Consider the following 115343-nt stretch of genomic DNA (forward strand, 5'->3'; position numbering starts at 1 on the left):
GCTGGAAAGGGCCCCGTCGTCGGCGTTGCCGTGCCGTCCCAACTGATGCCCCCGGATGCCGTCAGAAGGTCGGTGAGCTCAAGGTCGCCTTCCAGACCGACGTTGTATAGGCGCTGTCCAAAGATCTCAACGGAGTCGGCTTCGGCGCCCTGTGGGCCGTACGGCACGATGGCCTGCCGGTGCTGCGTGCGAAGGAACGTGCCAAAGGCGGTGAGGCTGCCGGTTTCTCCCTGGCGCGTCAGCAAGAGCCGCGTTCCGCCGGTCCAGTCGCGGTCGTTCTGGGTTTCGGTAAGCGCGTCGTACGCCACGCTTTGGTACTGGTAGATGTCCTGCTCGAAGCGGCTTCCCCACAATGCTCCGCGTAGCACGATTTGTTCACCCAGAGGTGCACGTCCGCTTGCCATGAGCATGGATTTTTTCCAGGTCGGGTAACGCCAGTAGCGAACGCGCGCCTCGGCAGGATCCACGTGACTTTCCGGCGCCACGCCCTGACTTGCATCTACGTGGAGCGCGGACACCCCCACCTGCGCCTTCCCATCAAACCGGTAACTCCCCCGAACGAAGGCGCTCGTGAGCGTGCGATCGGTGTTGACACGTCGGTCGGCGTCCGGCTGGCTGAAAGGAAGATCCGCTTCGTCCGGCACCGGCTGGTCGCCGTGGCTGGCGTGCTGTACGGCAGCCGTCACGTCCCACGGACCGCTCCGCCGAAGGTACGTGGCCATTCCACGCCGGAGTCCAGCGGTACCTATCTGGCTCTGCAGTTCAACGCGATCACCGGGCACGTCGAGCATGCGCGACTGCACGTTTACCGCTCCACCGATCGTGTTAGGGCCGTAGCGAACCGGCACCGTGCCCTTTGCGACGGTGATCGACTCCACGACACCGGCTGGAATCAGGCTCACGTCGACCCGGTTGTCCCACGGCACGTTCAGGAGGGCGCCGTCAAAGAATTGCGCCGTCTGCCGGTCGCCGGCGTTCCGGAAATAGAGGAGCGTCTGTCCTCGCGAGTTGGTCTGGACGTGCGTGCCCGGGATCAGGAGTCCGAGGTCGGACACGGCGGCGGCGTCCTGGCCGCGGATGGCGGCGGGTTCGATGCGCTGCACCGTCGTCGCTGTGCGGCTGGGGGCGCTAGTGCGTTCTTCGACGACGATCTCGTTTAGCGTGTACGGGGAAAGCGAAAGGGCGACGTCGAGGGTTGCTGTTCGGCCTGAAGAAATCTCGACGTCCCGGGCGGCGGGCTCGTAGCCGACGCGTGTAAAGACGAGGCGATACGTGCCGGTCGGCAGGAGGAGCTGAAAGGCACCGGTGGAGTCCGTGCTGGTGCCGTCCTTCCCGGCGCGCACTGTGACGTTCACGCCAGCGAGCGGCGTCCCCTGGGCGTCGATTACGGTCCCCCGGACGAAACCCGGACCTGGATCCGTTCCGGGCTGATGTCCTTGTGCCCATGCCCGTTCAGCGGGTCCGAGGGCAAGAAATAACCAGGCGAAACCGATGAGTATACAGACGGCTGTCCTTCGCATAACGTCAGCTACAGGGGGAGAAGCGGGGAGGTGGGAGGCCCGGCGGCGATTCACGCAAAGCGCGATATGAGGTCGAGCAGAGTCAAGCACGGATGGGGATGATGGATTCCGATGTCGGACGGACGGCGGGCCGTCTTGTGAGGTCTAGGTGCGAGCGCCCAAATGCACGAGCGCACCTGAGTCGTTTAAAGTACGCGCGCCGGGAGTGTACTGACGTCGTTTGCGTGCGCGGACTGCGTTGTGAATACGGTATTTGAGGTCCGTCTATTCCGCTGGCACGCTAGCGGAGGGGCGAAACTGATGCTGACTTCACAACGGAGTCTTCCTGCGTAAACGTTCATCTTTCTCTTGGGTCCACGTTGGTCGTTTTGCACGTCTGGGGAACGGGAGGGGCGGTATCATCTTCTAGATGCAGCCTGGCTCGAGACTGTGGCAGGCGCCCGGCGAATGAAATCATGGACATCGACATCCACATTACCGAATCAACCAATGGCCAACGACACCATGCGATATTCTCTGCAACGTCTCTCGCGCCCGTGGGCTGTAGGCGTCGTTCTGGTCTTTCTGCTTGGCGCTTGCGCCGGATCGGGTGATCCGGACAGTACGGGTACAGACACCGGATCGACCGCTACCGACACCACGAGTGCCGATTCGTCTACTGCGGGCGACCGGACCGATGGTTCTGACCTGCGAGCACGCCCCGCTCCGCCGCCTGGCACTGTAGAAGTACGCGCTGTCGTCGAGACCTGCACGTCAGATGCCGACGGTATGCAGTGCACGCTCGCCATCCGGTCGGTGCTTCGCACCGGCATGTCGACGCCGGTGATGGCGGCGGGCCGTCGAACGGTGTGGGTGCAGCAACACGTCGCTGATGCGTATGCCGACGACGGGCTCCCACGCGAAACGCCGAGGGATCTTCGGCTGTCGGCTCCATCCGAATCCCTCGGCGATGCGTCCGATACTCCGATGTGGACGCTGGTTCGCGTTTTGTAAGTCCGGTACCGTCCCCGGGTCACTTAGCGAACCACAGTCGCTTTGCGTGTGGTTGTGAAGGAGCGTCCTTCGACGCGGACGAAGTAGGCACCGCTCGAGAGGTTATCGGCCTCCAGCGTTAGATCGACCGGTGTGTTCGCGCGGACTTCTCCGTCGAAGAGCGTCTGGACGCGTTGGCCCAGCGTGTTGTAGACGTGAACCTTCACGGGCTGTGACTCTTGCACCGTCAGGCTCATGCGCGACTTGTCGGCGACCGGGTTCGGAGCCGGGGACGTCAGAACGAAGGGTTGACTGAGAGTCACCTCGACCGTTCGCGTGGCGTTGAGGTTCACGCTGCCGTCTACGTCAACCTGTTGTAGGCGGAAATCGTGTGAGCCGGCGCCAAGATCGGTGACCCGGTAGCGGTAGCTCTGCGGGTCCGATGACGTGCCCGCTCCCGGCGTCGTGTGCAGCTTCTGGAAGGGGGCATCGCCCGCCCGATGGTCGATCTGGAAGTAGGCGTTATTGGTCTCGGAGGTAGTTTGCCAGGTCAACTCGACGTCCTGGTCGGTGACCGTTGCTGTGAATTCGGCCAGCTCGACCGGCAGTGGCGCGCTGGAGCTGTATACGCCGTTGGCATGCGTTCCGACAAGAATCTGCCCGTCCGCAGCGCGGGCGTCGACGTCGTCGACGACGACCGTGCCGATGCTGTTCGGTCCCTCCTGCGTCCAGGACGTGGTGCCGCCGGACAGCGAACTGGTCGAGTACAGACCGACGCTTGTTCCGACGTAAAAGGTGGTCTGCGAGAGCTCAGGTTGTGGCAGAATCGCCACGGAACGGATCGAAGGGCCTGTGTTAAGACCGCCCCCGAGGGACGTACCGGCGAGGTTGCCCTCTACGTCCGTCCACGTTTGGCCGCCGTCCTCTGTAAAGAAGAGACTGGTCACGTTGTAGTTGGAAAACGCGACGAGGACGCGGTCACTATCTGCCGGGTCGACGGCGATGTCGCTCACGTATCCGCCCGTCGGGAAGGCTGCATCGGTCACATCGTCTGCGTCCGCTGCGGACTGCACGGTGTCAGCTGCTGCGAGACGGTAGACGCGGCCCTGGCCACCGTTGGGATCCACGGTGCCGTAGTAGAGCACGTGCGCGGAGTCGGCTTCCGAGGCGTCAAGGGCGGTGATGACATGTCCTGCCAGGGCTGCGTTCGAGAGTTCATCCCAGACGATGCCGGAGGTGCTTTCTGCGTTCTCCGTTCGCCACATCGAGGTGCCGCCGGGATAGTACATGACGTTCCGTTTCACTGGGTCCAGTTCGAACGGGTGGACGAAGAGGATACCGGAGGCGCTAGTCGGGTATACGAAGACGGCGCTCGTGAGTGTGCCGTTTTCATCGTAGTCCCACCGCGTGAGCTGTCCGTTCTGCAGCGACGGGTAGCGGGCCGTTCCGGGGCGCGTAGCCGCATTTGCAATTGCACAGTTTGCTCCGTCACCGCCGAGCTGCTCCGTCCAGTCTGCCGTCGGGTCTGAGGTTTGCGTGAACCAGGTCCCGTTATCCTGCATGCCGCCCATCACGGTGGGATCGGTGGGGTCGGCGTTGCTGCATACGTGGTAAAACTGTGTGCTGAAGTAGCCGTTGTTCAAGCTTTCGTAGACGACGTTGCCGTCGCCCGAGACCATGTTGTCCGTGGTGCGGTGCACGCCACCGTCGCTAGCCGTAATCATGACGGAGGGGTCGTCCGGCTGAAAGATTGCGCCGTGCTGGTCGGGGTGGTGCGGGTCACTGCCGGAGGGCTCGTAAGTCGCGAACGAGATGTTCGTTTGCGTGTAGCCGCCGATCCAGCTATCTGCGCTGCCAGCCGTGGCGGTTGTGTCGATGCGCCAGAGGTTGCGTCCTCCGGCGAACACGGTGCCACCGTCAGCCGGGTGGACCTTCACAAAAATGTCGTAGCCGTTCTGCGTGTTGAAGTCGCCACTCGCCCCGCCGACACTCCCGACCTGGCCGTCCCCGCGCGTGGGGAGGAGGTCGCTGTGATCGGTCCAGGAGCCGTCACCGGCGTCGTACATCCACAGCTCGTGATCGATGGCTGGGCCGGATCCGTCGTCGCCAGCCGGGCCGCTGCCGGGGGCATACGTGAGGAACCAGACCTCATCTTCGTTGGACGGGTTCACGCCAATCGTCGTGCGTTGGGCTTCGATGGCCGGGAAGTCGGCCGGCGTGATGTTCGTCCAGTTCACTCCGTCTGGCGAACGGTACAGTCCGCTGTTGTTCGTGGACTGGCTCAGCGTTGCATAGACGACGCCGGTCGAGGTGATTTCCATTTCCGGAAACACGGCCGATCCGCCAAGGACCGCACTCCACGTGGCTCCACCGTCCGTACTGCGGACGATCGAGTTGGCAGCGGCGACGTAGACCTCGTCCTGCGTCGCGTTGGATGGGTCGGTGCGGACGCGCCAGGTATAGTCGAACACGGAGTCGAACTGTGTTGACTCGCCGTCCGTGCTGGGGAGAATGGACCAGGTCAGGCCGCCGTCGGTCGACTTGTAGACGCCGTCGCCGCGGTAGAAGGCGCCGGCGCCGCCGCCGGCGGAGTTGCCACGCCGTTCGCCCGTACTGGCGTACCAGATATCGGTCTTACCGGTGCGCGTGTCCTGCGTGAGGCTTGTGATGGAGGGGCGCTGGTCCGGATCGGTGACGCGGGACCAGGAAGTGCCGCCGTCGGTGGTGCGCCAGATCCCGCCGGAGACGCCTGCGGCGAGGATCGTCTGGTACGTCGGGTCGCTGATGTCGTAGGCCAGAGCTCGTGTGCGACCGCCGATGTTAAAGGGGCCGCGCTTGTTCCAGGAAAGCGACTTGCTCCAGTCCTTCGGCAGGGTTTCCGCGAACGAGAGTTCCGCTGCGCGGATACCTTTGGGAATACGTCCCGTGCTGGGGTCGCGCAGACGCATCCAGTCGAAGCGAGCACGCGCGATCGGATCGTCTTCCGCACCGATGCCGGCCTCGACAGGCTTCAGTTCGCCACTCGGACTCGGTGACGGATAGGCATCGGGAGTGTGTGGCGCCTCTCCTCCAGGCCAAAACCCTTCATGAACGGCGCGCTCTTCGCTCGGAGCGTCGGAATCGTACAACTCCGATCCGATCCACCATCCTAGACCGAGCAATATGACAAAGGACAATGCGCCTAAGAGGCGAGAAAGGGGCGTATCGAGAAAGTTCATCATCAGCAGAAGATCACGGAAGATTTCGGGCAGGGGAGACGGACAATCCGTCTGAAGGGGCGGCGGTCGCGGATTTGTTTGACTCTACGGCCGCGGTCTGACGTTGGCGTTTGTGTCGCACGCCATGGTGGTCCGGGAGGAGAGTGCTTCGTCGGACGAGCGCTTGCGAAACGCTCATTCGCTATTTGATCCCCGGATGCATGCGAGCACGACGCTGTACTGCACGATGGTTCGCGGAGATGTGCATCGGCGAAGCGTCACCGGCCAGAGGCGCGCGCATCGTACTTTCGCGCCAGAAGCGTCCTTCACCTGCGCGGCCGATGTGTTCACTGATCCGATGGACTGTACTCACTTACGATGCGCAGGTGCATGCATTTATACGTGTATTGCGTCGGCTCACGCCCGAACAGACCTGTACGTTAACGTAAGCTCGAAACGGTGCACGATCCGGACGAAGCCACTGAGGAATCGCTGCGACGACGCGTTATACTCTGCAGGTTACAGAAATATATCGGCAAAAGCGAATGCGCGTGTGGAGGAAGATATAACTGCACGATGAATGCGGCGGATTGATCAGGGGCGCAGATGAACGGCACGGTCAGAAACGTATCCTGCAGGCCGGTCTGCCAGAGACGTTCCTCCGTCGGCTTACGACAGAGCGCATACGGCGTCGTCGATTCCAACAGAGGAATCTGAAAAGCAGGCGTTCGAGAATGTGCAGATATGCGACGGTTTGGTTGGCGACCTGTCATCTCTCCAGGTCTCATATCTACAGGTTCCCGATGGTCCGCCGGGTCGTCACGAGGTTTCGTGTGCGGAGGTATTTCAGCAGATGTTTGGGAGAAGAGGTCTGGAGATGACAGGGTGGGAAACGTTGGAGGAGAGAAACGGGACGTGTGTAAACGGACTTGTATCCCGCTATGACGTCATCGTGTCGCTCGGACGTTGGATGACCGGACGGTGTCGAATGTTGGATTGGCGTGCTTATCATCAGAGCGTGAGGCTCTCAATAAGGACGACCGCTATTGTCGGAGCCCGACGCCCGTTCGTGTTTTCCATCTGGACACGAATCGCCCTGTGATTTCGGACTGCAATTTGCTATTATTCGCACTACGTACAGTCCCTAAAGCAGACGCAGTTGTATGACGGTATCGGAGTTCATTGATCGGTGGAGCACGTCTCAGGCCGACGAGCAGGCCAACGCCCAGTCCTTTCTCAATGAGCTCTGCAAGCACGTCCTGGAGGTGGAGCCTCCCGAGCCCTCGGTCGAGGACCCGGAGCAGAACACGTATGCGTTCGAGCGGCGCGTGGACCTGACCGCCACACAGGAAGGTCAGCGCGGCTACATCGATCTCTACAAGAAGGGGTGCTTCGTCTTAGAGGCAAAGCAAGGGTCAAATACGCCTGAGATCACGGAAGCGGAGGTGCTGGGCGTGCGCGAGCCCAAGCGAACCCTCGGTACCGCCCGCCGCGGGCAGCGATCGTGGGAGCAAGCCATGACCAAGGCGAAGAACCAGGCCCGCCGCTACGCTCGTGCACTCCCGGACGAGGACGGATGGCCGCCCTTTCTCATTGTCGTCGATATCGGCTATTGCATCGACCTGTATGCGGACTTCGCCCGGCAGGGAAAGAACTACGTGCCCTTTCCGGATAAACCCACCCACCGCGTCTTCCTGGAGGACCTGAAGGATGAGAACGTGCGGGAGGTACTCCGGACGATCTGGACCGAGCCGCTCGAACTCGATCCCACACGCCAATCCACGGCCGTCACGCGGGAGTTGGCGGATAAACTCGCAATGCTCGCGCAGTCCCTCGAGCAGCAGGGCCACGCGGCCGATGATGTTGCCGGCTTCCTGATGCGGTCGCTCTTTACCATGTTCGCGGAGGACGTAGGTCTGTTGCCCGAGCGCTCATTCACCGGGCTGTTGGCTGACTACCGCGGCAACCTGGACGCTTTCCCGAAAGCGCTCGAACACCTGTGGACCACGATGGACGAGGGCGGCTTCGAGCCGGGCCTCAAGACCGACGTCCGACAGTTCAACGGCGGCCTGTTCGCGGACCGGAGTGCCCTGCCCATATCGGAAGCACAGCTGGAGCTACTGATTCAGGCGGCGGAGGCAGATTGGACGAACGTGGAGCCGGCCATCTTCGGGACGCTCCTCGAACGGGCCCTCGACCCTCGCGAGCGGCACAAGCTGGGTGCACACTTCACGCCGCGAGCCTACGTCGAACGCCTCGTCGTCCCGACGGTGATCGAGCCGCTCCGTGACGAATGGGCCGCGGCGCAGACGGCTGCCGCGCAGCTGGAAGCGACGGATGAAGAGGACGAAGCGCGCCAGCAGATCGTGGACTTTCACCGGCGCCTCTGCTCGGTGAAGGTTCTCGACCCGGCCTGCGGCAGTGGTAACTTCCTCTACGTCACGCTGGAGCACCTGAAGCGCCTGGAGGCGGAGGTTCTAGACGTGCTCAATACCTACGCGGGGCAGCAAACGCTGGACATGACGGGCGGCTATCGCGTCTCCCCCGAGCAGCTCCTCGGGCTGGAGATCAACCCGCGGGCCGCTGCCATCGCGGACGTGGTGCTCTGGATCGGCTACTTGCAGTGGCACTTCCGGACATACGGCAGCGCCGATCGCCTGGACGCACCGATCTTGAAAGACACCGGCAACATCGAATGCCGGGACGCGGTGCTCGCCTACGACGAAAAGGTGCCGCGCACGGACGAAGACGATGAGCCCGTTACGCGATGGGACCGCCGCACCTACAAAGAAGACCCGACGACAGGCGAAATGGTGCCGGATGAGACGGCGCAGGAACCGGTGTACGACTACACGAATCCTCAGCCTGCTGAGTGGCCGGAAGCGGACTTTATCATGGGGAATCCGCCATTCGTGGGTAACAAGCGGATGCGCGATGCGCTCGGTGAAGGATATACAGAGGCCGTTCGAAACGCTTATCTCTACAAAGTGCCCAAGAGCGCGGACTTCGTCATGTTCTGGTGGTACAAAGCAGCGAAGGCGGTTCGCGGCAAGTTGGACAACTGGAATATACCGGCCGAGCAGTTTGGGTTCGTCTCGACGAATAGCATAAGCCAGACCTTCAACCGAAAGGTCATGGAGAAGCAAATTAACACGAACCCATCCGTGAACCTCGTCTTTGCCATTCCGGACCACCCGTGGGTCGCAGGACGCGACGGAGCGGATGTGCGAATTGCTATGACAGTAGGGGCCGTCTCCGATCAGGAGGGGACGCTGCAAGAGGTAATGGAAGAAGGTGCGTCCGACGGCATACATTGGAACGTGCAACTGAAGACGCGGCAAGGCAACATCCTTCCAGATCTGACCATTGGCGCAGATGTGGCAGGTGCAGGACCATTGGAAGCAAATGATATGATCTGCTACCGTGGCTTCAATCCTGTAGGGAGGGGCTTTGTACTAAGTCGAGCGGAAGCAGTAAAACTGGGTCTTGGAAGTAGCAAAGAGAACTCGGACTATATCAAGGCTTACATGAACGGTCGTGATCTGACACAACGCTCCCGAGATGTTTTCATCCTCGATCTTCATGGTCTGACTAAACAAGAGCTAAGGAAGCAACTTCCGTCTTTGTATCAACATGTCAGAGATCACGTGAAGCCTGAAAGAGACCAGAATAATGAGGAGTATAGACGTGAGAACTGGTGGCTATTTGGTCGTCCAGGAACCAATCTCCGAAATGCACTGGACGCGATTGACAGGTTCATCGCAACACCTTACGTGTCCAAACATCGCTTCTTCCAATTCTTGAACTCGGAGATTTGCCCCGACGATGGATTGGTAAACATCGCTATCGAGGATGCCTATTATCTGGGAGTATTGTGCAGTCGTATCCATGTAACTTGGGCAATGGCAGCAGGTGGTAGACTGGGCGTTGGCAACGATTCGCGCTACAACAACACCCAATGCTTCGACCCCTTCCCTTTTCCCCTAGCTGACGAAAACGAGAAAGCCGAGATACGAGACTTGGGGGAACAGCTGGACCGTCACCGGAAGCAGGTCCTCGACCGGCACGAAGATCTTACGATGACCGGCCTCTACAACGTGCTGGAGAAAGAGCGCGCCCTGAAACAGGATGACCCACAAGGGGCCTCCGGGGAGACGCTGGACGAAGACGAGCGCGAGATCCACGAGAAAGGGCTGGTCGGCGTCCTCCACGAGATCCACGACGAACTCGATGCGGCCGTAGCCCGCGCGTACGGCTGGGAGCCCGGCCTGCCCGAGGACGAAATCCTGCAACGCCTCGTCGACCTCAACGCCAAGCGGAAGGCCGAGGAAGAGCAGGGGAAGGTCCGCTGGCTCCGCCCCGAGTACCAGGCGCCCGAAGAAGTCGCCCAGCAGAGCGAGATGGACCTCGACATCGACTTGCCGGACGACACCGATGTGCTGGAGCCGATGTCCTGGCCGTCCGAGCTCAAAGAGCGCGCTCAGGCCATTCGCCTCGTCATGGAGCAGAGCACCGGCCCACTCACGGTCGAACAGGTCGCTCAGCATTTCCACCGCGCCCGCCGCAAGGACGTCCGCGGCCTTCTAGAGACGCTCGACGCGCTCGGGCTCGTGGAGAAGGCGGGGGAAGGCGTGTTTGCCGCGTAGGGTTGCGCTTGACTCGCTAGAATCGGACACGGGCATTCTAAACGACCATTGCTCATCAGAAGAGCCGTTCATGATCCATGTAGACAGCCGAACGAGCTCATCAAGGTCCGGTGAGAACGGGAAAACGACTACCCGTGAGTAGATTTCGTCCTTTGCCCAGAAAGCGAAATTAGATTGCGCAACGAGCAAGGCTAGAAAGTTGTACGCTGCGTGTTTGCCTCGTTTTCTTAGCGTTTACGATCAAGCCGCCCGGATCTCTACTTTTGACTGGTTGAATTACAGGGAGGGGCAACCCTCGAACCCTCTATCTCTATCCGCGTCAGATAAAGGGTAAGCTTACAGGGAGGTATAAAATGTTAAATAGCACACGAACGTACTCTTGCTTCTTTTCACGAAGGATGTGTATCTACCTCCGCGGTTGTCTCTTTCAGGAAAGATTGTCGGCAATCCTGTCGAACGCTTCGAGCACGCAGGCCGGGTTGAGAGCCTAGGTGTAGAGGGATACGACCGATATGGTGTGCAGGGGTTGACGCTGCATAGACCGAAGGGCGAACGCGTTCTGGCAGTAGGAAGGCATACATCGGCAGAGCCATACGAAGCAACGCTCGTTGTACCTGGCGATGATGCTAGACCGCTAACCACTGATAGGCTGCCAGGTGACGTAGATGAAGCTCCTGAGGCTTATCGGTGGCTTTCTCCACAGCCATTGAATACGTCTGAGCAGAATAACCTCCCCACGCTTTGCGCTGAAATATGTGCCTCGTGGAAGGACCAATTCCGATTTGTAAGTGAGGCTCGCGAGGATGATGAGATTCAACGTCCAGGGCTTCGTGCTCCCCAGATGGGCGCGCTACACGCGTCTTTGGCCCACTGGACGGTTACTAGGGAGGTAGGCACCGTCGTTATGCCCACTGGGACGGGCAAGACTGAAACTATGCTAGCTCTTTTTGCTCGTGAGCGACTAGAAAAGCTCCTCGTGGTCGTACCGACATCGGCCCTGCGTGATCAGATCGCTCGTAAGTTTCTAACGATGGGCGTACTTCCTGATTTCGGAATCGTCGACCGAGATGTCCAGCTTCCCGTTGTCGGACGTATGGAGCATCGGTTTGACACACCGGAGGAGGCGCGGCACTTTCAGGAAAGCTGCAATGTGGTAGTAGCGACCATGTCCGTCATCGGCGGATGCACGAACGAAGTGAAGGACGCGTTGGCGACCGGGTGCAGCCATCTTTTCATCGACGAAGCGCATCACGTACCCGCAAAAACGTGGAGTGCGTTTAAGGAGCGCGCTCGTGAACATGGCAAGCCGATCTTACAGTTCACCGCCACCCCTTACCGGCGCGACGGCAAGCATATCGGCGGAAAATCAATATTCACCTATCCGCTTCGAAAAGCGCAGCAAGAGGGATACTTCGCGCCAATTAAGTTCATCTCAATATGGGAGTACAATCGCGACCTTGCTGACGAGGCTGTCGCCAGACGCGCTATCGGCGCGCTCCGCTCAGATAGAGAGAGTGGCCTCGATCATCTTCTTATGGCACGGACGGAGAGGATTCATCGGGCGGAGGAGGTACATGAGGTGTACGCGCGTCTCGCACCAGATCTGCACCCTCTTATCGTACACAATCGTATGGGGGCCAGAGAGCAAACCGCAGCGATTGAAGCTCTCATGTCTCGTAGGTCGCGCGTCATCGTGTGTGTGAACATGCTGGGAGAAGGCTTCGACCTACCACAACTGAAGATCGCTGCAATCCACGACGTTCATAAGAGCATGGCTGTCACTATTCAATTCGTAGGGAGGTTCGCGCGGGTCGCAGGCGGACTCGGTGACGCTACTGTTGTCGCCAATGCGGCGGATGCGGATGTCGAAGAGGCGATCGACGACCTCTACGTGAAGGACGCCGACTGGAACGACGTGCTGCAGCGCCTGAGCGAGGGTGAAACGTCCCGCCAGCGCCGACGATCTGAGCTTATGAGAGGCTTCCAGACCTCGCCGGGGCCTGTCCCTCTCCAGAACATCCGGCCGAAGATGAGCACCGTGGCCTACCGGACGCAGTGCGAAGACTGGCGACCTCATAAGCTAGATGACTATCTGAAGGATACGCCTCTTCTAGTCGAGCCGACGGTCAATCCGTCGGAGCGTGTGCTCTTTTACATCACACGTGAAGAGCAGGGGGTCGCTTGGGGAGAAACACGGGCCGTGAGCGACCTCGTGCACGACCTGTATCTCGCATACTGGGACGAAGAGCGTGCGCTTCTCTTCATCAATAGCACGAACAACGACAGCTTGCACCGGAAGCTCGCGGAAGTGTTAGTCGGCGAGGACGCGCGGCGCATCCAGGGCGAGCGCATCTACAAGAGCTTTCACGACATCAACCGGCTGACGCTCTCGAACCTGGGACTCTCGCACTTGCACAGTCAGGCGACACAGTTCACGATGCACGTCGGCAGCGATATCCGAGAGGGTCTCAGCCCGGCATCCGTCGAGAACCGCCGAAAAGCAAACATCTTCTCGCGTGGGTTCGAAACCGGCGAGAGCGTAACTATCGGTGCCTCCCACAAGGGGCGCGTGTGGTCATATAAGGTGGCCGAGGGTTTCTCTGACTGGATGGAGTGGTGTGGACGAGTCGGGGACAAGTTGCTTGACCCCTCAGCATCGACAGAGGAGATCCTAGAGCACGCCATCATTCCGAAGATTATCGAGGAGCGTCCCTCGCTCGTCCCAACTCATGTTCAGTGGCCGTTCTACTTCTTAAAGAGAAGCGAAGAAGCCATCTGGGTTGAGGTGGCTGGACATACAGCCCCGTTCTACGAGTCCGAAATCAGAATCACAACCTTCAAGGAAGAGGGTCCCCTTCGGTTCGAAGTCGTCGTCGAAGAGGCATCTGCGGAGTACGAAGTCGTGCTTGGAGAAGAGGAGGTTCAGTACATACCAGTTGGGCAAGAGAAGGCACGCCTCAGAACTACGAGGCGCGAGCAGCCACTCGGTGAGTGGTTTCAGGAGGAGCCGCCGCACATATGGTTTGAGGACACCTCAAAGCTCGACTACAACGAGATCTACCAGCCGAAGGGCGAGCGTGAGCCATACGATCGAACGTCAATCGAGGCGTGGTCCTGGGAGGGTGTCCAGATCAGAAAAGAGTCGCAGTACAAGAAGAAGACAGACCCGCGCCGTCTTGAGCTGCGCTCGGATTCTGTGCAGCGGCACGTTATTGATCGGATGCAGGGTGACTACGGGGCCGACTACGATATCATCTTCGATGACGACGGAAAGGGGGAAATCGCTGATGTCGTCGGGCTTAAAGCAACGGGGGAGCAGCTACTCGTACATTTCCTGCACCTCAAGTACTCGAAGTCGGAGAGCGCTGGCGTACGTGTTGACGACTTCTATGAGGTGTGTGGCCAGGCACAACGAAGCGTCTACTGGCGCGGGGCTGTACAAAGACTATTCAGCCGAATGAAGCTTCGTGAGCAAAAGCGGCAGGAAAACTACGGCGTTTCACGGTTCGAACGAGGCGATCTGCAGAAGCTTGACGAACTGAGCCGACGGGCTAAGCAGCTCGTACCACGTTTTCGCATTTTCGTCGTGCAGCCGGGACTCGAGAAGGAGAGTGTGAACACCCGGGTACTCGACCTGCTGGGTGCGACAGAGGTCTACTTGAAAGAGACCTTTGGTGTACCACTGACTGTGATTTCTAGCTAATTCGATCTTCTCTTGCTAGTAGTAGTGTCGGCTTACTCTCAAGCCGGTAGACTGAAAAGGTCACACGGACCTCCATGCGATCCTCAGTTCAGAGTTCGTAGAAGAGCGAGAGAGCGAAGAAGTCGGCCCCGCGGACGGGGGAAGCCGAGCCAAATGCGCCCCATTTAGCTGATTTTTTCGTGGTCAGATGCCAGTTGCGAAATTGGGGGCGTCCGCTATACTGGTAGGTAACTCCTCGTTTAACACGAATAGCGAGAGCCCGCCTCTCCCATTCCCCTTTGCCTCCGTCGCCAGATTCCTCTAGCCGTTCTCATTCGGACAACGACCGCCCAGGCAAGGGTCACTCAGACCATAACCGCCAGGCGGACATTCGGCGCGTGGCGAAGATCCTCCGAGACGGCGGCTACACATACGACCGGTCGAAGCACCTCATCGCCGAGCCCCGAAAAGAGGTCAGCCTCACGCCCTCGAAGAGAAAGAAGGGAAGCGTGGACCGCTTGACAGGGGAAGAGATCGACCGGCTCCTAACGGCCGCTTATGAGAAGAGCGCGCGGCAAGGACTGATGCTCCGGACCCTCCTCGAGACCGGCATGCGCGTTTCGTTCTTCGCGAAGCTCACAGCCGAGCAGATTGCGTTTCGCGAGAAGGAGATTCGCGTGCGCGGGAGAGGGGGGAAGGCGAGGGACATCCCCATCCTTCAGAGCCTGGTGAACGAGCTGCGCCTGCACCTGGGCAATCGGCGCACCGGCTATGTTTTCCCGTCCCCGCGCGGCGGGCACTATTCATCGCGGCGCATCCAGCAGATCGTCAAGGAGCGGGCGAAAGATGCCGAGATTACAAAGCGCTTCTACCCGCACCTTCTGCGGCATACGGTCGCTAAGCGGCTCGCCGACGAGGGCATGCCGGAGAACCTCCTGCAGAAGTTTCTAGGGCATGAGAATGCGCAGACCACCCAAGTCTACTACGAACCGTCCCGCGCGCAGGTGAAGCAGGCGTTCGAGGATGCGATGGATTAAGACAAGATGATAAACCCTCAGTCTGAAGATGTACACTAAGCTCACACCCTCGTAGTGATAGATCAATCAGATTCGTGATCCGGCGACTAGGATTAACCATTCTTCATCTGTCAATTATCCTTTTACCGGGGGTGATTTACATCCTATCGAGATCGTTTGCGATCGTCCCGAGTCGTTTTGATGACGTCGTCTATGATTTTCTGATTCCGGACCTTGGTCTCGTCTTTCTCTGTGCTAGCTCTGCAATAATATATTTGCTCTGGACACGTGCCCCGCGGTCTGTGTCGTTTATACCGAAGTGGATGGATTGGTTGGCCTATCTCTTCATCGTTCCATTGACGTTCCTTCTTGGGTTCGACAATGTTATTCTATACTATCAAGGGTCGTTGCCCACTGCTGTTAGCGTATCATGCCTCCTTGTATTCATCACCCATATGATTGCTCACCTATTGCCTATGCTCGCATTAGAAAAGATTTATTCTCGAGTCAACGCATGGTGGTCGCAATAATTCTGATGCCGTCTGGAGTTCAGAGCAGAGACTCTACATTAACTGGTTGAGATAATTGAGAGGCCTACAAGACGGTTTATAGTGGAGACTACCTGTGATAACGCTCTACGTTCTGGACCCTTGGGAAACGAGCTGATACTTAGAGCTCGCGAGAAGTTGTTGGAGCCATTGCACGCACAATAGTCTGACTGAGAAGTCAACTTCTAGATATAGCTTTGTCTTGATAGCGTCTGTCGTCTGGCGTGGTGCTTGCGTTTCCCACCAGGGAGATTTCCACCGCCGTATTAGTAATCTATATCACTCCCAAAGCTCATGGAAACTGAGACATCTTCTAGTGAAGCGGAATCAAGCGGCGTTGTTCGGTGGCTCGTGTATGCTTCGATGACAATTGCAGCAGGTTTCCTCGGAAAGATATTTGGCTTCACTGGAGTTCTTGTCGTCGTTGTAAGCGTCTTCGCCTACTACGTTTACCACGGCTATTCAAAAGCCTAAGGGAGTCGCCGCATTCAGTTCGCAACCTACTTCTGCCAATACGCTCGGAAGCAAAGAACCGGAGTTGCGGGCTCAGCATGGCGACCCCATTGTAGTATCCAGGTGTGTTGATGCCTGCTTTGCGCAGTCGAACTTTCGGATTGGATTTAGGCCCATGGTTGAAAAAGATTTGTACTCTGTACTCGGAGTTGCCTCCGATGCATCGCAGAACGAAATCCGCGATGCGTACATCCGGATCAGCCGTGTCGTCCATCCAGACCGGTTTAACGAGAACGAGCAGCCGGTTGAGTGGCGGCAGGCCAATAAGATGCTGAAGGAAGCGAATCAAGCATACGAGATACTGAGCGATACTGATAAACGGGCACAGTACGACAGAGCACGTGCTTCCTCCCAGTCGTCTACCTCAAAGCGAGGTCAGAAGACGTCCTCGCGAGCAGCCTCGAACCAAGAACGAAGCGGTACCGCAACGAGTGCCCCAATGAACGCTGGGCGGGCTGTTTTCAGCGACCTTCCTGAAAACGTCCGAAAAAGGCTTCTTGACCGGCAGGATGGAAAAGCAGGGAGGCAATGGGACGCACAGACAGACGGGGTCTTCTGGAAGTACGTTTGGCTTATTGTCCCGTGTGGATGGTTTTGGCTCCTGTTTACGTTCGCATCCGAAAATCAATGGGGGGAGTCCGAACTTTTCTGGCTCAGTCTTATCACCGTTGCGGTTTCGCTCTTCATCGGCCGACAGGCCCATTGGATCTGGAGGTGGCACAAATCTAACCTTAAGTGCCGGTTCTATGTGACTCCCCTCTATTTCGTGCAGGCTCATCTCGATGAGGTGAGATGGTGGCCGCTATTGAGTCTACAAGACCTCAAGGTTACCCACAATCATCGCAACGGTGGATATCAGAATACAGATATACAGCTGATCTTCTCTGAAGAGACCTGGGAGGTGACGATCTCCTCGAAGCACGATGCCGAGTCTCTGCTTGACGGGATGCGCAAGGTCGATCAGAAGATGCGTCAAGCCGCAGAGAAAAAGCAGTGGGGGTACTTCGCTGAACACGATGATTTCCGTTCCGCCACGTCACAGGACATGAAGCGCGGATGGTTGACCAAAGTCCGCGGCTTGGCTTATGGTCTGCCCTTGACGGCCGGTCTTATCTTGATGCTAGCAGCTTTCAGCATCAACGTTGACAATCCCCCCGGTCCTAGCACCTCGCCTGCACTCAGTGGCGAGAGAACGAACACGTCGAGGTCCCCTCGTCCGGTGCCTCAAGAGACAGAGGCACCTCGAAACACCTTCGACGCTCCCCCGCAACCGTTGCCCCGTAGTGGTGATGTGAAAAGGTATCACACAGGGCGTGCGGTAGCCCCTCTCGAAATCAGAACGCGTGCGGTTGAACGCGATTATGCTGACCGCCACTACTTCGTTAAGATCACGGACTACGAGACAGATCGCCGAATTGCGACCGCCTTCGTTCGAGGTGGTGACACGACGAAGATATCGGTGCCTCTCGGCACTTTCCGTTTAAAGTATGCCACCGGAGAGACGTGGTACGGAGAAAACCTACACTTTGGACCTGAAACGGTCTACAGCGAAGCGGATCAGGCGCTTTATTTCGCCGACCAAGGCAACCAGTACAGCGGTTACACGGTGGAGCTATTTCTGCAAAGGAACGGCAACCTGAGAACTGATCGAATTGGACGAGATGAGTTCTGAATCATCGGGACTGAACCGAATCCTCCGTGTGCAGATGCGAAAACAGGGGCAACTCTCTCTCGTGAGTTGTGCTTTTCCTTGGATAGGCGCGTGATGCTCAAGGAATTGAGCCGCTCTTCCGTTGAGGGTCCCTGTCCGAGAAGGTCAATGTCCCGAGTGGGCTGGGTCTCGGCGCTCCCCACTGTTCAAAGGAGAAGCGCCCCCTTCAGGACGAAGTGTTGAGCTTGCTCCGTCTGAGCCAGCCGGTAGAGGAACCGTTCGATGCCGTAGTACTGAAGCAGTTCGTTGAACGGGCGCCCGGTGTCGCGAGCCTGGTTCAGCAGGCGGTTGTGCACCGACGCGGGAACGTTCGACAGATTGCGGGTCATCGATGCGGGAAACGGATGAACATGGCAGGAGGGAGATGCGACGGCCGCCTCAGGCCGTGAGGGCTTCCAGGTACGGCTGCATGACCCGGTCGACGCGGCAGAGGCGTCTATACCGAAGGACGTCGGCTACAGAGGATGTCCGCTTTTCTAGATATGAGCGAAGCGCCTGCACAGCGATCTCGTGCTGATCTGTCCCTAGCGCTTGGCGATCTCATCCCAGTCTGGGCGATACATCACTGGATCTGGTATCGATGCCACGGCTTGCCCGCCGTCAGTTCCATAGGCATCGGCTCCCGGTGCGGTGCCGAACGGGAGGGAGGGGCGAGCGGGGCTGCGGCGCGCGGTCGGTCCTCGCAGGACTGAAAATGGGTATTCAGGAGGAAGAGACGCGGCAGGGCGTATTTCCCATGGCAAAGTAGGTCCGCATGGTTATATTTGCTGACCTGAGACCGTCGTCGAATGGACTCTCGCCGTGTGTCAGCGCTCCGAAAGGGTGCGACCGTTCCCTTCGGCGATGGAGACCACGTAAGTGGTATACCCCCACGTGGGTTCGCGTCACGACGGACGTAGATTTGTAGCCCTTGGTTTGCTTACAGGACGGCTACGCGCACAATGCCGATCCCCGAACATTTAAACGACAGACCGTGAAATTACCCCTATTGGCTACGATCCTCCTTCTTCTATTCGCGCTCGACCCGAGAGCGAGCCATGCCCAGAATACAAATAGCGACTACGCGTACGTAGAGGAGGAACTCTCGGATGTTGTGGAGGGCACGGTAGGAAGCGGATCCGGGAATTATCAGGTATCAGAGAGACGCATCGAGAAAAATGGAATCAGCTACGAACGGCCCTTCTTCGGCGACAATAAGTATTACATCCACTCGATTGCCTCGAAGCAAGAGTCCGTCGTCAGGCTGACCATCACGTGCAACAACTACCGGGTGCTGGACGAGTCCTGGTCCAGTAATGCCGTCGGCGCGTCCTTCGATCCTCCCCACGGGCAGACGCAAGCGTGCACGATAAAAACGTTCATTTCGAGGTCCAGCGCGCCCGACAAGCCGCATTTCATCGGCATGGCCATCATGTACAGTAAGCAGAAGGAGTGACGGCCGGAAGGAGTAGAGCGGCAGACCGGGTGACGCCAAAGCATTACACGTAGAAGAAATACAGGACCGTGGTTGAGACGGTCACGAATAGCAGCGAGAGAAGGCTGCCCGCCTTCAGGTAATCGGAGACGCGGTAGCCACCGGGCGTCATCAGGAGGGCGTTGACGTGGTGCGTGGGGAGGATGAACGAGTTTGCCGCGCAGAGCCCAACCTGAAGGACGAGCGCCTGCGCACTGAGTCCGCCGATGCCGGCCATCTCCAGAACGAGCGGAATCATGAGGACCGTCGCCGCCACGTTGGACATGATGAGCGAGAAGATGGTCATCAGCACGCCCAGGATGAAGAGAATGCCGTATGCGGGGACGCCTGCGATCAGGGTGACGAGATTCTCGGCGATGAAGGCGGCCGCCCCGGAGGTCTCCATCGCGATGCCGATCGGGATCAGGCCCGCGATCAGGAAGATAACCTTCCACTCGACAGAGCGGTACGCTTCCTCGATGGTTAGCACGCCGCCCAGGACCATCGCGACGGCTCCCGTGAGAAACCCGATCGAGATCGGCAGGTCCAGCGTCAGCACGGCGAGAATCGCGCCGACAAAGCTGCCAAGCGCCAGCCAGGCCTTCTCCGGGTGCTTCGGCTCGTACTCGAAGGGCGTCACGGTGATGAAGTCGCCGCTCTCCTTGAAGAACTGCAGGCTGTCCCACTTTCCCTGCAGGACGAGGGTGTCGCCCGCCCGGATGACCCGGTCGGCCAGGTTCTCTTCGACGACCTCGCTGTTGCTGAAGAAGAGCACCACCTGCGCGTTGTACTGTTCGCGCAGCGGCACCTCACGGATCGTCTTGCCGACGAGGCTGGAGCGGGCCGGAACGACCACTTCGAGGTACCCGTCGCGCCCCTCCGGTACCGACTTTTCATCCTCCTCCAGAAGGTCGAGCCCGTTCTTTTCGGCGAAGCTCCACACGTCGTCCTTCGGTCCCTGCACCACGATATGCTGACCGGATTCGAAGGTGTAGTCTTCCCAGATGTTGTAGTCCGCGGCCTCGTCGTCGTACACCCGTAGCAGGTTCACGCTGTAGATGGCGCCCATCTTCGACTCCTCAACGGACTGGCCCACGAGAGCGCTATCTCTCGGGACGCGGAACGTAAAGATGGAATCGGACAGGCCCCAGATGTTCAGCAGCTTTTGTCCGGGCGAGATGGTCGACTTCTCCTCCGGCTGGCTCGGAAGGACCGCGTCGCCGAACACGAAGAAATAGACGATCCCTGTCAGCAGCAGCACCACGCCGATCGGCGTTACGGCGAACAGGCCGAACGTCTCCAGCCCCCGCGTGCTAAGAAGGTCGTTGAGCACGATCAGTGAGCTCGTGCCCACCATCGTCAGGGTCCCGCCGAGCAGCGCCGCAAAGCCCATCGGCATCAGGAGGCTGGAAATGGAGATGTTCTCCCGCTTCGAAATGCCCATCATCACCGGCAGGAAGAGGGCCGCCGCGCCGATGTTTTGAATGAAGGCCGACAGCAGACCGACCGTAACGGACACCATCGAGAGGATTCTGCGCGTCCCATTGCCCGCCACCCGCAAGATGAACTGGGCGATGGTTTCGGTAATGCCCGATTTGTAGAGCCCGCGCCCCATGACCATCACTCCGATGATGGCTAAAACGGCGTTACTCGCAAATCCTGACCGCGCCTCGTTCGCGGAGATGCTCCCCGTCCAGACGAGCGAAAGCATCGCCAGGAGCGCCACAACATCGATCCGAACCACCTCCGTGATAATCAGGACGACGATGATGGCGAGAGTCGATAGAACGATAAGGAGCTGCGGGTCCATAGGCAGAGATGTTTGGAGGTCGGATGCTCAAGGAGAGCGGGCAATCGAACTGACAAGGTACTGAATAATGCGCCCAGTTCGAACACTCACCAGGACTTATTACCAAATTCGCCCCTTGCCGAGAAATTTCGATGATCTGAACGAGATGGTCGGCAGGGATGAGAAGAGGCTCGCCGCCGCCATCGAACGGGCGCTTTCGAGTTTGCCCGCTGGAAAAGCCTGGAAGGACCGTTTCTGGCGCTCGGGGACGGCGTATCTGCGTTACCGCCTTTGGTTCGAATGTGCTATCTTAGGCTGGCTGTCTCTACAGCCGAGCACTCTGCGTTCACCGTTCCAACGTATACATACCGCTGATGGAAACCGCGCCTCGTCCGTACGGAGAAGACCAATCCTTCCTCGACTGGCTTCTCGAGCCTCAAACATTGATCGCATTGTCCGCCGTCTTGATCGGCGTGTGTGGACTGTTTGTGTCGCTGTACGAGACGTCGCTGATGCGGCAGGAGCAGCGAGCGGAGGTCTGGCCACGCGTCACCCTTGGCTTTACAATCAACGACACGCTGGTCACGTTCATTGCGGAAAACGCCGGGGTAGGGCCCGCGCGGGTGCAGTCGGCCGAAGTCCGTCACAATGACTCGACCGTTGCCAACTGGGGCGAGCTCATGAGGCGAACCCTATCGGGGCCGCTCTCGGTGAACAGCAGCGTCAACCTGGTGAACGGCCGGGTGATGTCCCCCGAAAAGCGGGTCGAGTTCGCAACGTTTGACTTTCGAGATGAAGAGGAGGCAGCTGCGCTATCCGAATCCATCTTTGACGGGAAGACAGATATCCGCGCCTGTTATTGCTCGGTCTACGACGAGTGCTGGGTCACGTCGTTGCAGAACAGGCTGTCCGGCATGCGCCGGATCGGTATGGGATTCGCTGGCTCCTCGAGCGCCCCTACCGGACGCGACTCGTCTTTTTCTCAGCACCTGCAAATTCGTCAGCCGGAACCGGTCCCGTCATGCGATGACATGAATCGGAGTGCCATCTGACGGATCGCAGACTCTCCCTCGCGGAGTCTGTGTCTGTCGTCACGACGGAGCGGTGTCCATCGACCGTGCCCACTGGTGTATTTTCCATTCCTACCTGAAGAAGGTGGATCGTGCCCCCGTAGACCGTCATCGGGTGCCGGCACAGGCCCATCCCGAGTGCATGTCCCGGTCGGCACGGCCAAATCGAGCGGGCCGGTACCAGACACGGACGCCGGCGGTGTCGATGGCCGTATCCGTCCGGGTGGCGCAGTCCACCGCAGGTGCGGTGCCGGTGGCCGAAGGGAGCCGCGCGTTGAGTGCCCGGGCGGTGGAATCCGACGCCTCCGTGTCGTATCGAGCCAGGACGGTCGCGGTCACGGTTCGGTGCGTAAGGCGCGAGAATGCGCTATCGGCAAAGGCGTCGACGGTCGCGTCGAGCGGCTGGTCTTGAGCGAGCACCGAGAGGAGGTCGCCGTCGATCATCGAGAGATGCAGGTCGCCCGGCGAGGCGACCAGGTAGCGCGTTGCCGGGGCGAGCGAGGCCACCGTGTTCGGCGTTCCGCCATCGCACGTGGATAGCACCGTCACGTCAGTCGGGCCGATCGACTGAATCGCCTGTGCGACGCGGTCCACCGACAGCGAGTCGTCCGGGTGCGATCGGTGGTACGGAGCTAGCGATTCGGGGACAGCATGGCCGTAGTAGGCGACGATTCGGCGCCTGGACGGGGCCGATCGGCGCTCCGGCGGCGCGGGATAGGTGTTTTTGCGCACGAAGGCGATTTCTGCCTCCCAGCCTGACACGCGCCGGTAGGTCTGCTGGCTCACGAGGCGCCCTCCGACAAAGTGGTAGGCGGTCCCGTCGTTCCGCGGGAACAGGCCGAGGATGCTCCGACCGGCGCGCTGGTGAAACACAAAGGCCTCCGCCGACGGCATCGAGCGTGCTGCAGCGAAGGCTTCGCGGAGGACCTTTTCGTCGGCGGCCCGGCGCGTGCCGCTGGTGTCGTGATAGGTGTAGCTCGCATCGCCGTGGACGACGACAATAACCTGCCGGTCGATCGAAGCGGACGGCGACCCTGCGGGGGAGGGAGCCTCAGGGACGGAAACCACACCCGAGGCGCAGGCCGAAAGGCAGAGCGCGGTGATGATGAGAACGAAAACCGGAGTTCGAACGGTCGTCATGCGCCTGCGCTGGTCGTGCGTCCTCTCATCCATGTCACCTCGACTGATGTTGCTACAACTCCGCCTCACGGTCCTCGCTCAGCAGGGTATTGTCTGCACGTCGCCAGAGCAAAGTGTCGGACTTCGTTTACAGGAGGAGCAGGATGATGACGATCAGAAGCGCCGTGGTGAGACCGATCGTGATGCTTCGATCGGCGACCTCCATATCCTGCTGAACGTAGTCGGCGAAGTCGTCGAGCTGGCGGTTCGGGACCCGCTCGTAGCCGTGGGTGCCGCGTAGCTCGTGCTGCTTCTCCACAACGCTGGCGCGTAGGGCCGCGATGCCGTTGCGATCCGCTTCCGAGAGGTTGGCCGTGCGTTCGACGCGATCGAGGGCGGTCACGAGGTCGTCGAGGCCGTTGTCGAGACGTTCCCGCTTCTCGGCGGCGTTATCAGCAGCCTTGGCATGAGTGACGACATCATTGACGTAGGCCTTGATGCGGTCAACCGGATTGCTGTGGGCATGGGCCGGAATAGCGGTGGAAAGTAGGAGCGCGACGATCAGGGCGGGAGTAGCGATGCGACGCATGGGAACGGTGAGATCAGTTCAAAAGATGACGAGCAGTCGCAGAACCGAGGGGCGACAGGCCCTCACAACAGGTCGTGAACCATACCTCGAGAGATCGCGAACTACGCGTCGAGAGGAAGCGATAAACACGGCGACACTGCCCTGAGGATCAACCGATTCTGCCCGAAAGGTTGATCCGTAGATGCATTGTAACGTACCGAAGGGCGATCATGGCTGATTGAACGACATCGAATCATACTCCATGGCAAGCGAGACCTAACGATCGTCAAGCAGGGTGGTGTCGGAAAATGATGATGCGGGTTCGGTTCGTTGCCCGAGGCACGAGTGGTCGAAGTATGAGTCCTCGCTGCGGGCGCCTCGCACGGAGGTTTCGGACTTGAGTGCGTCATGCGTCTCCCAATTTGAGTACATAAGCGGACCGCTTCGGGTCTATGTTTGCCCACGTGAAGGACATTGAGTCTTCCCATCCAGCATTGTGCACCGGGAAGAACAGATGTCGTGCCTACGTGTCGCCACCTTCCAGTCCCTCGTGCTCCGAATCTGCAGAGGAGGTGAACTCGTCGCGAGGCCGTCGGGGAGATCCTTCGGACGTTGTGCGCGGACGCCGCTTTGCAGGGTGCATCTCTGGGAATCGTCTTCCGCCGCCGTTCATATCGATCGTTCGAATCAACCGTCACCGAATGTCATGAACACTGTCCATCGCATTATCGCCATCGCGCTGTGCAGCGGCCTGCTTGCTTCCGCCGCGTTTGCGCAGGAGCCGACGATCGAAGAGACGCCGCAGGATGTCGTCAAGTATGAGGAGTCGATTCTGACGTCAGGCAACACGATGATCGTGGTTGAGGAATCAAAGGTCGGAGAGGTCCGGAATCTCGTGGCGTACCTTCTCCAATCTGGGCGCTCGAATGCCCAGTCCGGAAATCTCGAACGATCCGCGGAAGCATTCACTCTGGCATCGGCATACATGCACGTGGACGCAGGTCGGGGGCAATCCAGAGCCCGAACGCGTGTTGTCGAGGAGGCCGATCTGATGAAGGAACTGGCCGGCATGATGACGGCGGGGTCGAAAACGGAAATGCGCGTCGTCGATCAACGTATTTTTGGCGCCCACCGTGCTCTCGCGTCCTATCACCAGGATCGTGCGATGAAAATGATCCGAGAGGGATACAATCGTCAGGCGGGTCATGCGCTGGAGGCGGCCATCGTGCACTACGATCACGCGGCCTGGGCGCACGCTCGGGCGAACAACACCGAGGTCAGTGACGAGGTCAACCGGGAAGTCGAGGATATGGCGAACATCGCGACGACCCTCAAGCAGGCGGGGAGAAGCCGCGGTGAACAGACCGCAAGTGACGACACCGTGGCAAAAGTGCGATCGCTCGGTCAACACATTCGGTCCCTTGGTCGGGCCGGGTGAACCTTTGTTGCCTGACCACGCCGGATCTACATTCCGGCTCCACGAGTCGCGAACCGACCGTTTTCCGTCGCACATCGGCCAGGTGCAGATGTCTCTATTGGTCCTGGTTCGGATTGTCGCGACGGGTACCAATACCTTTCAGTCAGTCAGACGAAAAGCCCACTGAACCGTCAGAGTTGGCGGCTTCAGTGGGCTTCTTTGCTTGGCGGTACGCGTGGTGAGCCGATCAGCTATTCGGTCGAGGCAGAGCCGGTGGCGAGGATGGTAGCGGAGCCGTCGGACATCGACTCGTAGTAGCCGACGAATCGATTGGTTTCGGGCTGATCGTAATCGCTCAGATTCTGTGCCCAGCGGTACGCGATCGGCTGGTACCAGAGCTCGGCGTGCACGTGGAACGGACCGTTCGCCCCGTCGACATCCACGAGATAGGTGACGTTATCGCTACCGCCGATAAAGGAGCGATCGTGTATCGCCTCTCCCTGCACAGCGATGTCTTCCTCTGCGGTCGCTATGTCGAAGCCGTCCGGAAGAAGTCGGTTGTCCTTGATGAAGCGGATCGCGGAGAGAAGTCCCGTCGTCACGGCTCCATCCGGAGTGGCCATGATGGTCTCGTACACCTGCACCTGTGAGGGCCCCGTAATCTTGTCGTAGTGCGGCTCGTAGGCATCCGGATTCAGGTCGTTGTCGTTGCCTGCGATGGATCCGTCGGGTTGGAATGCGCCCGATTCGAACACGATGGCTCCGGAACGGTCTCGCACGGTGAGGTGAATCCACACCCGCCGGGAAGGATACGCCGTCGGTAGCTTATGGCCCGCGAGGTTTTCAATCGCGACCTTCACGCGGAGCGTCCCATCGACGACCGTGGGCGTGTTGATCGAGAGCTGGGCCGTATTCGTCTGCAGGTGGTTTTCGGTGCGTCGCGCGGATTCGGCGAGGCCTTGAGGCGATGCCGTGACGCCCAGGTCCGTCCGGTATCGATTCAGCATGCGGAGCATAAAGAAGTTGCCGCCGCGGAAGGTGTGGCGGGACACCTCGGTGCGGGGTTGACCCAGGACGCCGGAAATGGCCACGCTGTCCTCGACGACCGGCATGTGGCACGATTGGCAGCTCTTTTCGTCGCGGTAGGCACTGTGGCGCCACTCCAGGTACGGCACCTGCTCGGGAAGCTCGCCGATGACGCTCCCGTCTGGACCCAGCGTCTCCGTATAGAGCGTATGGCACGTTGCGCAGAGTTCCGATTTCTGAAGATGCGTGGACTGCTCCTGGCGAAATCCAGACGCCGAATGCATGATCGTCGTTCGTCCCTGATCCACAGAGTACGGGCCAAACACGCGTCGTTGTCCCAGCGGGGAGGTGGTGTCCACGTTGAATCCCCCGACGAAACTCTCGCGCGTGCCGAAATTCTCGGGCGTGATCTGGTGGCACATCGTGCATGACACGCCGTCCGCAGCGAGTCGATCCAGGCGACCGGCCGCCCGGCCAATGGGGAGGTGGGCGAAGATGTCGCCCTCATGCCCGAGCAGGTGTGCCTCGAAACGGGCCATTGGCATGTGGCAGGTAGAGCACTCATCCTCAATGTGAGCCTGGGCCCGAGGGTGATCGGTCACTTCTCGGCGGACGGCGGCCTGCCAGTACGGATCGCGCGCCGAATTCGCCATCATCGACGCCTCCCAGTCGGCGCCGAACGAAATATCGACGCCCTCCGGGGTGACGAGGCCGTTGTGGCAGCTCATGCAGGCATCGGCCGTCCGGAAGAGTTCGGCCGGCACGCGGGCGTGCGGTGCAGCGGGAGCCTGCTGGGCCTTCGACATGTCGGGAGCGGTGTAGACAAACGCCGTCCCGATCGCGAGTACGACGCTGGTGGCGGCAATCAGGAATCGTCCGTACATGTCATCCTCCGGTATTGGATGAGTCAAGGTCGCGAAAATGTACCGCAGCGCCGGCCCGCTACCAGCCCTCGAAGAAGCCACCGTCGAACCAGTCCCAGAGCAGGTAGACCGCTATTCGCGTATCGCGACCGGCGTCGTCCAGCGGAATCTGGGCACCCACGTTCAGCCTCACGTGCTGCCGCGTGTTGAGGGTGACCTGCACCTGTGGGGCGATGTCCCAGTGTGTCTCGGCGCCAGACTCGAGGGCTCTTGATCCCAGCACCTCGACCATGGGCGACCACGTGCGTCCCCACGGTTGGATAGAAAAGCTTTTCCCGAGAGCGCCACGGAAGAACGCTTCGTTCTCGGCTTTGTCCTGGTCGAGCGGCAGTTCGGACCCGCCTTGGGCGTGGAAGAAGCTGCCGGCGGGGAGGAGCTGGCCGTAGGACACGAACGGCTCGAAGACCGTCGTGCCAGAGCCGAATCCCAGGTCATCGGCGCCGGTGGGAAAGAGAACCTCCCCGGTGACACTCAGGATGGAGCCGCTGTCGAGGCTGTGAAAGAGCGCCCGCTTGACGCCCACGGCAATGTCGCCAAGATGCCCGCCGGTCCAGTTGCCGTCGGGCCGTTCTCGGTAGCCGAAGGGAATCACCACCTCAAGCTGATTGCGCGCCCCAAATCGAGACTCGTAGACAATCTCGTTCACGACGGCTCCCTCGTTCTCCACGTCGATGCTCGTCGAGAAAACGGCTTCATCCTCGGGATAGGCCTTTTCCGTTACGAGCGGACGGGGGAGGTTCAGCTCACCTCGAGGCCAGTCGCCATCATCACACATCGACCGGATGTAGGTCATGATTTTTGCAAGCTCCACCCTCGTGAGGGCGTCGCCGAAAGCAGGCATCATCGGTGAGAATCCCCGCACGGGACCGCCCTGGTGGGCGACAGCGATCCAGTCGGCATCGGGTTCGCGTGTGGCGAAGGTGCAACTCGTGAAGTCGGGCAGGGGAACGTCAAACCCAACTTGACTCTGGGGCACTCCGGTGCCGTCGGCTCCATGGCACGCAGCACAGGCGTCCATGTACAGTTCGCGTCCCGTCTTCGGTGGCAGAACGGCCACATTGACGACGTGCACGAAGCGGTTCGAAGAGATTTCCCGTGGACCGATTGGTTGTTCGGTGGTCACGGGTCCGTTCGGCGTCATTCCGATCGCCGTGACCAGAATCGCCACAGCGGCCAAGAGCCCGGTATGCGTCCAGGAAAAGTCGAGCGTCGGCATGGCGCACCCTCGCGATTCGTTTACCGTCTGTTCTCCGTGAGAAGGTAGTTCTCAGACGAACGCCGAGTAATGGGTGATGGGCTGAAATGCGCTGTGGTGCGTCCACCCACAGCTCGTGCGACCTGTGGGGAAGAGGATGGTACTGATTGTCCGCGCTTCGCCCGAATCATGCGTTTGTAGACATCGGTTCGATAGACGCCGACCTCAAATCGATCAACCGAGTCGACGGCTCCTCGGTGCATCGCGATATCGCTTCTCTGGGACCCCAATTCCCCGCGCACTCATGTCTGACGGTATAGAGATCGACAAAACCGTGTCCGCCCGAGACGCGCGTCCGACGGCGCAGCTCGACGATTATGCAGACCTTCTCGGTCGACGCCATATCGACCGTATCTACAGGAAGGCGGCCGACCTTTCCCATCTTCACGTCGCACACGTGAGTTCTACCTTTTATGGGGGCGGGGTCGCGGAGCTACTCGATGGGCTGTCGCTCCTCATGAACCATGTCGGCATCACGACCGGCTGGCGTGTGATTCAGGGGGCGCCCGATTTTTTCAGCATCACGAAGAAGATGCACAACGCTCTCCAGGGCGGATCCATCAACCTCACCGACCTGAAGAAGCAGCACTACGAGGACATCGTCTACAAGAATGCGCTGCGGAATCACCTCGACCATCACAACATGGTGGTCGTGCACGACCCGCAGCCCCTTCCGCTCGTCCAGCATTATCATCGGAAGGGGCCGTGGATCTGGCAGTGTCATGTCGACCTCACGGCACCGAACGTGGAGCTCTGGGCATACCTGAGGTCGTTCATCGAGCAGTACGACGGGGTAGTGGTGAGCCTGGACGAGTACCAGCAGCCCCTTGAAACGCCACAGCGGACGATTCCGCCGGCCATCGACCCGTTCTCGATCAAGAACAAAGAGCTGAGTACCCAGGAGGTGAACGAGCGGCTCGCCCACTACGACATCCCGACGGATCTCCCGCTCGTCGTTCAGGTATCGCGTTTCGATCGGTGGAAGGACCCGGAGGGCGTGATCGAGGCCTTCAAGCTCGCTACGAAGGAGATCGATGCGACGCTGGTTCTGCTGGGCAACGTGGCGACCGACGATCCGGAAGGGAAGGAGGTATACGAGTCTCTTCTGGACGAGCAGGGCGAGCGGATCTACATTCTGAGCGTGGAGGATACGGCGCTCGTCAACGCGCTACAGCGGCGCGCGGCGGTGGTCCTTCAGAAGTCCCTCCGCGAGGGGTTCGGGCTGACCGTGACGGAGGCCATGTGGAAGGGGAGTGCTGTGATCGGTGGGAACGTCGGAGGGATTCGACGTCAGATTGAGGATGGCAAGACCGGGTTTTTGGTCGACTCGGTCGAGGAGGCGGCGGAACGCATCGTTCAACTCGTCAGGGACCCGGATTTGCGGGAGCGGCTCGGGCAGGCGGCCCGCACGACGGTCCGTGACAGATTCCTTTTGCCGCACATGCTGGAACGGTACCTCGACCTGTTCGCCGGCTTCGAGACGCTGTATCGGCTGCGAGATTAAGCGGTCGTTATTGGCGCGCAATCGTGGAGGCTCGTGGGACACGAGGTGTGCGCGCGTGTCGTCTTCGCGCTGCAAACAACGTTTAGCAAAGTGATCGCCCTGGGAAGCACTGTTTTCGAATGGATCCGCTAACCATCCGTCGAATCGTTGACAGCCCGACTGCTCGGGTTCGGAAACGTGCGGGAGAACGACGCAGTGGATGGGGAGCGAGACTTCTTGCGTTCACCCGGCGCTTATGGAACGATGGTCTCAGACATCGTCTCAGCGAGCCGGGTTCTCGTACGCCTGGGAAGGCATATGCAAACGCCGATTTGGCAAAAGAACTACCCTCCACCACAGCTGGAACGAACACGATCGATGTTTCTTTTCATAGATCCGCTCCGACTTGCATTTAGAAAAGTAAAAGTGCACATTAATACCGATCCTTTTCGAAGCCAATCGCAGCGGTAATCGTCTTGCTGAATACGTGTGCGTGTGTCGCCGTGACGGTGTTCACAGAGTCGGTTCACGACACAGGGTGGAGAGAGGGTCAGGTCATCACGAGCGTCTACCGTACAGGAAGAAGAAGGACATCGGAACGACGGCCGATGAAGGCAGGTCAGTTGTCGAATCAATCGCCGGTACGCGCATGAGTAGTTCCTTTTTTGAGTACGCGAAGGCACATGGGTTGGACACGCGGATCATCAACGGGCGTCCCACCATCGAGGAGGAAGTGGAGGACGAGGAGGGGACGTCGAAAGCGACGTGGATTCTGACGCCGGACAGCGACGGGGATCCGTATGCCGCACTCAACCGAGGGCACGAGACCACGCAGGTGAAGTCAGAGGGCTCGTCCAACACGAGCGTGGAGACGGTCGTCGTCGACATCTGCCAGTTCTACACCGATGGCAGCAAAGTCATCGCCCACGTTCGGGTCCAGAGTGGGACCCGGCGGTCGTGCGTCGAGCAGGCCTGGCGGAAGTTTATGCGGCGCCATTGCCTCAAACGCGCGAAGAACCTGGACGTCGAACCGGCCCGCTTCGGCATCATCGTCCGGCAGACGGGATAGCGTCTAGCGTACCTGATTCATCGCGCGACGGTTACAGGGGCCAGGCGCGTCCGCGCGGTGTTCGCACCAGCAAAACGGGAGTTCATGACTCGTGTACGCGGCCAGCGACTATCGCCTGGAGTTATTGATCGCAATGTTTGTCCGGCTGTAGTGCGAGAGGGACTGGTACTGGAAATTGTCCGGATAGTATGCGTAATTCCGTACGCCTTCCGGATAGGATTCATCGCGATAATATCGCATCAGCCTCGCTGAGGCCCGATTCAATCCAGATCGTTTTTATTATCCCGAAGCCGTCCGGATAATAATAAGTTATCCACACCCGAAGCCAAAGCAGCGAAACAGGAAAGCGACCCCGAAGGTACCTCTCGCACGCCTCCGCATCACAAACTCATAACCTCACATGCCTACAACTAAAGTTAAAGAAGAGGCGCAGCGCCTTATCGAGGAGTTGCCTGACGATGCCACGTGGGACGATCTCATGCAACGCATCTACGTCCGCCAAGCCATTGAAGCGGGGTTGGAAGACAGTGAGGCCGGCCGCACGATGGACGTGAACGAGCTTCGCGAAAAACTCGGACTGTCGGCTTGAGGGTTCACTGGACGAACACGGCCATCGATCACCTCTTGTCGATCTACGAGTACGTGGCCCACGACTCGGAAGTCTACGCCGACCGGTTGATGGACCGGTTGACCCGGCGATCGCAGCAGGTTGGCACGTTTCCTAGGTCGGGGCGGCAGGTGCCGGAGTACGAGGCGCCAGACGTACGCGAAGTAATCGAAGGCTCGTATCGGGTCATCTACCGCATCAAGGAAGAGCAAATCGACGTACTTGCGGTAATGCACAGCGCGCAAAAATTGCCGCCCGAATTAGGCGAGTAGTAGAGGTGCGTATAACCCCACACTGCTGCCGACGACGGGCTGCGGGCTAACTTTCTACGGTAGCACCTCAGGCGCCATTTCCGTAGGTGTTGCGATGCCCGTCGCGGCAGAGTTCGACCGTTATGCGCCCCCGTATCTCACGAACGGAAACGAACCAACCGTTACGCGTTGCATCTACATATGCTCACAGACAAGTCGCGCCATGAAGAAACTCACTCTCCAACTCTCCGACGACACGGCCCAGCGCCTTGAAGTTCTTGCCGAGAAGCTCGGCGTCTCTCCAGAAGAGATTGTCCAGGCGGGTCTCGCGGAGCAGCTCTCCAGTCTAGATCGTGAGTATGAACAGGCGGCTGCCCGCGTGCTTCAGAAGAACGAAGAGCTTTATCGTCGTTTGTCCTAGTCCCAATCGCCTGCTGATTGCGTGCGATATCTCAGCACTGCAGAGATCTTAGATTTACACCGCCGGGTGATTCGGCAGTCGGGCGGGAGCGAAGGTGTTCGTGATCAAGGCGGAGTACTTTCGGCGGTCGCGCAGCCCAAGATGACATTCGAAGGCGAAGAGCTTTATCCATCCATGATAGAGAAAGCGGCCGTCTTGGCAGTATCGCTCACCCGAAACCATCGACTTGTCGATGGCAACAAGCGAGTCGCGCATGCAGCAATGGAGGTGTTTCTGTTATTGAATGGCCGAGAGGTTAAGGCGAGCGTCGATGAGCAAGAGGAATTGATGCTAGGACTCGCAGCAGGGAATCTCGATAGGGAAGAGGTGGTCGAGTGGCTCTCAGATCATGTCGTACGGCGGCAGGGAACGGTGTAGGATCGCATAACCACGCGCTCTTATTATGCCAAGCGGATGTCTTTTCTGGGTGTGTGGAAGGTTGGTGAGTCTGGGCAGAGGGCATAGCTCCTCTGTTCGCCCTTTATCGACGCATGGGGGTGGTAGAGTGTCCGCGTACGGATATGGCTCGGCGCGTGCACCGCACGGTGTTGGTGTGCGCCTTGAACAGTCGTTGCGTCTCGTTCGCTTACCCCGAGGCCCGGCGCCAGCACCGCCGCAGAGCTCGAGCCTTATGCCGCATGAGTCAAGGACTCAATGAGTAAACATGATGAATGGCGAAGAGCCCGTAAGCAAATTGACACGGACTATAAGACGTGGCTGTATGAGGCCGCAAGGTACGGCTCGATTCCCTGCCTGCTCATCGCTCTGATCCTGGTTCTTGATGCTACTCTGCCCAGCCATGAAAGAGAGCGCGTGACGGTTTGGCGTGTCGAGAAGAGAGTAGATAGATCCTGGGAGCGCGGAGACTGGATGTACATCGTCACGAACCAGGAGCGGCCAAGTCATACATACTTGGTCATGCACGTCTACCGCGAAAGCGAAGGGAGGTCGTCCCGGTCTACACTTGAAGTCTCGGACTACTTCGCTGAGAAAGTGGGTGCCAGTGATACTCTTTCGATTCGTGCTACGCCTCTTCTGGGAGCCAGGAAGAACGTTGTGCGCCTGAGTAACGGCAGGGTTGATGTGAAAGACAGCAACTACCAGTCTCTGCTGTATCTATTGAAAGTGATTTGGATGTTAACACCGTTTATGGCATTGGTCAACGTGTTTGAAGTGCGGTACGGACCGCTACTTGCACTCATGCTTAGTGCGGAGATATTCTCTCTTGTCTATTGGTACTACCTCATCACTCACTTACTCTTATAAGCACAGGGCCGGCATACCAAGCGCATCATCGCGGACGTCAGGCCGTCGGCGTCTTCTCGTCAGCACGTCTCTTGAGCGTTCTTGAAATAGAATGCGAACGTCCAATAGACACCGAGCCGATTATGCGTGGACCGGTATGCGCATGGATATACCTTGAGATAGATCGTCTGTCTTTGTTGCACCCGCAGATGGTCCAGGTCCGCGTTCGTCGCGAAATCCACACCACCTAAATATCACTTTATGGAGTCAAAACAGACGAAAAAGGCTTATCTGAAGCGTCTCAAAGGCGTTCTTTACTTCTTCCTCTCCCTGTTTCTCTCGCTACTAGGAATAAGAGCATATTTTGAGATACACAAATATTCAGATAGCGAGGCCTACTTAAGTTTAGGATTTAAAGGGGTGAGTGGCGCATTGCTTTTTTCGTGGGCCTCCTGAAGTTGGCACAAGCATTTATAGACGATGATGCATCGATTCTCCAGCGTCTGTCCAAGGGATCGATATTTCTTCTGTGTCTTTGTGCAGCTGTAGGTACAATCGGATTGTATAGTGTGAAGGTGCTGGGTTTCTCTGAAGCCCTGCCTCTGCTCACATACGGGCTAATCGCCAGTTCTACAGTTCTCGTGCTGACGGGTAGTCTTAAGCTGGGTGAAGTGTACTCGATGGCTCAACTCGAACAAGATGGAGCAACTGATTGAGGGACAGCCGCACCGACAAACGTTAAAGTGCAAAAACCTATCCGTCGCACCGGATCGTGTCGGATTTCGTCTTCCGTCAACCGACACGTCTCAATTGCTCACCGCGGGGGGAGCACCGCTGGCTTAGACTGTGGCTTAGAACAGCGTACATGAATTGGACGGACCTCATCACGGAGTCGCGCATGGTCACGTCGATATACGGCGGCGCTACGTCGCTGGCCCACTTTGCGCTCGAAGACCTTGTTTTCTCGGGCAGAAGTGTGAGGCTTCGGGGCGACTTTGCTCAGATGCCTGACCCGTTACCGGAGCGGTGGGCGAGCTGTGGATTTACGCGTGCCGGCGCAACCTTCAACGCCTCTGACGTGGTAGAGGCCAAGGTCACAGGGATGCCGCAACTGCACTTCGACGACAGGCACTGTCTCGAAGGCGATCCTGTGAGCCTCGCAGTTGAACAGACGAAGTGCATCTGGACTGCACCAGACGGAACGGAACGCCCGTACATTGTGCTTTCGGGCAACAGCGACTTCCTGGAATTCCGATTCGTGTGCAAGAACCTCCGCGTGGGAGTGAAGGGGTATACGCCCGCGCCGTACTGAATGCAAAGGTCTGTATAGAACTCGCATTTGCAGACACACGGCTCTGGAGGTGACGTTATTTTATGCCGGGACACGATGTGTGGACATGATACCACCTAATCCGTGAAACGCGCACTCGCCATTACGGGAATCCTCCTCGTCGTCGTGGCTGCCCTCCCGACGATCAAGAATGCTGTGCTCTATCTCGACTATCAACACGGCCGGGAGACGCTGACAAAGACGGAGGGACCACCCGGTCGGGATCGTCAATCTGACGGATCGCGGGGACAATGATGACAAGATTATCTGTGTCCACTGCGACGACCCGATGTATGACGACTATCATAGCGTCAACGACCTCCCCGACTACGAACTTCGAGAGATCGAGTGGTTCTTTGAGGACTACCAGGACGTGATGCACCTGGATGTAGATGTCGAAGGATTTCTCGGGACGGACAAGGCCCACGAAAGCATCCAGATGTGTCGGGAGCGCTACAGGGACGAATTCCCCAACGGCTTGTCGTCCACATGATGGCACCGGGCGAGCACTCGAGGTCGGGACGCCAGGCGGTTGTGTTCGAAGCCATTTCGTGTATGATACCAGGTGAGACCGTCTGCCAAGCACGTCTGCACCGCCTTCCAGACGCCCAAACCATGGAGGGTCGAACCGCCATGGTCTTCGCAAACACCTCGTTGGCGTTAGGTTTGCCGTTGCGAGCCGTACGACTCTTATGGTCGCTATTGCGGTCCACTCACACGGACATCGGATTACATCCTCGCATACCGATTGGCCGTAATCCAACCGCATAACACCGATAAAGTGATGAAATGACGAATCATTATTCTTTCAAACGAGTGCGAGGGTGTGAATTCATTGACGAATGGGTGCATTAGGCGCTGTTCGCATTCCATACGTATATCGATAATCCTTGCTCGACGCCCCGTCTCGACATGCTGGACATTCAATCTTTGCAGCTATTGTCGAAGCTTCTCAACGTCTCATATCTCTGTAGAGAAGCCGGTCTGAATCCTCGAACGATTCAGTCGAAGTTGCGCCGCGGTACCGAGCTAACTGTGAAAGAAAGCCGAGCGATGTATCGCGTTCTCCAGAGCGATCTTGGAGCGGCCGGGCTGACAGTGACGGATAAGAACGGAGCGGCCGGTGAAGCGTCTCCAACATGGGAGGACTTACTCGCCTGAGCGTATGCCGCTACGTCAAGGGACGATGACGACTGCGGAGGCCGTACGCCCCTGGCTGCTGAGCGTCGTCCTCGCACCGCTGATCGCGTACATCGTCTATGGGTACGCTGCCGGAATCTACACGGTGTTCGACACCGCATCGTTGCTCATCCACGAAGCCGGGCACTTCTTTTTCCGGCCGTTTGGGTGGGCCCTCTTTCTGTTAGGTGGATCGCTGTACCAGTTGATTCTCCCCGGCCTCTTCGTCTGGACCTTCCTCCGGTCCGAGTATCCGCCGGGTGTCCAGGTCAGTTGTGTATGGCTGGGGCAGAACGCGATGAACGTCGCCACCTACATCGCCGATGCCCGAGATCGGAGTTTACCTCTGATCACCGGCGACGTAAATAGTCACGATTGGTGGCAGCTCCTCGGTGCGGCCGGATTGCTTCCGTACGACGACCTGATCGCTGCCGGCGTGGTTGTCATCGGGATGGTGGCATTCACTGCCGCACTCCTGGCTCCCCGATGGATGTGGACGTAGCACTGGGGCCACTAGGGGAGAATGACAACGCGTTGGGTCGCCGACCCACGCTCGCCGTGTGCACGAAGCAGATACGTTCCGGCACCGAGTTCGGACGCATCCAGTTCGATCGAAAGCGGGCGGAGCCGTGCAATCGGTCCGTCGTGCAGGCGCGCGACCCGGCGCCCGAGGACGTCGAAGAGATCCACCTGCACGGATTGGGCGCTACGAACCGTGAGGTAAACCCGCCCGTGCGATCGAATCGGATGGGGAGAAGGAAGCGTCAGTGCAACGCGTTCCGTCATGCCGACGGTGGCCTGCGTCGTACCGATGGTTTTCTCGGCACCGTCAACGGTGATTTCAGCGAGTCGCACGTGGTACGGGCCGGGTGCCAGATTGCTGATCGTATGTCGGTAGCTTGCTCTGGCGTTGGGCGCTCCGCGTGCGGTGATAATCTCCGACGTATGTCGATGCGATGGTGCGTCTCCCGTTAATACGATCCGAAAGCCCGTTATCTGCGTCTCCGATGCCGTTTCCCATTCGACGGTGACGGCGTTTGTACCGCCCGTCGCAGTGAGAGAGATCAATTCGACCGGAATCTGATCAAGGTACTCGCCGTCCAGCGTGAGCGTACCCGTGCCCAGCGGATCGAGCCACTCCCTGAACGTCATGTGGCCGAAGCTCGTCTCGTCGAATCCGGCAGCAAGAGCGCCGTACCAGTCCGGTTCGTTGTTGTCATCGGCCCCTCCTTCGGCCGCGCACGCAGCGTCTCCCCCCGACAAGACCCCGACGATCCGCTTGTTTTCACCGAAGAGGGGAGACCCCGATGATCCGACTTCAGTGGTTCCGAGATCCCACGCTCCAACTTTCCAGTGCGTGCCCGAGGCGTCTTCGGTGGATCCGAAGTACGCTGTTCGCTGGAGCGGATCCAGGTCGAAGGAGATCCGCTTCGCATCGCCGCGTGGGTGATGGATCGACACGGCCTGCTGCGGCGGATCTCCCGATGCGTCCCATCCGCTGTAGTACACGCCAAATGTCGACAGATCGGCAGGGTCGTCGAGTTCAAGAAGAACCAGGTCTGGACCGTCGAAGATCGTGCCGAGGCTGTGCACATTGCCGGCTCTCGCTCGCATGATCGCGCCGCTGCTGGTCTCCTCCTGTCGGCTGTCATCCGACTCGTTTCCGCTCTCGGTGCTGCCTGGAGTGCGGCAGGTCGAGTTTTCGTAATTCCAGTAGAACACGGCTGTCACCGCCGTATTCGGCGTGGAAATGCAATGCTCTGCGGTGAGAAAGAAAGGCCGCGCGTCGTACGCCGAGTTGTTTACGAGTGCGCCGGTGCACACGAACTGTCCACTATTTTCGATATAGGTGTACGTGGCAACGGATCGAACCTGGTCGCGGTAGGGGTCGGCCTCAGAGCACGCCACGTCAATGTTGCACGCGCCGGATTTAGCTCCGGTGACGGATCGAAGACGGTCGAAGGCGTGGACGACATCACGGATCCGGAGCGTGACGGTCTCAGAGGCATCCGCTGGCACACGCACCTCCACCACAAGCGTGTCGTTCCAGACGATCGGCGTTGCGTGGGAGGCCTCCGTTGCGTCTTCGGCTGTATACGGACCGTAGAGGTCGGTTTTCTCCGGTTCACCAATGGTCAGCGTTGCGCCTGGCGGAAGCTGGAAGCGGTCGAAGAACAGGGAGAGCCCGACGGCACCCGGTGCGACAACGCGATGTCGCCAGGTGCGCAGAGGGAGATTCCCGGTGGATGTCCACTCGTCCAGCGCCGGCGAACGGTTGACCCGCCGGGTGATGCCAATCTGCCTTGGTTCGAGTCCCAGACCGTGTGCGCGTTCAGAAGGACGAAGCTCGTCGGCGTTCAGGTACGGCAGGACGGTTTCCGAAGGAACGGCGGATTGAGCTTTAAGGGATGCCGGATAGCTGATGAGCATCACCAGACCGAGCACAATCAGGGGGTGGAGCGTCATCGATGTCGGCCGAACCGTGGTTAAATCAATAATGGCGATGCAGGACGGAGACGACGGAGATCTGATCAAAGACGACCCGCCGGGACGTCGCCACGAAGGCTCCACGAGTCTGCATCGCGTACATGATACACGCAACGTCCTCTGATTAGAGGGAGACAGAGCGCATTTATGTCAACGTCAATGCCGAAGATTGATGTAAGCTGACGCCGATACGAGACGACTCCCGGCGAACTCCGTTTGGCACCGGTCAAATCACTGAAAACTGATCTCGAGCCCCAGGTAGGGAACGACGGGAAGCTGGTCCACACGCTCCTCGAGGAAGAGGTCGAAATAAAAGACGTTATTGCGGTCGTATGCATTGATGGCACCGGCTTCGAGCGTTAGCTCCATGCCGGGTCGAATCTGAAAGGGCCGCTCAAAGGACGCGTCGAGTCGATGGTAGGATGGAAGGCGTCCGCCGTAAGTCTCGCTGTAGAGGAGGCGCGGGCGGCCGAATGTTTCTTCCGGAAGGTCGCGAATACCGAGGATCTCCAGAAAGGCGTCGGAGCCGTACGACTGCGTGAATGGCCGACCGGTCGAGAATTGCCAGCGCAGGCTCGCTGTACCGCCCAGGACATCGGCCGCGGCCCGAAGACCAACTCGGTGCCGCTGGTCATGCGGTGGAGTGTAGGTTTCGACGGTGCCACCGGTCCATGCGCCGAGATCGTCCGTCGCGGCTGAGTAGACCACCTTGCTAAGCCCGTAGTTAGCCGAAAGGTCGAGCCATCCTTGTTTGTATTCTACGACGACGCTACCACCGTACGCCTCCGCATCGGCGGGGGCGAGGCTTGTATTAAAGATCGGCTGCGGCGTCCATTTCGCGACGGGGAGGTCCTGCATCGTTTTGTAGTAGCCCTCGATGTTGACGCGGAGGGCATCCGTCAGCTGCTGGCTCCAGCCCGCCATGGCATGGATCGCCTGAGGGGGACGCGACTGCGGATCGGCTACCCACGCGAGAAACGACGACCCGGCGTCCCGCTCGTCTACGACGGCATCTGAGAGCTGCCGATAGAGTCCGCCGGCGACGGACAGTTTCATTCGGTCGGAGTTGCCTGGCTGCCAGGAGGCGCGCAGGCGGGGCTCGATGGTGAGGTTGCTCCATCCGACGGGGAGTTCGGTTCCAATGGACGGTGAGACCGTCACCGCGTCGCCAATATCGATACCGGCACCGACGAAGCCGCCGAGCTTCAGAAGGAACTCGTCGTCTGCATCTACGCCGACGAATGGCTCCTGAAACCCATACTTGAAACGATTGACATCAACGCTGAAGCCTCCGGACGTCGTGCCCCAGCCGAACTCTTGCTCCATTTTGAGATCGGTCCGTAGCACCCATGTGGTGGCGCTACGGTCGGAGCCCTCGGTGTTCGAGATCTCGTTGGTAAAGCGCGCGGTGCCAAAGCTGACATCCACGATCTGCGGTGAGCGGGATCCGAACGTAAGGCAGCGAACCCCGGCTGAGGTATTCGCCCATTTGAACCGTGCATCTCGGGCGGGATTGATGGCACCCCGGTCATACGTACGAATGCCGGTCACACTGCACTGACTGTTTTCGCTCTGCGTGAAGAGCCGGGCCGTCACGTCATAAAACCGGTAGGGTGTGTCTTCCCCGAGGAGGGTGGGGCCGACGGGCTCGATGACGGACTGCCGAGCGTGGACGAGAAACGAACTTGAGCCGTTGACAATCGGGCCTTCGGCGCGTGCCGATGCCGCAAACGGGCTTCCCGAGACGCCGCCCTCGAACGACTTCAGATTACCTGGACGCAGGTTTACATCCAGCACTGAGGAAAGTGTATTACGGTATTCAGCACCAAAACCACCGGCGTAGAAATCGGCGCTCGCCACGAGTTCGGACGGAAACGCGGAGTAGAATCCGATAATGTGGAAGGGTTTGTAGATCGGAATGCCGTCCACAAGAATGAGGTTTTGCGACGGTGTGCCGCCTCGCACGTAGAGTCGTCCGCCGCGATCCCCGAGCGTGGCAACGCTGGGAAGCGACCGGAGGTAGCCGGCCAAGTCGCTTCCCGGCCCTGGCATGGGGATCGTTTGCAGATCCGCCGGCAGGATCTCCTTCAGTCCAGCTTGAGCGGTTTCGACCTTGCGACGCGCTTCCACGGTGACGCCGTCGAGGGCCTCATTCCGGGCCGCAAGGTTGATCTCGACCGTCTGCATCCCGGGTTCCAGCGTAACCGGGCGCCGATCCGTTTCGTAGCCGACAAAGCTGACGCGAAGAGTGTACTCCGCGGGAGCCGGGCCGTAGATCTGATAGAAACCGTCGCTGGACGATGCGACCGCTTTCACGATCTTCGTCGAATCAAGCAGGACAACGTTCGCTCCGGAGAGCGGCCGCCCGGTATCTGCATCTCGTACAAATCCGCGCAGGACGACGGGCTCGGGACCGCGTTGGGCGAGGGCCTGCGGCGAGAGGAGGGACGACACAGCGAGGACGACCGCCACAAAAATCGCTACAAGGGGAGCATAGCCTGTTTTTCTCGAACCACGCATGGATAGGAACGGACCAAGAACGGAGAAAAGGGGCAAAACGAGATGCGGATAGAGTTTAGTAGCGAGACGAAAGGGACGACTGCGCCGCCGTATTTACTCGACGCTCAGAATGCGGGCGTTTTCTTCCGTGACGTCAATGGTGTACGTTCGGCGCACGACTCCGGCGACGTATCCATGGCCACCTGAGACGTTGCTAAACGAGTCGGGGCGGACGACATCTTCGAACGCAAGGTCGTTGTACGCATCGAGCTCTGGCCAGTCGGATCCGGCGGCGGTGAAATGAAGGGTCACGAGGCTATCCGCCCGCCGATAGCAGCGATATCTTGGCTGGTCCAGAAACGACACGTAATCGACGGGGGTGGTGAATTCGGAATCACCGGTTTGGGTGACCGAAGCGTAGATGTCGAGACGTGCAGTGAACGGACTCTCGCTGCACCCGAAGTCTTCCCGCGCATCAAGTTCGATATCGAGGCGTGCACCAGCCACCATGGGGATGCCCGACGTGACAAAGTCGAAGCTATCGGCCGTGACGTTGATGGTCTCGTAGTCGTAGTCGGGGTCTGGCGTCGATGTTGTCGCGGAGGCGCGGACGTCCCCCTCACGAATGACGTCGATCCGGTACGTGTGCATGCCCCGGATGGGAAGGGTTGTCCAGAAGTTGTGCTGGCGCAGGTCTCGCGCGGAGGCAAACGTAAATATGGAATCGTTCAGCTCGACGGACGTCCCGGTCGTTTCATCCGTAAGCATCACGGTCGCATTGATATCATCCCTCGCGCCGAGTGGGAGGCTGTCGCGAAGGTCTTCCACCCGGATCCACTGCGTATCTCGACCCACGTCGAGGACGCCGTACATCGAAAACTGGTATTCGTCGCGCGGTTGAACCGCATCGATTGTCGTGTCGCATCCTACCATCAATACCGCCATCAGACTGGCAGCGAGCAATGACAGGGTGGTGGAGGTCGGGACGGTAGTCATAGGCAACCTCGAGAGTGAAACACGAGGGATTGGGACGTAAACGACTGCATGTAGATCAGAGTGGGATCGGGGAGCGCGCAAGTAGCAGCGACAGGATGCGCGCATTCGACCTCGGAACCTATCATGTCTGTGCGGTGCCCCCGCCACGCCGGTAACGAATACAGCATATCAGTAAATATCTTTTACGTTACCGTCTTTGATAACGTACGTGCGCCGATAGACGCCCGCAACGTATCCATGTCCGCCGTCGACATTGCTAAACGAGTCGGGTTGGATGGTGGCTTCCAGTGGGAGCTGGTGGTATTCTTCAAAGCCGGGCCAGTCGGGGCCGCCGTCTGCAGTCCGGATCTTAAAGTTTTCGAAACCGAAGTCGTAGCAATCATAGCCCTGAAGCACCTTCGCTGATGGTACAATCCGTTCGATACGGTACGTGTCGCCGGACACGGCCTCTGTAGAGGAATAGAGATCGATCCTGACTTCGATCGGGGTAAGACCGCCGCATCCGGGTTTATTGTTCGGGATGCCAGTGAAAATGGCTTTTGCTCCTGCCAACGGAGTTTCGCTCGTGACGATGAGATAGAACTCGCTACCGCGACCGCCCCTCGTGTCGTAGGTGAACACGGAATCGGGCGTGGTTGTCGTTGCCGTCGTCTCGACACGTCCATCTCGTTCTACGTCAAGCCGATACGTGTGCTCGGCGTGGATCGGAGCCGTCGTCCAGAAATTGTGGTATTGCGCGTTCAGTGCGGATACGTCCCGAAAGATCGAGTCGCGCAGAACGGTTGACGTGCCTGCGGTTTCATCAGTCAATCGAACCGTCACATCGAGCGTATCCGGTGCTCCGATTCCAACGCCGTCTTGCAGGTTCTCCACGCGGATCCATTGCGTGTCGCGGTTGACGTCGAGGATGCCGTACATCGAGTATTTGTATCCCGGACGATCGACGAACGCGTCCACTGTCGTGTCGCAACGTACCGCGAATAGGGCGCAGACGATCGCGAGTGGGAGCAGGACATAGTGGCGCGATGGAGAGAAGTGCATATACGCGCGAATTCAAATTCGTGTGTCTCCAGAGAGGGTACGGGTATGCTTTCAATCGTGCATATAAACAACATCTTTTTGTGGCGAAAGTCAACGTGGACCTGCCCGAATCCCTCTCGTTAAGGAAAGAACGTTTGTAGCACACACGGGCCGTTTATCAGCACCCGCCGATGGCCGGAGCGGTATGCTGATATTGTGGTTTGTACGGAGGTAGGCGTGACCTAGAGTCCAGCCGTCGCGCCTGAGTGCGAATCGGTTATGGGATACCGAAGGAAGCGCCATCTCGCGGGTATCGCTCTCAGGATATCTGTAACGTTCCCTGCATGATCGGATAAGCCGGCGTATTTTCCTCAACGTAGATGGTTCAGGTCGGTGTAACGGCTCCAAGATAGGGATTTGGATACGAATCTCCGACTGGCCATTTACAAACCTCGCTGACAATCATGGATCTCGTTCCATTACAGTCCCGGTCCACATTACCCGTCTTCGTTGTCCTCGTAACCGGGTTGATACTTGCGTGTATCCCCGCTGAAACGCGCGGGGCGATGCCATCCGTTGCACCGGACTCTCTTCCCGGACCATCACCTTCTCTGACCCCAGTCGAGGTTGTGCAGACGCAGGTCGAGGCGCTGAAGCAAAACAATGCTCCATTCGAAGGAGCGGGCGTTGAAACGGCGTACCGTTTTGCATCGCCGAAAAGCCGAGCGGAAACCGGTCAATTAACGCAATTCCGGGCGCTCTTCGCCTCGGCGCCATACGGACCCATGCTCGACCATATCACGGCCGAATACAGCGAGCCGCAGGTGACGGGGGATATCGCGCGCGTCGGGGTCATTGTCATCACCGAGACCGGTGACCGTGTCAGTTACCTGTTCCAGCTGGAGCGGCAGAGCTATCCGCCGTACGAGGATTGCTGGATGACGGATGCAGTCGTGCCCGTCAAGAAGGAGGACCGAACGTCCGTGGGAACGTAAGCCAACACCGGCTACGGTCGGTCCGCCATCGGAGCGACGCGCGGGAGGGTCACCGTAAACGTGGTGCCTTCGCCCTTCGTGCTATCGACATCGATCGACCCGTCCATAAGCTCGACCAGCTGACTCGTAATGGTGAGCCCGAGACCGGAGCCTTCGAACGCGCGGGCGGTTCCACTTGACTCCTGTGTGAATGCCTCGAACAGATCGGACATGAAGTCATCGTCTATACCGATGCCCGTGTCCCGGACCTGGAGTTGCGCACAGGGCCCGGCATCGCGAACGCGAATGATAACCGATCCGCCCGGCTCTGTAAATTTGATGGCGTTGCTCACCAGATTCATGACGATGCGTCGAAAGGCGCTTTCGTCAGCGTACGCCATCACCGGTGACGAAGCCATCTCAACACTCAGATCGATGTCCGCCTTCAGGACATTCGCACTAAACGACTCCACGACTCCGCGAATCGCTGGTCGCAGGTCTATCGATGCGAACTGAAGGTCGAACAGTCCTGCCTCCAGCTGCGACAGATCGAGTACGGAGTTCAGCGTATTCAAGAGCCGATTGCCACTCTTGTGCATGAGGGACAGGAAGTGGTCCGTCGTCTCATCCAGGTCACGTTCTTGCAGAAGCTCTGCGAATCCGATGATCGACGTCAACGGTGTGCGAATCTCGTGACTCATGTTAGCGAGGAAAGCAGACTTGAGTCGGTTCATTTCCTCCGCCTCATCGCGCGCAGCCAGAAGTGACGTCTCGCGTTCAATTCGTTGGTAGACGCTCTCCGCATTGTTCGCCAGAATCTCGATCAGGCGAATGTGAAATGGATCGATGTCATCGAGGGAATCACTGCCGATCGTGACGACACCATATCCCGTGATAGGGACGTACAGGACCGATTGAATGCTCGAGCCGTCAACGGGTGACTGATCCGTGGTGGCAATGTCGTCGACGTAGATCGTCTCATTTTGCCGATACGATATCGCGGCGTTTTCCGGCCCATCAATGGAGTATCGGGGCCGCGGCATACTGAGGTTGGCTTCGGGAGGGGACGACACGACCTCCGGCACGAGCCACCCGTCCACGGCGCGGCGGATCCCGCATACGGGGTAATTCAGCGTTTCGTTGATGAGTTCATGGATCACGTGGGCGAGAGCAGACGGCGTCTTACACGCCGTGAGCGTTCCCGTCGCATGATAGAGGTCCTGGAGACGCGCTTCTCGCTGGCGGAGTGTTCGCTCTTTCGCGCGCCGCTCCGTTACGTCGAGAACGGTTCCGATAATGCGATGTGGTTCTTGATCGGCTCCCGTGTCGGCATCAAACAGGAGGCCCGTGACCTCGACCCTGCGCCGGGTTCCGTCCGGTCGCAGGATGTCGTGCTCGACGGTCGTCGGTTCGCGATGCTTCTTGATATGGGTAATCGCCTCCTGAACGTTGTCTCTGTCCCGGGGAACGACCAGGTTGCGGTAGGCAGACAGGCTTGGCTCGAAGGTGTCTGGATCCATGCCAAAGATCCGATAGGTCTCCGCCGACCACGTAATCTCGCCGGTTGTGACATCCCAATCCCAGTGGCCAAGGTTTGCGATGCGCTGTGACTCTTCCAGGAGCTGTCGATATTCTCGAAGCGATCGCTCGCGTTCGTGCTGGTCGGTCACGTCCTGGATGAAGAAAATGGCTCCGTCAAATTCGTTCTGCTCGTTGCGGAGCGGTGCGCCATTTACGTTGAGGACACGCCGGCTTCCATCGGGCCAGTGTAGTGCATGCTCTGCATCAAACACGGGCTTGCCGGTCCGTTTAATCACGGCGAACGGAATTTCGTTTTCCGGAATCGGCTCGCCGTCAATCGTTTTTAAGTTCCAAGCAGGATCGTTGTATGCGCGGTGCGTCACCTCGCTTTGCGAGAGTCCGAGGATCTGTTCTGCACGCTTATTCGCCTTCGTGATGGCTCCATCTGAATCGACGATCGTGATGCCGGCGGCACTGGTGTCGTAGATGCGGGCGAGGAGGTCCCGCTCCCGTTCGAGCTCCGCGTGGTGTCGATGCGCCTCCGAGATATCGCGAAAGACGAGAACGACGCCGACGATATCGCCCTCGGATGCTTCGATCGGTGACGCGTTTTCAGCGATGTGGCACTCGGTGCCGTCCTTTGCCGTGAGAACAATGTTTTGATTCCGGCTCATCGGGGAGCCCGTGCGAAGCACGTCGTTTACCGGATTATCGATGGGGCGTCCGGTGTCCGCGTCGTGAATCTTGAATACGTCGCTGAGTGGGAGGCCGGTGGCTTCGGGCGACGACCAGCCGGTGAGCGTCTGCGCTACGTCGTTCATTTCCGTGATCCGGCCATCCGTGTCGGTTGCGATGACGGCATCGCCGATCGAGTTGAGCGTGATCGACAGGTATGACTCGCGCCGTCGAAGTTGCTCTTCGATGGCCCGCCGTGCCGTCACATCGCGCTGCCCCGAGACCCAGTATTCAATCACGCCCTCCTCGTTGCGCACAGGCGCGACGGACCACGCCACGACATACGAGGAGCCATCCTTCCGATAGTTGACCGTTTCCCCGGACCATTGCTCCTCGTTCTCAAGCGCCTCGCGAAGTGCATCCAGTTGCTCCGGATCCGTTTTGGGGCCCTGGAGAATCTTTGGAGTCTGACCGATCACTTCATCCCGGCTGTATCCAGTCATCTGCTCGAACGCCCGATTTACGTAGACGATCTCGGGTCCATCGCCCGTGGATGTTGTCGGGCGCGTAATCACCACGGCATCGTAGATTTGCTCGACTGCAGCAGACAGTACACGAAGCCGCTCCTTGGACGCGATGCGATCGCTCACGTCATCAAAATACACCGATAGGCCGCCACGAAACGGGAATGCGTGAACGTCGAACCAGCAGTCGAGCGGAGGGAAGTACGCTGTGAACCGCGTATTTTCGCCCTCTTTGGCCGCACGATGATATTCTTCGTAAAAAGGAAGGTCGACCGCTTCTGGAAACTCGTCCCACACGTTTTTTCCGAGCAACTCCTCGCGCGACCGCTGAAGAAGTGACTCGGCATGCCGGTTGACGTAGGTAAAGCACCAGTCCTCGTCAAGAGCGAAAAAGCCGTCCGTAATGCTTTCAAGAATGTCCTGGTGACGGACCTCGCGAGCCCGCCCGTTTATTTCCAGGCATGCCAGTCCGGCGAGGTCAGCGAGGGTGGCATGAACAGCGTCTAGGTCCTCGACCTCCGACGAGGTGAAGAATGCGGTCAGAGCTCCGACCTGGTTATTCGTCAAGGAAAGAAGCGGGATTTCGCAGGCGACCTCAACGCCGGGAGTGACCTCCTGAAACGCATCGTGCGAGTAAATCGAGTCGTCGGTCAGTTGTCGAGTTATAATTCCATCTCCCGCATGGATCAAGGGCTCGTCGCGAATCTCGTCTGTCGAAACGACGACCCCCGAGCGGGTGAAGGGTGGGGCCCCGCGGTGCGAGATGGTTCTGGGCAATTCGCCAGCGACGGATATGAACTCCGCGTATTTCCCGTTGAGAAGGACAATGCCCGCCCGATCCGCGCCAACAACACGGGCGGCCATCGCTGTGAGCCGGTCCAGGACAGGTTCAGGTGTACGTGAGAACAGCCCAATCGCGTCCAGAATGGAACGAATGGTCTTGGGCGATCCCGATTTTTTGCCGAGAAGGTGCGGATGAAAACCGGGGTCGGTAGAGGAGTTCATCACGGAGGAGATCGGTGAACGTCAGAGACCACACACGCAGCAGATAGGCTTGATCGTGTAGCGGAGTGGTTGATTCCTGCGTATCGAAATATACGCAGCTTGTGGACTCTCTATATGACCTTAATATGAGGTGAAACCGGGGAGAGTCCCGTATGACACGACGCCGTATACGTTTCGTGGCTCACGATACACGTTTTCAGAATGACAGTGTCGGAGTGACCTAGTCGTGCCGTCTCAGTTGTCTGAATCCGGGCAGAAAAAGGTTCCAACGTTATACGTTCAGAACCTGTTTGGCGGATGAGTCGCAAAGAAATAAGCGCAGCCCTTCATGTCGATCATAGGGAGGCCGGTTATCTTTTTGCGTTGATGCAGCAGACAGGATGCACAAGATCAACCGATCCTGGTCTTGCAGGCACCGTGACGACCGACCGTCGGGAGGTCTGTACCTCTGTATGGCCGAAGGCTGTCCGCCTAACTGGTTCTCAAACGTTCTCGTGCTGAGGCTTGCCCCGACGATTATCGGAGGCTGGCGCATCCGCTAAATGGAGACCGTCTGAGGCACCTGTATCCTATCGACTCGCACGCCGACAACCCACGCCGGCGTGCGCATTGGTGCGATCGGAGCAGTTATTCACCGCCGGTCGGGGAGGTTGGTGATGCTTTTTTCGTTTCGCGCGCTCGGTCGTTGGCGCACCGAAACCCAATTCGAAGTGTGGCTGCGGACTGTTCCTGAAAGTCGCGGAACCCCACGCCCAGACGGAAGGCATTTGATTTCCACGATCCGCCCCTGATGACGTGACGCGACTCATCCTCGTCGCGATGGAGCGGGTTGAAATCAGACAGATCGTTGTACCGTGGCGTGTACGCATCTTCGACCCATTCCGCCACATTCCCTGCCACATCATGCAGTCCCCAGTCATTCGGGGGGTATGATCCGACCGGAGCGGTAAATGCGTAGCCGTCGCTGTCCTTTCCACGACGCCCCGGGTCGTAGTTGGCGAGGAATTTCCCATCCTGCTTCTGGATAGAAAATCCGTCCCACGGGTAAATCCCGCCGACGATCCCTGCTCGGGCGGCGTATTCCCACTCCGCTTCGGTCGGAAGGCGCTGGCCTGCCCAGGAGCAATAGTCTCGTGCCTGTTTCCACGTCACAGCTACGACCGGGTGCTGGGCGAACTGATCACTGTAGAAGTATTGCGACCATGCGACGCGAACATCGGCCTGTTGCCATGCCGTCGAGTCCGGACGGGCCGCCGTGCGACGGGAGGGAGGAATCGAGTCCAGGTACGCTCGGTAGTCTTCGTTCGTAACCTCGAACCGGTCGATATGGAATTGAGAGAGCGAGACCCGCTTCCGACCGGCAATCTGAATGTTGAACGGATCGGCGTCCGTGAGTCCCATGATGAACGTACCCGCCGGCAGACGGACGGATTGTTCGTCGCCCGATAGCATGGGCGTGCCCGATACAGGCGGAACGCCAGGATCCTCAAATGGGGGCGGACCGCTGCGAGGGACGACGAGCGGATCACTGTTCTTTAGATCCTCTCTGGCATAGGGCCGCTCGTATTTCTGCTGGGCCGGGCCTCCTGCACCAGAGGCTGCGGGGTCCTCGAACGGAGTCTGGACCGACTCACCGGGAGTGCGTGTCGTTGATCGATCCCAGCCGCGGGGACCCGTGTACTCACTTTTTTCTTCCGACGAATCCTCGTCGTTCTCTGTCGCCGCTCCTGACCCACCGCAGCCGGTGAGAGCGAGACACGCGACGACAAAACCGCAAACGATGAGACGCATGAGGAATTGAAAACCGATGGAGGGGAGGTGGGCAGGGTGCAAGATGTAGGAGGACACCGGTTAAGCGCAAATTCCGAGGGTCCACCGAAACAAAAACTCGCAGAGTATAAGCAAACGGGTGATGCGTCTATACGAAAAACCGCAGCCATTGCCGTGCCGAAAACGATGACATTGTGTCGGTCGGTCGGATACGCTGGCAGCGGGGGGCGACCGGTGTAACACCCTCGTTGCGATAGTACACCTAACGGGTCGAAAATCCCGGAAACTCAGATGAAGGATCGGGGTAGACGGATTTCAATTTTAATGGGCGTCTTTAATGGCGTCTATTTTCTCCTGGGCCTCTTACGTTACTGGCGGTACCGCTATGACGCTCTCCATCTCTTTTGGTCTGGGTGTTCACATCAAGCCTCATTGCTCAACCGAGGCGTGGATTCTGTCTGTGAGCGAAGTTCTTCTCGAACGCTCGTCGATTGTGTGCTGATCTGCAGTCGCATGTTGCAGGTTGCATGCGTCACTTCGCCGAACGGGTGAATTGTCCTACTTGTCGTCTGGAGGGCATCCTGTGTGACGTCGGTGCGTGGGCTTGTACGTCTGATCGAATAGGGTCCGACGTTGATTCCGAGCCTCGTGTCCTCTCGTCACACGTCTACCATGCGTTTCGGAGGTGAGGTTTGATAACCCGGTCGAACGCAGGTAAGCGATCCTGCGAGATGCTGAGTGGCTAGTCGCCATTTTCGCCCGTTTCGCGACGCGGATATGGGATCAAGGTACGTCGCAAGCCGCGCTTGCATAGCCATCGTGGCCATCGCGCTCCATTGTGTCCGTACCTGTACAAGGGATGCAGATAGATGCGTTTTGAGAAATGACACAGCTGAATTCAATCCTTGCAGCGACCGACCTTAGCGTCGGGTGCGATGCCGTTCTCCATTCGGCCGCCCAGTTGGCCGAAAACACCGGGGCTGAACTCCACATCGTTCACGTCGCCTCCGAGTGGGATCGTCATGCCGTCGAGCCGAGTGAGGCACTTGATGCTCAGGTTCGTCGCGTATTGCCGTACGGCGGCGCTCAGTCCGTCGAAGTACGACATGACCGGGCGTTTCATGGCATCCTTGTGCATGCAGCGCATGTGCATGCCGATCTCGTTGTGATCGGAAATACCCGGATGTCGTCCATAGCGGCACGCCTTCAGGCCACGACGGCCGAACGCATCGTTCGGTCAGCGGAAGTACCGTGTCTGGTCGTTCGTTCGCCGTTTATCTGGCCGGTCGAGCAGTTTGGCGTCGCCGTAGACGGGACGGTTGCCGACCAGGGGCTGGTGCATCTGTTGAGCGACTGGATTCCACGTTTCGGCGGCGCCCCGCAGGTCACGTTTGTGAATGTACATGGACATTCAGAAGGGGATGGTCTGACTCCGGTTGACGTCAGTGCGAGAAGAGCGGAGCAGGTGTTTCCGTCGGAGGTAGATGTGTCGGTGATTGATGTCAACAGCGCGGATCCAGTCTCTGGTCTGACCGAGTGGGCGCGAGGCTCCACCGTACAGTGGCTCGTCGTCGCAACGGCCGCCCGTCAGGGCATCGACCGCCTCTGGAATGGTAGCCGAGCGGCCCGTTTGATCCAGGAGGCGCCCTGCTCTGTGCTTCTCGTCCCGTCGACCTACTGGCGGCGGTCGCCCATTCACCTCGACCGGATCGCTGTGGCGGTCAGCGCGGAGGAGCAGGGGGGCGCACCGCGTCGCTGGATCGATGACCGCATCGCCCGTGCGCAAACGCCGATCCAGGCCGTTGCTATCGATGCGTCCGAATCCGTGGTCGACGCCGCATGGGATGCACGAGCCGACCTGATCGTGGTAAGTGATGACCGCCTGCCTGGAGATACGCGATCGCCCGTGAATCCCGAGTTGGTCCAGGTTCTCGAGCAGACATACGTCCCGGTGCTTGTCCTGCGAGATCTTCCGGAGGGCCCAATCGAGCGAATTCTCGTCGCGGTAGACACCGGAGAGCTATGGTACGAGAAGTTTGGGTGGGCGAGACGGTTGCACGAGCGCTTCGGCACGAAGGTGACGGTCCTTCATGCCATCGATCTTTCGCTGCGAAGCAAGGTCCGCCGTACGCCCGGGGGCGAGTTCGTGACCGGTCTGTCGACGTGGATGAATGACGACATTGAGCGAACGGTGCTACCCGCGATGCGCGCCTGGTTGTGGGAGCGCGTGCGACTCGCCGGTCTACCGGAGGATGCGGTGGACGTGGAGGTGACCATGACCGACCCATGGTACGCGATCCCCACGTTCGCAGAGTCAATCGGGGCGGATCTCGTAGTGGCTGCTGCCCACAGTCGGCCGGGGCCGGACCCTGCGCCACTCAGTCCGATCACGCGCGCTGTTCTGATGGGCGGCACGTACTCGGTGCTCGCTGTCGTGGACCGTGAGCGCGCGGTCGCCCGCTCGTTGCGTGATCAGAAAAAGAGGACGGCAAAGGTCTGAGTGTGCGTCCGCTCCATGCCTACATACCGACACGTTGATGATTACCGTCGCATATCTGCTCATTGGCTGCGCGCTTCTGCTCGTCACCGGCCGACTTCTGTACGGTCCAAGTTTGTCCGATCGCATTGTCGCGCTCGACATGCTATCGTTCATCGCCGTGGGACTGATTGCCATCTACACCGTGGCAACCAAGTCGGCCGTGATGCTTGATGCAGCGATGGTTCTAGCTTTGATCGCATTCCTCGGTACGGTTGCCTTCGCACGGTTTGTGGAGCGAATCCGACCACAAAAAGAGAATGCGACACCGGCAACCAGCACGTCTCTAGCCCCGACGCGTGGGGCAAGAAACGACGCTGACCATACGCGGCCGCGCGAATCGACTGCACGATGAATCTCCTTTCTATACGGCGTGAATTCACGAACGCGTTCGCCTATTAACTTGAAAAGTTAAATGACTGCTCTTGTCTCATTTTGTCTGATTGTTGGGAGTGCATTCGTGCTCGTCGCAGCCATCGGGCTGGTTCGCCTGCCCGACTTGCTCATGCGCATGCATGCGGCGACCAAAGCAGGTACGCTTGGGGCCGGCCTTCTGCTTACAGCCGTTGCGGTGGCCGTGCCGGGCGAGGGCGTCGCGGTAAAGGCCATCGCGACCATCGTCTTTCTCGTGATGACAGCACCCATTGCTTCCCATGTCATCGCTCGGGCTGCCTATTACGCTGGCGACGTTGTTCTCTGGGAGAATACATTCGTGGATGAACTCGCTGTATTCATTCGGTCGGATGATAGCTGTCGTTCTGGTGAGACGGAGGCTGAATGGGGAAGTCCGGCCCCTGAAGAAGATGTGTCTGTAAGGCCACCCTCACGCAGAAGAGGCGCACCTTCTTTCTGACGTCAGCCGCGTACGATTTGAATCGACCTCTGCGGGTCATTCATACGGGCTGCACCATCTGTATACGCGTCCAGAGGGCCTGACGCGATGTCCTGACTGCCGTCTCTACGTATTGGGCCATGATTTTCGCCATTCTGATTACATTTCTCATCGCAGGTTGCGCTCCGTGGATTGTCTCGCGAACGGGTCGCCACGCGGGCTGGGTGCTTGGCCTCGTTCCTGCAGCTCTTTTCGTTTATTTTGCGACGTGGATACCAGTCATCTGGGAGGGCGGTATCGGTCGCGTCACCGTGGAATGGGTACCGACGCTCGACATTCAGTTTGCATTCGTTGTCGACGGACTGAGCCTGCTGTTCGCCTTGCTCATCGCAAGTCTGGGCACGGCTATCCTCGCGTACGCTGGAACGTATCTGGAAGGGGATTCGGACCTCGGGCGGTTCTATGCGGCGTTGATAGCGTTTATGGCGTCGATGCTCGGGCTCGTCCTGGCAGATGACCTGATTGCTCTCTTCGTGTTCTGGGAGCTAACCAGCATTACGTCCTATCTGCTCATTGGCTACAAGCATGAGAAAGAGTCGGCTCGGTCCGCTGCGCTCCAGGCCCTTCTCGTGACGGGCGGCGGTGGCCTTGCGTTGCTGGCTGGCGTACTGCTCCTTTCTCTGATGACGGGAACGACATCCATCTCTGCGATTCTCGCCTCGGGGAGTGTCGTTTCTCAGCACGCCCTGTATCTACCGGCATTCGTGCTCATTGCAGTCGGCGCGTTTACGAAATCGGCCCAGCTGCCCTTTCACTTCTGGCTGCCGAATGCGATGGAGGCGCCGACGCCCGTTAGCGCGTTCCTGCACTCGGCGACGATGGTCAAAGCCGGTGTGTACTTGCTTGCTCGACTGGATCCCGTGCTCGGAGGAACGCCCGCATGGACCTGGACGCTGACACTTGTCGGGGGCGCGACGATGTTGCTCGGCGCGATTTCAGCCGTCGCACACACGGATTTGAAAAAGGTGCTGGCGTACTCGACCATCACAGCGCTCGGGACGCTCGTCGTGCTGATCGGCCTGAGCTACCCGTCGGCGTTGAAGGCGGCCGTGGTGTTTTTGATCGTTCACTCGCTGTACAAGAGCGTCCTCTTTCTGGTCGCCGGTGCCGTTGACCACGAGACGGGGACGCGGGACATCCGGGAGGTGAGCGGGCTTCGGGGTAAAATGCCGTACACGTTCGCTGCCGCGGTACTGGCCGGCCTCTCCATGGCCGGCTTGCCACCGCTCTTCGGGTTCGTTGCGAAGGAACTCACGTATAAGGCAAAGCTCGGCGTCGAGGGCATGAGCTGGGTGCTTCCATCTGTCGCTGTCGTGGCGAATGCACTAACGGTGGTCGCCGTAGCGATCCTCGTTATTGGGCCGTTTCTCGGTCGCGCACGGAGCCCGAAGGCCGTGCACGAAGCGCCAGTCGCGATGTGGTTGGGACCCGTTATCCTCGGAGCGGCAGGCCTTCTGTTTGGTCTGGCGCCGGGTCTGCTTGCGGGGATCGTCGGTCCGGCCGTCGATGCCATGGCCGGCGAAGCCGTGCCGATTCAGCTTTCGCTGTGGTATGGCCTGAATACGGCGCTCGTCTTGAGCGTGATCACGATCGTGCTCGGTGTCATCGGAGCCTGGCAAGTTGAGACGCTTCGTGCGGGCATTCGTCGGCTCGACGGCCTACGTTCGTTCGGACCGCAGGCTGTGTATGTATGGGGCATGGCGGCTCTTCCGCGGGTCGCCAAATGGCAAACAGCTTTCTTCGAGGGCGGAAGCCTGCGAACGTACCTGCGATCCATCGTCCTGACGATCCTCTTTCTGGTCGGCGGCACGTATCTCTGGTTCGGCGAGGGTCTGGTCGTGCCCGTGCCCTCACTGCAACCGATCGAGTTGATCGTCGTCGGGATGACTGTTATCGCCGCGGTTGCAGTGACGGTGGTTCGCTCTCGTCTCGTCGCCGTCACCGCCCTCGGTGTGGTCGGCATCGGCGTAGCTCTGCTCTACGTATTCGTCAGCGCGCCCGACCTTGCGATGACGCAGTTTCTCGTAGAGATCCTGATCGTCGTGCTCGTACTGATGTTGATGTACAATCTGCCGGATGAGCCGGTGCTCGAGTCCGTGCGAAGCCGAGTCCGCGATGCCGCGATCGCGATCGGGGCCGGAGCACTCGTGACCACCGTGCTGCTCGCCGTGAACCAGGTACCGATTAGCCGTCACCTGTCTGACTTCTTCGGTGAAACCGCCGTGCCCGGTGGTTTTGGGCGCAACGTCGTCAACGTCATTCTTGTGGACTTCCGAGCACTGGATACGCTGGGCGAAGTGGCCGTCATTGCCGTTGCCGCCATCGGCGTTCTGGTTCTTCTGAAGATGAAGGGGCAACTTCCAGTGAGCATTCCGTCGCCTCAGCCGTCCGTCGTATTGCAAACGGGTACACGCCTGTTGATGAGTGTGCTCCTGCTTGCGTCGCTGTTCTTGCTCTGGCGAGGGCACAACGAGCCAGGAGGAGGCTTCATCGGTGGGCTTGTCGGGGCCGCGGCCCTCGTATTGTACACGATTGCCTATCGAGCCGAAGGAACGCAGCGCATTCTCCGCGTTGCTCCGCGCATCCTCGTCGGTGCCGGGCTCGCGGTGGCGCTTGTGAGCGGCCTTTTCGCTGTCGTGACTGGACAACCGTTCCTCACGGGCCTCTGGGTGAGCGTCGGCGACTCCGGGGCGCTCAAGCTGGGAACACCGCTTCTGTTCGACATCGGTGTCTTTATTACGGTGGTCGGCGTGGTGCTGACGATGGTGCTTTCACTTGAGGCGTTGACGACGGACGGCGGAGAGGAGAATAGCTCGTTCTCTGCCCCCGGAAGGAGCCAGGCCAATGAATCGACACACGAGGGTTCACGATCGGCGCCCGACCGGGTGCCCGACGTACCGATCGATTCAGAAGAACTCCCCATGACGTGACCGAGAGGCCCGAATGAATCCCATCGGGTCTTGATGTCGACACTACGACTCAACCTTACGTACTGCGATGGAAACCACACTCGCTATTTTGGTCGGCATACTGACGGCTGCAGGGATTTACCTCCTGTTGCGTCGCAGCATGCTCCGTATGCTGTTCGGGCTCATTTTGATATCCAATGCAGTCAATATTCTGATCTTGACGGCCGGAGGCGTGCGCCGAGGAGCACCGCCTCTCGTTGAGGCCGGGAACGTGGCGCTGGGGGCAGGGGCCGCGAATCCGCTTCCCCAGGCTCTGATTCTAACCGCGATCGTGATTGGCTTTGGTCTGATCGCATTCGCGCTCGTTCTGGTGTATCGGACGTATACCGCCCTCGGCACCATGGACGCCGATATCGCCGCTGAGAAACGTGGTGAGGCCGCTTAGCATGGTCTACTCGCGGTCGGTCGACCAACGTTTGGTCCGACGACAGCATCCTTCGTACGCTTTAACCGTGATGGAGTGAGATGGCAGATGTACTGATTCTCCCGATTCTCGTGCCTCTGGCCACGATGGTGGCGACGCTTCTTCTGTGGAGGGCCGTCTGGGTACAGCGGGTGCTCCACATACTGGGGGCATCGGCACTACTTGTCGTGTCCATACTGATCGCCTCAATGGTGTGGGAGGGAGGCATCCTGCATTTCAATGTGGGATCGTGGCGCTCCCCGTTTGGCATCACACTCGTGGCCGATCTGTTCAGTGCGGTCATGCTCTTCATCGTCGGATTGACCGGGCTGGCGGTGGCTATCTACTCGATCGGGTCAATTGACGACGAGCGCGAAAAGTACGGGTTTTACCCCCTGTATCATGCCCTCATCATGGGCGTGAGCGGAGCGTTCCTGGCGGGCGACCTGTTCAACCTGTACGTCTGGTTCGAGATTATGCTGATCAGCTCGTTCGTTCTTCTGGTCCAGGGGAACGAGAAGGAGCAGCTCCGCGGCGCGAGTACGTATGTGATCATCAACCTGCTGTCCTCTCTTTGTTTTCTCGCCGCAATCGGACTCCTTTACGGACTGACCGGGTCGCTCAACCTCGCTGATCTTGCTGTTCGCCTTCCCGGTGTCGATGCACCGGGAGTGGTGACGACCATAGCCATGTTGTTCGTGATTGCGTTTGGGATTAAAGCGGCGATCTTTCCGCTGTACTTCTGGCTTCCCGCTTCCTACCACACGCCGCCCGTGGCTGTATCGGCTATCTTCGCGGGGCTGCTCACGAAGGTGGGGGTCTACGCCCTGATTCGCGTGTTCACCCTGTTGTTTACCCAGGATACCGGATACACGCACGGGCTTCTTCTGGGAATCGCCTTGCTGACCATGGTCACCGGCGTGCTCGGTGCGGCGGCACAGTATGAGTTTCGAAAGGTGTTGTCGTTTCACATCGTCAGCCAGATCGGCTACATGGTGCTCGGGCTTGCGTTGTTCACCCCGCTCGCCCTGCTTGGCGCCGTCTTTTACATCGTGCACCACATCGTCGTCAAAACGAACCTCTTCCTCGTCAGCGGCATCGCGCACCGGTACCTGGACACGTTCGAATTGACATCGCTCGGCGGTCTGTACAGGTCGAAGGCCTGGTTGGCGATTCTCTTCTCTATTCCGGCTCTGTCGCTCGCGGGTTTACCTCCGCTGTCGGGCTTTTGGGCGAAGCTCGTGATCATTCGAGCGGGGCTGGAAGCGGAGGCATACATTGCCGTGGCGATTGCATTGGCTGTCGGCTTGTTGACGCTGTATTCGATGACGAAAATCTGGAATGAGGCGTTCTGGAAGCCGCTGACGCGGGACGTAGCCGAGATCAGTGAAGTGAATGTCTCATCCATTGCCTCAACGAGGTCGCTGATCTGGATGGTGGCGCCGGTTGTTCTCCTAGCCGGCGTGACACTCGCGATCGGACTCTATGCAGAGCCTCTGGCCGTGGCTGCCGACCGGGTGGCAGGTGAATTGTTGCTTCCCGAGGCCTACGTCGATGCCGTCCTCGGCCCGGCCTCCGTGGCTGAACGATAGAGGCGCAGACCGCGTCGAGCCGGATCGGTCTGAGACATCTAAAGCAGGGTGCGTGGCCAGGGGGCACGCATGCGACAGGTCGTAACCCGGGTAAACACATGACTACCCAAACAACGAACGAAAGCCGATGAACCTGTTCTTTCTAAATCTCGCTCTCGCCGCAGCGTGGGCAGCGGTGAACGGGTCTTTTTCCGCGGCAACACTTGCCGTTGGGTTTGTGCTTGGATACCTCGTGGTGTTGATCGCGCGGCCTGTTCTCGGGCCGTCTGCGTACTACTGGGGATTGTGGCGAGTCCTTGCATTCCTCACATATTACGTCTGGGAGTTGGTGTGGTCGAGCATCCGCGTGGCTATTGACGTTCTGAACCCGCGCTTGAAGGTGCGTCCCGCTGTAGTTCGAGTGCCTCTTATTATTCGATCGGATGTGGAAGTCACGCTACTGGCGAATCTGATTTCTCTCACGCCAGGCACACTGAGTCTGGATGTCGAGGGTGGGAATACTGCTCTTTACATCCACGCGATGGATGTAGATGAACCCGATCGGCTCAGGCAGGAGATTCGTGACAGGCTGGAGCGGCGCGTGGTTTCTCTTACATCTCCGCGCTAGCCGCAAAGAAAACGCCCGACGTGCTCAGAGGCACATCGGGCGTTTAGTTAACGATGTTCAGGGCATTATGCGGTAGCGCTCGCCGTGCCCGCATCTGCGGCCGCAGGGCCTTGGTATTCTGCATCACCAAACGCCAGGAGGGGGAACATGATGATCGGCAAGAACACCATGGCAATGCCATAACCGGATCCTTTCCCGAAGCTTTTCGCAAGGTCGATGCAGACGATGAAGCCAAATATGAAGGTGAGGGGGGGGGGACCATCAGCAAGATGAACCACCAGCCAGGTCGCCCGATGATGTCCATCAATACGATTGCGTTGTAGATAGGGACAATCCCTGCCCAACCAGGCTTATCTGCCTTGGTGAAAATCTTCCACCACGATGCAAGCACGATCGCGATGAGGCCGAGATAGAGAAGGAAGAATGTAGCACCAAAAATTGCACCTGCGCCGTCGCTCATAGTAGGGGGCGTCGGGATTGTATAGGGGAAAAGGAGGTCGGGTTGATCGCGGACGAAAGCCAAGGGCTTCACGTATCGTCCACACTGTCACCCGTCATAATAATAGACGTAAAAGTAACAATCGACCGGACATCCTTTCCACTCATGTGTGCAGAACGTGTCGTTCTAATCCGGAAGTACGTTTCGGGGCGGTTGTCGCGTCGGACATTCGACGTCGCCGTAGCGTTCCTGAATCGCCTCGCTGGACCGGGTTTGTCTTCGCGTTATCTCCGTCTGTACGCTCTCGAATCGGGTAGAAGGAGCAAGCCTGGATGTGAGCATGATGGCGAACCTCCGACCCGCGGAGACGTACACCGAAAATTGCAATCCGACCCCGTCCCTGCCGATTTAGAGCGACGCGCAGTACATGATCGAATTAGAGAAGCTAGAGAAGATAAAACGCCGTTTTGAGGAGATCGAGCAGTTGATGGCCGATCCAGAAGTGGCCACCGACTCCTCGCGGATGCAAGAGTTAGGTCGCGAGCATGGAGAGTTGCGGGACGTTGTTGCAGCCATTCGAACGTATGAAAATCTGCTGCAGGAGAAGTCCGACCTGGAGGAGCTCGTGGAGACAGAAGATGGCGAAATGAAGGACCTCGCCCAGTACGAGCTGGAGGAACTGACCGCCCGGCTGCCGTCGGTCGAGCATGAGCTCAAGATGATGCTCATTCCGAAGGATCCAGAGGACAAGAAGGACGCCATTGTCGAGATTCGTGCGGGCACGGGTGGAGACGAAGCCGCACTCTTCGCCGGCGATCTCTTTCGCCTCTACACGAAGTTTGCAGAGAAGAAGGGCTGGAAGTACGAGGTGATGGAGATTGCCGAGGGGACGCAGGGCGGATTCAAGGAGGTTGTTTTCGGTGTCCAGGGGAAGGGCGTGTTCGGCACATTCAAATACGAGAGTGGCGTTCACCGTGTCCAGCGCGTTCCAGAGACGGAGTCGAGCGGCCGCATTCACACGTCAGCAGCGACGGTTGCCGTGCTCCCCGAAGCGGAGGAGGTAGACGTGGACATCAATCCGGCCGATATTAAGATCGACACCTTCCGCGCAACGGGCCCCGGCGGTCAGTCGGTAAATACGACGGACTCGGCCGTCCGGATCACGCACGTGCCGACGGATACCGTCGTGTCGTGCCAGGACGAGAAGAGCCAGCACAAGAACAAGGCGAAAGCCATGCGGGTGCTGCGGTCGCGCCTGTATGAGAAAAAGCTTGAGGCGCAGCGCAAGGAGCGGGACGAGGCCCGTCGCTCGCAGGTCGGAAGTGGCGATCGTTCGGCTAAAATCCGCACGTACAACTTCCCGCAGGATCGCGTCACCGATCATCGGCTGGAGGGGAGCGAGAAAAATCACGCGCTGCAGGACATCATCGACGGCGATCTCGACCCGATCATCAACGCCCTCCGTGCGGAAGAAAATGCCGAGCGGCTGGCGAATCTATAACTGCAAGTGCGAAGGGCTAAGTGCGAAGGGCTGAGTGCTAAAGAGTGCGGGTACGACGTTGGGACGTCTGGCACTTTCACACCTCCTCACTTCAACACCTAAACACCTGCCGTCCCCTTTTCCCAAAACCTTCAACGCTACGGGGCGACCTTCTTTGTTGCTTTCCGTACACATCATCTGCTGAGCGTTCCCTGCTCCTTGCAGCGATCCTGCCAGGGTCGGCCGACGAGGGGCATGATATACGTTCGTCATTCCAAAGGGAAACCAACCCAATTATGGCATCGAAGAAAAATCAGTACGAGCTCACATACGTCATCAGTGGGGTCGTCAAACAGAACCAGATCGACGACATCGTCCGCTCCATCACACAGTATGTGGAAGGCAACGGCGGTGAGATCATCGAAGTCGACGAGTGGGGCAACCAGCGCCTCGCGTACGAGATCGACAAGAAGCGTAGCGGATACTACGTCAACATGTACTTCCGCGCGCCGGGCGACCTGATTCCGAAGGTCGAGCGTCAGATGCAGATCAACGACGACATCCTCCGCTACCTCTCGCTGCGGATGGACGCCAAGATGGTCCGCCATTACGAGAAGCAGAAGAAGCGTGCCGCGCGCAAAGCGGAGGAAGAAGCTGCCGCCGCTGAAGCTGAAGCCGAAGCGGAAGGAGAGGAGGACGACGAATAACCTCCCCGGCGCGTCCGCGCCGCCGACAGACGCTTTCCATCTATTGACGACCCTATCTACCCATGGCGAATAACAACGAGCAGGATTACGAGCATATCGAGTACGTCGACTACAAGGACACGGAGTTCTTGCAGCAGTTCATGAACAACCAGGGCAAGATCTTGCCCCGTCGTGTGACCGGCGTTCCGGCACGCGTTCAGCGTCAGCTGACGGTCGCGATCAAGCGAGCCCGTCACCTCTCGCTGCTCTCCTTCGTCGAGGATAACGTCCGATAACCTCGACCCTGGGTCGCTTCCGCGGCCTGTCCGACGTACACGTACTGTTCAGAACTGTATCGCACAAACACATGAAGGTCATTCTACTCCAAGACGTCGATCACCTCGGCGAAAAAGGCGAAATCCACGAGGTGGCGAACGGCTACGGCCGAAACTACCTGATTCCGCAGGGGATTGCCCGCCTTGCTACCGACGGCGCCATCAAGCAGGCACGCGAAGAGCAGCGTCAGGCTGCCCGCAAACAGGCAGCGAAAGCCGACGAGGCACAGGATCTCGCTGACGAGCTCGAAGACATGCAGGTCGTCTTCACCGCGAAAGTGGGCGAGGACAACCGCATCTTCGGTACCGTCACGACGCAGCAGATTGCTGTTGAGCTTGCCAACCGCGGCTACGAGATCGACCGTCGTAGCATCGACCTCGATGAAGACATTCGCGAGGTGGGTACCTACACGGCGCACATCCAGTTGCATCCGAAGGTGAAGGCGAAGCTATCCATTCAGGTCATTCCTGAAACAGGCGCCGACTTTTAGAACCACCACATTCCGGCTGAAGGTTGTTCGAAACATCGGTGGATCGGCCCCCGGGGTCGTGCCACCTGGCAACAACCACACAGGGTGCTCGTTCTCTCGGAGAACGGGTACCCTTCGTCGTTACGGTCGTTGGGTCCGGTTCAAAATCCACAGACGGTGGACCCGAACGCGGTCGGTTGCCATCGTTCCGTGACCCCTTTCGATCGTTCAGTCATATTGCGCGACGTTCTATGCGCCACTTCGGGTCCACTCTGCTCCTCATCTGTGCCGCGACTCTCGCCCTCGTCGGCCTTTCGATGCCGACGGACGCGTCCGCGCAGCCGATGGGAGCACAGACGAAGGTATCGTTTACGGCGTCGGCTGGCCCTAAGACCGCGGGTCCGGGTGAGCAGGTATCCGTCCATGTCGATCTCACCATCGATGAGGGCTGGAAGATGTATGCCGTCGATTCTCCGCCTCCGAGCCGAGGTGTGAATCTGCACATCGACGACATACCCGACGGACTGTCGTGGTCTGGCGAGGTACTTCAGGATACGCCGCAGCGCGGCTACGACCCCAACTTCAAGAAGGAGGTCACCTACTTCCAGAACCGAGCGCACATCTGGGCGGATCTCGACGTGGAGCCTGGCGCCTCTCCCGGACCGCGCACCGTGACCGGGAAGGTCGAGTACATGATCTGCGATAAGGATATGTGCTACCCGCCGGTACGAGAAGCCTTCGCCGTCGATGTCGTCGTCGACGAGGGGAGCGCTCCCGTAGCCGATGCCGGGGCAGATGCGGGCGATTCAGGTGCGTCCGCCGAAAGTGCTCCGGACGACGCTCCCGCTACAGCCTCCGACGGAGGCAGTGGAGACGATGGGGAGGATGCGGGCGACTCCGAGGCACAACGTGGAAGCGATGGAGGAACGGCGGCCCCGCCAACTGGGAACGATGGATCGGATAAGTCACGTCCTGGAAATGCGGCACCTGAGTCGCAGGAATCGGCGTCTGCAGCTCCTGCGTCTGCGCTGGACGAACTGAATGATGCTCGCTCGGATGGTCTCCTCGGATTTCTCTTGCTCGCGATTGGGGCGGGGGCCGCGGCGCTTTTGACCCCGTGCGTCTTCCCGATGATTCCGCTCACCGTCTCGTTTTTCACGAAGCACTCTGAGTCGCGGAGTGAGGCCGTCCGGATGGCGTCGCTCTACGGATTCGCCATCATCGCGACATTCACAGGACTCGGCGTGGCCATGGCGATGATCCTCGGCGCGGCCGGGGCGCAGTCCATCGCTGCGAACCCGTGGGTCAACCTCTTCATCGGGTCGGTCTTCGTGATCTTTGCGCTGTCGCTTCTGGGGCTTTTTGAACTACGGTTGCCGAGCGGACTCGTTAACTACTTCAACCGTCGGGGCAACGAGCGGCAGGGCGTGGCCGGCGTTCTGTTCATGGGCCTCACGCTCACGCTCGTCTCGTTTAGCTGCACGGCACCGTTCGTCGGTGGACTCCTCGCAGCCACGTCGGGCGGCGAGTGGTTCTATCCCGTGGTCGGTATGCTCGCGTTCAGCGCGACCTTTGCCGTTCCATTTATCGGGTTCGCCATGTTCCCGCGGGCACTGGAGTCGCTGCCGCAGTCCGGGCAATGGATGAACGCGGTGAAGGTGACGCTCGGATTCGTCGAGCTGGCCGCTGCGCTGAAGTTTTTGTCGAACGCCGACCTCATCTGGGGGACGCAGATCCTCTCGCGAACGCTGGCCATCGCGCTCACGATCGTCATTTTCTCGATGGCGGGCCTCTACCTGCTCGGTAAATTGCGGCTCAAGCACGAGGCGCCCACGGCGTCGATCGGGAGCCTGCGCCTGCTAGCCGCAACGGCCTTCTTTGGTTTGGCGCTGTTCATGCTCCCGGGCCTCTTCGGCGCACCTCTCGGTGCCGTCGACGCATACCTGCCGCCACGCCAGGCCTCCGATCCGAACCTCTTTGTTTCGGGCGATGCTCGCAGTTCGGAGAAAGGCAATAGCGAGTTCGAATGGCACACGGACGAGATCGAAGCAGCGTTCACGCAGGCGGCCGAGGTAGACAAGCCGGTATTCATAGACTTTACCGGTTACACCTGTACAAATTGCCGGGATATGGAGGCGAACGTCTTTCCGCAGGCCCCTGTCGCGGAGCAGTTTCGATCCGACTTTGTCCTGCTGCGGCTCTACACGGACGCGCCGCCAAAGGGGACTGAGTTCCAGCGCTATCAGCTGAAGCTCACGGGGACAACCGCCCTGCCAACCTACGCTATTGTCGATCCACAGGACCGGTCGCTCATCGAGAAGGACAGCGGTGTCTCGTCTGTAGAGGATTTTGCGGACTTTCTGCGGCAGGGAAGAGCAGAGTTTCAGGATCAGAGGTTGGCGGACGCCCGTTGAGAAGGCGTTCTTATCTTTCCGTTCTGAGCCGCCCCCTTCATGGCCGACCACCCGGGTCCCGCCGTCTTTCGGTACGCACACGATTGCTTTCGTGCGGACCACCGCCGAACCACACTCTGGGATCTCTTTCACGCCCGTGTTCGCCGGAAATATATCTTCGAGGGGGAGGAGGATGTGATGAACGGTGAACTGCCTCACGCCGTCGTCGACCGGGGTTGGGGGGAGGAGACGCGCTCAGAGGCCCGGATGTACGACGCGGAAACAGTACTTGTGATGGGGTCGCTGTTCGTCACCGGGCAAACCGTGGTGAATGGACACGACATGACGCTCTGTTCGCCCCTGATCATCGTCCCGGCGAATCTGGTTGAGCGTGACGGCTTCCTGTTTGCTCGACCGGACCGGCGAAGGCGTCGAATCAATCACGTGCTGCTGCAACAGATCGGTCGCAAACGTCTGACGGATGAGGCTGTCGATGCTGTGATCGGTCGTTTGCAGGCGACGCTCTCGGGTCAGCCGATTACAGGCGAAATTGCCAGTCAGCTTGCCGAAGAACTGGAGGCGGGTGTCGGCGTGGACGTCTCACCACTTGCGGCGTATCCCGCACGCGCAAGCGAGAAGGTGCTCCGCCGCCACCGCAGGGAGACGAAGAGCGGGATCTTTCGTTGCGTCCCCGCGACGGCTGTAGCCCTTATCAACCGATCGGTATCGACGCGCGGGATCCTGCATGAGCTGAACGAGATTGCCGGATCTTCGAAGACGAGTGCACCGCTCCGTACGCTCTTTTCAGATGCAAATGACGCACAGGGCGACCCGGCGCCCGGTCACGCCGACGTCCCCGCCGTACTGAGCAAGGCTCAGCACAACGTACTGAAGCGAGCACGCACACAGCCCCTGTCGATGGCGATTGGGCCGCCGGGAACGGGCAAGTCATTCACGATCGCTGCCGTGGCGGTCGAGCACGCGATTCGAGGGTCCACCGTTCTGGTTGCCTGCAAGAAAGATCACGCCGTCGATGTCGTCGCCGACATCGTGGACCGTCAGTTCGGGCTCGGGCAGTGCATCGTCCGGGCGGGTCGGCAGGACTATCTTCGCGATCTAAAACGGTATCTCGAACAGGTGTTGTCCGGCGTTCACACGGCCGATGCCCCATCGGCGAAGCGTCTTCGCGCCGTAGAGCGTCGTGTGGAGGAGATTCGGATTCGGGTATCTCGTTTAGAAAAATCTCTCGAAGCGGATCTTGACCGGCATACCGACTGGGGGAGGATTCTCGCTGCGGGTGATCCTGGCCTGTGGAGCCGGCTCCGGCAGCGATGGATTGCCTGGAGAGTCGAACGGGGCACGGCACTCCCGGAACGAGCGGGACGCCTGTCGGAGTTGCGCTCGCAACAGCTTCGAGCGACGCGCGACCTCGTTCGGAGGAAGCATCAGTTCAATCTCGCGCAACTTCTCGACGATCACCGAGGCGACCTCAAGCAGTTCCTGAGTGCCATCCGAGCACGCAACAGCGGTACGCAGCTCCAGCGCATGCAGCAACTGCATCTGCCGGCTGTTCTACACGCGCTTCCGATCTGGCTCGTGAAAATGTCCGACGTATCCGACATTCTTCCGCTTGTTCGGGAGTGCTTTGACCTCGCCATCATTGACGAAGCATCGCAGTGCGACGTGCCGAGCGCGATTCCCGTTCTGCACCGTGCACGCAGAGCGCTGATCACCGGTGATCCGCGCCAGCTGCGCCACATCTCATTCCTCTCGACGGATCGGCAGCAAGAGATTCGACGAAAGCACAAGGCGGGAGAGAATCCCAATCGCCCTCTTTTCGACTATCGAAACCACAGCCTTCTCGACGTCGTCAGCGACGCGCTCGAATCACAGCGGGACGTTTCGTTTCTGGATGAGCATTTCCGGAGTGTCCCACCCATCATCGAGTTTAGCAACGAACGGTTCTACGGCGGAGCCCTTCGCATCATGACAGAGAAACCGGATGCGCATCGTCCCGAGGCTCTTCGCCTCGTCCAGACGGGCGGGACGCGAGACGCCCGTGGGGTCAACCAGGCCGAGGTTACTGCTATCGTCGATGACGTGGAGACCCTCGTGGAATCACAGGCGAGTCAACCCACGCCGACGAGTATCGGCATCCTGTCACCGTTTCGTGCGCAGGTGGATGCCCTGCGCGAGGCCATCCGGTCACGGTTTACGGTGGACGTGATCGATCGGCATGACATTCTCGTGGGAACGGCCCACACGTTCCAGGGAGAGGAGCGAGAGTCCATGTTTTTGTCCTGGTGCGTGGATGGCAGCGGCAATGGAACTGCGCGCCGGTTCGCGGAGCGGCCAGACGTGTTCAACGTTAGCGTCACGCGGGCACGAAGCCGGCAATGGTCATACGCATCCGTCGATCTCGATGCGCTGGGCGTAGATGACCTGCTCGGAGCATATTTGCGCTATGTGGATCGCTACGCTGGAGCGGTGTCAATACCCCGTGTGGATGCGCATGATCGGTTTGCCGAAGACGTCGCAGCGCAGTTGCGGGAGGAGGGCTATCGTGTGTGGGTCGGTTTGTCGATTGCCGGTCAGACCGTGGATATTGTGGTCGAGACCCGCGGTCAGTACGCCGGCATCGATCTGATTGGGTATCCCGGCTCGTTCAGTGACGCGATTCCGCTGGAGCGATACCGAATGTTCGGGCGCGCCGAGTTGACGGTCGTGCCGCTGTCGTACCCGGACTGGACGACCGATCGTGCGGCGTGTATCGAAGAACTCCTCACCACGTTGCCATCTCCTCACGAATCCGCGAGCGAAAAACAGGAACCTGCCGTTCGGCAGTCACTGTGAACCGGGCGCGATCGTTGCGAACGCATCCGACCTCATCATACACGATCCGACCATGTCAACTGAGCTCCGAGAGGCCTCTTTTTCGACCGAAAACGTGCACGGCGACGTTGTGCACGGCGATCTTCGATGGCTGGAGGATGGACGCGTAAAACCGGTCGTCATCTTCTGTCACGGCTTTAAGGGCTTCAAGGATTGGGGCCCGTTTCCAGAGTGGGGACGCGAGCTCGCCCGCTCGGGATTTGTGGCTGTCCATTTCAACTTTAGCTACAACGGCGTCACGCCGGAGCATCCGACCGAGTTCGTCGACCTCGACGCGTTTGCGGACAACACCTACACGCGCGAACTCGATGACGTGGCAGCGGTGACCGATTACATCGTTGATGGAGCGGATGGTATCGCGCCCATCGACGTTGAGCGTATCGGGCTGATGGGGCATTCGCGCGGTGGGGGCATCGCGATCCTGCACGCGGAGCGAAGCGAGGTGATCAAGTCGCTCGTGACGTGGTCGGCCGTCGATACGTTCTTTGGTCGGTTCGGGCGCGAACGTATCCGCGACTGGAAGGAGCAGGGGTATACCGAGGTCAGGAATAGTCGCACGGGGCAGACCATGCGCCTGAACAAAGTTCTGTACGATGATACCGAGGCCCATCGAGACCTGCTCGACATCACGAGTGCCGCGGGTCGCGTGGACATTCCCTGGATGATTGTTCACGCTACAGATGATGAATCCGTCGACGTTGCAGCTGCCCGCCGCCTTGCCGACGCGCAGCCGGAGGCGATTTTTCTCGAAGCATCCGGCGGTCACACGTTTGGAGGGGCGCATCCCCATGAAAACGACGTTCCTGCGACGTTGCGGGAGGTGTGGAACGCGACGCTTTCGCATTTCAACCAGACGCTCATGCTTTGATGTATGTCACGCTCGAGGGAATTGTGCTCCCTGTGTAGATTGCATTAAGCAAAGCGCTCCCGGACCGCTGAGGCGGGACCTGGGGGAGGAAGACAGGGTTGGAGCGCGCAACTCGGCCCGGGTTGGATCGCATATCGAACCGGGTTCTCTGCAACAGAACGCGGCGGCGACGTCGCATCTGAATGGATACACTTCGTCCTTTGACTCCAGCTACCAAACGCATCGCTCTGGTGGCTCATGATCACAAGAAAAAGGACCTGCTCGAATGGGCACGATTTAATCGGGACGGCCTGGCCGAGCATCAGTTGGTCGCAACCGGCACTACCGGCCGCATTCTTGAAGAAGAGCTCGATATCCCCGTCCACCGACTTCAGAGTGGGCCGCTCGGAGGGGATCAGCAGCTTGGCGCCATGATCGCGAATGGCGACATCGACGTATTGATTTTCTTCTGGGATCCTCTCGAACCGATGCCACACGATCCGGACGTGAAGGCCCTCCTTCGCATTGCCGTCGTCTGGAATATTCCGATCGCCTGTAACCGGGCGTCGGCAGATTACCTGTTCTCTTCGCCGCTGGTGGAGGCGACGTACGACCGACGCGTACCGGATTTCACGGAGCACAGTGAACGGTCGGTCGCTGCCTAGCTGTCCGTTCATAACATTTCGGCCTGGTGAACCGGCAGGATCTGCTAGCGCGGGGCCTGCCGGTTTTTTTGGCCAAGAACGTCCCAATTGATGGCGGGCTACATCTGATCTTCGCACCGGGTAGCATCAAAAAGGGGACTGCTGGTTGCAATCGTCGCCATCGTCGCTGTACATTCGCAGTGCGAAGCTAGGGGTGCCGCCCGTCGAACCGGGCGGCTGAGAAAGACCCTTGGAACCTGATCCGGTTCGTACCGGCGAAGGAAAGCTTCACTCCGGTCTTCTTGATGGCTCGTGACGTCGATCCACGAAAGGATGCGCTTGCATCCGCGTGTTCACGTATCCAGCACGACCTGACTCCCCGGCTTCGCGTCATTCGATCCTTTCTGACGCAATCTCTAGCCTTATGGAGTCGCCCACACTGACCGAAAACCGTCCCTACACCGTTCCGCCGTTTGCGAAGGAATGCCTGGAGGCGGCCGGTGAGGCCTGGCATGCCGCCCACGACCACGCATTTGTCCAGGCCCTGGCCGACGGCTCGCTCGACAGCGACCGTTTCCGGTTTTACCAGATGCAGGATGCCCGGTATCTCGAGGCCTTTGCCGATGCCACGTCCATCATCTCGACGCGCTGCACAGATCCCGACGACAAGCTGTGGTTCATCGAGGCCGCGCAGATGGCCGTGGTTGTCGAACAGGAACTGCATGCCGGATACGGTGAGGAACTCGGCTACGACGCAGACGATGTCGCTCAGCTTGAGCTCACCCCGAACAATCGCGCCTACCAGAACCATATGATCGCCTCGGCCCACACCGGGTCGCTCGTAGAGGCCGTGGCTGCGATTACGCCCTGCCCGTGGCTATACGTTGACCTGGGTCAGCAGCTTGAGGCGGAGATGGGAGAGGTGCCAGAAAGCCACCCGTACGCTGAATGGCTGGAAATGTATCGCGATCCAGCGTTCAACGAGTACATGGATCATCTGCTTGAGCGCTTGCACCGCTTCGCCGTCGCGGCAGATCCGGCTGCCCGTGAACGAGCGAAAGAACTCTTTGTCCTGAGCGTTCGCTACGAGTGGATGTTCTGGGATCAGTCCTGGACGAAGCAGGAATGGCCCGTGTAGGATGATGGTCAGAAAATAGATGGACGAGCGGCGTCGCTGGGGATGAATCAGGCGACGCCGCTTTCGTATGCGGACGCGGGTTAAGTACACCGGATTCGTAGCCAGACAGCTCCATTCGGGGGAGAAAACATCCAAGTAGCATGAAGCCTGCGCGGAAGTTACAGCACGACTGGAACGTGCGCGACGTAACTCGTACGTTTCATACGGTGCAAGCGACTATACGTGATAACCTGCATCCCCACAGCGTCTTTTTTCGCTATACCGTCCGGTGCCATTACCGGGAGCACACTCCTGACGCGGCTCTCCGCTCCGGTCGAAAGACATTTACCTTGCTCCTCCCCTCATGGCCTCCTCTGATACGACGTCTTATCCGGTATTCGAAGATCTGATTCCGGATGTCGATTCCACAGCCGATCACTATGAGATAGCCTTTGCGCGAAGCGAGGAGGATCTGGTCGAAGTCCAGCGTCTTCGCTTTGACGTGTTCAATGTTGAGCTGGACGAAGGACTGGAAGAGTCGTTCGAAAGCGGACGCGATATCGACGCGTTCGACAACACCTGTCATCACCTCCTGGTGCGAGATCAGACCGACGGTGCGATCGTTGGCACCTACCGCATGCAGACGTATGAGATGGCACACTCCGGTCTCGGCTTTTACTCGTCAACGGAGTTTGACCTTTCCGAGTGGCCGGAATCCGTTACGCACAACGCGGTCGAGCTCGGTCGCGCCTGTATAGCGAAAGAGCATCGGTCGCTGCCCGTTCTCAACCTGCTCTGGAGAGGGCTCGGATCTTATCTCCGGCATTCTGGCTGCCGCTACCTCTTCGGCTGCTCGTCTCTAACAAGCCAGGATCCGCGGGAAGGGATCGCCATGCTCAAGTATTTTCAGGAGAAGGGGATGATGCATCCCGAGCTCCACGTCACGCCGCAGCCTGGCTACGAATGCAAGGTCGAAGGCGAGGTTGCAACCGCAACGGCCAGCGATGTCCCACGTCTCATGCGCGTCTACATCAGTACGGGTGCTCGCATGTGTGGGCCGCCTGCGATCGACCGTGAATTTGGTACCATCGACTTTCTGACATTCTACGATATCAAAAACCTTGAGCCGAGTGCCGCCCGGTTCTTCGGATATCGCTAGTCGGACCTGCGTTTTTCCTGGCCCCATCGGTTAATCATGACTCGCCCTTCCTCGACGACCGCGGATTCTGCTGCTTCAGCCTTGACGAAGCCCGCCGATCAGTTCGTTCCGCCGGCGTCCGTGATCGGAAACATCCGCGCAGCGATCCGCCTCGTGGGCATCGTGCTGTGGACGGTCTCCAGCTGTATCACATACGTGGTGCCATTCGATCTGCTGTGTGATGCAGAACGGAAAGGGTGGCTTCCGTGGCCGGGCGTCCATGCGGTGCGGGCCCGTGTGGTGAAGTTCTTTTTCCGCGTCGTGCAGTACATCATCGGACTGCGGATTCACGCAGAGGGGGACGAGCCGACGCCGCCATTCTTACTTGTCTCCAATCATCTGGGCTATCTGGATGTCTTCGTCTTCATGAGTCATCTCGCGTGCGCTCTCGTGGCAAAGCGAGAGGTGCGGAGTTGGCCTCTGGTAGGGTACCTCGTCAAAATCGGCGGGACGATCTTCATCGACAGAAACTCGCGCCGCGATGTGCTGCGCATCAACGACCGGCTCGAGACAGCCATGCAGCGTGGTCAGGGCGTGATCGTCTTCCCAGAAGGCACCTCGACCGCCGGCGACCAGGTGCTACCGTTTCGGGCTTCACTGCTTGCGCCCATCGCAGCATCCGACCGACCGGTGTATTACGCCAGCCTGACGTATCGCACACCGGGCGAAGAGGCGCCGGCCTATCAGACCACGGCATGGTGGGGCGATATGGAGTTCGCGCCGCACTTCTGGCGTATGCTGGCCGTCCCGCGCATCGATGCCCATGTTCACTTCGGGCGCATCGATGGGGACACGGACGATCGGAAGGAGATCGCCGAGCGGCTTACGACGGTCGTCCGTTCGCATTTCGAACCAATTCCCGGGGCAGACCAAGCGGTTGAGATCGCACAGCCTACATATCTCCGCCGCGCCTGAGCATTTGTCTATGGCCCTGGATTTTGCCGTGAGTCATCTTGACTCCTTCGGAGGCGCATTTCCTTCATCGCCCCACAGCGCTTTGAGACGGGCGTCGCGGCCGCAGCCCTCACGGTAGGAATCATAGCGCCCCGGATCCTTCTTATAGAAGTTCTGGTGGTAGTCCTCGGCCACATAGAACGCATTCAGTTCGAGCACGTCGACGACGATCGGCCGGTCGAATCGACTCTGGGCCTCGTCTTTCGATGCCAGCGCAGCTTCCTTGTGGTCCGGGTGAGCGGGAGAAACGAAGATCTCGGGTCGGTACTGGGCGCCGCGGTCGCAGAACTGTCCGTTCTCGTCGAGCGGGTCCACGTTCCGCCAGTAGACGTACAGGAGACGGTCGATGCCCACCTTGGTCGTGTCGTATGCGATTTGAACCGTTTCCGTGTGGTCGGTCTGGCCACTGGCGACCTGCCGGTACGACGGGTTTTCGACGGTGCCGCCAGCGAAGCCTGAAATCGTGCTCAGAACGCCTTCCGTACGGTCAAACGGCGGCTCCATGCACCAAAAGCATCCGCCGGCAAACCAGACGGTGTCCACGACTGCGGGATCCACGTCGGTTGTGTCGGTAACCGCCTCTGGTGCGCTGTCGGCGCGAGCCTCTGTGTCGGCGTCCTGACAGCCGATTGTCACGGTGAGGACGAGTAGGACGAGCAGCGAGGAGAAGAAGGACGGGAGAGATTTCATCGATGGCGTATGCTGGACCGGGAGGAAAGACGAGATGACGTACATGCCTACGACCGAAGATCGGGCAGCGACTCTCCTTCGGGGACGAAGCTCAGGGCGAGTCCGTTGTTGCAGTAGCGAAAGCCGGTGGGATCCGGGCCGTCGGTGAAGACGTGTCCCTGGTGACCTCCGCAGCGTGCGCAGTGGTACTCCGTTCGTTGCATCGCGAGCTTGTTGTCGACTTTTGTCCCTACACGCCCCGGGAGTGGCGCCCAGAAACTCGGCCAGCCGGTTCCGCTCTCGTACTTTGTCACGGACGGGAAAAGGGGAAGGTAGCAGGCGGCGCAGATGTACGTTCCGCGCCGGTCCTCATCCAGCAGCGGACTCGAGTTGCGGGGCTCGGTCGCTTCTTCGAAGAGAACCTGGTACGCTTGCGCCGAGACCTCGTCCCTCCACGCCTCCTCCGCTTTGTTCAGCCGATCGACTGAGAACGTGTCGCGATGGATCCATAGCGAATCTGCGCGAACGGGAGCGATGTAGGTCGAATCCGAGGCGGCGGTCTTCGGAACGCCGGCGGACTGGCTTTTCCCGCAGGCGGCGAGAAGGGTTGGTCCGGCCGCGAGAACAGCGATCCTGGAGAGAAAGGCACGGCGATCCATGTCGGAAGAGAGTCGGTGAGAAGATCCGGGGTGATACGATGCCGAGGGCATCTGAGCGGTCTGTCGATCTATGATGTATTGAAGTTACGGTACTGTCCACAGGGAAGTTGTTGACGCGCTCGCAACGTGTTAGAGACAGAAACCGCGTGAGGAAGGACGCACGCGGCAAAGCATTCGTGTACGGCGCAACGAGAAAACGGCCGAAGCCGCTACTTTCGTGCGTACTTCAGCCGAGTTGATGTGACCGTAATGAAACGAGGTTCGACCAGCGACCGTCGTCGGTTGCTTTGACAGCTGATGCTCACGAAAAATCGTCGTCCGAGAACGCGTTATTCCTTTCGCGGTCGAATGGAGCGGGCTCATCCCGCGTAGGCGGCGTTTCGAATCGGGAAGGGGAGTCGGAGGTCTCCTCGTCCGGTCGCCCGTCCGATTCCGGAGCGGCGGGGGCTTTCCGTCCGGTGCAGGTGATCTGAAAATGAATCGTATCCACAGAACCGAAGCCGACCAGCTGGAGCTCGACGATGATGCCCAGGCGTCCGTTCACCAGCGCCGGCTGCGTCCCGGTTACGGACTGTCCGCCCCCGGTGGCCCCTCGGCTCGGGATCCGAATCATGCCCATGTCGCCTGCTACAAAGACGGCGATCTGGTCAACGTCGGCCATCGGAGGACCGATATTCTTCACTACGATCGTAAATCGCTCCGTCCCCGCGCCGTGCTCATTCTCGGGAAACGTGCCCGCGTCCGGGCCACCGGCTCGCTCACTCCCCGTGTGCGCTGTGCCCGTGAGCGTCAGCTGGACACGGTCGTTCTCGATTGGAAGCTCGACCTTCTGTACCGGCGGCACCGGTTCGTAAACCAGTGTATCTTCCGGGTAGCTTGTCTCTAAAGCGACGGCAGGGGTGGACTCGGACATAGAGGGTGGAGCACGGAAATACGATAGATTCAACGATAACAAGGCGAGCGCGACCGTCTTCTAACGCGTGCCGTACGTGTGCTCAGACCGCTCCTCGATTCGGTCGGTCGCCGGCGGTGGGGTGGGGGAGAGTTCGCTGATCTCCTCGCGCAGTTCCGGCGTCATGTTAATATTGAGCGCCCCGAGCGAACCCTCGAGTTGGTCTACGTTGCGGGCTCCGATAATGGGGGCTGTCACGCCGGGGTGATGCGCCACCCACGCCACAGCGAGCGAAACCGGGTCGAATCCATTGTCACGGGCAAATGCGGCGAAGCGTTCGGCCACGCGGTAGTTCACATCTTCGCCATAGCGGGTCTGGTACATCTGGTTTTCCACGAGTCGACCATTATCGGGGCGGTCGTCGACGCCATACTTTCCGGTCAGCAGTCCGCCGCCGAGCGGAGAGTACGGCGTGACGGCGAGCGACTCGGACTGTGCCATCGGAAGGATCTCCACCTCGGCCTGTCGTTTGGCGAGATTGTACATGGGCTGGACAACATGAAAGGGGCTCCATCCCTCGCGCGCCTGGATCCCGAGCGCTTTTGCGACCTGCCACGCCGCGAAGTTGCTAGCGCCGAGGTAGAGGACCTTGCCCTGCCGGACGAGGTCATCCAGCGCACGCAGTGTCTCATAGAGGGACGTTTCGTCGTCGAAGCGGTGCACGAAGAAGACATCGATACGGTCGGTGCCCAGGCGCTTCAGGCTGTTCTCTACAGCGCGCACGAGATGGTAGCGAGAGGACCCGCGTGCATTCGGGTCATCACCTGTTGGGAAATAGGCTTTCGTCGTGATTACGACCTCGTCCCGGCAGTCCGCGATCAGGTCTCCAAGGATTTCCTCTGAGCGACCGTCGACATAGACGTTCGCGCAGTCGAACATGTTGATGCCGGCATCGCGGCAGAGGTGAAACATGGCTGCGGAGGTCTCGCGGTCGGCGATCCCGCCGAACGACATTGTGCCGAAGCAGAGAGGCGAAACTTTAACGCCTGTAGAGCCGAGATAGCGGTGGGACGGAAGTTGCATACGGTTCGCGTTGCGATAAAGGATGGAGAGAAAGAGGGGGCGATCAGTCGGTGAACCAGCTGGAAAGGGTTGTGCAGAGTCGATCCAGGGGGGCAAGCGGCAAGGCGTGATGCGATCCGCGCAGAACCTCAAGCCGCGCGTCGGGAAGCAAGTTGTGGAGCGCCAGGGTAGCCGAGAGCGGGAACAGGTCGTCCTGGTCGACACATGAAATGAGGGCGGGCCGGTCGACCGCTTCGGCCATCTGTTTCATCCGCGGAGTTTGCTCCGGAAGCGTTGCAACCCACTCCTGCATGTGATCAAAGAGAGCACGCCAGTCAAGATGGTGAGCGGACAGGTGCTCCGTGAGGCGTGCATTCTGTTTCGTCAGAAGGTCAGCATCCAGTCGGGCTTGCATCGACGCAACAATGTCCTGCGACCATGTCACGTTGGCTCCATGTGCCGCGACCCGTCCGACGCGATCGGGATGTTGCTGGGCAAACCCGAGCGCAACATTCCCGCCCATCGAGAAGCCGAACAGGTCGGCCTGTTGTAACTCGAGGGTGTCCATGACAATCTCGACATCCTCGGCGTACGCATCGAACGAAATGGGATCGGTCGACGCGGTCGATGAACCGTGCCCGCGAAAGTCGAGCGCGATGACCTGGAACTGGGTCTCCAGCTTGCGCATCAGGGGGGCAGTCTCCAGTGATGTGCACCCTGCTGCGCCGTGCAGTAGAAGCAGCGGCGGCTGGTGGTCGCTCCCGGACGTGTAGACCGCCAGCTCGTGATCCCCTGCATCAATCATGTGCGGCTCGGGTCGGATGGGCGCTGAGCCGCAGAATTCGACCAGCACCCCATGCGTCTGTTTGGGGTGGAGAAAGAAAATGCGTTTTCCGTCAGCACCGGGAGTCGGTTCATCTCCGAGCGGCGTGTAACCAGCGTCTTGTAGGCGCTCGAAGGTGGCGTCTACGTCATCTACCTGGAACGCGAGGTGGTGCAGGCCTTCGCCTCGCTTCTTCAGGTACCCGGCGATCGGACCATCCTCGTTCGTAGATTCCAGCAACTCCAGCTTTGCGGTCCCGGCATTGATGAAGTGCGTCTGGACGTGCTGCGACGCGACGGACTCCACCTTATAGGGGAGCACATCGAGCAGGTCCTGGTAGAGCGAACGAACCGCATCGGCATCGTCGACGGCTATTCCGATATGTTCGAGCTGAGGCATACAGATAAAACGATTAAATACAGGGGAATCGGCCGGCTGGTCACGCGAAGGGGGCCGTGGGGCATGCCAAAGATCGGAAGGGAAGGGGAGGGTTGCAACGTGTGGGTTGAAGGGACCCGGAGATCCGTCGATTCTCCGTTCGAATCGCTACATTGCCTCGAGGCGTCTAGCCAAAACCAGAACTTTGTGGGGACACTCCGGGATGAGTCGTGTGCGGAATCAAGGCACGGGCGTGTTCGTTTGCATATCTCTCGACCGTTGTCCCGCACGAACCCCACCCGGAATGACCGCGAAAGAGACGATCGGTGACCCGTCCCTGGCCGAGCGGCGCCGTAAGCATCGGAAGGCCAAGATGAGCGAACGACGTACCGCCCGTCGACGCGCGATGGGGTTGAGCATCATCGTCTCGTTCATCATGCTGGCGGGGAAAGTCATTGCGGCGCAACTGACCGGAAGTGCCGCCATCTTCTCCGATGCCGCGGAGTCCGTCGTTCATCTTTTCGCGACCGGGTTTGCGAGCTTCAGCCTCTGGTATGCCGCCACGCCGCCCGACTCCAACCATCCGTATGGCCACGGTAAAGTTGCGTACTTCGCTTCCGCGGTTGAGGGCGTGCTGATTCTTGTCGCAGCCGTCGGAATCGTCTGGACGTCGGTCAATGACCTCCTGACGGGAGCCGAACTGCAGCGACTGAACATCGGCCTATACCTGCTCGCGGGCCTCACAGCGATCAACCTCGGGCTCGGCTGGTACCTCGTTCGCACCGGTCGGGAGACCAATAGCATCGTTCTGGTGTCAAACGGCCAGCACGTGCTCACCGATATGTGGACGAGCCTCGGTGTGATCGTCGGCGTCGGGCTCGTCTGGCTTACGGGCGTCTCGTGGCTCGATCCGTTGGTGGCTCTCCTCGTCGCCGGCAACATACTGTGGACGGCGTACGGTCTTCTCCGGAGGAGCATATACGGTCTGATGGATAAGGCGGACGGAGACGCGACGCAGCAAATTCTCGATGTTCTGGCGTCTGCCAAGGAGCAAGGCCTGATCGCAGACTTCCACCAGGTGCGGCATCGGCGCACGGGGGACGAAGTGTGGATCGAGTACCACCTGATGTTTCCCGGCGACATGACGATTCACGACGCGCACGACCGCTCCCATCGCGTCGAGGACGAGGTCGACCGGCTCTTTCCGGACGACGACGTGCACGTGACGGCACATCTCGAGCCTCGGAAACACGACGCCGCCCACCCCGATCACCACTACGAACCGGCTGACCCGTTGCGTGACGTCTTCTTCGATCTCCGCGGCGGCGACTGAGTGATCCATCAGACAACGTCGTAGGCATAGAAAAACGGCCGATCTCCGACAATGGGAGACCGGCCGTTTTCGTTTTGCTACACGTTGCCAAATGATTGGCAACGGCAAGCCGCGTTATCCGATCGCTCCTTCGCTCTTCAGACGCTCCAGGTTGTCGAGGTTGTCCTGGACGTGATCGGCGGACGTCTGCATGAGGTCCTGCTCGTCGTCCGACAGGTCGACCTCGATGATTTCTTCGACGCCGTCCTTGCCGAGCTTGACCGGCACGCCAATGAACATGTCGTTCAGGCCATACTCGCCGTCGCAGTATGCTGCGGCCGGGAGGACGCGCTTGTTGTCCTTGATGATGGCTTCGGCCATTTCCGCTGCGGCCGCGCCCGGGGCGTACCAGGCCGAGGTGCCCATCATGTTGACGATTTCGCCGCCGCCACCTTTCGTGCGCTCCACGATGCTTTCGATCGTTTCGTCATCAAGCATCTCCGTGACCGGGATGCCGCCGATCGTGGTGTAGCGGGGGAGCGGAACCATGGTGTCGCCGTGACCGCCCATCAGGAGGGCCTGGATGTCGCGGACGGATACGCCGAGCTCCATGGAGAGAAAGGCGCGGTAGCGAGCCGTATCCAGCACGCCGGCCATTCCCATCACGTGATTCGATTCGAACTCGCTGGCCGTGTACGCCACATAGGTCATCACGTCGAGCGGGTTCGACACGATGATCAGTTTCGCGTTCGGGCTTCCTTTTTTGAACTGGTTCGTGACCGACGAGACGATCTCGGCGTTCTTGGCCAGCAGGTCGTCCCGGCTCATACCCGGCTTGCGCGGCAGTCCGGCCGTGATGATGCACACCTCGGAGCCCTCAGTGGCGTCGTATTCGTTTGTGCCGGTAATGGTGGTGTCGAAGCCGTGGATCGGGGCCGACTCCATCATGTCCAGGGCCTTACCCTGCGGCATGCCTTCCTGAATGTCGACCATGACCACCTCCTTGGCCATGTCCTTGCGTGCGACGCACTCTGCTGCTGTTGCGCCGACGTTTCCTGCACCGATAACGGTAACTTTCATAGGGTCCTCTGTTGCCGTGAATGAAGAAGTGCGAATGTGTGTCTCGGTCGTGCATCGCCCGCGAGCCGGACGCTGCGCTCGCGAACGGGTCATAAAATCGTGGTCGTGCTTGCTTAGCCTGGACTGCGCAGCCCGGCATCCACCGTGAAAAACGAATCTTATCGCCTGGTCAGGCGGCGGAAAGCCAGATCGCACAACATATCCATGGAGGCAAAAAAGGAGTCCGCATGATCACGTGCCAACACACGCAAACAAGAATCGACAAAAAGCGCTTTTCCTTGCTGTGCCACGCGTGCAGACCACTCGAAAATGAGTTTGGTCGTGCTTCCTCTGCTTGCGTTCCGCCGGTGTGGTGTGCATTCTATAAGTGGTAGGCTCTCTGCGCATGGTATCAACATTCCGCCAAACTTTCTTCGATCTCTGTATGACGTTCGTGTCGCGGTCTCTTGCAACGCTCGTCTGTTTGACCATCCTCGTCTTCAGCATTGGGCCTCCACGTGCCGTGTCTCAAGAGGCTGAGGACGCCGACCCGTCGGCGGAAGCTGGATCCGGCGCACAGGGATGGACGCCGGAGCTGGCGATGCGCTTTCGGAATGCCGGGAGCGTCGCTGTTTCGCCTGAAGGAGATCAGGTCGCGTACACGGTCAGAGACGCGATCATGGATGAGTCGACCTCGGAGTACCGCACGCAGATCTGGATCGTGGCATCCGACGGATCGGACAATCGACAGCTCACACGTGGCGAACATTCGTCGGGCAGCCCCGCGTTTTCTCCTGACGGACGGTATCTCGCTTTTACAAGAGGAGAGGATGAGGCGCCACAGGTATTCGTGCTCCCGCTGAATGGCGGCGAGGCGATGCAGGTGACGGACGCCGAAACCGGTGTACGGAGCTTCAAGTTTTCGCCCCACGGTTCGACCATTGCCTACACGATGACCGAGCCCAAATCGAAGGAGGAGAAGGCGCGGGAGAAGGAGAAGCGCGACGTTCAGGTCGTGGATGAGGAGTATCGATACGCCCACCTGTTCACGACGGATATCAAAGCGCACGACGATTCGACGCGAACCGTTACGCAGCTGACGGGAGGGGAGCGTCACGTCCGATCCTTCGACTGGATGCCGGATGGGTCGACGGTTGTTTTCGCTCATCAGCCAGCCCCCACGATCAACTCTGGCTTCACTGAGGCCGATATCTCAAGTGTACCGGCGGATAGCGGTGCCGTGACGACTCTCGTTGAGCGTCCGGGTGTCGATGGCTCCCCGCTGGTATCCCCGGACGGATCAATGATCGCGTTTACCTCCAACGGTGGCGAAATCGCACCGGTTGGCCTCTCGGATGTGTACGTCATGTCGAGCGACGGTAGCGACGTTCGGCAACTGGGGGAAACGCTTGACCGACAGGCCTCGATCGTTGGCTGGATGCCGGATGGGGACGGCCTTCTCACGACAGAAACGCAGGGCACAACGCGACCGGTTTTTGACGTCCCACTCGATGGCTCAGCGCCGATGATGCTGCTTGACGAAGCGGGTGTGTACGGGTCAGCCGCCGTTTCTGACGACGGAACCGTCATGGCTTTCACACACCAGACGACGACCGAGCCGGAGGAGGTGTTCGCTGCGAACATCGACGGAGAGAATCGGCGTCAGCTGTCGAAAGTCAACGTCGATATCCCGAAACCTGAGATGGGACGTACGGAGGTTGTGAGCTGGGAAAGTTCGGATGGCTTCACGATCGAAGGTCTGATCACGTACCCCGTCGGCTACGAGGACGGGGACCGCGTTCCGCTTGTGGTGGACGCGCATGGCGGACCGAACGGGGCGCACGTTCAGGACTTCACCGGAGACGGTGACATCTACATGGCGCAGGTGTTCGCAGAGAACGGCTATGCTGTGCTGCGGCCGAACGTCCGCGGAAGTGCCGGCTACGGAAAGGACTTTCGATATGCCAACGTCCGCGACTGGGGATACGGTGACTTGAACGACATCATGACCGGCGTCGACGCGATGATTGAGCGTGACGTTGCCCATCCGGATAGTCTCGTGCTCATGGGATGGAGCTACGGCGGCTACATGACGTCGTTTGCTGTGACGCAGACCGATCGCTTCCAGGCCGCGAGCATGGGCGCCGGACTGCCGAACCTGATCAGCATGGTGGGAACGACGGACATCCCCGACTACCTCGTGGCCCACATGGGGGGCGAGTACTGGACTGAAATGCAGACCTACGAGAAGCACTCGGCGGTCTACCACATCGATAACGTCACGACGCCGACGCAGGTGCTTCATGGCGCGCAGGACGATCGCGTGCCGACGCGTCAGGGGCAGGAATTCTACCGCGCTCTCAAGCGCCGGGGCATCGACACGGAGATGGTCCTTTACCCTCGGACGCCGCACGGTCCTCGCGAGCCGAAGTTGCTTATGGACGTCACACCGCGCATTCTCGACTGGTTCAACGAACATCTCAATCGGTAAACTATCGACCCGATGTGGACCCGCGAAACTTGACTCTCCGATCCTTTTCCAACGCACGAATTTGTATGTCTCGATCTCTTGTTGCGGTCATTCTTGCTGCGTCTGTCTTTCTCTTCACGAGCTGCGGTACGTCCGGTGCAACCTATACGCATACGGAGGCAGATCAGATGAACGCCTCGATCGATAGCCTCCAGACAGCTGCCGATCTGCGCAATCCCAACCTGAACTCTACCCTGTGGCAGCAGACGGCCGTCGAGTACGAAGGCTTGACGCTTGGAATGTACCAGCTGGCACGGTTGATGCTCGATCGTGGGTTGACGGACTCGACGTGGACCGCCTCCCTCGAGCAGTCCCGGCAGGGAGCGAGCGTGTATCGCACGCTTCCCCCCGCGGTCGTTTTAGATGTGGACGAGACGGTTCTCGACAATTCTGCCTACCAGGCTCGCCTGATCCGCGACAACGATACCTATAATTCGTCGTCCTGGAAAGCATGGTGCCGTGAGGAGAAGGCCGACCCCGTCCCCGGCGCACTCGCCTTCACGAAAGCAGCTGCCGCCCGGGGCGTGCAGGTCATTTACCTAACGAATCGCGATTCCGACGTCGAGGCGGCCACCCGTGAGAATCTGCGTGCGCTCGGCTTTCCGCTGGATCCCGACGAAGACGTTATCCTGACACAGGGAGAGATGCCCGAGTGGACGTCGTCGAACAAGACGCCCCGCCGCGAAGCCGTCGCGGAAGCCTACCGCATCGTGCTGCTCATTGGAGATAACTTCGGTGACTTTGCCGGGGACGTGGATGTGAGCCTGTCCGAGAGACAGGAGATGGCGGAGCAGTACCAGGCCTACTGGGGAACGCGATGGATTACGCTTCCGAACCCGCAGTACGGTTCGTGGGAGGGAGCTACATTCGGGTTTGACTATAGCCTCCCGCCGCTGCAGAAGCTCAGAAACAAACACGACGCTCTTCGCCCCAAGCGGTAATTCCCTGCACAGGGACGTCAGCTCTCATTTGTAGAAAGAAGCACCTCGCATGACCATTGAAGACGCCACCTTCGTCGTCACGGATACGGAGACGACGGGGACGAAAGCTGCGTCCAATCGGGTGATCGAAATCGGCGCTGTGAAAGTCGAGGCCGGAGAGATCACCGATCGGTTTCAGCAATTGATCAATCCGGAGCGCACCATTCCGTCGCGCATCACGCATCTAACCGGCATCACGACCGGCATGGTGTTCGACAAGCCGACGATGGAGAACGTAATGCCGCAGTATCTCGACTTTCTCGGAGACGGTATTCTCGTCGCGCATAACCTTCCGTTCGACCTTCGCTTCCTGAACGCAGAGTGCAGTCGTCTCGGCCTTTCGGATCTCGAAAACCAGACGCTTTGCAGTCTCCGCCTCGCGCGGCGGCTCCTCCCGGGGCTTCGGTCGAAAGGGCTCAGCCGACTCGCGCAATTCTACGGGATCAACGTCAACGGGCGACATCGCGCGCTCGGAGATGCCGAGGCGACCGGGATCATCCTGAAGCGCTTTATTCGGCAACTCGACTTTGAGCACGACATCCATGAGGTCGACGAACTGCTCGCGTTTCAGAACCGAAAGTACACGAAGGTTCGGAAGGCGCCGAAGCACCTGAAGAAGCTCAGGGAAGACGTACTGCCTGATCTGCCCGATGCACCGGGCGTGTACTTCCTGAAAACGAGCAGCGGGAAGACGCTCTACATCGGGAAGGCCAAGCAGTTGTCAGATCGTGTGCGGAGCTACTTCACGGCGATCGAGTCGAAGGACGCCCGCAAGCGAAAGATGATGAGCAAGGTCCGACGCGTCGAGTGGACAGTCACCGACACGGAGCTCGAAGCGCTGTTGCTGGAATCGCGCCTGATTAAGGAGCAGAAGCCGTCGTACAACCGTGCGCAGAAGCGATACCGACATCGTCCGTTTATCAAGCTTCAGACGGACGAGGCCTTTCCACGCGTCGGATGGCAACGAGCCATTTCCGACGATGGTGCGGAATATTACGGCCCGCTCCGCAGTCGAAAGCAGGCGGAGCTGGTTATCGAGGTGATTAGCCGCTTCTTCGGACTGCGCGAGTGCGATGACTCCGAACTATCTCTCGGGCAGCGGTGCCTCTACGCGGATATGGAGAGGTGCACGGCACCGTGCGAGAACGAGGACGAAGAGCGGTACGCCGTGCAGGTCGACCGTGTGCGCGAGTTTCTGTGCGGGCAAGACACGTCGGTCCTCGACGAGCTCGAAGAGAGAATGCAGCAGGCATCACGACAACTCGAATTCGAGAAGGCGGCCACGTTCCGTGATTGGCTTCAGACGCTCGAACGCATGCTGGCGAAGCAGAAGGCGGTGGCTGCGCCTGTCCTCGACCACAATGCAGCACTTGTTCACCCCCATCAGGACGAGGGGACGGCAGACGTTCTCCTGGTTCGGTTTGGCAAGTTTGCCCGCTCGCTACGGGTGAACCTTCCGCTCTCGCCCGACCGGACATCGGATGTTGCGGGAGCCGTGGAATTCGTATTCGACGACGCAACGGTTCGGCCGGACGAACTCACCCGCCGTGACCAGGATGAGATCCGATTGCTGTCGCACTGGATGTACATGCACCGATCCGACCTTCTCTCCGTCCGACGAGGGGAGGGAGGCCTGGACGATTTCGTGACTCGAATCGTTGCGACCCTTAACCAGACAACGGATATGAAAGAGGCCGCCTAGAGCACGTTCGTGCAGAGCCAGTTATTCGGCGAACCGCGCCATGTATCATGATGACGAGCCGGAATTTTGAGTCTCGTCCCGATCGGCGAACCGTTCAATTTCATCGCGGAAACGTTCCTCCTCGGCGGTCGGGTTCTCTGCCTCATCGTTCACCTCACCCTCCTCGGTCTGTGTCGGGTGAAGCAGAGCATTGCGGTCGTCCGGATCGCTGTGCTTGAGCGTCCGCGCCCCTTTACGTCGCGAGTCGATCAGTCGCTCGCGCCAGTCCCGTATTTCCCGCGTCAGACGGTGCTTCATCTGCGTGATGGCCTGGTGTAGATCGTCCGCTGATCCCTCCGCTCGTATCAGGCGTCCCGGGATCGACACGTTGGCTTCAGCCCGGTATCGCCGCTGATCTTCGAGCTCTTTCGGGTGCCGGCGCGTCGTCTCTTCTAGCTCGACGTCGATGTCCACGGGGTCGCGGTTGAGTGCCCCTAGCGGACGGCAGGCCTCGTCCATCGTCCGAGACACGAGGGAGCGTAGGTCATCCGTTAGGTCGATATTCGTGCCCTGAAGTCGTACATCCATTACAGCGTCCGAGAGGTGTCTAGAAGAACAGGAGGTAGGCTGCGAGAAGTCCTGTGATCACGATGATCGCGAATCCCATCGCGGTCTGTGGAAATCGGATCGGGCTATCTTTGCGCTTCCTATCTGGCCGGTCGCCGGAAGATCGGGGTTGTGGAGTCATGACATTCCCTGCTCGCTCAAGAGATGGTTTGTGACGCGTCGCCTCAACAGATGTCGGCTAACTGCCGTGTGCCTCACCCTTGCTCCGCAGCATCGAGGCCGGACCCGTCCATCGAAAGGTCGTGATCCCTGCGCAGAGGGATCACGGGAACCGCTACGATCGACACCAATGGATCCGGCCTCGGTACGCGAAGTCAAGGCGCACTCCGATCTCGCGATACGCATCGTGGGCTATAGACACGATTACTATTATTTCTTAAGCCCACGACATGCGTTCGCGGATACGCGACGAAACGCCACGTGTGATCACGGGGTGGCCTGAGCGGCGCAAAGGAAATGTACGTCTTCATTGGGTTCCGTACGTCGAAGACATGGGACGACACCCGGATGACTTCGTCTCATCGAGAGGTCCGAGATTGGCTGAATGTGCTCTACGCTTCTCCCTACAGGCTCGAGCTTGGTGTTGAATTGCCGGACCGTATCCGACTCTTATCAAACAAGATTTCCGCTGGCGTCGCATCCCGTGAAATAACGTCGTCGGATGTTGCCTACAGTTGGTCGAAGGGTTTGCCGACGATCGAATCGGGAATTTGTTGGTGTTGCCGGGTTGCTTCTCGGGTATGTTGACCCTGACGCACGGTCGGCGCCGGCTCGGATGAGAGACGGTGCGAGTAATGCGTCGACGGACGTTCCAATCATAAGGAAGAGAGGCGCCATGTCCGCAACTGAGATTTCCGCATTCAACCGAAGTCTGGACGAGACGCACGTGTGGTTAAATGACATTTGCGACGCAATGAACGACCCCCGGCGACGCATGGCCTATCATGCGATGCGCGGCACGCTGATGGCGCTCCGAGATCGGTTGCCCGTGGATGAGGTTTTTGATTTGTCCTCCCAGCTTCCTCTCCTAATTAGAGGAATATTTTTCGAGGGGTACCGGCCGCAGGGCAAGCCGGAGAGTTATGATCGCAACGTATTCCTGGAGCGTGTTCGAAGTGAGCTTCAGACGATGGGCGGAGGCAACGCAGAGAATGCGGCGAAAGCCGTGCTGACCGTGGTCAACAAGCACGTATCTGCAGGGGAGGTATCGGATCTGCGTGCAGCATTGCCGGAATCCATTCGAACCCTTTGGCCCTTAACCGACGATACGCCGGTGCATGAGGAGTCCAGATCGAATCCGGCGACGAAGGGAGAGCACAAGAAGCGACGGCAGCGGCGTGCACCATCCACATCTGATAAGTACGACGCCATTGATGAAGCCGGATTTGAGTCGTTCCCGGCGAGTGACCCACCCGGCTGGTAGATCACCGCATTAGAATCTAAGAGTTTCCCTTTCCTTGTGCTCAGACGAGTCGACCCGCAGGGGGGAGAGTCCTCTGCGGATCGAAATCGCCTGTGCAAGCCGGTGCTCACTCGTTGAGGACGAAAGTGACCTTACTGTGGACACGATATGTTTGGATCTTTCCGTCTTCGACGATGGCCTGGTATTTGTCGACGTAAATATTCTTGATGTTGTCTACGGTTTTGGACGCTTCCCGTAGTACTGCCTCCGTCGCTGCTTCCAGCGTATCGCCTTGAGCGTGAATTTCAATCGACTTGGCTACAGACATAATAACGGTTGGTCGTTGTTCGAAACGTGGCTGTGAGTGTGCAACTGCTACGGACTAAGCAAACACGTGCAAGGGGAGACGCTCCGTACGTCCCCGGCGCAGGTCTCTGTAGTATGTTTCCTGCCAGCGACGTCAGCAGAGACACCAGTGTGCCGTCCACGTCCCGGCGCAGTGAAGCCGTTGATCAACATCTCCGCTTCTACAGCGAGCATTCTCCTCAACCTGATTCCGTTGACATGGCTACGTGTGAGGTCTGCGGCAACGAACACCACAACACCTTCGAAACCCACATCGACGGAGAGCAACACATCTTTGACAGCTTCGACAACCTGTTTGGCGGATAGGTCGCGAAACGTAAGGACACTTGTTCATGCCTATCATAGAACTGACGGTGACCCTTTCGCGGTGACGCAACAGGCACGCTGCGCAGGATCGATCAAACCTTGTATCGTGAGCGTCGTGAGGACTGAGCGTTGGGAGGTCCGTACCGTTGGATCGCCGAAGGCTGTCCGCTAAACAGGTTCTCGAATGTGCTATTCAGGCTCTGGCACCCAGGTGCCATTACTGTGGCGTCCGTATCATAGGTTACGGGGCTGAGAGCGAGGATCATCTCTTCTGCTGCTCGCATTGCGCACAGCTCACAGGCGTGACCGGCCTGAAAGATCGATTGGCTTAGAAGCGCTCCAGCCACCGACGCCCGTCCTGCGTCGGCTAATCGAGACACATCTGCCTGGGTCGTCCATCCCCTAATAAGTTGTTGCCTGCACGATCAGGGCAAAATCGTACGGGGGGCAATGGATGATCGGGACCGATCCGTCGGGTACAGGGGCTGGGCGAATATTCGCACACGAAGAACGGATAATCTCCGCTCGGTCATTCAGGAAATTCCCCCTACGTCGCGTGAGGCGATACGGTGAGTTTAATGACTGTAATTCATCACCTATCGTTTGCCTCACGAAGCGTGGGAACGAATGGACGCGCAGACATTCACCTCACGACACCGGCCGTCGGACAGCAGATCTGAAAATGAGGGCAGCGATCCCGGGAAGCTGCCCGATGGAGCAGTCGTTTCCGTGCGCGGAAGCGTCGTGGACGTTCGATTCTCCGGGAATCTCCCAGACGTTCACAGCCGATTGCTAGCAGGGCCAGTGGTCCTGGAGGTCGTAGAGCACGTGAATGCAGTGACGGTTCGGACGCTCGCACTCGTGCGGACGCAGGGGCTGGCGCGGGGCGATACGGTCACGGACACGGGGAAGCCCTTGCAGGTGCCGGTGGGACGGGCAACGCTCGGTCGCGTGTTCAACGTGATGGGCGAGACGATTGATAAGAAGCCGCCCCTGGACGCTCCCACGCTGCGGTCGATTCACGGTCCGCCGGTCCCGATTTCCGAGCAGGCTGCACGCCGCGAAATCCTGCATACGGGAATCAAAGCGATCGATCTGCTGGCTCCTATCGAGCGAGGGGGGAAAGCCGGCCTTTTCGGCGGCGCGGGGGTAGGAAAGACCGTGCTCCTCATGGAGATGATCCGCAACATGGTCGCGGTCTACGAGGGAGTAAGCCTGTTCTGTGGGATCGGTGAGCGTTGTCGCGAGGCTGAAGAATTGTATCGCGAAACGAAGCAGGCCGGCGTGTTGGGCGACACGGTTCTTATCTTCGGGCAAATGAACGAACCTCCGGGCGCACGCTTCCGCGTCGGACATGCGGCTCTCACGATGGCTGAGTATTTCCGGGACGACGCTCGACAGGATGTCCTCCTGCTGATCGACAACATCTTTCGCTTCGTACAGGCAGGGACGGAAGTCTCCGGGCTCATGGGACGATTTCCCTCGCGCCTGGGTTACCAACCGACGCTGGGCACGGAGCTCTCCGGCCTCGAAGAGCGCATTGCAAACACGCGGACTGGGTCAATCACCTCGGTTCAGGCGGTGTACGTGCCGGCGGATGATTTTACCGACCCGGCGGTCACGCACACGTTCACGCACCTGTCCGCGTCCATCGTGCTCTCGCGCGACCGGGCGAGTCAGGGGCTGTATCCCGCGATCGATCCGCTGGAGTCGAGTTCGAATATGCTGAGTCCGCGCATCGCCGGCGAGCGGCATTACCGGGTGGCTCGTGCCGTCCGCGAGACGCTCGCGCAGTACGAGGACCTGAAAGATATCATCGCAATGCTCGGTATGGAAGAACTCTCGCGCGACGATCAGCGAACGGTGCACCGTGCCCGGCGGATAGAGCGGTTCCTCACACAGCCGTTTGTCGTCACTGAGCCGTTTACCAACCGCAAGGGACGCTCCGTTTCGCTGGAGGCAAGTCTGGAAGGATGCGAACGCATCCTCAACGATGATTTCGCCGACTATCCAGAGCGGGAGTTGTACATGATCGGTCGTATCGAGGAAGCCGAACAACGACATCGCGACGCCGCGGCGGGGGGACAATCCGATGAATGAAGTCCAAGGGATGACGCTGCTCGTTCTTCTCCCGGAGAAGGTTCTGCTCCGACGTCCGGTTCGGAAAATCGTAGCGGAGGGGCAGAGCGGGGCCTTCGGACTGTTGCCGAGACACGTCGACTTCGTGGAGGTGCTCGTTCCCGGCATCCTGGCTTTCGTGCCGCCAAATGGGGAAGATGAGGTGTTTGTCGCCGTGGATGAAGGTCTTCTGGTCAAATGTGGTCAGCAGGTGCGCGTGTCGGTGCGTAATGCAGTTATAGGACCAGAGCTCGGCGAACTGGAGCAGACCGTGCGCGACCGATTTCAGCAGATTGACGCCCGGGAGCAGAACATGCGGACGGCCCTCGCGAAACTGGAGTCAGAGGTGATTCGGAGTTTTATAGACACGTGACGTGATGAGAACCTGTTTTGCGGACAGCCTTCGGCGATCCAACGGTACGGATCTCCCGGTGGTCGGTCCTCGTGACGCTCGCAACACAGGGCCTGGTTGATCCCGCCCACAATGTCTACTGCGTCATTGCGAACGGATCACCACCAGGCGTATGACCAGGCATAAACGGCTGCACTAATTTTTTCACGTTTCATCCGCCAAACAGGTTATGAAAGAGAAACCCGACGCGGAGGAGGAGTTTGCGCGGACGATCCACGCAAAGGAGCAACGCAAGGCCGACGCCCGCGAACGGAAGCGGCCGGGCATTGTGTTCGGGATGGGCATGTTCGGGCTCGTCGGGTGGTCCGTCGCCATCCCGACGCTTCTGTGCCTGGCTCTCGGCGTCTGGATTGATGCCCGCTACGAGACACGGTTTTCCTGGACGCTCATGATGCTTGCTTTTGGGATCATGCTCGGCGGCATGACGGCCTGGTACTGGGTGCGTGAGGAAAGCCGACATAACCGATAATGGCGCAGAATAAAAAGTCGCAGTACGCGAGCGAATCGCAATTTTCGAAAATGAGACGGCAATCGACCACGGTTCAGGCATGCCCCCAATCATTTCACGACATGAGGCTACGTGATAAACGACATGACGTACGGATTGCTGCTTCTTTCTGCCCTCATTGGCGGCGTCGCACTGGGGACCTTTTACTTTGGCGGACTCTGGTATACGGTTGAACGCATACATGACGTCTCTCATCCGGCGTACCTTCTGGCCGGAAGCTTTCTGGTGCGGGCTGTCGTCGTTCTGTCCGGCTTTGTCGGCATCACCTACGCATTCGGATCGCGGCTGGAGATCGTTGGCACGTGCCTTCTTGGCTTCATGATGGTTCGTCTCGTGCTCGTTCGCCGATGGGGTCCCGTGCCACGCGCCGCTCGTCCGTCGGGGTGATACGCCGGAAATTCGGTGTATGGCAGGTGTCCTTCACGTAAGTCGTTGACTCGATGGAGTTCAGTCCGGATCAAATCGTTTACTGGGAATGGCGATTCGTCACCATCAACGCGACGCTCGTCTATTCATGGATCGTCGTGTTTCTGCTCGGTGCCGGGGCGTGGCTCATCACGCGCAACCTCACGATGGGCTCCGAAATACCGCGGTGGCAGAACGGGATGGAGGTGCTCGTCGGGCAGATTCTGGCGCAGATCGAGACGACCGGCCTTCGCCACCCGAAGCGGTATCTTCCGTTCATCGGCACGCTCTTCATTTTCATCGTTACCTGCAACATTCTCGGCGTCGTGCCCGGATTTGTCGCGCCCACTGCGTCGGTGACGACACCGATTGCACTTGCAATGTGCGTGTTCGTAGCGGTGCCCGTCTACGGCATCATAAATCTTGGTCTCAAAGCCTATCTCAAACGCTACATTCGGCCCACGCCGCTCATGCTGCCATTTACGATCATCGGAGAGATCTCGCGGACGGTGGCTCTCGGCATTCGGCTTTTCGGCAACATGATGAGCGGAAATCTGATCGTCGCGATTCTTCTCAGTCTCGCTCCGCTTTTGTTTCCCGTCGCCATGCAGGCGTTTGGTCTATTGATCGGCGTCATCCAGGCGTACGTGTTCGCCGTACTTGCGCTCGTCTACATCGCGTCCGGTGCGCGGGCTCACCAGGATACCGTAGAAAGCGCAACTGAGGACGCAGAACCAACTTCAACCGTTTAATTTTGACGCCGCAGTCCATGGACAGCATTAGCCTTGTTGGAACGGTTTCGATCATTGTCGCCGGACTCACCATTGCCATCGGCTCCATCGGGCCGGCGCTAGGTGAAGGCCGCGCCTTGTCCGAGGCGCTCAACGCCATGGCGCAGCAGCCGGATGAGGCCGACACGATCACGCGCACGTTATTCGTCGGGCTCGCGATGGTGGAGTCTACAGCGATTTACTGCTTCGTAATCTCGCTCATCATCGTATTCGCGAATCCGTTCTGGGATTTCGTCATCCAGAACGCCGCTCCGTGAGCATGAGGGCTGAGCCGTATTCGCGATCGCCGCTCGAACCAATGGGCTGACCAACAGACGCAAATAGATATCGTGCAGATCGACTGGTTCACATTTGGAGCGCAGATCGTCAATTTTCTGATTCTGATCGGACTATTGAAGCGGTTCCTTTACGGCCCGATCCTGGACGCTATGGATCGCCGGGAAGCCTCCATCCGGTCGCGCATCGCCGAGGCTGAAACGAAGAAGGAAGAAGCGCAACAGGAGGGGGAGCACTACCGATCACTTCAGTTAGCTTTCGAGGCGCACCGGGAGGAACGGATGCAAGAGGTGGAGGAGGATGCAGAGGCTCACCGCCATCAACTTCTCGCTCGTGCCCGTGAGGATATTGAGTATCTGGAAGCGCAGTGGAGGGAGGCAATCGAGCGTGATCGCGCGGCGTTTTTGCACACCGTCTCCGAGCGTGCGGTGACGGAAACGATCGAGCTTACCCGACGCGTTCTGAACGATCTGGCGGACGCGGATCTGGAGGAACAGGTGATGACGGTCTTTCTCCGTCATTTACAGAACCCGGAGGATGCGCTGGCGAAAAAGCTAGTCGATGCTTTTGAGGAGGCCGATGCGGAGGTGACCATCCGTAGTGCCTTTGAGCTCTCCGATGCACAGCGTGCCCGTCTGTTGGCGGTGCTTCAGGAGCGAGCAGGTCACGATCTGCTGTTGTCGACGGCGACAGACAGCGGGATCGGTCTTGGCGTCGAGGTTCAGGTTGCGAATCGGACGATCGGGTGGACGATCGATCAATACGTCGAGCAGCTACTTGAGGATGTGCTCCGTCAGCTTGAGGCGGATCTCGATCAACGACTGACCGCGGGTGTTTCAGATGCCAGTTCCATGGCATGGGTCCGCCATAGATAAATCAGACGAACGGTGCTAGATCGCGATGGATGATGAACCGGTGATATACGGTGACCTGGGATTGGTGTCGCTAGCCGAGTTGGCGTTCGACGTTGTCGCGCAAACGCGCGAGGTAGCGGAACCGACCCTTGAAATGCGCGAGATGGGACGGGTCACGTATGTCGGAGAGGGCATCGCACGGGTGTCGGGCCTTCCAACGGTGCAGGCGGAAGAACTTGTGCGTTTCGAGAACGGCAGGCTGGGGATGGCACTGAATCTCGATGCGGCCGAAGTAGGTGTTGTGTTATTGGACGAACGCGAGGACCTGGACGCGGGCTCGAAGGTCCACCGGACCGGCCGCATCCTGGACGTGCCGGTAGGGGATTCGCTCCTCGGGCGCGTCGTCGATGCAATTGGACGCCCGATCGACCGCCGCGGAGCGATTCGGGCCGATATGCACCGCCCCGTCGAACGCGAGGCTCCCGCCATCATGGATCGCGCCCCCGTCGATACCCCGATGCAGACCGGTCTGAAGGTCGTGGATGCGCTGATTCCCATCGGGCGCGGCCAGCGCGAACTTATTCTCGGCGACCGTCAGACCGGCAAGACGGCGGTCGCGCTGGACACCATTCTCAACCAGCGGGAGACCGATGTCTACTGTGTGTACTGCGCCATCGGGCAGCGCAACGCCGCGGTGGCTTCAGTGATCTCAGACTTGCAGGAGCACGACGCGATGGCGTATACGACGGTGGTGGTCGCTGGAGGGGACGAGCCGCCGGGGTTGCAGTTCGTGGCGCCGTACGCGGCCACGACGATCGCTGAGTTTTACATGGAGGCTGGGCGCGATGTGCTAATCGTCTACGACGACCTCACGCGTCATGCTCGCGCCTACCGTGAGCTATCACTTTTGCTGCGACGCCCACCCGGGCGTGAAGCTTATCCCGGCGACATTTTTTACATCCACTCACGACTTCTTGAGCGTGCCACGCACCTCGACGATGACCACGGCGGCGGGTCGTTAACGGCGTTGCCAGTCGTTGAAACCGAGGCTCAAAATCTTTCCGCGTACATCCCGACCAATCTGATTTCCATCACCGATGGTCAGATCTATTTGTCACCTACCCTTTTTCAGAAAGGCATTCTACCGGCCGTCGATGTTGGCCGATCGGTGTCCCGCGTAGGTGGGAAAGCACAGATGCCTGCGTACCGTCAGATGGCGGGTGACTTGCGGCTCTCCTACGCGCAATTCGAGGAGTTGGAGGACTTCGCACGCTTTGGAACGCGACTCGACGAGGACACGCAACGGACGCTTCAGCATGGCCGCCGCGTGCGCGAAGTCCTGAAGCAATCGCAATATGATCCAATGCCCGTGGCCGAGCAGGTGGCTGTCCTTTTCGCAACCACAAACGGACTGCTGGATGGTCTCGACATCGCTCAGATTCCAGAAGCCGAGAGCCGTATTCGATTGGCCGTCCGTGATGACGTCCCGGAGATCTGTGCGCAGATCGAGGAAGGGCAGTCGCTGGACGACGCGGCACGCGCAGCGCTTCTGCGTGTCGCTCGAGCGGCAGTTCAGTCAATCACAATGAACCACGAGGCTGGAGATGGAGACGCTTGAATCGCTACGTCGGCAGATTAACAGCACCCGGCGCCTGCGGTCGGTCGTTCGCACGATGAAGGTGCTGTCGCTCACCAGCATCCGGCAGTGCGAGCGGGCGGTCGAGGCGCTTGAGGCGTACGACGAGACTGTGCAACTCGGCTTGCGTGCGGCCGTGCGGAGGCGTCATCGGCTCCCAGTTCTTCGTGAAAGCTCATCGTCGCGACCCCAGCCCGTGGCCATAATCGTGATCGGGTCCACATGGGGAATGTGCGGCCGGTTCAACGAACAGCTTGCTGAGCGTGTGGCCCGAGAGATGGACGATCTCCACCAACAGCAGGTGACGCTCCTCGCGCTGGGCGATTACGTTTCAGGTCCGTTGGAGCGACACGGAGTTGTGCCGGATGCGCACGGGGCGACGCCGGAATCAGTCGAGGGGATCACCCGGCGTGTTGAAGAGCTGCTGCTCCGTGTTGAAGCGTGGAGAAGGGAGGACGGAATCGACCGCTTGCTGCTGTTCTACAATGACCCTGCGTCTGGTTCGATGTACGACGCCAACGTGCGACAGCTACTTCCGATTGATGTCGCATGGCTTCGGGGATTGCGCGAGCAGGCGTGGCCGACGAAGATGCTGCCGAACTTCCGAACCGAGTGGGAGTCGTTGTTTTCCGCACTGGTCCGCGAATATCTGTTCGTCTCACTACACCGATCGTTTGCGGAGTCGCTGGCCAGTGAGCATAGCAGCCGACTTGCGGCGATGCAACGTGCCGAAACCAACGTGGACGAGCGCCTGCAGTCGCTGAATGCGCGCTTTCACCGTCAACGACAGACAGCCGTTACGGCGGAGGTGCTCGACATTATGGGCGGATTCGAAGCGCTGCAAACCCCTGGAGATCGTTGATAAATGTTGGTGTGCGACTCGCATAGGACAGAGACCACGAATGGTGAGGTGCTTCATGCAGTGCGAGCACGACACGAAAGGTGAGTGAGTCACGCCCCGACCTTCATCCGTTGTTGAGGCCGTCGATCGGACCGAGGCTCGTGAGCGGACCAATAGATTTAAGTTTCTGCGCTGCCACTTCCATCCCGATGCGGGCTCCTTCCGCCGGTGTGCAATTTCGGATCTGAGCCGAGAGAAAGCCTCCCCAGAACGCGTCGCCGGCTCCCGTCGCGTCGGCGATGTCTGGTACCGGTGTAGCGGGCAACTCGGCGTGGGACGCACCGTCGTTCCAGGAGACCCGGCAGCCGTCGGGTCCCCGCGTCAGGCAGACGGACTCAGCGCCCCAATCATGAAGGCGATGTACTCCTCGAACGCCCTGATCCGTTGGCCCAAAAAGGCGACGAAGGTCATCATCGCTTACTTTGACGTACGACGCATTGCCCACCACGTCCTTCAGAATAGAAATGGCTTCGTCACGGTCCGGCCAGATTCTGGGCGCATAGTTTACATCGATGGACCGTTTGGCTCCACCATCTTTGGCGATACGAAACAGGGACAGAATCGTGCTCCGTGCTGGCTCGCGACTAAGCGCGAACGCAGTCGTGTGAACGATCCGCGCGTCACGGAGCACCTCGGCGTCGACCTGTGAGATGTCGAGGTGCATATCGGCGTGCCGGTAGGCGATGAACTCCGAGGTTCCCGCACTGCGTGAAAGTAGCACACAGGACGTTGGTGCATGCTTGGTCGTACGGACAAAGTCCGTATCTACGCCGGCTTCGTCCAGCTCGCGCTTCAGAAAGTCGCCGAGTCCATCGTTTCCGACGCTGGCTATAATCGCGGTACGACAACCGGCGAGCGCGGCTGTGCGCACCAGGTTGGCAGGACTGCCGCCCTGCTGACGTTCAAAGGTCGAAGTTTTCTCAAGCGTACCTTCAGGATCTGCACCAATCAGGTCGACGAGGAGTTCGCCAATCGCGATAACGTCGAAGGTCGGAAGGTTCGGTTCCATCTGAGAGCGTGGGGAAGAGAGGGCTGGAAAAGGAATGTTTGCGGAGGATCAATCACCCCAGCGAAGAGGGACTACCAGAACATCGCCAAGACGATTGCGATAAGGCCCAGAAGAACGGCCGATTGGATAAAGAAATTCTGGTACCAGGGAAGGCGATTGACGTGGGCGACCTGCTCACGGAACGTGGCGGGCGTCCAAGTATACTCTGCGACTTGATCCGGATCCGGTTCCTCCCCCATGAGGCTCACGACAATGATTGTAGTGACGCTGATGGCCAGGAGAATGGCAGGAATGTAGAGGAACTGGATGGAGAAGAGCCCGAGACCGTACTGCATGACCGCCATGCTGATCGCGGCCGCGTGCCCGACGATGAGACCCGCAAACGCGCTGTGCCGGTTGGCACGAGACCAGAAAAGACCCATCACAAAACAGGCGACGACCGGTGGACTCAGGTAGGCGAGTACGTTCTGGAGGTACTGCCACAGCGAAGGGAAATTCAGAATGAGTGGCGCCCAGGCAGCCGCGAGCAACATGAAGACAAACGTGGTGATCCGGCCCGTAACGACGAGCATCCGATTGCTGGCATTGGGCTTCAACTTCTTGACGAAGTCCATCGTTACGAGTGTAGACGCCGAGTTCAGCGTCGAGTCCACGCTCGACATAATTGCAGCCACAAGCGCGGCCAGGATAAGTCCACGCACGCCTATGGGAAGAAGGTCGAACAGGAGGGTTGGGAAGACCATGTCGGGACGCGCGGCGAGCGCTTCGTACGTCTCCGGAGAGTAGATAACACGGGCAAAGGTGCCCGGGAGCACCATGATGAAGATCACCGGTACCTTGAGCAGTCCAGCGAAGAGGGCCCCCCATCGCCCGTGATCCAGGTTTTTCGCGCCCAGGGTCCGTTGCACCATAAACTGGTTGGTGCCCCAAAAATAGAAGCCGAGAAGAAAGACGCCGGTGATCAAACCGGGCCAGGGGAGGACATCGTCCGTCGCAGGCCGAATGAGGCTTAGCATCTCCGGTGGGGTGGCTTCCTGCACGGCGCTCCATGAGCCGACTTGCTCCCAGGCGATCCACGACACCGCGACGGAGGCCATTAGAAGCAAAACGGCCTGAATCGCGTCGGTATAGACCACGGCCTTGAGACCGCCTGCGATGGTGTAGAGGCCAGAAAGGACCGCAAGAATCACGACCGACTGCCACATCGGGAATTCTGGATAGATCAACTGGATCACCAGCGCTCCTGCGTACAGTGCCCCCGCGGTGTCGATCAGGATGTTCCCCGTAACCGTAACGACCGAAAAGTAGTAGCGCGACCTCTCGTCGAACCGGCGTTCCAGAAACTCCGGCATCGTAAATATTTGAGACCGCAGATAGAAGGGGAGGAAGAAGAGAGCGAAGATGATGAGCACCACGACGGCCATCCATTCGTAGTTGAAGACCGCGATCCCGGTCGAGTACGCCTCTCCCGCCATCCCGACCAGGCTGCTCGTCGACATGTTTGACGCATAGAGCGAGAATCCGATCAGGCCCCAGGTTAGTGACCGGCCGGCCAGGAAATAATCGTCCGTCGATTTTTGTTCGCGTGAGAAATAGAATCCGATGCCAACGATGACCAGGATATACAGGGCCACCATCACGAGGTCGATGAACTGAAGTTCAAATTGAGGCATGAGGTGAGGGCAAGTCGAGAGGGCGAAAAAGCAGGTTCAGATTACGTCCAGGCACTCCGCTGGGCGTCCTACAGGCTCGTACAATATACGTAAATGAACCACATACGGAAAACACCGGCCCGACCCACAGGTGGCCAAGCCGGTGCATTTCCGTTGGGCACCCGCGTGAAAACGGGCACCATCAGAGGATGATGTTAGAAGGTGTACGTCATCGACAGCTCCACGCGTCGTCCAAGGATCGGACGCGCCATGTAGATATCCTGCTCGACAGCAGCGACCTGGCCGGCACGTGGGTTGCCTTCAGTGAGACCGATCGTGTTCGTCAGGTTCGTGCCGACGGCGCGGACTTTCACGTTGCCAAAGGTGGCCGAGGCGCCTGCATCAATCACGTAGTAATCTGGCAGCGTGACGTTGTTGGCGTCATCCACGAACCGTTCGCCGTAGTATTTGCCAGCGGCAAAAATCTGGTACCGGTCCGCAAAGGTGTACGACGGACGGAGGTTGACGATATACTGCGGGATGCGTCGCACCCGGTTGCCTTCGAAGTCAAAGTCTTCGGCATTCACACCCGGCTCCTGCTGAACGCGATCGAGAATGCTAGGATCGTCAAACTCAAGACCCGTGTACTCCGGGTTCTGAATGGTTGCCGTCAGATTGGTGCGGAAACCTCCCTGCTGGTAAATGACCTCGGTCTCGATACCGATCGTCCGTGAGTCGGCGAAGCGAACCAGCGGGACGAGATCATTTCCAAGTACGACCTCGTCAGCGAACGGGATGTTCGTGAGCGAGCTGTAAAACCCAGCGGTGAAGACGGCGAGGCGAGGCGAGTTGTATTTTACGCCGGCCTCAGCCTGGTAAACTTCTTCCGCGTCGCCTTTTTCGTCGACGGTGCCGTCGGCCCATTCGTCGAAGTCAGGCATCCGGAAGCCACGGGAGCCACGGGCGAAGACAGCGAAGCGTTCGCTAAACGTGTAGTTCGCACCCACGGATGCAGACCACTCGTCGAACTGATAGCTGTAGTTGTCTACTGCATCGGTGCCCGTCGCGAAATTGTTGTCGTAGAGCGTGGAGTTGTCGCCATCGAGATCCACGTTTGTTGCTCCCTCCACGTTACCACTGAACGTACCTCGTTCGACACGTCCGCTGATGTCGAGGCGGAAGTTCTCGGTGAGTTGCCATTCATCGCCTGCGAAGGCAGCGATGGCCGTACCCTGTCCCTGATGACGTCGGTAGAGCGTACCGTATCGACGGAAGCCGTTCTCTGTGGCCTCCGCGACGGTATTGCCACCTGCATCCTCGAGCGCGAGGTTCAGCATTCGGGGCCGGTCACGCACCTCCAGCAGCATGTCGTTCCAGTGCCAGAGTTCTTCGGCTCGATACGTGCTGAGATAGAGGCCTCCACTGAGTGCATGATCACCCGCTGCGTAGTTGATACGGAAGTCATTCGCAAAATTGGATAGAGGCTTCTCGACGTGCCACCAGCCAACCTCTGCGACGAGGCCATTGCCATTGGCGTTTGCAGGGTTGAAGGTTGCACTATCGTATGCATAAGAGTAGCTGTAATCCGTCGCACCGACGTCCGTTGCCAGGTCCTCGGCGTAGGTGACTGCATCGAATGGATTACTCAGCGAGAACGCGGCATTAAACGTCACGTCCGCCTGCATCGCCATCGATTTGTTCTCGATCGTAACTCCGTTATCCAACTCAAAGAAGAGTTCGGCCTGGAGCGATCCGAGGACCGGGTTCATGCCCTGTGTCAGATCGCGAGAAACGCGACCCTGTCCGTCTGGGCTGGGAACGCGGATCAAGCCCGCGTCGCGGGTTGTCATCGTTCCGTAATTAGGATCGAAGCCTGCGATCCCTTCCGGATCATCCGGATTCTGAAGTGGAATCGGGAGGTAGAAGATGTTCTGGTCGTTCAGGTATCGACCGTGTACGCGGAAGTATCCGTTGTCGAGGAGGCGCGTAACGTTGGCATTGATCTGGCCGCCCTTGTTTCCGGGGAAGCCGGGATCGCGCACGCCCTCGTCGTAGCGGTAGAAGCCACCGACGTTGAAGCGCCAGTCGTCCCCCATCGGCCCGCCGACGTTCAGGTCCGTGCGGATCTTACCACGCGTCGCGCCGGTGACCTTCACGAGGCCGCCCAGCTCGTTGCCGCCCGTCTTGCTGACGAAGTTGACGATGCCGCCCGGAGCGTTCGATGCAAAGACCGAGGCCGTGCCACCGCGGACGCCTTCCATGCGTTGCACAGTTTCATCGACGCGGAAGAGGAGGTCGACATTCGTGAAGGCCAGTTCGGGCGAATCGAAGACCGGCATACCGTTATGTTGCATCGAGACGTACCGGAAAGAGCCATCGGCCGGGATGCCTCGTGCGAACAGGTTGTTGCCACCCTCCCCGCCGGAGCTTTCTACGTAAAAGCCAGGTATGGCTTTGAGCAGATCCGCCGTACTTTGCGGAGCGTTGGCTTCGATGTCTTCGGCAGAGAGCGTGGTGACCGCGACGCTGGACTCGATCTTTTCCTTCGGGTTAAACGATGCCGTGACGACGGCCTCGCCCATCTGGAGAAGATCAGACTCGAGAACAAATTCTACCGAGGTCGTTTCTTCCGCGCGGACCTCGATCTCTTTTTCTTCCTTCGTGTAGCCTACAAATTGAGCTCGGAGGGTGTACTCGCCAGCCGGGACCCTCGAAATGGTGAACGCCCCGGAGCCGTCCGTGACGCTTCCGCGCTGTGTACCGACGATGGAGACCTGAGCACCCGGAAGCGGAGCGCCTTCTCCGTCCATCACCGTACCCTCAATGGTCCCGGTGTCCTGGGCAAACGCTGTGGCGGGAAGGATGAAAACGACTGCAAGGAAAGCGATGAATGTGGCCATCGCGCCGTGCCAAGCCTCGGCAGTGAGCATCTGACATGCTCGACTCGTCGTGTATCGATGACATTTCATAGTTGTGCGAGATGTGTGGACGAAATGGATGAAGTAAAAAAGTGTGGAAGCGATTCCAGGTTGTAGCGTATAAGAATGAAAGCACGTAGCCGATTGGCACTTTCTCTCATGGAAGCGCTACCACTTGGTGAAATGCTTCCGACCCAGAAGAGCTTTGTTGTAACATGCGGGTTTAGTTAGCAGCATGTGTTGATGTCAGAATTATACCCGGTCGTCCCCACCTTTATCAATCGGTGCAGGCACATAATATGGGAAGATAACGTAAACGGTTATTCCACAGTAATATGTGCGAAGTGGCTCACCGGTCCCGGAGAGTTCCGGGCAGTAGGTTGTGCGGAACCGAAGTATAATGACGATCCGAGGTGTAATCCAGATCGTGCGATGAGGCTGCGGGTTTGTACGGATTTATGTCTTCCTGCAATTACATCGCCTCACGTAGATTCGATCGCATCGAGTGGGTCGTCGTGTCGGGACTGTCGGTCATGCGTGACCCTCGTTCTATTCTTCTATCGGATTCAGCTTTTCCATGCAAGACGGTACGTTCAGTCTTGAACTGATCGACTACGCGATCATCGTGGTCTATTTCGCCGGCGTGATTGCTCACGGCCTCTACGTGAGCCGCGGCCACGAGAGTGCAGATGACTATTTTCTCGCGGGGCGAAATCTTCCGTGGTATCTCATCGGGTTCTCGCTCTTTGCCTCTAACATGTCGGGGTCAAGTTTTGTGGGCTTGATGGGGGCGTCCTATAGCAACGGCGTTGTCGTTTTCAACTATGAGTGGACGGCTGCTATCGTCCTCATCTTCTTCGCTCTGTTCATGCTGCCGGCGTTCTTGCGGGCTGGGATCTACACGATCCCGCAATTCCTGACCAGTCGATACGACAAACGGTCACGCGTAGCGTACTCGCTCTTTACCGTCCTCGCCATCATGTTCATCGACACGGCGGGGGCGCTGTACGCGGGCGGCCTGGTAATCGCGAACGTGATCCCGGGTTTTACTCTCTGGTCGGCCGTGGCTGTCCTGGCCGTCGTTGCTGGGGTCTACACGATTCTTGGTGGGCTGGAGGCGGTCGTCGTTACAGATACGGTGCAGGCCATTTTGCTAGTCATTGGAGCGTCGGCCATCTTCTTCTTTGGCTTGGATGCCGTTGGGGGGTGGGACGAAATGATGGCGCGCCTCTCTGCGGAGAATACGAGCCTGATCATGCCCATGGGCGATGACTTTTTACCGTGGCCTGGCATCCTCGGCGTGGTCTTGCTCGGTTTTTACTACTGGACGCTCAATCAATTCGTGGTTCAGCGGACGCTCGGTGCACGAGATCTTGACCAGGGACGGAAGGGAGCTTTGTTTGCCGGATTGCTCAAGATCCCGAACCTGTTCATCATGATCTTGCCTGGCGTCTTCGCCATCATCTTGTTTCCAGGCCTGGACAACCCCGATATGGCCTTCCCGACGCTCGCAGCTGAACTTCTGCCGGTCGGGTTCCGCGGTCTCATTCTAACGGCACTCATCGCTGCTATTATGTCGAGCCTTGACTCGGCCCTGAACGCCGCTGCCACGCTCGTCAGCATCGACTTCGTTAAAGAGGCGCGCCCGAATATAGACGACGACGCCCTCGTCCGCTTCGGTCGCGGTTTTACCGCGTTCGCGATGGTCGTGGGCGCCATCTACGCCCCCTCGATCGCCTCCTTCGAGAATCTCTTCGAGTACTTCCAGAGCGTGCTGGCGTACGTTACGCCTCCCATCGTCGCCGTATACCTCATTGGTCTTTTCTGGAAACGGGCGAACGGATCCGGAGCCTTCGCTGCCATCCTTGTGGGACTGGTCGTCGGCGTATCTGCGTTCGTAACGAAAGAGGTAATGGGGCTTTGGGGAGCCTGGGGATTCCCTGAACTTCACTACACCTACATGGCGATCGTCATGTTTATTTTGGGTAGTGGAGTACTGGTGGTCGGAAGTCTGATGACACCGGCACCGGACCCAGATTCCATCGCTGAGTACACGTTCACACAGGAGATCTTCACGAAAGACTTGCTTCGTCTGGATCGTCCGTGGTACGAAGACATACGCTACCAGTCGTTTTGTCTTTCTGGTTTGATGATGCTAACCATCTTTTACTTCTGGTAGGCTCCGGGGGGCGATCCAAAAAGCGTAGTCGGTCGCGTTGCCTTGTCCGGTTGCATGTCAGTGTTGCGCTTACGTAGAATAGAGGCGCGTTGCTCGTATGCGCGTGCTCACAGCGGGTCGGTCACGTCACGAACGTTCGAATCGCTGCCCCCTACGTTTTGCAATTCCCTACCGTTTAGAACGACTCATGCTTTCCCACTATCGCATTTCTCTTGCAACGTGTTTACTCCTTCTGGGCGCCGCCCTGCTGGCCGTTCCATCCGAAGCGCAGCAGCTGAAGAAGCGGGTGGCCGTCCTCTCGTTCGAGGATAAAACCGATGAAGGCTACAGCTGGGGCGGAACCAAAACAGCTGGTGATGGCATGTCGGATATGCTGATCACCGAGCTCGTTAAATCCGGCCGCTATACAGTGCTTGAGCGCACGGAAATCAACCAGGTCCTGGACGAGCAGAATCTCGGTCAGCAGGGGATCGTCACGTCGGAGTCGGCCGCACAGGTCGGCAAGATGCTCGGCGCGGAGATTGTTATTTTCGGATCGATCACCGAGTTTGGATACAAGGAGCGCTCAACCGGCGGACGGACGCGCCGCTTCGGTGTCGGGATTAGCAGTACAACGGCCGTTGTCGCCTCGGATGTGCGAATGGTTGACGCCACGACCGGCGAGATCATTGCAGCGGAGGACGTGCGCAAAGAAGAGAGTAAGCGCGGCCTCAAGGTTGACACGAAAAAGGTCGATTTCGGCTCACAGAGCGAGTTTGACGAGTCGCTGGTTGGTGAGGCCACGCGCGAAGCGATCGACGAGATCGTCTCCTTGATCGATGGTAACTCCGGCAACGTGAAGTGGGGTGCTACGGTCGTTACGGCCCAGGGAGGAAAGGTCTTCATCAACGCCGGATCCGCGAGCGGCGTTGAGGTCGGCCAGACGTTCCTCGTCAAACGGGCCGGCCAGAAGCTTGTCGATCCGGACACGGGCATTGAACTTGGCGCCGTCGAAGAGTCGCTGGGAACCATCCGCGTTGAGGACAACTCGGTCGGAAACGGAAAAGCCTCCCGCTGCACCATCGTCTCGGGCTCGGGATTCGAGCGCGGAGACATCGTGCGAAAGCAGGAGTAGCACGGACGATTGGTTCGATGCATGACGAAGGGCAGCCCCGCACGATCGCCGGGCTGCCCTTTCTAGTTACACGATGCGGTGCGCTTGCGTCGGTACATCCGCAACACACGATCTCATTTGGTTGGGATGGTCGAGAAACCGGTCAGGCGCGCGCGTGGATGTGATTGTAATCCTCAATCACGGTCCGGAGAAAGTCGATCGGAGAGCCCGAGGGAGCGACGCGCATCTTTTTCGCGAGGATCTCCTGCGTACGGGACCCGAGCGTCTGCGTGTGTGAGGTTCGGCCCTGTCTGACGAGTGTGTTGAGGACGTCACGAGCAATCTGGATATCGTGATCATCGAGAGCGTCTACCTGCTCGAAGGTCACGTCATGGTCATCGGTGGTCTCCAGGTACGACAGGTCGCGGAGCTTGGTATGTTTCTGCTGTCGCACGACAGTCGTTCCCGCCGCGAGGTCCCCGAGCCGCTGCGCGTGTTGAGTTACAAGGATCGAGATGAGTCCGAGGAAGCCGGAGGAGAACATGATGTCTACCGGGCGCAGAAGCCACCGGATGGCGTATGCGCCGAACGAAGGCGCTGTCCCATCAAGGTTTCGGACGCGAATGTCCATGACGTGCTTCCCGATCGACTGCCCGTCGAACATTACCTCTGCCCCGAGGAAGTACACGAAGATCGGTAGGTAGATGAGAACGGTCATACCCATCGAAGAGGCACCGACTGCGTCCACGAGCAAGGTTGCCCCCAGAAAGTAGGCGATAAGCGTCGCGTAATCGATAATTGAGGCGAACAGTCGCGTGCCGACTCCCGCGAGTTCGACGCTCAATGAGACATTCTGAGCGGTTTGGACGTCAACGTTCTGCATGAGTGGAAAATGTCGACAGAAATAATGGGAGAGAGGGATACGAATCGAGCAGGTAAAAGCTCCATTTCAGTGAACTTGACGATCGGGCTGGGAATCCTGATTTGTTTCGTGTACATTACACGTGCATATCCGAAGCAAGCGGCACTCATGCTCGGATCAGGATGGTTTCCCTATCGAATGTAGAGACAGCTGTAGATGCGAGAAGTTGCTTTCGTACGCCGTAATGCGGATACGTGGAAGGAATTTGAGCGGGTTCTCGAGGAAGCGCATCCAGATCCAGATCAACTGGCCGATCTATACATCCGCCTGACGGACGATCTGGCGTACGCCCAGACGTACTATCCCGGCAGTAAAACGAGCGCATACCTGAACGAGCTGTCGACGGAGGTCCATCAGCGCATCTACAAAACGAAACCAGTGGAGCGTGGACGCTATCGCCGATTCTGGTTCGAGGATGTCCCGGCTGCGGTCGCTGGAGCGAAAACGGAGCTTATCGTCGCACTTCTCGTCTTCGTCGGTGCAATGGCCATCGGCATACTGTCTTCCGCGTACGATCCAGGTTTTGTTCGTCTGATTCTCGGTGATCAGTATGTCAACATGACGCTTGCCAATATCGAGTCGGGCGACCCGATGGCCGTGTACAAGAAAATGCACCAGGTGGACATGTTTTTGGGCATTGCGCTCAACAACATCCGCGTCTCAATTTACGCATTTGCAGCGGGACTCTTTTTTTCCGTCGGGACAGGGTTCATTTTGCTTCAGAATGGGGTAATGATCGGTGCATTCCACTACCTGTTCGTGAAGCACGACCTGCTCATCGAGAGTCTGCTCGTGATCTACATCCACGGGATGCTCGAATTGTCCGCCATCGTCGTCGCAGGCGCGGCTGGTTTCGTGCTTGGAAATGGCTTCCTGTTTCCCGGGACGAAAACGCGCCGAGAATCGTTCGTCGAGAGTGCGAGAACCGGAGCGATGATTCTCGTCGGGCTGATCCCGATCTTTGTTCTTGCTGCGTTTCTTGAAGGGTTCGTCACCCGTCTTACCGGCATGCCGACGGTCGTAAGCCTTCTTATCATCGGGATCTCGGCTGCTGTGGTTGTCGGCTACTTCGTCGTCCTACCATTTTATTATCTCAACCGGACCGAGGAGGCGCGGTTAACCCGAAGCGACAACGATCCGTCCCTGGCAGACCTGGCTCCTGTTGGCGCGTCGGTGTCTCCGGTCAATCGTCGATGATCCTCACGTCTGAAATCCGCATTCCCCGCCCCTTTCTTCCGTTTTATGTCGTCATATCAAATCGAGCTTCGCAAAGAGCGAACGCTGTCCGACGTCATCAACGCGACGTTTCAGTTCATTCGCGCCAATATTCGTATTCTCGGGAAGACGATCTTGCTCATCGTCGGACCGTTAGCTGCGGTTGTGCTGAGCGTTGGGCTGACGCTTACGTCGACTGTCGACTTCAGGGCGTTCCTGGAATCGGATAATCCCTTCGCCTCCGGTGGATTCGGCGCGCTCATCGGCGGGTTTTCAGTCGTTATCATCGCCACCTCGATCGGAGCCTTCATGCTGATGGTTGCCACAATGAGTGTGGTAAAGCTCTATGACGAGCGTGGGCCTGGTGCGTTTGTGCTCGATGACGTCTGGGTAGAGATGAAAAAGCACGCAGCCGGCCTCTTCTTCGTTGGGTTCCTCTTCTTTCTGGCGGTCGTTCTTCCGTACCCGCTCGCAATCATCCCCTGTCTGGGACCGATCGCGTATATGGCCTGGGCGTTCTATGCACAAACAGCCTTCACGCTTGCGTACCCGATCCGCGTCTTTGAGCAAGAAACGGGTTGGTCGGCGTTTCAGCGCGCCCGTGAGCTAATGAAGGACCACTTCTGGGAGTCGTTCGGTGTTTTCTTCGCTGCGAATCTAATGGCGCAACTTCTGGGTTTTGCAGCGGCGATTCCCTCTGCGGTGATCTCGTTTTTGGGAACGTTCCTCGCGTGGAATAATCCCGGCGATGGTGGGATGGTCGGAGTCGTCCTGGCTGTCTTCTACGCATCAGCCATTCTGCTGACGATTGGTCTATCGATCATCATGTACATTGCCATGACCCTCCAGTATTTCAATCTCGTCGAGCAGAAAGAGAATGTCGGTCTTCGCCGACGGGTGGAGGAGATGGCCGACCAGCTGGATGGAGCGGGCGAGGCTAGGGCTCCGCAGGAGAGCAATGGGTCGACGTTTTCGCAGGAGGACGAATCTGAATGGGCCGAGGCGGACGACGACGCGCGCTGGGGAGGATCACACCCGCCGGATCAAAAACCGTCTGACGAGTCTGACGACGATCGTTGGAAGCCACCCGTTCGCGATGAGTAATCTGTTCGATCATCGCGTCGGATTGCTCTCTTTCGATACCCATTGCCAGCGTGCCCCGTTTGTCTTTCTCAGATCATCCATTTTGGCGTCGCGCCGTTCGCGTTGTCATCGTTGCGGGGATGTGCCTGACGATGCATGCCGTCGTGACGCCTGCCGCGGACGCTCAAACGCAATCTCTGACGTCAGGCGTGGACACAACCCAGGTGGGCACATCCGGGCTTGAGGTTCGGATCCCACCGGACGAGCGTCTTGACGCGTATCGGTCGGATGACACGTACGACTACGTGCGGGAGTCGCCGGACGGGGAGGGGGGATTCTTGAGACGTGCTCTCAGTCGTTTTCTGGATGCTCTGTTCGGTACCGAATGGGGCGTTCAGTTAACGGAATATGTCATTTATGCGGCCATCTTTCTTCTCGTCGCATACGGAATCCTGGCCCTGATTCGAATGGAGCCAAGTGCGTCCCGTCGGCGGAGACCGACATCAAACTACCAACGCGACGAACTCGAGGAACGCGTCCAGGAGGCCGACTTCGATACCCTCATCGAACACGCCCTCGATGATCAAGACTACCGGAGTGCACTGCGCCTTCTCTACCTGCGTGCCCTGCAGATCCTGGATCAAAACGACTGGATTCAGTGGGCTCCGGAGCGAACCAATGCACACTATGAGCGACGTCTACGTCGAACGATGATCGGCGGTGCCTTTCGGGAGGCGACGCACATCTTCGACGTCGTATGGTACGGCGACGTGCATGTCGAAGAAGCGGATTTCCGGGCGCTGCGGCGTCCGTTCGACACGGTCACGGAGCACGCACGCGAGAACGCCCCTGAATCGAACTCACACGCAGACATGCATTCGTCTTCGGGGACAGATTCGTCGCGGACGGGAGGGGACGCGGCATGACACGACTGGAAAAACGACTATCCTGGTTTGCCGGTCTGGCTCTTGTTCTCCTCGTCGCGGTGCGCGTCTGGGTGCCAAAGCCGGTCGACTGGACGGAAAACTTCGAGGCAGACGATGTCCGTCCGTACGGAAGCCGGATCCTGTTCGAAACGCTAGATGCGGTCGTTCCCGATTCCGAGATCGAGCAGGTGGACGTCTCACCGTATCTTAAGCTCCGTCAAGATACGACGCTACAAGAAACCGCCTACGTGTTCATCACGCGGGACTTTTCCCCGGACGAGGCGGAGACGGACCAGCTCATCGACTACGCACGGCGAGGCAACACCGTCTGGATCGCCGCACATACATACGCGGGGGCCTTCGCCGATACCCTCAACCTGAACACGTCGGCATCGGTCTGGCTTCAGACGAAGGGCCTTCGCGCTGACACAGCAGCCTATGATCAGCTGACGTTCGAGGAATTGCCGGATAGCGTGCAGCCGCGTCGCGTTCGACTGCATACAACAGAGGGATACTTCACGAGTGTGGACTCCGCGCGGACCACGGTTCTTGCATCCAAGGCGAACGACGATTCTCCGGAGACATCCCAAGAGGCCGTCATGATTCGAACACGCGTGGGAGAGGGCGCTCTCATTCTGTCCACCACGCCTCGCGTCTTTACCAACGTGGGACTGGTCGACTCCGTCAGTGCACCGGCTGCGTATACGGCGCTGTCGTACATTCCGAAGGAGGTATCGACAGTGTTCTGGGATACGCGCCACAAACCGCTGGTCTCGGATGCGAAGACACCGCTTCGATTCGTGATGAGCGACCCGAGCCTTCGAACGGCTGTCTACATCGGTCTCTTCGGGATCGTCATCCTGCTGACCGTGAGTGTCCGACGAAAGCAACGCCCAATTCCAACGATCGAGCCCCTGGAGAACGAAACGCTCGAGTTCGTCCGAACGGTTGGAGACCTGTATTATCGTGAGGGTCAGAATGCAGACCTCGCCCGGCGTAAGATCAGCTATTTTCGCTCGTATCTTCGGAATCATTTAGGCATTTCGCCAGACGAAAACACGTCGCTCGCCGAGTCCATCTCCCGGCGGTCCGGCGTGCCGCGCGACGATGCCACATCGCTCCTCCAGAAGATTCGTGACGCCCAGCGGGCGGACACGCTGGAAGATGGTGCACTCAAGTCGCTTGTGAACGCGATCAACCGTTTTTACCGGGAATCCGACCGGTAGGCATACTTCCGCTTCCGTCAGCCCACCGACATCCTGCTTTCCCCAACCCTTTTATGGAAACGCCCTCTGCAGAATCCCCTTCGCCGAACGACTCATCGTACGAGTCCGCGTTGCCGTCCTCCCGAATCGATGCAACCGAGCTTTCTGATGCCGTGGACCGGATCCGGGACGAGATCGGAACGATCCTGGTTGGCCAAACGGACATGGTCGATCTCTTCCTCACCGCGTTGCTCGCGGATGGGCATGTCCTGATCGAAGGTGTACCGGGCGTTGCCAAGACGCTCACGGCCCGTCTCGTTGCGCGAGCGCTGAACGTTGACTTTACGCGAATCCAGTTTACGCCGGATTTGATGCCGAGCGATGTGCTCGGGACATCGGTCTTCAACCCCAAAACGACCGAGTTCACGTTCCGGAAAGGCCCCGTCTTTTCCAATGTCGTGTTGATCGATGAGATCAACCGGGCGCCGGCGAAGACGCAGGCCGCGCTCTTCGAGGTGATGGAGGAACGGCAGGTGAGCGCGGATGGCACGACCTGGCCGTTGGATACGCCCTTTGTCGTGTTCGCGACGCAGAATCCCCTGGAGCACGAGGGCACCTATCGACTGCCGGAGGCGCAACTCGACCGGTTCCTCTTCAAGATCCAGGTTGACTATCCCGGCCTAGATGATGAAGTGGACATTCTGCGCGGTCACCACGTCGGGCGCGGTCCGGATGCCATCGAACAGATCGAGCCCGTCATCAACGCAGAGACGCTCTCGCAATTTCGTGCCCTGGTGCAGGATGTGCACGTCGAGATAGACCTCATGCGCTACATTGCGGAAATCGCGCACCATACGCGAGAACACCGGATGCTTTCGCTCGGTGCGTCGCCGCGTGCGTCCGTTGCCATGCTCAATGCAGCTAAGGCCTTTACCGTGCTTCGTGGCCGCGACTTCGTTTCCCCCGATGATGTGCAGGCCATCGCCCTTCCGGCGCTTCGCCACCGCCTGATGCTGACACCGGAGCAGGAGATGGAAGGCAAGACGACCGATGCGGTCATCCGACGCGTGCTCGATGAGGTCGATGTGCCCCGCTGATCCAAACACATACGAATCGAGTCCCTTCTCGCGTTCTTCATCTCGCCTGCGCGATGTGAATGCGCTGGATCGATTCTCTCCCCAATCCGGAAGTCCCATGCTTCGATACCAATCGATCGGTTTCGTACTCCTCGTTGCTATCTCTCTTCTGCTTACTGGCTTCATGAGCGGGACGGACGCTGTTCTCGCGTATCGCGACAGCACGTGGCCAGTCGCTCAAGGCGTGATTCACGGCACCGTTGTCGATGGAGAGACAGGCGACGCCCTCGTCGGGGCGACGATCACGATTGAGGAGCGCGGGATTCAGACCACGACGGACTCGACCGGGGCATTTCGCTTCCAGGGTATTGCCGCCGGGACCGTTCGCGTCACCGCTGCGATGCAAGGGTACGTCTCCAGCACGAAGCGAGCGAGGGTGTCGGAGACATCGAACGTCGAGTTGCAATTTCGCCTGATGCCTCAGGCGAAGGACGCGGAGTTTCCGCACGATGAGACGATCCAGCTCGACGGAGAGCAGCGAGCAGCCGATCAGAGGCGGATGCAGATGCGACGCCAAATCGAGGTCCAGGGTCAGAGAGCTTTGGTTCCATCTCCCTCTCGATACCGGCCTCCGACAGATCGCGAAGGCTATGCTCGAATTGAAGAGACCGGTTTTCGACGCGCTGCAGAGGCACCACTTTCTACCTTCTCGATCGACGTGGACGGGGCGGCTTACAGTAACGTTCGTCGCTTCATCCGGAACGGAGAGCGCCCGCCGGTCGACGCGGTTCGGATCGAGGAGTTACTGAACTACTTCCCATACGATGATCCGGCACCGGACGCTCGTGGCGATCAGCCCTTCGCTGTATCGATGGAAACAGCGACCGCGCCCTGGGCCGACGCCCATACGCTGCTCCGGATCGGGATTCAGGGGAAGGAAATTCCCGCTGCCGAGCGTCCGCCGAGCAATCTGGTCTTCCTGCTCGATGTATCGGGGTCGATGCAGAGTCCGGACAAGCTTCCTCTGCTCAAAAAGGCTTTTCGCCTGCTCACCGAACAGATGCGTCCCGAAGATCACATCTCGATCGTGGTTTACGCGGGAGCGAGTGGAACCGTGCTTGAACCAACGAACGGCAGCAACAAGGAAGACATTCTCGCTGCACTAAACGATCTGCAGGCAGGTGGGTCGACGGCTGGCCAGGCTGGCATCCAAGCAGCATACGCGATGGCGGAGGCGCATTTCGACCCTGACGGCATCAACCGCGTCATTCTTGCAACGGATGGGGACTTCAACGTCGGGCCGTCAAGTGACGCCGAGATGACGCGACTGGTGGAGGAGAAGCGGGAAACAGGCGTTTTCCTGACGGTGCTCGGCTTTGGGACCGGTAACCTTCAGGATAGCGAGATGGAGCAGATGGCGAACCACGGAAACGGGAGCTATCACTACATCGATTCCGCGCTAGAGGCGAGAAAGGTGCTGGTCAGCGAACTCGGTGGGACGCTGCAGACGATCGCGAAGGACGTGAAGCTGCAGGTCGAGTTTAATCCACTCCACGTGGGCGCCTACCGGCTGATCGGCTACGAGAATCGCCGATTGAACGATGAGGACTTCGCGGATGATACAAAGGACGCGGGCGAACTCGGCGCCGGTCATCACGTCACGGCGCTCTACGAACTTGTCCCGCCCGGCGCAGACAGCCTCGCCCCGAGCCGCGGCGAGCTCAAGTACCAGGACCGGGAACCGAGCAATGCCGCATCGAGCGACGAGTGGCTCACGCTCAACCTTCGCTACAAGCGACCGGACGCGGACTCGAGTCAGCTGATTTCTGAGGCCCTCGTTCCGGAGCCAAACGCAAACATGTCGACGGAACTCAGTTTTGCCTCTGCGGTCGCCGGCTTCGGGATGCTGCTTCGCGATTCGGAATACAGCGGCGATTTGTCACTGGCAAGAGTGCGCGAACTGGCAGAGGCGGGTCGCGGCGACGACCCCGACGGGTACCGGGCCGGGTTCATCTCGATGCTCGAAGACTATCGACGCATGACCGGAGCCAGCGACACAGAGTCCAGTCCGTAGCGCCTGTGCCGTCTATTGCTGAATCAACCACTCGGTAATTCGATTCAATCGCCGTCTCACGTGTCGCTCCTTCCTCGCGTCTGGTCATCCGCCCTCAATGTTCTCCGGTCGTTTTATGTGACCCGGCGGTTTTATTTGCTCCTCGTCGGCGTCGCCGGTCTGTATTTCTTGGCGTTCTTCGTTCCAGCGATTCGTTCGTTCACCGATCCGGTGCTTGTTGTTGCGGTTGCCGTGGTCGTTGGTGACGTCGCGCTGATCTACGGGACGGGAACGGTGTCGGCAGAACGAACGGTTGCGCGTCGTTTGTCCAACGGGGATCAGAACCCGATCGCAGCGCAGGTTCGGAGTACGTATCCATTCCTGGCAAAGCTGACGGTGGTGGATGAACTGCCTGCCCAACTGCAGGTGCGAGACATGTCGATTCGCGTGAGTGTACCGCCGGGCGGGAGCCGGACTGTTCGCTACAGTGTGCGTCCGACAGAGCGAGGAGAGTACGATTTTGGCGTGGTGAACGTGCTGGCTACATCGCCTCTCGGGCTCGTGGAGCGACGTTTTCGCTGCGCGGAGGAGGCGACTGTGCCGGTGTATCCATCGTACATTCAGATGCACAAATACAGCTTACTCGCGGCGTCCAACCGCCTGACCGAGATCGGTGTGAAGAAAGTCCGCCAGCTCGGGCATACGATGGAATTCGATCACATCCGCGAGTACGTGACGGGCGACGATTACCGCACGATCAATTGGAAGGCGTCGGCACGACGCGGCGACCTGATGGTCAACCAGTATCGGGAGGAGCGGTCCCAGCCGGTGTACAGTCTGATCAACGCCGGTCGAGTGATGCGAATGCCGTTTGATGGGATGACGCTCCTCGACTACAGCATCAACGCGGCACTGGTGCTGTCGAACATAGCGATTATGAAGCAGGACCGCGCCGGAATCATCGGCTTCTCTGACACCATTGGACCGGTCGTCCCTGCCTCCCGCCGGAATGCTCAGATGCAGCAGATCCAGGAGGGGCTTTACCACCTTGACACGAACTACCAGGAGCCCGACTACGAGCGACTTGCGGCATACGTGCGAGGAAATGTTCGGGGGCGGGCGCTCCTGCTGCTCTTCACCAACTTCATGGCGAAGACGTCGCTGGAGCGGCAGCTTCCGTACCTTCAGGCGCTCGCAAAGAGCCACACGGTCGTGGTGATCTTCTTCGAGAATACGGAGCTCGACACATTCCTGGCCAGCAATGCCGAGACGATGGAGGAGGTCTACGTGCATACGATTGCTGAAAAGTTTGCGAATGAGCATAGCGAGATCATTCGCGAACTTGAGCAAAGAGGAATCTACGCCGTGCACACGCGACCAGAGAATCTGTCTACGGAAACGATCAATAAGTATCTCGAACTGAAAGCCCGTGGCGTCGTGTAGGCGGCGGGACAGGGGAGGGGGCATGAAGAGAAAAATCATCTGACTCCTACGATGGGTTTTCGCTCATCGTATTGTACATTGCAACTGGTACGATCTTCGGAGTCGCCCTCCTCACACATCGCTTCGCCTCTTATGCCAGCCCAGCAGCGTGCCGCCTGCCTTCTCGTGCCGGACACGACGTATCAGACGCGCTATCAGTCCTCTCCGGTGCGAATTTGCGTCATTGATCTCGGTACGAACTCGTTTCATGCCGTGATCGTGGACGCCTATCCGAACGGGACATACAAGGTTGTGGATCGGATGAAGGAAATGGTGAGGCTCGGGCAGTCCGGGCTCGCGGACCACCAGCTGCCGGAGGACGCGATGGACCGCGGACTGCAAGCGCTGAAGCGGATTTACACGCTGGCTAAAGGGTGGGACACGCGCGAATTTCTCGCCTACGCAACCAGCGCGATTCGAGAGGCGAAGAACGGGGGCGACTTCATCGAGCGAGTGAAGCGAGAGGTCGGACTCAAAATCCGTCCGATCAGCGGCGAACAGGAGGCGGAGCTCATCTTTCTCGGGATTCGACGGGCGGTCGACCTGGACGAACCCAGTTTGCTGATCGACATCGGAGGCGGGAGCGTCGAATGTATCGTCGTCGATGGAAGAGAGCCTGCGTTTGCCCGGAGCGTCAAGCTCGGGGCCGCTCGCATGACTGAGCGATTCGTCCACTCGGACCCGCTCTCCGAGGCAGACGAGACAGCAATGCGTGAACACTACCGCTCGGTAATGGAGCCGGTGTTGCAGGCTGCTCGCTCTCACGGCGTAACCGCGATTGTCGGGTCCTCTGGTACGGCCAAAAGTTTGGGACGGCTTTGTGTGGGCACGCATGGTGATGACGATCGTACGGTTTTCCAGCAGGTGCTCGACGTCGATCCGTATCGTGAGGCGCTGCACTGGGTCATCCGTTCTGATGCAGAGGGACGGGTAGAGCACCCAGATATTGATCCAAAGCGTGTCGACCAGATCGGTGCCGGCGCCGTCTTGCTCGACACGATCCTGGATGAACTGCCGTCTGTAACGCACATCAAGACGTCGGCAAATGCTCTGCGTGAGGGGATGGTCGACCACTTCATCCGACAGAATTACACTCGGATTCGAAAGCTGGCCCCGTTTTCAGATGTCCGCCGGCGGAGTGTCCACGAAATCGCCTTCCGCTTCGACTGGGAGGAACGACACGCGCAGCATGTTGCTGCCACGGCGACGTTTCTGTTTGATGTCCTGAAAGACCGATATAACGGCCCAAAGTCAGACGTCGAACTACTGGAGTACGCTGCGATCCTGCACGACATCGGCTACCACATTAGCCACTCCGGCCACCACAAGCATTCCCGCTACCTCATTCAGCATTCGGATCTGCAGGGGTTTCAGCCAGACGAGAAGCGAATCCTCGCGCTTGTGGCTCGTTATCACCGGAAGTCGTTTCCGGATGAGAGCAGGCACAAGCGATTCCGTAAGCTCAGCAAACCCAATCGAGAACGCGTTCGGCAGCTTGCAGGAATCCTTCGGATCGCGGAAGGACTAGATCGAAGCCACTTTCAGAATGTCGCAGCACTGGAAATCGACCTGACGGATGACGTGCTGACGATTGCTCTCGACTCAAAGGGCGATCCAGAGCTCGAAATCTGGGCAGCGGGGGAGGAGTCCGGGCTTTTCCGAGAGGTCTTTGGCATCGACGTATCAATCGAAGAGAAGGACATACGAATCGAGGGCGACGGGATAAAGATGGGTCCAGCCCCGGTCACACATGCCGTTCCTGCATCCAGCGAGTGAGCGCCTGATTCCACAGAACGCCCCGGTCTGAGATCAATGTGAGGTAAAGAGAGGAAGGAGGGAGGGCGAAAAGTGATGGCATCGAAGAGCAGATTTCCGGTCCCATCTGCACGGAGCGCTAGCGAAGGGCGGA

92 protein-coding genes and 1 riboswitch (1 of these 93 cut by a window edge) are annotated in these 115343 nt (G+C 59.0%); of the genes, 64 read left to right on the plus strand and 28 right to left on the minus strand.

The features are described from left to right. Positions 1 to 1520: the 5' portion of a TonB-dependent receptor gene (locus tag CRI94_RS00450; protein WP_098073695.1), read on the minus strand. It extends 751 nt beyond the left edge of the window; 1520 of the gene's 2271 nt are visible here — the first part of the coding sequence; the start codon lies at positions 1518 to 1520; its stop codon lies beyond the left edge, outside the window. Between the two features lie 504 nt (positions 1521 to 2024). Here CRI94_RS00450 and CRI94_RS00455 point away from each other — a divergent pair. Next, positions 2025 to 2513, plus strand: coding sequence for a hypothetical protein (locus tag CRI94_RS00455; RefSeq protein WP_143815250.1), 489 nt, complete (start codon positions 2025 to 2027; stop codon positions 2511 to 2513). A 23-nt stretch (positions 2514 to 2536) separates the two neighbouring features. On the opposite strand, the gene CRI94_RS00460 is transcribed toward CRI94_RS00455, so the two are convergent. Continuing rightward, on the minus strand, positions 2537 to 5713 hold the full coding sequence (locus CRI94_RS00460) for a T9SS type A sorting domain-containing protein (RefSeq protein WP_098073697.1): 3177 nt from the start codon (positions 5711 to 5713) through the stop codon (positions 2537 to 2539). A gap of 1139 nt (positions 5714 to 6852) precedes the next feature. Here CRI94_RS00460 and CRI94_RS00465 point away from each other — a divergent pair. From CRI94_RS00465 to CRI94_RS00490, 5 genes are all read left to right on the plus strand, one after another. Then, positions 6853 to 10335 (plus strand): class I SAM-dependent DNA methyltransferase, encoded by a 3483-nt coding sequence (locus tag CRI94_RS00465; protein WP_098073698.1) that lies wholly within the window; start codon positions 6853 to 6855, stop codon positions 10333 to 10335. Positions 10336 to 10852: 517 nt separating this feature from the next. After that, positions 10853 to 14038, plus strand: a complete 3186-nt coding sequence (locus CRI94_RS00470; RefSeq protein ID WP_281253281.1) for a DEAD/DEAH box helicase — start codon at positions 10853 to 10855, stop codon at positions 14036 to 14038. 278 nt (positions 14039 to 14316) lie between these two features. Beyond that, the gene (locus tag CRI94_RS00475; RefSeq protein WP_245846017.1) at positions 14317 to 15054 is read left to right on the plus strand and encodes a tyrosine-type recombinase/integrase; all 738 of its coding nucleotides are present in this window, start codon (positions 14317 to 14319) and stop codon (positions 15052 to 15054) included. A gap of 821 nt (positions 15055 to 15875) precedes the next feature. Continuing rightward, positions 15876 to 16055: a hypothetical protein gene (locus CRI94_RS00485; RefSeq protein WP_098073702.1), complete on the plus strand. Its 180-nt coding sequence runs from the start codon at positions 15876 to 15878 to the stop codon at positions 16053 to 16055. Between the two features lie 154 nt (positions 16056 to 16209). Next, positions 16210 to 17766, plus strand: coding sequence for a J domain-containing protein (locus tag CRI94_RS00490; RefSeq protein WP_098073703.1), 1557 nt, complete (start codon positions 16210 to 16212; stop codon positions 17764 to 17766). A gap of 185 nt (positions 17767 to 17951) precedes the next feature. Here the strand turns inward: CRI94_RS00490 and CRI94_RS00495 are convergent, their stop codons facing one another. Next, positions 17952 to 18134: a hypothetical protein gene (locus tag CRI94_RS00495; RefSeq protein ID WP_098073704.1), complete on the minus strand. Its 183-nt coding sequence runs from the start codon at positions 18132 to 18134 to the stop codon at positions 17952 to 17954. Between the two features lie 644 nt (positions 18135 to 18778). On the opposite strand from CRI94_RS00495, the gene CRI94_RS00500 reads away from it, so the two are divergent. Next, positions 18779 to 19240, plus strand: coding sequence for a hypothetical protein (locus CRI94_RS00500; RefSeq protein ID WP_098073705.1), 462 nt, complete (start codon positions 18779 to 18781; stop codon positions 19238 to 19240). 43 nt (positions 19241 to 19283) lie between these two features. Here the strand turns inward: CRI94_RS00500 and CRI94_RS00505 are convergent, their stop codons facing one another. Further along, positions 19284 to 21068 carry an SLC13 family permease gene (locus CRI94_RS00505; RefSeq protein WP_098073706.1) on the minus strand — a complete coding sequence of 595 codons (1785 nt, stop codon included), beginning with the start codon at positions 21066 to 21068 and terminating at the stop codon, positions 19284 to 19286. Positions 21069 to 21421: 353 nt separating this feature from the next. Between CRI94_RS00505 and CRI94_RS00510 the strand changes: the two genes are divergently transcribed. Then, the gene (locus tag CRI94_RS00510) at positions 21422 to 22099 is read left to right on the plus strand and encodes a hypothetical protein (protein ID WP_098073707.1); all 678 of its coding nucleotides are present in this window, start codon (positions 21422 to 21424) and stop codon (positions 22097 to 22099) included. Positions 22100 to 22225: 126 nt separating this feature from the next. Here CRI94_RS00510 and CRI94_RS00515 read toward each other — a convergent pair whose 3' ends face one another. Next, positions 22226 to 23257, minus strand: coding sequence for a hypothetical protein (locus CRI94_RS00515; protein WP_098073708.1), 1032 nt, complete (start codon positions 23255 to 23257; stop codon positions 22226 to 22228). A gap of 127 nt (positions 23258 to 23384) precedes the next feature. After that, a complete protein-coding gene (locus CRI94_RS00520) occupies positions 23385 to 23825 on the minus strand; it encodes a hypothetical protein (RefSeq protein ID WP_098073709.1) in 441 nt (146 codons plus the stop codon). A 685-nt stretch (positions 23826 to 24510) separates the two neighbouring features. Between CRI94_RS00520 and CRI94_RS00525 the strand changes: the two genes are divergently transcribed. Further along, positions 24511 to 25242: a hypothetical protein gene (locus CRI94_RS00525; RefSeq protein ID WP_098073710.1), complete on the plus strand. Its 732-nt coding sequence runs from the start codon at positions 24511 to 24513 to the stop codon at positions 25240 to 25242. A gap of 230 nt (positions 25243 to 25472) precedes the next feature. Here the strand turns inward: CRI94_RS00525 and CRI94_RS00530 are convergent, their stop codons facing one another. Next, positions 25473 to 27131, minus strand: coding sequence for a hypothetical protein (locus tag CRI94_RS00530; RefSeq protein WP_098073711.1), 1659 nt, complete (start codon positions 27129 to 27131; stop codon positions 25473 to 25475). Positions 27132 to 27189: 58 nt separating this feature from the next. Beyond that, the gene (locus CRI94_RS00535; protein WP_098073712.1) at positions 27190 to 28386 is read right to left on the minus strand and encodes a c-type cytochrome; all 1197 of its coding nucleotides are present in this window, start codon (positions 28384 to 28386) and stop codon (positions 27190 to 27192) included. Positions 28387 to 28669: 283 nt separating this feature from the next. Between CRI94_RS00535 and CRI94_RS00540 the strand changes: the two genes are divergently transcribed. Then, positions 28670 to 29929 (plus strand): glycosyltransferase, encoded by a 1260-nt coding sequence (locus CRI94_RS00540; RefSeq protein WP_098073713.1) that lies wholly within the window; start codon positions 28670 to 28672, stop codon positions 29927 to 29929. Between the two features lie 628 nt (positions 29930 to 30557). Further along, positions 30558 to 30977, plus strand: coding sequence for a hypothetical protein (locus CRI94_RS00545; protein WP_098073714.1), 420 nt, complete (start codon positions 30558 to 30560; stop codon positions 30975 to 30977). Between the two features lie 108 nt (positions 30978 to 31085). On the opposite strand, the gene CRI94_RS17965 is transcribed toward CRI94_RS00545, so the two are convergent. Then, positions 31086 to 31217 carry a hypothetical protein gene (locus CRI94_RS17965; RefSeq protein ID WP_281253272.1) on the minus strand — a complete coding sequence of 44 codons (132 nt, stop codon included), beginning with the start codon at positions 31215 to 31217 and terminating at the stop codon, positions 31086 to 31088. 160 nt (positions 31218 to 31377) lie between these two features. On the opposite strand from CRI94_RS17965, the gene CRI94_RS00550 reads away from it, so the two are divergent. The 10 genes from CRI94_RS00550 to CRI94_RS00600 all read left to right on the plus strand — a co-directional run bounded on the left by CRI94_RS00550 (position 31378) and on the right by CRI94_RS00600 (position 36551). After that, a complete protein-coding gene (locus CRI94_RS00550; protein WP_098073715.1) occupies positions 31378 to 31566 on the plus strand; it encodes a hypothetical protein in 189 nt (62 codons plus the stop codon). Continuing rightward, complete coding sequence (locus CRI94_RS00555; protein ID WP_098073716.1) at positions 31563 to 31856, plus strand: type II toxin-antitoxin system RelE/ParE family toxin; 294 nt, start codon at positions 31563 to 31565, stop codon at positions 31854 to 31856. Before CRI94_RS00550 ends, CRI94_RS00555 begins: the two co-directional genes overlap by 4 nt. Before the next feature lie 202 nt (positions 31857 to 32058). Beyond that, a complete protein-coding gene (locus CRI94_RS17450) occupies positions 32059 to 32256 on the plus strand; it encodes a DNA-binding protein (protein WP_143815251.1) in 198 nt (65 codons plus the stop codon). 66 nt (positions 32257 to 32322) lie between these two features. Next, entirely contained in the window at positions 32323 to 32673 is a 351-nt protein-coding gene (locus CRI94_RS17970; RefSeq protein WP_281253282.1) for a type II toxin-antitoxin system death-on-curing family toxin, read from the plus strand. A 276-nt stretch (positions 32674 to 32949) separates the two neighbouring features. After that, positions 32950 to 33561, plus strand: a complete 612-nt coding sequence (locus CRI94_RS00570) for a hypothetical protein (protein WP_098073719.1) — start codon at positions 32950 to 32952, stop codon at positions 33559 to 33561. An 844-nt stretch (positions 33562 to 34405) separates the two neighbouring features. Next, positions 34406 to 34852: a hypothetical protein gene (locus CRI94_RS00585; protein ID WP_098073722.1), complete on the plus strand. Its 447-nt coding sequence runs from the start codon at positions 34406 to 34408 to the stop codon at positions 34850 to 34852. 102 nt (positions 34853 to 34954) lie between these two features. Further along, positions 34955 to 35125, plus strand: coding sequence for a hypothetical protein (locus CRI94_RS17590; RefSeq protein WP_179862092.1), 171 nt, complete (start codon positions 34955 to 34957; stop codon positions 35123 to 35125). A 10-nt stretch (positions 35126 to 35135) separates the two neighbouring features. After that, entirely contained in the window at positions 35136 to 35363 is a 228-nt protein-coding gene (locus CRI94_RS00590) for an inorganic diphosphatase (protein WP_245846058.1), read from the plus strand. Between the two features lie 419 nt (positions 35364 to 35782). Then, positions 35783 to 36031 (plus strand): helix-turn-helix domain-containing protein, encoded by a 249-nt coding sequence (locus CRI94_RS00595; protein ID WP_098073724.1) that lies wholly within the window; start codon positions 35783 to 35785, stop codon positions 36029 to 36031. 4 nt (positions 36032 to 36035) lie between these two features. Further along, entirely contained in the window at positions 36036 to 36551 is a 516-nt protein-coding gene (locus CRI94_RS00600; RefSeq protein ID WP_143815252.1) for a hypothetical protein, read from the plus strand. 11 nt (positions 36552 to 36562) lie between these two features. Here the strand turns inward: CRI94_RS00600 and CRI94_RS00605 are convergent, their stop codons facing one another. The 4 genes from CRI94_RS00605 to CRI94_RS00620 form a co-directional block, all read right to left on the minus strand. Beyond that, positions 36563 to 38515, minus strand: a complete 1953-nt coding sequence (locus tag CRI94_RS00605; RefSeq protein WP_098073726.1) for a trypsin-like serine protease — start codon at positions 38513 to 38515, stop codon at positions 36563 to 36565. A gap of 252 nt (positions 38516 to 38767) precedes the next feature. Next, positions 38768 to 41056 carry a TonB-dependent receptor gene (locus CRI94_RS00610; protein ID WP_098073727.1) on the minus strand — a complete coding sequence of 763 codons (2289 nt, stop codon included), beginning with the start codon at positions 41054 to 41056 and terminating at the stop codon, positions 38768 to 38770. 93 nt (positions 41057 to 41149) lie between these two features. Further along, positions 41150 to 42031: a hypothetical protein gene (locus tag CRI94_RS00615; RefSeq protein ID WP_143815253.1), complete on the minus strand. Its 882-nt coding sequence runs from the start codon at positions 42029 to 42031 to the stop codon at positions 41150 to 41152. A 168-nt stretch (positions 42032 to 42199) separates the two neighbouring features. Next, positions 42200 to 43072 (minus strand): hypothetical protein, encoded by an 873-nt coding sequence (locus CRI94_RS00620; RefSeq protein WP_098073729.1) that lies wholly within the window; start codon positions 43070 to 43072, stop codon positions 42200 to 42202. Between the two features lie 545 nt (positions 43073 to 43617). Here CRI94_RS00620 and CRI94_RS00625 point away from each other — a divergent pair. Next, positions 43618 to 44046 (plus strand): DUF4864 domain-containing protein, encoded by a 429-nt coding sequence (locus tag CRI94_RS00625; protein ID WP_179862093.1) that lies wholly within the window; start codon positions 43618 to 43620, stop codon positions 44044 to 44046. Positions 44047 to 44057: 11 nt separating this feature from the next. Here the strand turns inward: CRI94_RS00625 and CRI94_RS00630 are convergent, their stop codons facing one another. Then, the gene (locus CRI94_RS00630; protein ID WP_098073731.1) at positions 44058 to 47750 is read right to left on the minus strand and encodes a PAS domain S-box protein; all 3693 of its coding nucleotides are present in this window, start codon (positions 47748 to 47750) and stop codon (positions 44058 to 44060) included. Between the two features lie 627 nt (positions 47751 to 48377). Continuing rightward, positions 48378 to 49541 carry a formylglycine-generating enzyme family protein gene (locus CRI94_RS00635; RefSeq protein WP_098073732.1) on the minus strand — a complete coding sequence of 388 codons (1164 nt, stop codon included), beginning with the start codon at positions 49539 to 49541 and terminating at the stop codon, positions 48378 to 48380. Between the two features lie 862 nt (positions 49542 to 50403). Here CRI94_RS00635 and CRI94_RS00640 point away from each other — a divergent pair. The 7 genes from CRI94_RS00640 (at position 50404) to CRI94_RS00670 (ending at position 58519) form a co-directional block, all read left to right on the plus strand. After that, entirely contained in the window at positions 50404 to 52020 is a 1617-nt protein-coding gene (locus tag CRI94_RS00640) for a universal stress protein (protein WP_098073733.1), read from the plus strand. 37 nt (positions 52021 to 52057) lie between these two features. Beyond that, entirely contained in the window at positions 52058 to 52411 is a 354-nt protein-coding gene (locus CRI94_RS00645; RefSeq protein WP_098073734.1) for an MrpF/PhaF family protein, read from the plus strand. A 60-nt stretch (positions 52412 to 52471) separates the two neighbouring features. Then, positions 52472 to 52909 carry a monovalent cation/H(+) antiporter subunit G gene (mnhG, locus tag CRI94_RS00650; RefSeq protein ID WP_098073735.1) on the plus strand — a complete coding sequence of 146 codons (438 nt, stop codon included), beginning with the start codon at positions 52472 to 52474 and terminating at the stop codon, positions 52907 to 52909. A 119-nt stretch (positions 52910 to 53028) separates the two neighbouring features. After that, positions 53029 to 55878: a putative monovalent cation/H+ antiporter subunit A gene (locus CRI94_RS00655; RefSeq protein ID WP_179862094.1), complete on the plus strand. Its 2850-nt coding sequence runs from the start codon at positions 53029 to 53031 to the stop codon at positions 55876 to 55878. A 67-nt stretch (positions 55879 to 55945) separates the two neighbouring features. Continuing rightward, entirely contained in the window at positions 55946 to 56302 is a 357-nt protein-coding gene (locus CRI94_RS00660; RefSeq protein ID WP_098073736.1) for an NADH-quinone oxidoreductase subunit K, read from the plus strand. 80 nt (positions 56303 to 56382) lie between these two features. Further along, positions 56383 to 57912, plus strand: a complete 1530-nt coding sequence (locus CRI94_RS00665; RefSeq protein ID WP_098073737.1) for a Na+/H+ antiporter subunit D — start codon at positions 56383 to 56385, stop codon at positions 57910 to 57912. 127 nt (positions 57913 to 58039) lie between these two features. Continuing rightward, positions 58040 to 58519 carry a Na+/H+ antiporter subunit E gene (locus tag CRI94_RS00670; RefSeq protein WP_098073738.1) on the plus strand — a complete coding sequence of 160 codons (480 nt, stop codon included), beginning with the start codon at positions 58040 to 58042 and terminating at the stop codon, positions 58517 to 58519. Positions 58520 to 58562: 43 nt separating this feature from the next. Here CRI94_RS00670 and CRI94_RS18115 read toward each other — a convergent pair whose 3' ends face one another. Then, positions 58563 to 58979 (minus strand): DUF5684 domain-containing protein, encoded by a 417-nt coding sequence (locus CRI94_RS18115; protein ID WP_218919331.1) that lies wholly within the window; start codon positions 58977 to 58979, stop codon positions 58563 to 58565. 406 nt (positions 58980 to 59385) lie between these two features. On the opposite strand from CRI94_RS18115, the gene prfA reads away from it, so the two are divergent. The 11 genes from prfA (at position 59386) to CRI94_RS00730 (ending at position 71935) form a co-directional block, all read left to right on the plus strand. Next, a complete protein-coding gene (prfA, locus tag CRI94_RS00680; RefSeq protein WP_098073739.1) occupies positions 59386 to 60459 on the plus strand; it encodes a peptide chain release factor 1 in 1074 nt (357 codons plus the stop codon). 275 nt (positions 60460 to 60734) lie between these two features. Beyond that, on the plus strand, positions 60735 to 61145 hold the full coding sequence (gene rpsF, locus CRI94_RS00685; protein WP_098073740.1) for a 30S ribosomal protein S6: 411 nt from the start codon (positions 60735 to 60737) through the stop codon (positions 61143 to 61145). 62 nt (positions 61146 to 61207) lie between these two features. Continuing rightward, on the plus strand, positions 61208 to 61420 hold the full coding sequence (gene rpsR / locus CRI94_RS00690; RefSeq protein WP_098073741.1) for a 30S ribosomal protein S18: 213 nt from the start codon (positions 61208 to 61210) through the stop codon (positions 61418 to 61420). A gap of 71 nt (positions 61421 to 61491) precedes the next feature. Beyond that, complete coding sequence (gene rplI, locus CRI94_RS00695; RefSeq protein WP_098073742.1) at positions 61492 to 61950, plus strand: 50S ribosomal protein L9; 459 nt, start codon at positions 61492 to 61494, stop codon at positions 61948 to 61950. Between the two features lie 230 nt (positions 61951 to 62180). Beyond that, positions 62181 to 64343, plus strand: coding sequence for a protein-disulfide reductase DsbD family protein (locus CRI94_RS00700; RefSeq protein ID WP_098073743.1), 2163 nt, complete (start codon positions 62181 to 62183; stop codon positions 64341 to 64343). 39 nt (positions 64344 to 64382) lie between these two features. Next, positions 64383 to 67175 (plus strand): DEAD/DEAH box helicase, encoded by a 2793-nt coding sequence (locus CRI94_RS00705; RefSeq protein ID WP_098073744.1) that lies wholly within the window; start codon positions 64383 to 64385, stop codon positions 67173 to 67175. 52 nt (positions 67176 to 67227) lie between these two features. After that, positions 67228 to 68082 (plus strand): alpha/beta hydrolase family protein, encoded by an 855-nt coding sequence (locus CRI94_RS00710; protein ID WP_098073745.1) that lies wholly within the window; start codon positions 67228 to 67230, stop codon positions 68080 to 68082. A 182-nt stretch (positions 68083 to 68264) separates the two neighbouring features. Continuing rightward, positions 68265 to 68726, plus strand: coding sequence for a methylglyoxal synthase (locus CRI94_RS00715; protein ID WP_098073746.1), 462 nt, complete (start codon positions 68265 to 68267; stop codon positions 68724 to 68726). 179 nt (positions 68727 to 68905) lie between these two features. Next, positions 68906 to 69006, plus strand: a riboswitch (TPP riboswitch). 123 nt (positions 69007 to 69129) lie between these two features. Beyond that, a complete protein-coding gene (tenA, locus tag CRI94_RS00720) occupies positions 69130 to 69843 on the plus strand; it encodes a thiaminase II (protein WP_098073747.1) in 714 nt (237 codons plus the stop codon). 343 nt (positions 69844 to 70186) lie between these two features. Continuing rightward, positions 70187 to 70981 (plus strand): GNAT family N-acetyltransferase, encoded by a 795-nt coding sequence (locus CRI94_RS00725; protein WP_098073748.1) that lies wholly within the window; start codon positions 70187 to 70189, stop codon positions 70979 to 70981. A 36-nt stretch (positions 70982 to 71017) separates the two neighbouring features. Beyond that, positions 71018 to 71935, plus strand: a complete 918-nt coding sequence (locus tag CRI94_RS00730; RefSeq protein WP_098073749.1) for a lysophospholipid acyltransferase family protein — start codon at positions 71018 to 71020, stop codon at positions 71933 to 71935. Between the two features lie 33 nt (positions 71936 to 71968). On the opposite strand, the gene msrA is transcribed toward CRI94_RS00730, so the two are convergent. The 5 genes from msrA to mce form a co-directional block, all read right to left on the minus strand. Then, entirely contained in the window at positions 71969 to 72664 is a 696-nt protein-coding gene (msrA, locus tag CRI94_RS00735; RefSeq protein ID WP_098074276.1) for a peptide-methionine (S)-S-oxide reductase MsrA, read from the minus strand. A 47-nt stretch (positions 72665 to 72711) separates the two neighbouring features. Then, positions 72712 to 73302 carry a peptide-methionine (R)-S-oxide reductase MsrB gene (msrB, locus tag CRI94_RS00740; protein ID WP_098073750.1) on the minus strand — a complete coding sequence of 197 codons (591 nt, stop codon included), beginning with the start codon at positions 73300 to 73302 and terminating at the stop codon, positions 72712 to 72714. Between the two features lie 301 nt (positions 73303 to 73603). After that, positions 73604 to 74215, minus strand: coding sequence for a hypothetical protein (locus CRI94_RS00745; protein WP_098073751.1), 612 nt, complete (start codon positions 74213 to 74215; stop codon positions 73604 to 73606). Positions 74216 to 74275: 60 nt separating this feature from the next. Beyond that, positions 74276 to 75277 (minus strand): aldo/keto reductase, encoded by a 1002-nt coding sequence (locus tag CRI94_RS00750; RefSeq protein WP_098073752.1) that lies wholly within the window; start codon positions 75275 to 75277, stop codon positions 74276 to 74278. 43 nt (positions 75278 to 75320) lie between these two features. Further along, the gene (mce, locus tag CRI94_RS00755) at positions 75321 to 76478 is read right to left on the minus strand and encodes a methylmalonyl-CoA epimerase (RefSeq protein WP_098073753.1); all 1158 of its coding nucleotides are present in this window, start codon (positions 76476 to 76478) and stop codon (positions 75321 to 75323) included. 283 nt (positions 76479 to 76761) lie between these two features. On the opposite strand from mce, the gene CRI94_RS00760 reads away from it, so the two are divergent. After that, a complete protein-coding gene (locus CRI94_RS00760; RefSeq protein ID WP_245846019.1) occupies positions 76762 to 77790 on the plus strand; it encodes a cation diffusion facilitator family transporter in 1029 nt (342 codons plus the stop codon). Positions 77791 to 77904: 114 nt separating this feature from the next. Here CRI94_RS00760 and mdh read toward each other — a convergent pair whose 3' ends face one another. Next, on the minus strand, positions 77905 to 78849 hold the full coding sequence (mdh, locus tag CRI94_RS00765) for a malate dehydrogenase (protein ID WP_098073754.1): 945 nt from the start codon (positions 78847 to 78849) through the stop codon (positions 77905 to 77907). A gap of 424 nt (positions 78850 to 79273) precedes the next feature. On the opposite strand from mdh, the gene CRI94_RS00770 reads away from it, so the two are divergent. The 3 genes from CRI94_RS00770 to CRI94_RS00780 all read left to right on the plus strand — a co-directional run bounded on the left by CRI94_RS00770 (position 79274) and on the right by CRI94_RS00780 (position 84040). Next, positions 79274 to 81319, plus strand: a complete 2046-nt coding sequence (locus CRI94_RS00770; protein WP_179862095.1) for a S9 family peptidase — start codon at positions 79274 to 79276, stop codon at positions 81317 to 81319. 65 nt (positions 81320 to 81384) lie between these two features. Next, positions 81385 to 82299: a 5'-nucleotidase, lipoprotein e(P4) family gene (locus tag CRI94_RS00775; protein ID WP_098073756.1), complete on the plus strand. Its 915-nt coding sequence runs from the start codon at positions 81385 to 81387 to the stop codon at positions 82297 to 82299. Positions 82300 to 82348: 49 nt separating this feature from the next. Then, the gene (locus tag CRI94_RS00780; protein ID WP_098073757.1) at positions 82349 to 84040 is read left to right on the plus strand and encodes a DEDD exonuclease domain-containing protein; all 1692 of its coding nucleotides are present in this window, start codon (positions 82349 to 82351) and stop codon (positions 84038 to 84040) included. Between the two features lie 45 nt (positions 84041 to 84085). On the opposite strand, the gene hpf is transcribed toward CRI94_RS00780, so the two are convergent. After that, on the minus strand, positions 84086 to 84607 hold the full coding sequence (hpf, locus tag CRI94_RS00785) for a ribosome hibernation-promoting factor, HPF/YfiA family (RefSeq protein ID WP_098073758.1): 522 nt from the start codon (positions 84605 to 84607) through the stop codon (positions 84086 to 84088). 874 nt (positions 84608 to 85481) lie between these two features. On the opposite strand from hpf, the gene CRI94_RS00790 reads away from it, so the two are divergent. Further along, entirely contained in the window at positions 85482 to 86069 is a 588-nt protein-coding gene (locus CRI94_RS00790) for a DUF2267 domain-containing protein (protein WP_179862096.1), read from the plus strand. Positions 86070 to 86175: 106 nt separating this feature from the next. On the opposite strand, the gene CRI94_RS00795 is transcribed toward CRI94_RS00790, so the two are convergent. After that, positions 86176 to 86376 carry a dodecin family protein gene (locus CRI94_RS00795; protein ID WP_098073760.1) on the minus strand — a complete coding sequence of 67 codons (201 nt, stop codon included), beginning with the start codon at positions 86374 to 86376 and terminating at the stop codon, positions 86176 to 86178. Between the two features lie 971 nt (positions 86377 to 87347). Between CRI94_RS00795 and atpD the strand changes: the two genes are divergently transcribed. The 9 genes from atpD to CRI94_RS00845 all read left to right on the plus strand — a co-directional run bounded on the left by atpD (position 87348) and on the right by CRI94_RS00845 (position 94582). Continuing rightward, positions 87348 to 88820, plus strand: coding sequence for a F0F1 ATP synthase subunit beta (gene atpD, locus CRI94_RS00805; RefSeq protein ID WP_098073762.1), 1473 nt, complete (start codon positions 87348 to 87350; stop codon positions 88818 to 88820). 10 nt (positions 88821 to 88830) lie between these two features. Beyond that, on the plus strand, positions 88831 to 89211 hold the full coding sequence (locus CRI94_RS00810) for a F0F1 ATP synthase subunit epsilon (RefSeq protein ID WP_098073763.1): 381 nt from the start codon (positions 88831 to 88833) through the stop codon (positions 89209 to 89211). Positions 89212 to 89419: 208 nt separating this feature from the next. Further along, on the plus strand, positions 89420 to 89719 hold the full coding sequence (locus CRI94_RS00815; protein ID WP_098073764.1) for an AtpZ/AtpI family protein: 300 nt from the start codon (positions 89420 to 89422) through the stop codon (positions 89717 to 89719). Positions 89720 to 89842: 123 nt separating this feature from the next. Then, positions 89843 to 90145 (plus strand): ATP synthase subunit I, encoded by a 303-nt coding sequence (locus CRI94_RS00820; protein ID WP_098073765.1) that lies wholly within the window; start codon positions 89843 to 89845, stop codon positions 90143 to 90145. Positions 90146 to 90198: 53 nt separating this feature from the next. Next, positions 90199 to 90915, plus strand: a complete 717-nt coding sequence (locus CRI94_RS00825) for a F0F1 ATP synthase subunit A (RefSeq protein ID WP_098073766.1) — start codon at positions 90199 to 90201, stop codon at positions 90913 to 90915. A 17-nt stretch (positions 90916 to 90932) separates the two neighbouring features. Next, positions 90933 to 91211: a F0F1 ATP synthase subunit C gene (locus tag CRI94_RS00830; protein ID WP_098073767.1), complete on the plus strand. Its 279-nt coding sequence runs from the start codon at positions 90933 to 90935 to the stop codon at positions 91209 to 91211. A 72-nt stretch (positions 91212 to 91283) separates the two neighbouring features. Beyond that, the gene (locus CRI94_RS00835; RefSeq protein WP_098073768.1) at positions 91284 to 92105 is read left to right on the plus strand and encodes a F0F1 ATP synthase subunit delta; all 822 of its coding nucleotides are present in this window, start codon (positions 91284 to 91286) and stop codon (positions 92103 to 92105) included. A 25-nt stretch (positions 92106 to 92130) separates the two neighbouring features. Next, complete coding sequence (locus CRI94_RS00840; protein ID WP_098073769.1) at positions 92131 to 93702, plus strand: alternate F1F0 ATPase, F1 subunit alpha; 1572 nt, start codon at positions 92131 to 92133, stop codon at positions 93700 to 93702. Continuing rightward, entirely contained in the window at positions 93689 to 94582 is an 894-nt protein-coding gene (locus CRI94_RS00845; RefSeq protein ID WP_098073770.1) for a F0F1 ATP synthase subunit gamma, read from the plus strand. The genes CRI94_RS00840 and CRI94_RS00845 overlap by 14 nt, the downstream gene beginning before the upstream one ends. Positions 94583 to 94685: 103 nt before the next feature. On the opposite strand, the gene CRI94_RS00850 is transcribed toward CRI94_RS00845, so the two are convergent. The 3 genes from CRI94_RS00850 to CRI94_RS00860 form a co-directional block, all read right to left on the minus strand. Next, positions 94686 to 95630: a carbohydrate kinase family protein gene (locus CRI94_RS00850; protein ID WP_098073771.1), complete on the minus strand. Its 945-nt coding sequence runs from the start codon at positions 95628 to 95630 to the stop codon at positions 94686 to 94688. Positions 95631 to 95701: 71 nt separating this feature from the next. Then, complete coding sequence (locus tag CRI94_RS00855) at positions 95702 to 97303, minus strand: sodium:solute symporter (protein ID WP_098073772.1); 1602 nt, start codon at positions 97301 to 97303, stop codon at positions 95702 to 95704. A gap of 194 nt (positions 97304 to 97497) precedes the next feature. Beyond that, positions 97498 to 100212 carry a TonB-dependent receptor gene (locus CRI94_RS00860; protein WP_179862097.1) on the minus strand — a complete coding sequence of 905 codons (2715 nt, stop codon included), beginning with the start codon at positions 100210 to 100212 and terminating at the stop codon, positions 97498 to 97500. Between the two features lie 565 nt (positions 100213 to 100777). Between CRI94_RS00860 and CRI94_RS00865 the strand changes: the two genes are divergently transcribed. Next, positions 100778 to 102379 (plus strand): sodium:solute symporter, encoded by a 1602-nt coding sequence (locus tag CRI94_RS00865; RefSeq protein WP_098073774.1) that lies wholly within the window; start codon positions 100778 to 100780, stop codon positions 102377 to 102379. Positions 102380 to 102566: 187 nt separating this feature from the next. Beyond that, on the plus strand, positions 102567 to 103493 hold the full coding sequence (locus tag CRI94_RS00870; RefSeq protein WP_179862098.1) for a CsgG/HfaB family protein: 927 nt from the start codon (positions 102567 to 102569) through the stop codon (positions 103491 to 103493). A gap of 142 nt (positions 103494 to 103635) precedes the next feature. Here the strand turns inward: CRI94_RS00870 and CRI94_RS00875 are convergent, their stop codons facing one another. After that, complete coding sequence (locus CRI94_RS00875) at positions 103636 to 104355, minus strand: RDD family protein (protein WP_098073776.1); 720 nt, start codon at positions 104353 to 104355, stop codon at positions 103636 to 103638. 195 nt (positions 104356 to 104550) lie between these two features. On the opposite strand from CRI94_RS00875, the gene CRI94_RS00880 reads away from it, so the two are divergent. The 8 genes from CRI94_RS00880 (at position 104551) to CRI94_RS00915 (ending at position 115210) form a co-directional block, all read left to right on the plus strand. After that, complete coding sequence (locus tag CRI94_RS00880) at positions 104551 to 105591, plus strand: stage II sporulation protein M (protein ID WP_098073777.1); 1041 nt, start codon at positions 104551 to 104553, stop codon at positions 105589 to 105591. Between the two features lie 45 nt (positions 105592 to 105636). Next, positions 105637 to 106713, plus strand: a complete 1077-nt coding sequence (locus tag CRI94_RS00885; RefSeq protein WP_098073778.1) for a hypothetical protein — start codon at positions 105637 to 105639, stop codon at positions 106711 to 106713. Between the two features lie 50 nt (positions 106714 to 106763). Further along, positions 106764 to 107618, plus strand: coding sequence for a DUF4129 domain-containing protein (locus CRI94_RS00890; RefSeq protein WP_143815255.1), 855 nt, complete (start codon positions 106764 to 106766; stop codon positions 107616 to 107618). Continuing rightward, entirely contained in the window at positions 107615 to 108844 is a 1230-nt protein-coding gene (locus CRI94_RS00895; protein ID WP_098073780.1) for a DUF4350 domain-containing protein, read from the plus strand. Before CRI94_RS00890 ends, CRI94_RS00895 begins: the two co-directional genes overlap by 4 nt. Before the next feature lie 53 nt (positions 108845 to 108897). Continuing rightward, entirely contained in the window at positions 108898 to 109920 is a 1023-nt protein-coding gene (locus CRI94_RS00900; RefSeq protein ID WP_098073781.1) for an AAA family ATPase, read from the plus strand. A gap of 97 nt (positions 109921 to 110017) precedes the next feature. Continuing rightward, positions 110018 to 111973 (plus strand): YfbK domain-containing protein, encoded by a 1956-nt coding sequence (locus tag CRI94_RS00905; protein WP_218919334.1) that lies wholly within the window; start codon positions 110018 to 110020, stop codon positions 111971 to 111973. A 60-nt stretch (positions 111974 to 112033) separates the two neighbouring features. Continuing rightward, positions 112034 to 113395: a DUF58 domain-containing protein gene (locus CRI94_RS00910; RefSeq protein ID WP_098073782.1), complete on the plus strand. Its 1362-nt coding sequence runs from the start codon at positions 112034 to 112036 to the stop codon at positions 113393 to 113395. Positions 113396 to 113527: 132 nt separating this feature from the next. Continuing rightward, positions 113528 to 115210, plus strand: coding sequence for a Ppx/GppA phosphatase family protein (locus CRI94_RS00915; RefSeq protein WP_098073783.1), 1683 nt, complete (start codon positions 113528 to 113530; stop codon positions 115208 to 115210). Positions 115211 to 115343: the final 133 nt, after the last annotated feature.

This window comes from Longibacter salinarum, assembly GCF_002554795.1.
GTDB lineage: Bacteria > Bacteroidota > Rhodothermia > Rhodothermales > Salinibacteraceae > Longibacter > Longibacter salinarum.

Excerpts from the sequence above, each read along its gene's own strand:
- CRI94_RS00455 (WP_143815250.1), top strand. The coding sequence starts at position 2,025 with ATGCGATATTCTCTGCAACGTCTCTCGCGCCCGTGGGCTGTAGGCGTC.
- CRI94_RS00460 (WP_098073697.1), bottom strand. The coding sequence starts at position 5,713 with ATGATGAACTTTCTCGATACGCCCCTTTCTCGCCTCTTAGGCGCATTG.
- CRI94_RS00465 (WP_098073698.1), top strand. The coding sequence starts at position 6,853 with ATGACGGTATCGGAGTTCATTGATCGGTGGAGCACGTCTCAGGCCGAC.
- CRI94_RS00485 (WP_098073702.1), top strand. The coding sequence starts at position 15,876 with ATGGAAACTGAGACATCTTCTAGTGAAGCGGAATCAAGCGGCGTTGTT.
- CRI94_RS00490 (WP_098073703.1), top strand. The coding sequence starts at position 16,210 with ATGGTTGAAAAAGATTTGTACTCTGTACTCGGAGTTGCCTCCGATGCA.
- CRI94_RS00495 (WP_098073704.1), bottom strand. The coding sequence starts at position 18,134 with ATGACCCGCAATCTGTCGAACGTTCCCGCGTCGGTGCACAACCGCCTG.
- CRI94_RS00505 (WP_098073706.1), bottom strand. The coding sequence starts at position 21,068 with ATGGACCCGCAGCTCCTTATCGTTCTATCGACTCTCGCCATCATCGTC.
- CRI94_RS00510 (WP_098073707.1), top strand. The coding sequence starts at position 21,422 with ATGGAAACCGCGCCTCGTCCGTACGGAGAAGACCAATCCTTCCTCGAC.
- CRI94_RS00515 (WP_098073708.1), bottom strand. The coding sequence starts at position 23,257 with ATGACGACCGTTCGAACTCCGGTTTTCGTTCTCATCATCACCGCGCTC.
- CRI94_RS00520 (WP_098073709.1), bottom strand. The coding sequence starts at position 23,825 with ATGCGTCGCATCGCTACTCCCGCCCTGATCGTCGCGCTCCTACTTTCC.
- CRI94_RS00525 (WP_098073710.1), top strand. The coding sequence starts at position 24,511 with ATGAACACTGTCCATCGCATTATCGCCATCGCGCTGTGCAGCGGCCTG.
- CRI94_RS00530 (WP_098073711.1), bottom strand. The coding sequence starts at position 27,131 with ATGTACGGACGATTCCTGATTGCCGCCACCAGCGTCGTACTCGCGATC.
- CRI94_RS00535 (WP_098073712.1), bottom strand. The coding sequence starts at position 28,386 with ATGCCGACGCTCGACTTTTCCTGGACGCATACCGGGCTCTTGGCCGCT.
- CRI94_RS00540 (WP_098073713.1), top strand. The coding sequence starts at position 28,670 with ATGTCTGACGGTATAGAGATCGACAAAACCGTGTCCGCCCGAGACGCG.
- CRI94_RS00545 (WP_098073714.1), top strand. The coding sequence starts at position 30,558 with ATGAGTAGTTCCTTTTTTGAGTACGCGAAGGCACATGGGTTGGACACG.
- CRI94_RS17965 (WP_281253272.1), bottom strand. The coding sequence starts at position 31,217 with ATGCGATATTATCGCGATGAATCCTATCCGGAAGGCGTACGGAATTAC.
- CRI94_RS00550 (WP_098073715.1), top strand. The coding sequence starts at position 31,378 with ATGCCTACAACTAAAGTTAAAGAAGAGGCGCAGCGCCTTATCGAGGAG.
- CRI94_RS17450 (WP_143815251.1), top strand. The coding sequence starts at position 32,059 with ATGAAGAAACTCACTCTCCAACTCTCCGACGACACGGCCCAGCGCCTT.
- CRI94_RS00570 (WP_098073719.1), top strand. The coding sequence starts at position 32,950 with ATGAGTAAACATGATGAATGGCGAAGAGCCCGTAAGCAAATTGACACG.
- CRI94_RS00585 (WP_098073722.1), top strand. The coding sequence starts at position 34,406 with ATGAATTGGACGGACCTCATCACGGAGTCGCGCATGGTCACGTCGATA.
- CRI94_RS00595 (WP_098073724.1), top strand. The coding sequence starts at position 35,783 with ATGCTGGACATTCAATCTTTGCAGCTATTGTCGAAGCTTCTCAACGTC.
- CRI94_RS00600 (WP_143815252.1), top strand. The coding sequence starts at position 36,036 with ATGCCGCTACGTCAAGGGACGATGACGACTGCGGAGGCCGTACGCCCC.
- CRI94_RS00605 (WP_098073726.1), bottom strand. The coding sequence starts at position 38,515 with ATGACGCTCCACCCCCTGATTGTGCTCGGTCTGGTGATGCTCATCAGC.
- CRI94_RS00610 (WP_098073727.1), bottom strand. The coding sequence starts at position 41,056 with ATGCGTGGTTCGAGAAAAACAGGCTATGCTCCCCTTGTAGCGATTTTT.
- CRI94_RS00615 (WP_143815253.1), bottom strand. The coding sequence starts at position 42,031 with ATGACTACCGTCCCGACCTCCACCACCCTGTCATTGCTCGCTGCCAGT.
- CRI94_RS00620 (WP_098073729.1), bottom strand. The coding sequence starts at position 43,072 with ATGCACTTCTCTCCATCGCGCCACTATGTCCTGCTCCCACTCGCGATC.
- CRI94_RS00625 (WP_179862093.1), top strand. The coding sequence starts at position 43,618 with ATGCCATCCGTTGCACCGGACTCTCTTCCCGGACCATCACCTTCTCTG.
- CRI94_RS00630 (WP_098073731.1), bottom strand. The coding sequence starts at position 47,750 with ATGAACTCCTCTACCGACCCCGGTTTTCATCCGCACCTTCTCGGCAAA.
- CRI94_RS00635 (WP_098073732.1), bottom strand. The coding sequence starts at position 49,541 with ATGCGTCTCATCGTTTGCGGTTTTGTCGTCGCGTGTCTCGCTCTCACC.
- CRI94_RS00640 (WP_098073733.1), top strand. The coding sequence starts at position 50,404 with ATGACACAGCTGAATTCAATCCTTGCAGCGACCGACCTTAGCGTCGGG.
- CRI94_RS00645 (WP_098073734.1), top strand. The coding sequence starts at position 52,058 with ATGATTACCGTCGCATATCTGCTCATTGGCTGCGCGCTTCTGCTCGTC.
- mnhG (WP_098073735.1), top strand. The coding sequence starts at position 52,472 with ATGACTGCTCTTGTCTCATTTTGTCTGATTGTTGGGAGTGCATTCGTG.
- CRI94_RS00655 (WP_179862094.1), top strand. The coding sequence starts at position 53,029 with ATGATTTTCGCCATTCTGATTACATTTCTCATCGCAGGTTGCGCTCCG.
- CRI94_RS00660 (WP_098073736.1), top strand. The coding sequence starts at position 55,946 with ATGGAAACCACACTCGCTATTTTGGTCGGCATACTGACGGCTGCAGGG.
- CRI94_RS00665 (WP_098073737.1), top strand. The coding sequence starts at position 56,383 with ATGGCAGATGTACTGATTCTCCCGATTCTCGTGCCTCTGGCCACGATG.
- CRI94_RS00670 (WP_098073738.1), top strand. The coding sequence starts at position 58,040 with ATGAACCTGTTCTTTCTAAATCTCGCTCTCGCCGCAGCGTGGGCAGCG.
- CRI94_RS18115 (WP_218919331.1), bottom strand. The coding sequence starts at position 58,979 with ATGAGCGACGGCGCAGGTGCAATTTTTGGTGCTACATTCTTCCTTCTC.
- prfA (WP_098073739.1), top strand. The coding sequence starts at position 59,386 with ATGATCGAATTAGAGAAGCTAGAGAAGATAAAACGCCGTTTTGAGGAG.
- rpsF (WP_098073740.1), top strand. The coding sequence starts at position 60,735 with ATGGCATCGAAGAAAAATCAGTACGAGCTCACATACGTCATCAGTGGG.
- rpsR (WP_098073741.1), top strand. The coding sequence starts at position 61,208 with ATGGCGAATAACAACGAGCAGGATTACGAGCATATCGAGTACGTCGAC.
- rplI (WP_098073742.1), top strand. The coding sequence starts at position 61,492 with ATGAAGGTCATTCTACTCCAAGACGTCGATCACCTCGGCGAAAAAGGC.
- CRI94_RS00700 (WP_098073743.1), top strand. The coding sequence starts at position 62,181 with ATGCGCCACTTCGGGTCCACTCTGCTCCTCATCTGTGCCGCGACTCTC.
- CRI94_RS00705 (WP_098073744.1), top strand. The coding sequence starts at position 64,383 with ATGGCCGACCACCCGGGTCCCGCCGTCTTTCGGTACGCACACGATTGC.
- CRI94_RS00710 (WP_098073745.1), top strand. The coding sequence starts at position 67,228 with ATGTCAACTGAGCTCCGAGAGGCCTCTTTTTCGACCGAAAACGTGCAC.
- CRI94_RS00715 (WP_098073746.1), top strand. The coding sequence starts at position 68,265 with ATGGATACACTTCGTCCTTTGACTCCAGCTACCAAACGCATCGCTCTG.
- tenA (WP_098073747.1), top strand. The coding sequence starts at position 69,130 with ATGGAGTCGCCCACACTGACCGAAAACCGTCCCTACACCGTTCCGCCG.
- CRI94_RS00725 (WP_098073748.1), top strand. The coding sequence starts at position 70,187 with ATGGCCTCCTCTGATACGACGTCTTATCCGGTATTCGAAGATCTGATT.
- CRI94_RS00730 (WP_098073749.1), top strand. The coding sequence starts at position 71,018 with ATGACTCGCCCTTCCTCGACGACCGCGGATTCTGCTGCTTCAGCCTTG.
- msrA (WP_098074276.1), bottom strand. The coding sequence starts at position 72,664 with ATGAAATCTCTCCCGTCCTTCTTCTCCTCGCTGCTCGTCCTACTCGTC.
- msrB (WP_098073750.1), bottom strand. The coding sequence starts at position 73,302 with ATGGATCGCCGTGCCTTTCTCTCCAGGATCGCTGTTCTCGCGGCCGGA.
- CRI94_RS00745 (WP_098073751.1), bottom strand. The coding sequence starts at position 74,215 with ATGTCCGAGTCCACCCCTGCCGTCGCTTTAGAGACAAGCTACCCGGAA.
- CRI94_RS00750 (WP_098073752.1), bottom strand. The coding sequence starts at position 75,277 with ATGCAACTTCCGTCCCACCGCTATCTCGGCTCTACAGGCGTTAAAGTT.
- mce (WP_098073753.1), bottom strand. The coding sequence starts at position 76,478 with ATGCCTCAGCTCGAACATATCGGAATAGCCGTCGACGATGCCGATGCG.
- CRI94_RS00760 (WP_245846019.1), top strand. The coding sequence starts at position 76,762 with ATGACCGCGAAAGAGACGATCGGTGACCCGTCCCTGGCCGAGCGGCGC.
- mdh (WP_098073754.1), bottom strand. The coding sequence starts at position 78,849 with ATGAAAGTTACCGTTATCGGTGCAGGAAACGTCGGCGCAACAGCAGCA.
- CRI94_RS00770 (WP_179862095.1), top strand. The coding sequence starts at position 79,274 with ATGACGTTCGTGTCGCGGTCTCTTGCAACGCTCGTCTGTTTGACCATC.
- CRI94_RS00775 (WP_098073756.1), top strand. The coding sequence starts at position 81,385 with ATGTCTCGATCTCTTGTTGCGGTCATTCTTGCTGCGTCTGTCTTTCTC.
- CRI94_RS00780 (WP_098073757.1), top strand. The coding sequence starts at position 82,349 with ATGACCATTGAAGACGCCACCTTCGTCGTCACGGATACGGAGACGACG.
- hpf (WP_098073758.1), bottom strand. The coding sequence starts at position 84,607 with ATGGATGTACGACTTCAGGGCACGAATATCGACCTAACGGATGACCTA.
- CRI94_RS00790 (WP_179862096.1), top strand. The coding sequence starts at position 85,482 with ATGTCCGCAACTGAGATTTCCGCATTCAACCGAAGTCTGGACGAGACG.
- CRI94_RS00795 (WP_098073760.1), bottom strand. The coding sequence starts at position 86,376 with ATGTCTGTAGCCAAGTCGATTGAAATTCACGCTCAAGGCGATACGCTG.
- atpD (WP_098073762.1), top strand. The coding sequence starts at position 87,348 with ATGGACGCGCAGACATTCACCTCACGACACCGGCCGTCGGACAGCAGA.
- CRI94_RS00810 (WP_098073763.1), top strand. The coding sequence starts at position 88,831 with ATGACGCTGCTCGTTCTTCTCCCGGAGAAGGTTCTGCTCCGACGTCCG.
- CRI94_RS00815 (WP_098073764.1), top strand. The coding sequence starts at position 89,420 with ATGAAAGAGAAACCCGACGCGGAGGAGGAGTTTGCGCGGACGATCCAC.
- CRI94_RS00820 (WP_098073765.1), top strand. The coding sequence starts at position 89,843 with ATGACGTACGGATTGCTGCTTCTTTCTGCCCTCATTGGCGGCGTCGCA.
- CRI94_RS00825 (WP_098073766.1), top strand. The coding sequence starts at position 90,199 with ATGGAGTTCAGTCCGGATCAAATCGTTTACTGGGAATGGCGATTCGTC.
- CRI94_RS00830 (WP_098073767.1), top strand. The coding sequence starts at position 90,933 with ATGGACAGCATTAGCCTTGTTGGAACGGTTTCGATCATTGTCGCCGGA.
- CRI94_RS00840 (WP_098073769.1), top strand. The coding sequence starts at position 92,131 with ATGGATGATGAACCGGTGATATACGGTGACCTGGGATTGGTGTCGCTA.
- CRI94_RS00845 (WP_098073770.1), top strand. The coding sequence starts at position 93,689 with ATGGAGACGCTTGAATCGCTACGTCGGCAGATTAACAGCACCCGGCGC.
- CRI94_RS00850 (WP_098073771.1), bottom strand. The coding sequence starts at position 95,630 with ATGGAACCGAACCTTCCGACCTTCGACGTTATCGCGATTGGCGAACTC.
- CRI94_RS00855 (WP_098073772.1), bottom strand. The coding sequence starts at position 97,303 with ATGCCTCAATTTGAACTTCAGTTCATCGACCTCGTGATGGTGGCCCTG.
- CRI94_RS00860 (WP_179862097.1), bottom strand. The coding sequence starts at position 100,212 with ATGCTCACTGCCGAGGCTTGGCACGGCGCGATGGCCACATTCATCGCT.
- CRI94_RS00865 (WP_098073774.1), top strand. The coding sequence starts at position 100,778 with ATGCAAGACGGTACGTTCAGTCTTGAACTGATCGACTACGCGATCATC.
- CRI94_RS00870 (WP_179862098.1), top strand. The coding sequence starts at position 102,567 with ATGCTTTCCCACTATCGCATTTCTCTTGCAACGTGTTTACTCCTTCTG.
- CRI94_RS00875 (WP_098073776.1), bottom strand. The coding sequence starts at position 104,355 with ATGCAGAACGTTGACGTCCAAACCGCTCAGAATGTCTCATTGAGCGTC.
- CRI94_RS00880 (WP_098073777.1), top strand. The coding sequence starts at position 104,551 with ATGCGAGAAGTTGCTTTCGTACGCCGTAATGCGGATACGTGGAAGGAA.
- CRI94_RS00885 (WP_098073778.1), top strand. The coding sequence starts at position 105,637 with ATGTCGTCATATCAAATCGAGCTTCGCAAAGAGCGAACGCTGTCCGAC.
- CRI94_RS00895 (WP_098073780.1), top strand. The coding sequence starts at position 107,615 with ATGACACGACTGGAAAAACGACTATCCTGGTTTGCCGGTCTGGCTCTT.
- CRI94_RS00900 (WP_098073781.1), top strand. The coding sequence starts at position 108,898 with ATGGAAACGCCCTCTGCAGAATCCCCTTCGCCGAACGACTCATCGTAC.
- CRI94_RS00905 (WP_218919334.1), top strand. The coding sequence starts at position 110,018 with ATGCTTCGATACCAATCGATCGGTTTCGTACTCCTCGTTGCTATCTCT.
- CRI94_RS00915 (WP_098073783.1), top strand. The coding sequence starts at position 113,528 with ATGCCAGCCCAGCAGCGTGCCGCCTGCCTTCTCGTGCCGGACACGACG.